Origin of the sequence: Clostridium simiarum, from assembly GCF_018919175.1 — a bacterium.
GTDB lineage: Bacteria > Bacillota > Clostridia > Clostridiales > Clostridiaceae > Clostridium_L > Clostridium_L simiarum.
In genome coordinates this window covers 1,095,760-1,211,102 of record NZ_JAHLQL010000001.1, presented here as the reverse complement: position 1 = coordinate 1,211,102, position 115,343 = coordinate 1,095,760, and the positions used below count along the sequence as shown (strand labels likewise).

Genomic DNA, 115,343 nt, shown 5'->3' with positions numbered 1-115,343 from the left:
CTCTGGTAAGTCTTTTCTACAAGTAGGTTCCCCACCTAAGAAATGGATGTAATCAATCTTCACACTAGAAGAAATCTTATCAATAATATTAAGTATTTCATTAGTTTCTAGTTCATTACTTTTATTACTTAACAATTTTCCATTAATACAATGTGAACAATACAAGTTGCACTTATATGTAATATCCCATTTAATATTTAACCCCATTATTTCATTACCTCACATTCTTAAATATAATTCCGTAAAAAATTTATTTTTTATTTACTTTGGTTTAATACTTCACAAAAATAAGTTTTGATAGCTATCGAGCTTAAAAAGAACTATATTTATTACAGTTCTATAATACTCTCTAAATCTACAGTTTTTAAAAATCTCATAGTATGCTTTTGTACATAGTTATAAAAATATATATAAAATTGAAGACTATGTAAATACCGATTTATCGTTAAGTTTCATGCATAAATGAGTAAATGTAAGTATTAAAAACTTAAATTTTAATACTTACATTTTTCGTAATAAGTTATTGTTCTAAGCTACAAGCATTGCTACCACCGCCACATGCATTGCTACCCATTGCAATTATTGATGATAACTTTACTTTTCTGAAAGAAAGTTTATTTTGTTTCATTGTTTTCACCCCCTCCTAAAAATCCAAAATAAGATACTATACAACTCATAAATGTATAGATTAGTATTTACTATCTGTCGAATTACAAGTCAAATTATACCATAGATATATTTTCAATTCAATACATTTAGTAGATAAAAATCAAAAAAATGTATAAAAAGTAAAATGTATTATTTACACAAGATTTAGTGATGTCAGTTTATAAAACATTAAGCAGAAACTATTTTGAAATAATTTGATGTTGCAAATTTAAATGATATAAGTTACAATTTTGTAATAAAAATAAGAAGATGCCTAAACATAGAAGGTTAGGTTCTTATGCCATATGTAATTATATAAAAAAATTACTAATTAAATGGATCAGCTGGACTAAAAATGAAACGTAGTACAGCATTCAACAGTATCTACATATTATCAACAACTTTTACTTCAGCAATTAATTTTAATGCTGAAGCTTTTTTATACAAAATTTTAATTTTTAGTTGCTTTTTTCATCATAAAACACAATTTATTATGTGAAAGTACTTTTTAGTAATTATTTTAAACCTATATTTACAATAAATAGTTTGTACCATTGAAAATGGGAAATAATGCAAGTCTTTCATCGAAAATAGCATACTCTAAGCGGCAACCTTTAATAAGTCCATTTACCGAAGGTTCTACTTGTTCTTCTATGATATCTAATGATTGCTCGATATCCAATGCATACCAATGATACATATAGTTCTGTGATTTCATTATAAAATATGTTGTCAGGTTCAAAGTCATAATGGATAAGTCCAAAGTTTTTTTGTAGTTGGTAGTTTTAAAAAATAAGCTTTAAGTATAGATAACTCACTTTTAACAGCAGTTTCATCTGGAAAAGTTGATAATACATCGTCTATCCAGCACTCTGTTTCTTCCCAGTCATTACGGTTATTATTTACTGGGCTAAATTCACTGCTTAGTTTATGCAATTTTCCTAAAGCTTTATCTAAACCGAAGATTAAATCCTTTGTCAAAGGCATTTCTGATATTTGTTTACCAGATACTTTTTTTAATGCAACAGCATAGGATATTCCCCAAGGTGTGTCTAGTACTTCAAGTTCATTGCCAGCTTTAGATAAAATGGTGTCTACGGCAGGATAACCATTGAGGTAAATTTACTATCAAACAAGTATTTTAATTTTAACATCCAACTTAACCTTTTTTCATATTTCTTTTATTAAATTTATTTATTCTGTTATTATAATAGGATTTTTTGTTATCCCTTAGAGTTTTAAGTTCTTTCAATTGGCTTTTGTAGCTATTAAATCTTTCAATACTTAATCTTCTATCCTCAATAGCTTCTTTAACTGCAAGCCAACTTCTTTATCATGTTTACAGTCTCTATATTTACATTGGTCTGACAAGGAATAGATATATTGAAAGCTTTCTGAAAGAATATCTTCATCAGTCCATAACTTCAGTTCTCTAATACCTGGAGTACCAATAACTGTGCAACCTGAGCTATGCTGTAAAAGCTGCCTACTTGTGCTAGTATGCGTACCTTTGCCATTAAAACTGCTTATAGCGTTCGTTTTGTTGTATTTTATCGCCAAAAAGGTAATTAATAATTGTAGATTTGCCTACACCATAAGAATCAAGAAATACTACGGTCTTATTTTAAAATTTAATAAGATACAATTTAGTAATTATTTAATTAAAAATAGAATTTTTAGCCTTGACTCTACCCTTACAGGAGAAAGTATTCTTTAAATGTAGTTAATATTTTCAAAAGAAAGAGGGGAAAATTTATGAGAAATATAATTTCTGTAGAAAATCTTAAAAAGAGTTACAAGTCTAAAATAGCAGTAGACAACCTTTGCTTTAGTGTTAAAAAGGGAGAATTCTTCGGATTATTAGGTCATAACGGAGCAGGTAAATCAACAACCATAGACTGTATTTTAGGGTTGAAAAATTTTGAAAGTGGAACAGTAAGAATCCTAGATATGGACCCAAAGAAATCAAGAAAAAGACTATTCGAAAAGGTAGGAGTTCAACTTCAATCATCAGTATATCAAAATAAAGTGAAGGTTTGGGAGCTTTGTGAAGAAATATCTGTTTTATATAAAGAAGCAGATGATTATAAAAGATTACTAAAGGAGTTTTCATTAGAGAAAATCGAGAATAATTATGTATCAACCTTGTCTGGCGGAGAAAAGCAAAAACTAGCAATATTACTAGCTTTACTTCCAAAGCCAGAAGTGGTTTTCTTAGATGAATTAACTACAGGTTTAGATGCAGAAGCAAGAAGAGGAGTTTGGAAGAAACTTAGTGAGTTAAAGAAAGAAAACATAACTATTTTGCTTACATCCCATTATATGGATGAAGTTGAAGAGTTATGTGATAAAATATGTATTATAAAGAATGGTAAAGAAGTAATTAGTGGAACTGTAGAAGAGGTTATTTCCTCCAGTCCATATACAAGATTAGAAGATGCTTATTTATGGTATATGGAAAAGGAGGAAGTATAAAATGAAAAGATTTTTAACATTATTAAAGATAGAAGGAAAATTAGCTTTAAGAGGAATTGATGGAGTATTTTTTGGCGTAATTATGCCAGTTGGAATTGCCTTATTACTAGGAATGATATGTGGTAATAAACCGGCTTTCGAAGGAGCAACGCACACTTATCTTCAAGAAAATGTACCTGCTATAATTACAGTAGGAATATGTGCAACTGCATTTATGGGTATACCCCTTGGTATTGCAGATTATAGAGATAAAAAAATATTAAAGCATTATTTTGTTACACCAGTTAGTCCTTCAATAATATTGTTTGTTCAAGTAGCTATAAATATGATAACAGCAATTGTGTCGAGCTTAGCAGTTTTTATTACAATGAAAATATTTTTTGGATATGAAATGACAGGTTCAATAGTTAATTTTATATTTGCTTATTTTTTAGTAATGGCATCAATGTATGGATTTGGAATGTTAATAGCAAGTGTGTGTAACAATGTAAAGGCTGCAAATTTAGTTTGTACAATAGTCTACTTTCCAATGTTATTTTTATCAGGAGCAACAATTCCTTTTTCAATATTACCGGATGGCTTACAAAAATTATCGAACATATTGCCTCTAACTCAAGGAATAAAATTGTTAAAGGGATATGCATTAGGAATAGAGACAAATTTAACAATACCACTGTTAGTAATGCTAATTTCAATAGTTACAACAGTAATATTTTCAATAAAATTATTTAAATGGGAGTAAAGGAGTCTTAATATTATGGAAAATCAATATAAATGTGATAAAAAGATGAAAACAGCCTTATATAAAATAGGATTATTTTCTCAAATGAATAAAGTTACTATTAAAACTCTTAGGCATTATGATGAAATAGGACTTTTAAAGCCAGCCTATATTGATGAATTTACAGGCTATAGATATTACGCATCAGAACAGTTACCAATGTTGCATGAAATTTTAGCTTTAAGGCAAATGGGATTTTCTTTAAATGAAATAGCAAAAGTACAAGAGGGGGTATCAGTAGAATCAGTATTAATTAAAAAGAAAACGGAGTTATTAAAAAAAATTTCAGAAGAAACAATGAAACTGTCGCAAGTAGAACATTATCTTCATAATAGAAATGAGTGCTCAAATTATAATGTTATATTAAAGGAATTACCTGAAGTAATAGTTGCTTCAATGAGGACAATAATACCAGACTATAATTCCTTGTTTGGTATTATTCCACCCATGGAAAGAGAGATGGAAAGATTAGGATGCGTTTGTGCAATCCCAGAATATTGCTTCAACATATATCATGATGGTGAATACAAGGAAAAAGATGTAGATGTAGAAGTTTGTGAAGTAGTAACAGAAATGAAAGAAAGCTCTGATATGATTAAGTTTAAGAAGATTGAAAAAATAGAAACTGCTGCATGTGTACTTCATAAAGGTAGCTATAGTGATTTTCCTAAAGCATATGCTGCATTACTTAAGTGGATTGAGGAAAATGGCTTTGAGTTAATTGATAATCCAAGGGAATCCTATATTGATGGCATATGGAACAAAGATTCAATAGATGATTGGCTAACAGAAATACAATTTCCAGTAAGAAGTATGGAATAAGTTTATAATTAGGTTATGTATTTATATTGATAGATGAGACTTTGAGCTACGGACAGTTAAAATCTATAGGATATATCACTAAGAGTTAAAGGAGAATAAAACCTTCAAAACTCAGTAGCCATACTACTATAGAATCTTAAAATTGTAACTTGGATATTATACTATAATTATTTAGAATAAATATAAGGATATTAAGTGAAAAAACCCCTCCACAATACAAAAATGAGTTGTGGAGGTTTTTATATATATTTAATTTTAATCATCATATAGTTTCATTACTTCAGAGGCTTTTGCTTTAATTTCATCAATAGCTTCAATAGGTTTAATTATTCTTATATTTTTACCATATGTAAAAGCAAATTCAATACCTTGCCAAATGCTATCAAAATTTATATCTAAATAAAGTTCGTTATCTTTTATAACTTTATTATTTATAGTTATAAAGTTTCTTTCTTGTATATGATTTAGGATAGAAGGATTAACTTTAAAGGTAAAAGTATATTTAGGAATTAAAGATTTAAAATTACTTGTAGATGACTTCCAATGAGCTTCTAAGTTGAAATCCTTTGGTCTTTTAAAATGTTCATCTGTAAAAAGGACACTTTCTATAGAACTTACCTTATAGGTTTTAATAATTTCAGAGTTTATGCCAATTAAATACCAAGTACCTCTTTTACAGACTAATCCTAAGGGATTCAACACTACTTCCTTTGTTTCATTTATTTTTCTATATATTATTTTTAGTACTTTAGAGTTCCAAATAGCATTTTGTAATACAGAAATAATATCTTTACTTACATTAGTAGGGTTTTTACCCCAAGTATGCATATCTATATAAATATAATTTTGAATATTTTTAATTTCTTTAATTTGATAAGGAGAGGAGTTGCCTAAGAGTTTAAGTACTGTAGAGTCTTTAAGTTTTTTAATTCCCAAGTCCTCTAAAATTTTATCGCCAGTTGGGAGAAATAAAGAGTAAATCTCATCATTATTTATTCCATTTAAAGAAGTTTTATAATCTCCTAAAAGTTCTATTCCACCATTTGTTCCTCTATCACTAAATACAGGTATTCCAAGCCCACTTAAGGATTCAACATCTCTATAAATAGTTCTAACAGAAACTTCTAATCTCTCAGATAACTCTTTAGCTGTTAACTTTTTATGCATTTGTAACAACATTAATATAGAAATTAATCGATCTGCTTTCATAATAAATATCTCCATTTCAATATGACATAAGGTGTCAACTATTATAAGCTATAATATATTTTGTATCAAGTAAAAAACTCTGAATATAAAAAATTCTACTGACAAATAATTAATATATTTAAAAGTATAAGAAAGTGAGGGAAAAGATATGGAGAGAAAAATAATACTAAATTTAGCAATAAGCATTGACGGATATATAGCATCAGAAGATGGTGGGTTTGATTGGATAGTTGGAGATGGCGATGATAAATTAGATACTGAAAATAAATGGGATTATGATGAGTTTTTAAAGGGTGTAGATGTTGTAGTTATGGGAAAAAACTGTTATGACCAAAACTTTTATAATGAGTTTAGTGATAAAAAAGTGTATGTAGCCACATCACAAGAATTGCAAGATCATGACAATATACAGTTTATAAATGGTGATATATGTAAAGTAATAGAAGAAGAAAGAAAAAAAGATGGTAAAGACATATTCTTATTTGGAGGAGGAGGTCTTGTTGACAACTTCATTAAAAATGACATCATTGATGAATATATAATTGGAATAATTCCTACAATATTAGGTAAAGGTAGACCTTTATTTTTAGGGAATAATCCTAAAATAGATTTACATTTAGATCAGTATATTATGGATAAGGGTGTTGTAATATTAAGATATTCAAAAAGGTAAGAGATGTAAACGAAGATGTTTGTAGTTTATAGAAAACCTCAGATATTAGGGAATAGTTTAAAATATTTGAAATTTTAAATATTTATTGTTATAATTTTTATTACAGGGTATAATACTAATTGAAAGATTATAATTAAGGAAAAGGAGGTCGCAAGTATATGATAAATATTGCAAATTTAACTATAAAATTAACAGTAACTAAAAATACAATATTAAATGGAATTAAAAATAGCGACCCGATGGGCTTTAATTGTAATACAATAATCTATAGTTAAGTTATTATTATGATTATAAGTGTCACGGGCAAAATAAAAGTTCCGTGACTTTTTATATTATATATCAGTTTTTAAAAGTGATATACATCTGTAATTTAAATACATAGAAAAAAGGTCATGGATTAACCATGATCTTTTTTCTTTTTGATAGAAAGGCGGTGAGAATTATGAAAAGGTATGAAGAAATAGGCGTTGCAACCATCTAACAAGCTCATTTGATGGTTAAAAATCCAACAACCTAGGTTTTTAGCCATTTTAAATTAGGTATCTTAAAATTTAGATACTTAAAAGGGTTATAAAATCATCAAATGAGCGATAGGAGAGGGTTAAAATGTTATTACAATTAAATAATATAGGAAAAAGCTTTAATGGAGAAACTTTAATTTCAAATATAAATTTAAAGATTGAAGAGGCAGAAAAAATAGGCTTAATAGGAGTTAATGGTGCAGGTAAGTCTACACTATTAAAAATTATCTATGGAGATATCTCACAAGATGAAGGAGAAATAATAAAATCTAAAGGAAAAACCTTTGCTTATTTAAAGCAAGATAGCGGTTTGAATTTAGAAAACTCTATTAAAGAGGAGATGCTTTCTGTATTTAAGGAACTTTTAAATGCAGAAAGAGAATTAAGACAATTAGAAAAGCTTATGTCCTCACAAGAAGTTATTGAGGATTATGAAAAATTAGAAAAAGTTATGAAGAAATATTCGTCTAAAACTGATTATTTTGTTATGCAAGGTGGATATGAAATAGAAGCGAAGATTAATACTATATTAAATGGAATTGGGTTTAAAAATTTTGATTTAAATATTAAAGTTTCAAAGCTAAGTGGGGGACAAAAAACAAAACTTTCCTTAGCAAAAATACTTTTAAATGAGCCTGATTTATTAATGTTAGATGAGCCCACAAACCATCTTGATTTAGAAGCTTTAAATTGGTTAGAAGGCTATTTAAAAAGTTATAAAGGTGCAGTTTTAATAGTTTCTCATGATAGATATTTTTTAGATTCTACAGTTTCAGTTATATACGAAATAGAAAGAGGCAAATCTAAAAGATATACTGGTAACTATTCAAAGTATGTTTCTCTTAAAGCGGAGGAAAAAGAACTCCATGTAAAAAATTATGAAAGGCAACAGGAGGAAATAGAAAGACTTCAAACTTTTGTTGATAAAAATATAGTAAGAGCGACTTCTGCTAAGGCTGCTAAAAGTAAGAGAAAAGCTATAGAGAGAATGGAAAAAATAGACAAACCCTTAGGAGAATTAAAAAAGGTTAATATAAACTTTCAAATTAAAAACAAATCCTATAAAGAAGTGCTACAACTTAAAGAAGGTGTTTTATCTGTAGGTGAAGGAGAAAATAGAAAAATACTCACTAAAGATTTAAGCTTTGATCTTACAAGAGGAGATAGAGTGGCGTTAATAGGGCCTAATGGAGTAGGTAAAACTTCACTATTAAAGGCCTTAATAGGAGATTTAAGGTTAGAATATGGTTCAATTAATTGGGGAAAAGATATCCATATAGGTTATTATGATCAGGAACATGAAAAGTTAAATTCTAATAATACTATATTAGAAGAAATTTGGGAGGACTTTCCTACTATAAAAGAAAGTAAAATACGAGGAGTATTAGGTAGATTTTTATTTTCTGGTGAAGACGTATTTAAGAAAATAGGAGATTTAAGTGGTGGAGAAAAATCAAGAGTAGCACTATCTAAACTTATGCTTGTAGAGGCAAATATGCTACTTTTAGATGAACCTACAAACCATTTAGACCTGCAGAGCAAAGAAGTATTAGAATCTGCTTTAAAGGACTATGAAGGTACAATTTTATTTATATCTCATGATAGATATTTTATAAATAAAATTGGAAACAAAGTGATGGAACTTACAAAAGAGGGAATGAAGTGTATTAAGGGGAACTATGATGATTATTTATTAAATAATAGAAAACCTACGTTATTTATTTAATAAGATGAGAGAGTATTAGTTTAAGGCGGTTCTACACCGTCTTAAATTAATTATTTTAATATGCTATTAAATTATGTATTATGTAATAGTTTGTGGAAGATGGCTGCAAATTAAAATTATATTTATTAGATGGCCTATTAATTTAGTGGGTTTTACCTATTTTATATTAATAAATTCTTCATAAAACCTTTCTTTATCCTCAAGTATCTTCTGTTTCTAGCTATGAAAGCCATATAAGTATAGTTAGTTTTACAATAGATCACAATTAATAAGGAATTATTGAAAGTTATATAAATAAAATGTAATATAAAAGTGGGATGAGGATATGAATTCTTACATTTTTAAATAAAAGGTGGGTAACATCAGATAAATTAGGTGCTGGAGGAGAAAATTATTTTAATACAGATAATAATGAATCAATGGTTAAAATAAGGAGAAGTTAGTATGAAATATAAAATATATATTGTAGAAGATGATTTATCAATAAGTACCTTGTTACAAGAATATATAGATAAGTATGGTTTTGAGGTAAAAGTAGTAGAAAACTTTGATGAAATAATCATAGAATTTAATGAGTATAATCCAGACTTGGTGTTGTTAGATGTTAATTTACCTAAATTTGACGGATTTTATTGGTGTAGAAAGATAAGACAACAATCAAAGATTCCTATAATATTTATATCTGCAAGAGATAGTGGAATGGATCAGGTTATGGCTTTAGAGAGTGGAGCAGATGACTATATAACGAAACCATTTTATTTTGATGTTGTTATTGCAAAGATAAAAAGTCATATAAGAAGAGCCTTTGGAGATTATGCACCTAAGGTAGAGGAAAGAATAGTTGAAGTTCAAAGTCTAAAGTTCTATCCAGAAAGGTTAGAAGTAGAATTTAATGGTGAAAAATTAATTATCACTAAAAGGGAAGGTATCTTATTGGAGTGCCTTATGAAAAAATACCCTAAAGTCGTCAGTAGGGATTTTCTTTTAGAAAAAATATGGGATGATTTAGAGTTTGTTGAGGAAAATACTTTAAGTGTAAATATTAGCAGAGTAAGAAAAAGGCTGCAAGTACTAGGCATAGATAAAGGAATAGAAACTATAAGGGGAGCAGGTTATAGATTAAACAAAACCTGGTAGTATGGAGTTTATGAAATTGTTTTTAAAGGATAATAAAGGTTATATTTTTATATATTTATTAAGTTTAGCTCTTACTATTACATATACTAATATCATGGGATTTATTGAATTTAGCGAAATTATTTATATATTGATGTTTAATACATTTATTCTAATGTGCTTTTTAGCTTTTAGGTATTATAAAAATAAAGAATTATACAGATTATTAGGAAATGGATTCACTTGTTTAAAGGATGCTTTCTTGCAACTTGGCACTTCGGATTTAAGTGAAAGTATTTCTGAAATATTAAAGGAGCAACATAATTTATATGAATCTGAAATACAAAAATGTAACAAAGTTCACAATGAACATCTAACTTTTATTAATCAGTGGGTACATCAAATGAAAACACCTCTTTCTGTAATACAGCTGCAACTTCAAGAGTATGAAGGAGAAGAAAAGGTTGTAAGTATAGAAGAAGAGGTTAATAAATTAAATAAAGGTTTAAATATGGCACTGCATTTTGCAAGAATAGATTCTTTTCAAAAAGATTTTTTGGTACAACGGGTTTTTCTAAGGAGTTTAGTTCTTCATACAGTAAATGAAGAAAAGAAGATTTTTATAAAAAATAGAATAATTCCTAGAGTAGAAATAGATGAGGCTATTGAAGTATATAGTGATGTAAAGTGGATGAAGTTTGTATTAGATCAACTTATTATTAATGCTTTAAAGTATTCAAAGGGCAAGGGAAAAGAATTAATTATGAAAGCTTATAAGGATGGAGAGGAAGTTACACTAAGCATTGTAGATGAGGGAATAGGAATACCGAATAAAGATATTAAAAGGGTATTTGATCCATTCTTTACTGGAGAAAATGGACGTAAGTTTGGAGAATCTACGGGGATGGGGTTGTATATAACCAAAGAGGTATGCAAGAAATTAGGCCATGACATAGATATAGAATCTACTGTTAATGAAGGCACAAAGGTTACAATAAGATTTAAAATAAAAGTATAATTAATAGCAAATGGATAGTTAAACTATTTATTTGCTATTTTTATTTAAACCTGGAAATCTTACACACATGTCATACTCCTGTAAGCTTTGTAGATAGCACCTTATACCTTACTATTATAAACTATATACAATAATTAGTTTGTAAGGAGTGATAAGGTATGGATATAATATTTTTATTAAAAGCCATTATAATAGCAATAGTAGAAGGAGTAACTGAATTTATTCCCGTATCTTCTACGGGACACATGATATTAGTTGGATGGGCAATTGGCTTTGAAGGCGAATTTGCAAAGATGTTTGAAGTTGTGATTCAACTTGGAGCAATAATGGCAGTTGTTATTTTGTATTGGAAGAAGATTAAAGAAAGTGTAATAGAATTTTTCAAATTTATATTTACTAAAGGAAGAGAGGGGAAGACAGGCTTTAGATTTGGGATAAATGTTATTATTGCATCTATTCCAATGGGAGTTGCAGGAGTGTTATTATACCATAAAATAAAATCAAAGTTTATACCAGAAGCTGTCATAGTAGGGTTTATAGTTGGTGGAGTATTACTTTTAATAATAGAAAAAATATTTAGATATAAGAATAATAAAGTAGAAAGCATAGATAGCATAACTTTTATACAATCATTTAAGATTGGTTTATTGCAACTTCTTGCTATGTGGCCAGGAATGTCAAGAAGTGCTTCTACAATAATGGGTGGATGGATTGCAGGACTATCCACACCAATAGCAGCAGAATTTTCATTTTTTTTAGCTATTCCAGCTATGATAGGGGCAACAGCTAAGGATTTATTTGAATTTGATTATTCTATAATGACATTAACATTATGGATTGCATTAATAGTAGGATTTATGGTGGCTTTTATAGTATCTTTAATAGTTATAAAAAAATTTATTGATTATCTAAAAAAGAAACCAATGAAGGTGTTTGCAGTATATAGAATAATGGCAGGGGTTTTACTCGGAGTATTAGTATTAACTAAGGTTATTACTTTAACAACATAGAAAGGATAGGAAAAATGAAGATTTTAGAGGTTAATAATTTAAGTAAGGTATATGGTAACAAGGTAATATTTAATGCTTTGGATAATGTAAGTTTTACTATAGAACAAGGGGAATTTGTAGGAATAATGGGGCCATCAGGAAGTGGTAAGACAACCTTATTAAATATGGTTTCAACAGTAGATAAACCAACATCAGGAGAAATAAAAATAAAGGATAAGAATCCTTTGAGTCTTAAGGGGGATGAGTTAGCTTTATTTAGAAGGAGAGAGTTGGGATTTGTATTTCAAGATTTCAATTTGTTAGATACTTTAACTGTTGGTGAAAATATAGTGCTTCCACTTACTTTAGATGGAACACCATTAAAAGAACAAGATTATGAACTTAATAGAATATCAAATATACTTGGAATAGAGGATCTAATTAATAAGAGAACTTTCGAAATATCAGGGGGACAATCTCAAAGAGTTGCAATTGCAAGAGCCTTGATACATAATCCAACTTTACTATTGGCTGATGAACCAACGGGTAACTTAGATTCAAAATCCGCTAAAACTGTAATGGAGTTATTTAAAAAGATAAATAAGGAGGAAAAGGTAACTACAATGATGGTAACCCACGATCCATTATCAGCAAGTTATTGTAATAGAATTCTATTTATAAAAGATGGAACTATATATAATGAAATTTATAAGGGACATAGCAGACAACAGTTTTATCAGGAGATTATAGATGTACTTGCACTACTAGGAGGGGGAAACTAATGAATTTTAGAGAGTTTGCAAGTAAAAACGTACATAGAAATATAAAAGCATATTTTGCATATTTTTTTAGTAGTAGCATATCAGCGGCGTTGTTATTCTCTTTTACTATGATTATATTCCATCCAGATTTTGTGAAAGTTGATTTACCTCAGTACCTAATAAAAGCACTTAATGTGACAACAATAATTGCATACTTATTTTTATTTTTCTTTGTATTCTATTCAGTAAGTGTTTTTTTAAAAAGTAGATATAAAGAATTTGGAATACTTTATATTATAGGAGCATCAAGAAAACAGATACAAAGGATGATAAGCATTGAAAATATAATAATTAGTTCAGTGTCTGCCATAGTAGGTATAATAGTAGGAATAGTTTTTTCTAAGATACTTTTAGCAGCTAGTGGAAAGCTATTAGGGTTTAATGCACTTGGATTTTATATGCCAGTTAAAGCTATGATTATTACCTTCGTTGCATTTGTGATGATAGGAATAGTAATTTCAATATTTTGTTCATTTATCATAAAAGAAGATATGGTTTTGAAATTACTTAAAGGAACTAAAAAACCAAAAGCTGAACCAAAAGCATCTAGTATTCTTGTGATTATATGTATAACATTATTAACGGTAGGGTATTATTTATCAATTACATCAAGTACAAAAACATTAACTAATAGAATAATACCTGTAACATTAATGGTTGTGGTAGCTACATATTTGTTATTTTCTCAATTAAGTGTGTTTACAATTAAGCTACTTAAAAAAAATAGAAATTTGTATATGAAAAAAACTACAGTACTATGGGTGTCAAATTTATTATATAAAATAAAAGATAATACAAGAATGTTTTTTTTAATTACAATAACCTCAACAATTGCCCTTACATCAATAGGATCAGTATATGCCTACTGGAGAGATAAAGAAGATCAGATAAATAGAGATTTTCCGCAAGCATTTTTCCTGTCTGATATTTATGATAATAAAAGTAAAGTTGATTCTAAAGCTGGTTTTATAGAAGACTCATTGATAAATCAAGGAATAGAGTATAATAAGATTAATGAGGAGCTAAAGTTTGTTATTCCAGATGGTGGTAAGGATAACGTAGTTATAATTAAAGAAGATATCTATAAAAAATTAATATCAATGCTATCCCTAAATGCTAATTTTTCAAAGGAAGATGAGAGTTTAATAAGTAATCATAAAGTTAAAAATATTGTTTTAGATAATGTAGAAATAGAAGTTGTTTTAAAGAGTGATAGAGGATTAATTCCAACATTTTATGGAGAGGTGTATGTGGTTAAAAATGATATATATGAAAAGATAACTGGGGTTAGAGGATATTTTGGTGCATTTAATGTAGAAAACTATCAAGATACATTGAACATATGTAATGACTACTATAACAACTTTGGATATGAGAAAGAAGATAAATACCATAATAACTTGTTAAAATCTCGTATACTAAGATCTACTAAGGTAGCTTATGGAGTAATTTTGTTTAGTGCCATATTTATAGGACTTATCTTCTTTGTAACAACAGGAAGTTTCTTATATAATAAGTGCTACATGGATGTTATAGAGGACAAAAAGAAATATAGACAGTTAAATAAAATAGGTTTAACTTATAAAGAAATAAAGAGGGTATTAAATATTGAGATAGGAGTATTGTTTTTGCTCCCTTATATAATTGCTGTTATACATTTTTTCTTTGCCATTAGTTCATTAAGATATGCTTTTAAACTTGAGATAAAGGTAGCAGCATTTAGGGTTATAGTTATTATGTTAATTGCACAAATAATATATTTCCTTATTATAAAAAAACGTTATCTGTTAGAAATTAAAAAAAGTTTGATATAATTTATTTGAAAGTAAGATTAAAAGCTTAAGTTCTTATGATTTATTGTAATACTACTTAATCATAAGAACATACTTTTGAAATAAAGTTTTAAAATTTCAAACAGGGGGTATTGATAATGAAAAGGCTATTAGTGGTTATTGACTATCAACACGACTTTGTAGATGGGACGCTAGGCTTTGAAAAGGCTAAAACATTAGAAGAACCTATTTATAATAAGGTTAATGAGTACTTAAAAAATGGTGATAGGGTTTTATTTACCTATGATACTCATTATGAAAATTACTTAGAAACTAGAGAGGGTAAAAATCTACCAGTTTTACATTGTAGAAAAGATACTAAAGGTCATGAGTTATATGGAAAAATAAAAGATTTTAAAATAGCAGAAAATACGTTACATTATAATAAAGAAGGTTTTGGAATATCTCCAGAGAATATGATTAAATTATCTGGTGAAATAGGAGAAGATATTAAGGAAATTGAACTGGTAGGAGTGGTTACAAACATGTGCGTAATAAGCAATGTAGTCCTTTTTCAATCACAATATAGAAATACAAGTATTATAGTTGATGGAAGTCTTTGTGCTAGTTTTGATGATAAACTACATGAAAAGGCATTAGATATAATTGAATCTCTACAAGTAAAAGTAATCAATAGGGATTTATAGATAATGATAGATATTGCATAAATTAAAGTAAAGGATTTTAATATGAGAATAAATAAACTTCTTAGTAATTTTGGTTTTTGTTCAAGAAGGGAAACCAATAGACTTATTGAGGAAAATAGAATAACAGTAAATGGAGAGTTTTGCAAACCAGGACAGTGGGTAGAAAAGGAGGATATTATCCTTATTGATAACAAACCTATACTAATGAAAGATAAAGTTTATATTGCATTAAATAAGCCAGAAGGAATTACATGTACTGCAGCGAAAGAAGTAAAGGATAATATAATTAGTTTTATGAATTATCCAGAATATATTTTTCCTGTTGGAAGATTAGATAAGGAATCCCAAGGGTTAATCTTAATGACAAACGATGGAGAGTTAGCCAATAAGATTTTAGAATCAGAAAATAAATATGAGAAAGAGTACCTAGTAACTGTTAATAAGCCCTTTGATGATTTTTTTATGAAGGGAATGAGTGAAGGAGTAGAAATTTGTGGAACTCGAACAAGGCCTTGTAAAATCAGTAGGGTTAGTGAAGATACTTTTCGAATTATTCTTACCCAGGGACTTAATAAACAGATTAGAAGAATGACTAAGGCTTTTGGATATACAGTTTTATATCTTCAGCGTATTCGAATTGTTAATATAGAAATTCAAGGCATAGATATTGGCAAATGGCGTAATCTTACAGAAAAAGAAGTAATGGAATTAAGAGATATAACTAAAGCATAAATACTTACTCTAATATAAAATTAAAATTTATTCTATAACTATGGCTGCATAGATTTTATAGGAAACTTATCTTCATAGCTTTAGATGAGTACTGGAGGGGTAAGGGACTAAACATCAAGCCATATGTTTAGTCCCTGGTTAACAGGTTTACCCAAGATAATAGATAGTGGGTCTCTACTTAACAAGCTACAATGAAACTGTAGCTTGGGTACTTGATTAAAAGGTTTACACAAAATCGTAGATTTAGAATATCAAGGGGGAGTTCAAATGGGATGTAAAGACCGTATTATAATAAAAACTAAAAAATCAAAATCTATCATGGAATATTTAAAGAAAAATGAAATAGTTAATTTAAATATAATAGGAATAATAGAAAATGAATCAGAGGCTGAAATATATGTAGATAATGAAGACGTACCTAATGGTGTACTTGTAAGACATGGGTATTTTAACTACTTGTATACAGAAGATGATAATTTTTTAGATAAAGTTCTAGAGGAGTTATTTAAAGACAATTTCTATGGATTTTCAGGACTATATAGGCCAATTGCTGAAAAGATAAAAAGAAGATATTTAGTTACATGGGAAAATAGATGTTCACTTTATTATCTTCCAAAAGAAAATTTGGATTTAAGTCTTATAAAAAATCCAGTTAGATCTATTGATATAGAGGATAGCGAAACGGTAGATGATTTCTATACCTATAGAGATTCAGAAAGTATTGAAAAAATAAAGAAAGATATATTATATAGACCTTCATCAGCAGTATATGTTAATGGTAGCATAGCTTCATGGGTTCTTACTCATAATGATAATTCTATAGGGATAATGTATACAAAGAAGGAATATAGGAAAAAAGGTTATGCAGTGGATGTTACCATAGATATTGCATCAAAAATCATAAAATCAGGAAAGATACCTTTTCTTCAAATAGTTGAAAGTAACAATATGTCCACAGGACTTGCAGCAAAGTGCGGTTTTGAAAGTCATGGATATGCAGACTGGTTTGGCGTAATTGTAGGAACACCACAGCCTATTATAGATATAAATAATAAGATTAAAAGTAATCACCTTGATACCATTGAGGGTTTTACTTATTTAAAAGATGAAAAACTTAACTGTATGTACCTTGCACCCCATGGTTTTAAGGAAAAATATGAAGAAATCCAAGGATTTACTCTAGAAAAAGTCATTGGTAGTGAAGGGATAGACCTATGGTGTGAAGTTTTAATAAGTTCTCTTAATATAGATGAAAATGAAAAAAGTTCTTTTAAAAATATAGTTTATAAGGCTGTTTCAAAGGTAGAAAACAGATACAATTTATACATTGGAATATTAAATGGAAGGCCAGTATCTGCTATAGCACTACTTAAATATGAAACTGATATTATAGGGTTATATTTTGCGGCAGTTATTCCAGAGATAAGAGGAAGGGGAGTTGGAAGAGCCACAATTATTGAAGCAATAAAGATAGGGATAAAAAATCATGATGTAGAATTTGTACTACTTCAAAGCCCAGAGCGATACGGTAAGATATTTGAGGATATTGGATTCATACACAGTCATTATATTTAGGGAAAGGCTAGAATTTAATAGAGGGTTAAAAATTTTGTATAAGATTAGGTGGGATGATAATGGGGAAGATTGCATTTGTAGGTGGGTTATTAATAGATGGTAATGGTGAGGAGCCTATAGAAAACTCACTAGTACTTATTGAAGATAAGAAAATTCAATATGCAGGATCTATGATGGAAGTTGGAGAGGATTATAAGAAAATAGATATTGTAGGTAAAACTATTATGCCTGGTTTGATTGATACTCATCTTCATTTTAGCGGAAATAGAACTGATGATGATAATGAATGGGTTCTTGAGCCTGTGATACAAAAGACCATTGTTGCCGTAGCCCAAGCACGTGAAGCTCTTGAGCATGGACTAACCTCCGTTGGGGAAATTTCACGGTCAGGTATACATATTCGTAACATGATCGAAGAAGGAATTATACCTGGACCTCGCGTAGTTGCAGCAGGATTAGGATTTTGTAGGACAGCAGGGCATGGAGATTCTCATAGATTACCATTAGAATATAATGATGCTTCTCATCCGTGGGCTCAGCGTGTAGATGGTCCTTGGGAACTTCGCAGGGCAGTTAGAAGAAGACTTAGAGAAAATCCAGATGCTATTAAAATTTGGTCCACAGGAGGAGGCATTTGGAGGCACGATGCTAAGGCTGATTTGCATTACACCATGGAGGAAATTCAAGCTGTGGTAGATGAATGTAATATGGTAAGATCACCAGTATGGTCTCATGCAGAAGGTTACGAGGGGGCACTTAACTCCTGCAAGGCAGGGGTGTCTGCAATTATTCATGGACAAGAATTAAATGAGGAATGTCTAAATATAATGAAGGAAAAAGATATAAGCTTTTGTCCAACCCTTCAGTTCTTTTATGAATGGTTTACTGTATATGAGCCACCATACAGAAAGGTTCACGATAATTATCCAGGAAAAACCACTGCAGAAAAGGAACTTAATCGTATAATAAGTAATCTGCAAAATGCTAATGAAAAAGGTATTAGAATAACCGTTGGATCAGATTCTTTTTGTAGTAGCTTAACTCCCTATGGTAAATATGCTATTACAGAGATGTATACCCTTAATAAGGCAGGATTAACGGAAATGGAAACAATTCTAGCTGCAACTAAAAATGGGGCTGAAATGCTTAAAATAGATAACATTACTGGTACTTTAGAGAAAGATAAGTTTGCAGATTTAATTGTTCTTAATGGAAATCCGTTAGAGGATATTCATAATGTGGACAGTGATAAAATGGAGATCATTATGAAAGAGGGAAGCTTTGTAAAAAAATAATGGTTAAATATTATATAGAGTAATTAGTTATATAACAGGTTGATTTACTAAGATTTTTAGAAGTAACTATAAAATTATGTCATAGTATAATTTAACTATAACACTACTAAAAGTCTTAATTATTAAAAAAGTCATAGTTTTAAATTATGGCTTTTTATTTTGGAAAAAATTTTAAAGAGGTTATAATAAACATAGTTCTTTGCTTTAGATTGAGAGCAGCTTACATAAACAGCTCCACCTGAAACCAAGAATTACTTGATAAATATAATGTTAATGTAAATCTTTACTTTAAACAAAAAGAAAGGTTTTAGTAGCATGGATAATAGTTTCAGCAATTATTTTTATCTACACATATAATAAAAGGGGATTAGATAAATAAAGATATGGCTTTTTATTAAATAATCCTTGATTTGAAAACTAATCTAATGAGATATGGATGTTAAATAATATTAATTTTAAAAGCTAAATAGATAAGATCTTACACAATAGTGTGAGGTCTTATCTATTTAGTGTCTTCAGATGAAGTTTTTTATAAGGAAATGCATCTCCTTATGAAGTTTATAAGAATTTATAGTAGGGTCATAGATAATTAATACAACACTGTAAATTAGGTTTTAGCACCGTGTGCCTAGCTTTAAATGGAATTTTACTTTACCCAAAAAACTCTGGGCTTTTCACATAATCTGAACGTACCGCTTTCTGTATTATGGTAAGGCTGATCTTCTCGCTAGCCATATCAAAAGTACAAGGAAATTGAGATCTGCAATCTTCACATTGTAAATATTGTTTTAAATTAACATGCTCCCTGTTATCAAATAGATATGGTAGAAATTCTTCATTACTTTTTATATCTTTTTCATTAAACTTATAAGTATATAAATATGTGGATTCATGCTTAAGCAAAAAGTTTTTACTATTACAAATTGGACATTTTAATGATTCATCTATATTCAACTTATATCTTCCTTTCTAATTCATACTTTATTTGTAGTGTTTCCTTTATTTTGTAATTATATTCGAAAAAATAGTATTAAGGTGGGTAGTGGCAAAAAAATAAGTAAATTATGTATCATGTGTATTTCATGCCATTATAGAGAAAGATGAAAAACCTTTATTTTAATAATATAAGTAGAAGTAAACAAATATGAATTATTAACTTGAAAAATCTTTTTAATTTATTTAGAGCAACTGCAAACAAAACGTATGTTTGTATATTTTATTTATTTGTGTCAAAAATACTAATGATAAAGTATAGAAAGGTTTGATATGATGCAGTATACTTATATTAATGAAAATTATTTTATTAAGGAAGCTACTTCTATGTGTGAAGGCTTTCTTTTAAAGCCTAAGAATGATTTTGTTTTTAAAAGGATTTTTGGTGATGCTAAAAAAAACTATTACAATCAATATTCTTGATTTTGATTGTTTAAATACTGATAAATACCATAGTATTTTTCATTTATGGGAAGATGAAGAAAGATTTAAGCTTACAGATGTTATGGAAATACACTTTATAGAGCTAAACAAGCTAAATAAGATTAATACTTCTGATAATCTTTCCCAATGGATGAATTTTATTAAAGGTGATTCAAAGGAGGTTGTGGAAAAAATGGCAAAGGTTAATCCGGATATTGAAAAAGCTTTTGATATTCTAAGGACAATGAGTCAAGATAAGGAAACAAGGGCTCTTTACCTTTCAAGAGAAATGGCTCTTCACGACGAGGCAACAAGATTGGCTGAAGCAATTGAGGAAGGCCTTGAAAGGGGAAAAACTGAAGGCAGAGCTAAAGGGATAATTGAAGGCAGAACTGAAATTTTAATAAAACAGTTACAAAAGAAGTTTAAGGATTTACCAAAGAACGTTGAAGAGGGTATTAAAAAGCTTCCGGAGAATAGACTTGATCTTTTGGCAATGGATATTTTTGAATTAATAACTATTGATGATATTTACAAATATTTATAAATACTTATTCAAGCCTTCATATAGTTAAGGGAGAATAGCTTTATTTTAAAGTTATTCTCCTTTAATTTTCATATTTACACGTAAGCAATCTTTTACCTTATTAATGCTAAGTCGTAGATGGAAATATATAATATGACATATATACGTCATATATGCTTTGATATTATAGATATAAGAAAATGAATATAAGGAGGGGGAATATGGATTATATTCCTGCAAAAACAATAATTTCGCAGTACAGTAAGGAAAATTCATGGTTTGGCATCAATTATAATATGAATATTTACAAGGGTTGCTCCCATGGATGTATTTACTGTGATTCTAGAAGTGAGTGTTATGGAATAGATAATTTTCATAGGGTAAGGGTAAAGGAAAATGCAATACAGCTTATTAGAGAAGAATTAAAGAGTAAAAGAAGGACTGGAGTTGTTGGAACAGGGGCAATGAGTGATCCTTATAATCCTTTTGAAAAGGAATTAATGTTAACTAGAAAGGCTTTGGAACAAATCAATGAACTTAACTTTGGAATAGCCATAGCAACTAAAAGTAACCTCATAACAAGAGATATAGATATATTAAAGAGAATTAAAGAGCATTCACCAGTAATTGTAAAAATCACAATTACTACTTTTAATGATGAACTATGCAAAAAAGTTGAGCCTAACGTTTGTGTATCTTCTGAAAGATTTGATGCTATAAAAAAGCTTTCTGACAATGGTATATTTGTAGGAGTATTACTTATGCCTATTTTACCTTTTATTAATGATGATGAGGAGAATATTATAAACATAATAAGAAAGGCACATGAATCTGGTGCAAAGTTTATATTAGCCTATGGTATGGGAGTAACTCTTAGACAAAATCAAAGGGATTATTTTTATAACCAATTAATGAACTTATTTCCAGATGAAAATCTAGTTGAAAAATATAGAACTTCCTTTGGAAATAAATATGCATGTTCTTCTATTAAGTCAAAAAGGCTTTGGAAAATATTTAAAGATGAATGTGAAAGACTTGGGATACTTTATAAAATGCAGGATATAGTGTCAGATTATAAGAGAGAGTATGATGATAAACAAATAAGTTGGTTTTAATATATAAAAATTATTAATTGGATTCATAAGATTTGCTAATAATCTTTTATAAATTTCATGGTATAATTAAGTTAATTTATATTAGTAATACAAATCATGATGAAAAGATAGAAACTCCTTTTATAATTTAAAAGAGGTATGAGACTAATAGCAAATCACTGATTTGGAATAGAAATTATTTAAGTAAAATGGTGGTATTTGATATGAATGATAATATAAGTATATTGGTTGTAGAGGATGATGCAGATATAAATAGTCTGCTATGCAAAATATTAAGTAGGCAGGGTTATAATGTAAAGGAAGCCTATTCAGGTTCTGAAGCTAAAATGTGTCTTGAAAAGTATGATTTTGAACTGGTTTTACTTGATTTAATGCTTCCGGGAGTAACAGGAGAGAGGCTTATTTCGGATATAAGAAAAATTAAAACCATGCCTATTATAGTTATTTCTGCGAAGCCTGGACAAAATATAAAAATAGAAGTATTAAGGCTTGGTGCAGATGACTTTGTATCTAAGCCTTTTGATACAAATGAAGTTTTAGCAAGAGTTGAAGCCCAGTTAAGACGTTATACAGTATTCTCTAAAGGTAATAAGCAACAAAGTGTTCTGGGGTACAAGGATTTGATTTTAAACCGTGAAACAATGGAAGTTACAGTTAATGGAGAGCTTATATCTCTTACATCAAGAGAATTTACGATACTAGAACTTTTGATGGCTCATCCAAACAAGGTTTTTACAAAGGCAAACTTATTTGAACATGTTTGGAATGAGGACTTTTTTGGTGATGATAATACAGTAAATGTTCACATAAGCAACCTTCGTTCAAAATTAGCTAAAATTAATCCTGATATAGAATACATACATACAGTGTGGGGTATTGGATATAAAATCAGCGATAAATAGGCTTTTAACCTTAAGGCAGTCTTGCCATAGTAAATGTATGATAAAACTTAAGACTTTCTTAAGGTTTTCTTTAAGGTATCTTGTTAATTATATTTTAATATATAGTTATACAAGAAAGGGGAGGTTGATTTAAGTGGCCGATATAATACTTAAAACTAAAAATATAACTAAAAAGTATCATAATCATCTAGCTGTAAATAATGTTAATATAAAGGTAAAGCAGGGAGATATTTATGGACTTGTTGGTAAAAATGGAGCGGGGAAAACAACGTTACTTAGAATGGTAAGTGGACTTACAATGCCTTCAAGTGGAGAGATTGATTTATTTAGTGAGACATCACAAAGTGGATTAAATAAATCCAGAAGGAGAACTGGATGTATAATTGAAACTCCAAGTTTTTTTCCTTATTTATCTGCAAGAAAGAACCTTGAACATTATAGAATACAAAGAGGTATTGCAGAAAAAGAATATGTAGACGAGATAATAAAAGTTGTAGGACTTCAGGAGGCTGGTAATAAAAAATTTAAAAACTTTTCTCTTGGTATGAAACAACGTTTAGGCCTAGCACTGGCTTTAATGGCAAGTCCAGATTTACTTATTTTAGATGAACCTATAAATGGGCTTGATCCTACAGGAATTGTTGAATTTAGGGAAATTTTGCTAAAACTTAATAGAGAAAGAAATACTACAATAATTATATCCAGTCATATATTAGGTGAACTTTCTCAAATGGCAACTAACTATGGATTTATTCATAATGGTAATCTTATAGAAGAAATATCCTCAAAGGATTTAGAAGAAAAATGTAAGCGCTGTTTATCTATTAAAGTAAAAAACATTGAAAAAGCTACTGTAGTAATTGAAAAAGAGCTTAAATGTAGTAAATATGAGGTGTTAAATGGAAATGAGATTAGATTATATGAACATATAGACACTCCTGAAATAGTAGCCAAGGCTCTTGTAAGTAATGAGGTTATGTTATCTTCCATGAATCAAGTTGGCGCAAATTTAGAGAATTATTTCATCGATTTGATTGGAGGTGTACATAATGCTTAATTATATAAAAGCTGAACTTTACAGAAATTTTAACAGAACATATTTTTGGGCATATACAGGTGGTATAGCTATCTTAACCTTAATAATGAATATACTTATTAAAATAAGTAGTGTGGGACAGTCTATGAATTTAGTAGTCTTGATTCAAGCATCTGCTCAGATGCTTATGGTACCAGTGTTTTTAGTAGTGTCTATAGTTGAAATGGTTACAGCAGAGGAACAAAAAAATCTTACTTTCAAAAATGTGCTATCCTTTGGGCTTTCAAGAAACAAATTCGTATTATCAAAAATAATTGCAGCAGTTATTCTTTCATTAATATCGGCAATTATTATATTAACAGTGTTTTTTGGAAGTGGTACAATTTTGCTTGGAGTTGGAGAAGGTTTTTCTGCAAGTCTTGTAAGTGATTTTATGGGAAGAATGTTAGTATCAACTATACTATGGATTGCATGTATATCAGTAGGTACTTTCTTAGCTCTTACTATTAAAAACAATACTATTTTTGGTTTAGTTTATGCAACAGTATTTCTTGTAGGAAAGAAGTTAATAGGTTTACTTTCATTACTTGTTTCTAATAAATTTGAATATGTTCAAAAGATACTTATTACAACCCAATTAGATAAATTAAAAATGGAATTAACAAGTTCTAATATGACTTTTGCCGCATTAGTAGGAGTTGCATACATAATAGTATTTACAGCTTTAACTATGATGTATATCAAAAATAAAGAGATTAAATAAACAAGGAAGGGTGACAATTAATGCAAGAGTTAATTATTATTTTTCTTATAATTATATCAGGTATATTTGCCACCCTTTATATTTTATTATGTAAAGAGATTCAGAGCATAACTGATCAATTGAGGAAAAGTAATACAGTTAAAACTAACTCAAAAATATTACTTTTATCATCAAATAAAAGAACAAAGGATCTGACTTTAGAAATAAATAAAGCTTTAGAGGCAAAGCAGAAAACAGAAGTTGAATATAAGAAGATAGACTTGGAACTTAAGCAAGCTATTTCAAATGTATCTCATGATTTACGAACCCCTCTTACATCAATAATGGGATATATTCAGCTTATGGAAGATGATAGCTTGTCTCAAGATGAAAAGAAGCAATATATTGATATAATAAAAAGGAGAACAAAATCACTCCAAAATTTGATATGCAGCTTTTATGATTTATCAAGACTTGAGGGAAAAGAGTATAGATTGGAACTTAAATCACTAAATTTATATAATATAATATGTGATATGATGGCTTCATTTTATAATGATTTTTTAAGTAAAGGGATAGAGCCTATTGTCAATATAGATGAAAAAGTTTCTTTAGTTATTGCTGATGAAAGTGCAGTTAGGCGCATAATTTCAAATTTGATACAAAACATGCTTAAATATGGTGAAAATTTTATAGCCATATTTTTAAAAGAGGAAGAGGATCATATAATCATGACCTTTACAAATGATGCATCTTATTTAAGTGAAGATGATGTAAAGCATTTATTCCAACGCTTTTTTACAAGAGATCGAACTAGAAGTGGAAAAAGTACTGGGCTTGGACTTGCTATAACTAAGCAACTAGTCGAGCAAATGGGTCATGAAATCTTTGCAGAACTATTAGAAGATAAACTTAGTATAATAATAAAATGGAAAATATAGATATAACCATAGAAGTATTAAAATATAACTTTTGGGTTATATCTTTTTTATATGAGTTAATATTAAGGTAATTTATATTTTTAAAATAATCTGAAATTTTTGTTGCATTTTATAAAGTTACGGTATATAATGGTTATGTAGTAAATAAGTACTATAAATTAGAAGAAGGAGGTCGTGAACATGTTAAGGAATAAAAGATTTCCACTAGGCAATATTGATCTTTCAGTACAATTTAATAGATTATACATGCACGATCTTGGAATACATTTTTAATTTTGTTTTTTTATTAATGTGTATAAGCCATAGGTTGTGTACCTATGGCTTTTTTATACGAATTTTTAAGGGTATATATGTAAAAAAAGATATATACTGTTAAAAACTTTATCCTTAGTCAATATCTGTAGATCAGAAGTACTCCATACTTTGTATGCAGATACTGAGTCTTTGGATAAGATTTAAAATTCTTAGCTTAGAAGAAAGTAGTTTTGTTAACTAAACTTCATCTTAAGTTAAGAACCAGTTTATGCGTATAGAGCCGTAGAATATCATATTCTTCGGTTTTTTATTTTATAAAAATATAAAAGGAGTGGTAAATGTGATTAAAAATTATGTTAAAGAAAAAATTAAAGGCTGGGATTCTACTTTTTACACCTGAGTTAAGGAAATTTCACTAGCACAATATAGGGGGGATTATTTTGAAGAAACTTTTAAAGTTAATTAAAGGAAATAGATTATTATATACTGCAGCAATACTTTCTATAGCAATGTCAACATTTTTAGCAATGTTAGAACCCATGATTATAAAAACAACAATAGATTCTATTATTGGGAACAGTCCTTTAAGTGCGCCACCATTTATTGAAAGACTGATAGAATTTGTAGGTGGAAAAGGGGTACTTGCAAGAAACTTATGGATATGCTCTTTGATCCTTGTAGCATTAACCAGCATAAGAGGTATTTTCTTGTTTTTAAGAGGAAAGCTTTCATCTAAGGCTGCTGAAAACATTGCAAGGAATATAAGAGTAAGGCTTTATGATCACATTCAGAACTTACCATACTCATATCATGTAAATTCAGAATCTGGTGATTTAATACAACGTTGTACATCAGATGTGGATACAGTTAGAAGGTTCTTTGCAGTGCAACTTGTAGATATAGGAAGAGCAATCTTTATAGTGACTTTTGCCGTTATAATGATGCTATCACTAAACAAAAAAATGACACTGATTGCTATGGTAGTAGTACCATTTATATTCGTATTCTCTTATGTGTTCTTTAAAAAGATTAAGCATAATTTTGAAAAGGCTGACACACAAGAGGGGGCTCTAACTTCCGTACTTCAAGAAAATTTAAATGGTGTTAGGGTAGTAAAAGCTTTTGGAAGACAGACTTTTGAAATTGAAAAATATGAAAAACAAAATGGTAAATATAGGGATTTAAATTTCAAGTTAATTAAACTACTTTCTAATTATTGGTCAATATCAGACTTGCTTTGTATGACTCAAATTGGTTTAGTTTTAATTGCAGGTATATATTATGCCAATAAAGGTGAGATAAGCCTTGGTACTTTAGTTGTATTTAACACTTACGAGGGAATGTTATTGTGGCCTGTAAGACAGCTTGGAAGAATTCTTTCAGACATGGGAAAGATGACTGTTTCTCTTGGAAGAATTACAAATATTCTTGAAATACCAGTAGAACAGGAACATGGTAAAGCTTTAAAGCCTGATATTAAAGGAGAAATAACTTTTGAAAATGTAAGCTTTGAATATGAAAAGGATAGTAATGTTCTTAATAATTTGAGCTTTAATGTGAAAAAAGGTGAAACTATAGCAATAGTTGGACCTACTGGATCAGGTAAATCTTCTCTAGTTCATCTTTTATTAAGACTTTATGACTATAACAGTGGTTCTATAAAGATAGATGGTATAGAACTTAAGGATATTGAAAGAAAATGGATAAGAAACAATATAGGAATAGTACTTCAAGAACCTTTCCTTTACTCAAGAACTATAAAAGAAAACATTATGATAGCTAAATTAGACTCTAATGATAGAGAAATTGAAAGTGCAGCTACTGCAGCAGCAGTACATGAAGTTATAACTTCCTTTGAAAAGGGTTATGACACCATAGTTGGAGAAAAGGGAGTTACTCTATCTGGAGGACAAAGGCAAAGGGTTGCAATAGCAAGAACACTTATAAAAAATATGCCTATATTAATATTTGACGACTCCTTAAGTGCAGTAGATGCAGAAACAGATAGGGTAATTAGAGAAGAGTTAAAAAAGAAAAGTACAGATAATACTACATTCATAATCTCTCATAGAATCTCAACAGTTATGGATGCAGATAAAATTATAGTTTTAAATCAAGGGGAAATTGAAAGTATAGGTACTCATAATCAGCTTATAGGCAAAGAGGGTATCTATAAGAGAATATGGGAAATACAAAATTCATTGGATACCTTTGACGAAGAAGAAAAGAAGGCTTGCAATGGGTAAAAGGGGGATTGTTTAATGGCTAGAATAGATGAAAATAAAGCAACAGAAAAAATAGATATAGGTATTTGGCGAAAACTTTTTAAATATCTTTCAGAATTTAAAAAAGGACTTATATTTTTAGCCTTTCTAATGGTTGGAGTAGCTGGGGTGGACGCTGTAATGCCACTACTTACTCGATATGCCATTGATAATTTTATTGTAGAGAAAAGTTCAGAAGGACTTAAAACATTTGCAATAATTTATTTTTCTGTAATTGCTTTTCAAGCGCTAAATGTAAAATTATTTATAATGCAAGCAGGTAAAATTGAAACCTATCTTGCTTATCATATAAGAAATCTTGGATTTAAAAGGCTTCAACAGCTATCCTTTTCTTATTACGATAATTCTTCAGTAGGATGGCTTATGGCAAGAATGACCTCAGATGTGACAAGGCTTAGTGAAATCATATCTTGGGGATTAATAGATATGGTATGGGCACTAGCTATGATGATTGCTTTTATAGGAATAATGCTTTATAACAACGTAAAGCTAACCCTTATAAGTATGAGTGTAGTACCTCCACTATTTATTATAGGAATGTATTTTCAAAAGAAAATTTTAAAGTCCTATAGAAGTGTAAGAAAATTAAATTCTCAATTAACAGCAGATTTTAGTGAAGAAATATCTGGAGCTAAAACTACAAAAACTCTTGTTAGAGAAGAAGAAAATCTAAAAGAGTTTAAAGAGGATGCAGCTAAAATGAGAAATTCCTCTGTAAAAGCAGCTATGTTCTCTGCCCTATTTCTTCCTATTGTTTTGTCCATGGGAAGTATAGGAACAGGTTTTGCATTATGGTTTGGAGGAAAAAGTGTTATTTCTGAAACTTTATCCTATGGTACTTTTATAATGTTTATCTCATATACTATACAGTTTTTCGATCCTGTAAGCCAGCTAGCAGGAACTCTTGCAGAACTGCAAAATGCGCAGGCATCAGCAGAAAGAATAATATCTCTTATAGAAACTGAGCCAGATATATGGGACAGGGAAGATGTAATAAAAAAATATGGAGACTTGTTTCATGGTAAAAAAGAAAACTGGGAAAAAATTCATGGAGATATTGAATTCAAAAATGTATGTTTTGCTTATAAAAATGGAGAAAAAGTTCTTGAAAACTTTAATTTAAAGGTAAAACAAGGTGAAACCATAGCCCTTGTTGGAGAAACAGGCTCTGGAAAAAGCACTATAGTAAACCTGCTTTGTAGATTCTATGAACCTACAAGTGGAGAAATATTAATTGATGGAAAAGACTATAGAGAAAGATCAATATTATGGCTTCAGTCCAATATAGGATATGTGCTTCAGAGTCCACATCTTTTTAGTGGAACTGTTAAAGACAATATCACCTATGGAAAACTTGAGGCGACAAATGAGGAAATTGAAAGAGCAGCAAAGCTTGTAAATGCTCATAGCTTTATAATGAAAATGGAAAAAGGATATGACTCAGAAGTTGGAGAAGGTGGAGGAAACCTTTCTACAGGAGAAAAACAACTTATTTCCTTTGCAAGAGCAATAGTTGCAAATCCAGCTCTCTTTGTTCTAGATGAAGCTACTTCCTCTATAGATACAGAAACAGAAAGAATGATACAAAATGCTATAGAAAAGGTTCTTTCAAATAGAACAAGTTTTGTAGTAGCTCACAGACTTTCCACTATAGTTTCAGCAGATAAAATTCTTGTTATAAGAAAAGGAAAAATTACTGAAGCTGGAACCCACAGAGAGCTTATAAAGAAAAAAGGTTATTACTATAATCTTTATACAAATCAACTTCTTGAGGAAAAAGAAATGGAAAGTAAGACTGTTGTTTCCTAAAAATAAGAAGGGTATTCACTTAAAAAAGGTGAATACCCTTTATTAAGTTAGCCTATAAAGTTTATATTTGGAAAAATGAGCTTACTCCTATGAACATATGTGAATAGGAGTTTCATTTTAGTATTTTAGGTGTAACTTTTTCTAAGTACATACGAATAAGTAGTGTATGCAATTTGATTTAAGTATTTTTTTAAAAAGTAACTAAAGTAAATATAAAGATATTATGTTTATAACTTAAAGAACTTTACGTAAGGCAAGGGGGGGAGATAGTGGAGGAAGACTTGATATTAATGAAAAACTTTAAAGCTGGAGATAAAGAAAGCTTTGAAAGACTTGTTATTAAGTATAGGGAAAATGCTATAAATTTTTGTCAAAGCTTTGTACATGATTATCATATATCAGAAGATATTGCACAGGATAGTTTTACTTATATTTATGTTTATAAAGAAAGATATAATGAAAAATACGCTTTTAAGACTTATCTGTTTACAATATTAAGAAACAAAAGTATTGATTATATAAGAAAAAATCATGATATAACTTTAAATAAAATTCCTGAAAGTATTTTTCCAAAGGAAACTGAGGACATTGTATTACAAAAAGAAGAGCAGGCACTGATTAAAGAAAAGATTAATGAATTAAATAACGATTATAAAACCATTATCTATTTAATAGATTTTCAAGAATTTAGCTATAAGGATGCAGCTAAAATTATGGGGAAGAACTTAATGCAGATTAAAATCTTAATATATAGGGCAAGACAGAGATTAAAAGTTTTGATTAAAGAGGAGGGGTAAGTATTGAAGGAGATGTCAAAAGAAGATAAGGAATTTTTAGAGGGTATTTGGTCAAAAGCAAGATACTTAGAATATTTAAAAGCTGAAGAAGAGCTGGTAAAGGAAAACTGTAGAAGACTTAGAAAGAGGAGGATAAAGTCTTTTATAACTTCAATACTAATTTCTATGTTACTTGGTTTTGTAATGGAAATTACAAAGTTCAATATTGGAGTCCTATGGCTTTTATCTATAATTATACTTTCAATGGCATGCTTTTATGAGAATAGAGAGGAGAGAATTGAAATATGAATATTACAATAGAAAATTTAAAAAAGCTTTATGGTAACAAAGAAGTGCTTAAGGGTATTAATTTAAATATTGAAGAAGGAATGTTTGGGCTTTTAGGTCCTAATGGAGCAGGGAAAACTACTTTAATGAGAATACTTACCACTTTAATACCTAAAAGTGAAGGACATATAAAGATAGATAATATAGATATAACTAATAAGAAGGAAGTAAGAGAGATAATAGGGTATTTGCCCCAAGATTTTTCTATTTATCAATCCATGTCTGTATATGAAGCTTTAGATTATTTAGCTCTTTTATCAGGTATTACAAATAAAGCCCTAAGAAAAGAAAGAATAGGATATTTACTTGAAAAAGTAAACCTTGAAAATCACCTTAATACCAAGGTTAAAGCTTTGTCTGGTGGAATGAAAAGAAGGCTAGGTATTGCACAAGCTATACTTCATAATCCTAAGATCATAATCGTAGATGAACCAACAGCAGGATTAGACCCTGAGGAAAGAATAAGATTTCGTAATCTTTTAAGAGACTTTTCGGAAAATAGAATTGTTATTTTATCTACTCACATAGTAGAAGATGTTGAGTTTACTTGTGAGAATTTAGCTATTTTAAATGAAGGAAGACTTCTATATACAGGTAAGGTTAAGAGTCTTTTAGAAAAGGCAGAAGGATATGTTTGGACAGCTAATATTAATAGGGATGAACTTGATAGGGTAAGAAATAAATATCAGATAATATCTACAGTTTCAGAAGGAGATTTAATAAAACTAAGATTTATATCAGAAGAAAAACCTTTTGATAAGGCGGAAAGTGTTAAACCATCTATTGAAGATGCTTATATGAAGCTTATGAAGGAGGTATAGTTTATGTTTTGGAATCTACTTAAAAAGGAATTTAAATATATATTTAAGGATATTACTTTATATATTTTTATAGTAGTTGTTGGACTTTTTTATTTTACGCAATTTTCATCGTCAAAGACTACAGAGGATTTTAAGCCTATACCTCCAAGTGAACTAAAAGAAAAGCTGAGTTCAGGAATATACAAGGGGTACGGATACAAGGATATAACAGATCCTAAAAAAGAAATTAGAGAAGTTTATATGAATTTATATAGAGATTATGAAGAAGGATATATACTTAAGGAAAGATTATTACTAAATACACAGGTAAATCTAGATGATAATCAAAAACAATATCTCAAGGAAGCCATGGAAAAAATAGCGCCAGAGGAATACTTAAATAATAATGATGAAGGATTAATAAAGGTATCTTATGAAGAGTATTTAAATATTGTGAGAGATTTAGATAAAAAGTTAGGTGGATCAACAAATTATAGCGATAAAAAGAGGCTTATAGGACTTAGTGAACCTAAAACCTATGAAGATGCTGTTAAGGATTATAAAGATCTTTTAGAAAAAGACAAGGTAACTAATGCTGCTGCAAGAGAATTTTCAGATTACATGGGAATTACAGCCGGATTTTTTCCAGTGTTTTTAGCTGCCTTTATACTTATGAAAGATAAAAGAAGCAAAATGCAAGAATTAATTTGTAGTAGAAGTGTTTCTTCATATACTTATATATTGTCTAAGTATGCTGCTTTATGTGTAGCTTTACTAATACCATATCTTCTCTTTGCAACTCATGCTACTGTAATTTTTTATAACATAGGGAAGTTTAATAATTATGATATTAGTATACTAGCATTTTATAAATTTACCCTTTGGTGGATAGCACCAACCATATTTTTTACAATTGCTTTAGGTATGTTAATTTCAGTTATTTTTAATAATGGAATAATAGCCATACCTGTGCAATTTATACTATGGATTAATTCTATAAAAACTTTAGGGGGAGATTACTCTTTAAGTAAATTTGTTATTAGGTTTAACACTTTTGGAGATTATTCAAATTATATTAAATGGAGTAGTAGCATAGCTAATAATAGGATATTTTATATGATAGTTTCTGTTGTATTAATTTTAATTACATCACTTATATGGTCAAAGAAAAGAGGTGCTGTAGGTGAACACATTAAATAGTATAGATAAAGTGGGATATAATAATAAAAGTAAACTTGATTTAATAACAGCATATTTAAGTATTTTAAAGTATAATTTTAAGTTGATTCTAAATTTGAATCTTTTAGCTGCAATAGGGTTTATTATATTAATATTAACAGTATCTAGTCTTAAATTACTAGATTACAAAACCTTAGCTAAAATTGGAGAGATGTATATATCAATAATAGGTATAATATTAATGCCCTATTTAGTAAATATGGAAAATAAGCATAATATTAAGGAAGTAATATATAGTAGAAAAACGAGCCATGCTAAAACAATTTTAAGGCGTATTATTATGGTAATGATTTTAATGTTTTTAATGATAGCCAGTGTAATGGTATTAGCTAAAATTCAAGGAAGTAGTTTTGAGTTTTGGGAAATTACCTTTGGAACATGGATATCTGCCACTTTTCTAGGTATGATTGGCATTACTATAGTAAATTTAATTGATAATATTTCTGCAGCATATTTGATTTCCTTTAGTTATTATTTCATGGAGTACGTAACTAAGGGTAAATATACTAAAGATTTATATCTTTTTAGCTTAACCAAGGGAAGCTTTGTAAGAGGAAAGTATCTATTATTATTTATTATATTGATTATGGTGATATTTAACTTGCTTATTGTTAAAAAGAAAAGCTGATTTCTCCTCATGAAATATAAGTCATTCTAAAGCTTTGGCCTAATTAAGTGAAACTTTGACTTTTAGTATTAATAAAATAAAAAGATGTTAGCGTTAATATTTCTTTAACATAAGCCAAGGATATTAAATATATCCTTGGCTTATGTTATAATTTTTATACTGCACTAAAATATTATTAATATTTTAGCCTCTCACGAAGCCACTGATGCCTGTATCGGTGGTAATTCACATATAGAAAAAATAAATAGTAAGGTGAGTGTAAGAAATGGATGATTTAAAAAAAGCAATTAATGAGATAATGCAAGAGGATATTATAAAAGTGGTTTTGAGTAATAAGATGAATAAAGATATTAAATATAATAAAATAACATTTGTATTAAAAGATAATAATAAAAAACAATATTATCAAATAGAAAAATATACTGATAAACAAGTTTTTCATGAAAATATTGATGTAGATATTTTAGAAGAAAAACTATTAGAATGTTTGGAGGAAAATTATAAACAGGTCTCTGCTTGGTCTGATATACATACATTTGATTTGAAGATATCTAAAAAAGGTAAAGTTTTTTTAGGGAAAAAGAAGAGCGATAATACACAACTTGTAAATACAAGTCATAATAAAGAAAAAAATTATATTCTAAAAGAGGGAATGATTATAGAACCTCTTATAGATTTAGGGATTTTTACAAAAGAGGGTAAGGTAATTAAGTCAAAATATGATAAGTATAAGCAAATAAATAGGTTTATAGAAATTATAGATGATGAGATTAAGAAAAATGATTTTAAGGAACTTACAATTTTAGATTTTGGATGTGGGAAATCTTATTTAACCTTTATACTATATTATTATTTTATGGAGATTAAAAAAATCAATATAAAAATGATAGGATTAGATCTTAAAGAAGATGTTATTAAAAAGTGTAATGACATAGCTAAATTATATAATTATGAAAATTTACACTTTGAAGTTGGGGATATAAATGGATTTAAATATAATAATAAAGTTGATATGGTAATTACACTACATGCCTGTGATACAGCAACGGATTATGCTTTATATAACGCAATAAAGTGGAATAGTAAAATGATTTTTTCTGTTCCTTGTTGTCAACATGAGTTTAATGAGCAAATGAAATCTGAATCATTATCTATATTGACAAGGTATGGAATAGTACAAGAAAGAGTTGCAGCACTTATGACAGATTCTGTTAGAGCTAATTTACTAGAATATTTAGGCTATAAAACTCAACTTTTAGAATTTATAGATATATCACACTCACCTAAAAATATATTAATTAGAGCATCGAAAGCTAATATATCTAATGATAAAAGGCAAAAAGCTTTAGATGAAGTTAAAGATTTAATTAAACAGTTTAATTTTAATCCAACGCTATTTAATCTGCTAAAACAAGATAATTTAATTGAATAGTATTAGCCTCTAAAAACTATCTTTTAAAATTTATTATATAGCGAAAAGTATATGTAAAGAATCAAAATAAAAGTAATTTAAATATTAATAAAGAAGCCAATGATATTAAAACTATCATTGGCTTTGTTACAAAGTAATCAAAAAACATTAGAAATAAAATAAACATATATTTATTTAAAATTAAATTTACTAATTATTGATGCACTTTCTCTTTATTATTAATTTCAAATAATGCGTCAAAAAATAAGTTAGCCTGATCTAACATTGTCATATGTCCAGCATTAGGTATTAAATAAAATTTTTTATAGGGGGTATCAATTCTATTAAAGTATTTTTCAGCAATAACATATGGTGTTTGCCAGTCATTCCCACCTAAAATATAATAAATTGGAACCTTGTATTTTGTAATATTGTCCACAAAAGGTTATAAAAATATAATTATGCATAATGAAAAAAGTTGATATGAAAATTTTAAGTTGAAAGAACATTAAACCATATTATTCTGACTAAGGATACAATAGTAATTTATAATGTAACAAATTTGAAAAAACATTTAGGAAAAAACATTTATAATTGTTTATTCTATTGTATTAATGTTAACTAACGCTTATTATTTTATTAAGAGTTAACTTGAAGAAAAGTATAGGGGATATCACGGTTTACTCCCTTTTTAAAATTGGAGGGGTATTATGTATACAGATAAAATATCAATAAAAGAGACTGATGAGAATGAACTACTAAATGTAATGAATCTATGGAATAATGGAGAGGTAATGTTTTATGTTGGATTTCCAAATGGTTTAAATGTTACTATGGAAAAATTAAAAGGGTGGTTAAATGGAGTTAATCAAAATGAAATGTGCCGTCATTTTAGTATTTACGCTGAAAATGTTGGCTATTGTGGCGAGACATTTTACTCAATTGATTTGGAACACGATTTAGCAACACTTGATATAAAATTGCTTCCTGCCGCACAGGGAAAAGGCATTGCAGAGTATGCACTAAGGTATACAATCAGTCAAGTATTTGAAAATAACTTAGCAACGAAGGGTTATGTTGACCCTAATCCTCAAAATAAAAAGGCATGGAAACTTTATGAGAAACTCGGATTCGTGAGTAAAGAAAGACCTAAATACCTTGAAGAGGGTGAGACATACTTAGAGATAACAAAGAATATATGGATTAAATAAATACATTAGTATAATCTACAGCAACTTAACTTATGCTTACCCTTCTTAATATTCATTAAGAAGAGTAAGCATATATTTTAAAGTTATTTTCAGGCTATGGTTTAGAAAATAGTCTACGGTTGGAGGGCCTTGTATGGAAAAGTATTTTAGGATGATGAGAAATTGATAAGTATACCTGAGAAGTGTGGATTCCAGTAAAAAGAAAGTAAATTTGGGGGCAATTAATGAATATTGAAATATGTAATTCAGAAGAAGATAAACATGGTAATAGCAAAGAAAATATTTTTTTGGCTTTCGGTGATAACGGAAACTATTTAGGAAGTGCCTTTACATATCCAACAATAAATTATCATCAAGTATATGAAACACCTTATCTCATTTTTATAAGTATAAATATTGGTGACAATATGGATAAGCCATTGAGTGATGAAGTTAGGAAAAAGCTATTTGATAAAGTACTTTTAAGAGCTAAAGAGCTTCGGAGGCAAAGACCAGACTTAAAAGCTAGAATATACTCTGGATTTGAATATAATAAGAATACTCTTGATTTTTATACTAAAAATGGTTTTAAGGAAGATTACAGTATTATAATGGAGGCTGTCATTCCAAAAAGTTTTGAATATATATTGCCTGAAAAAGTAAAAGTAGTAGATTGGAAAATTAACTCGGAACAGGATTTTATGAAATACAAAGCAATGTATGATGAAATTTTTGTAACACCATTAGATATGGAGGTATTTAAAGAACAAGAAAATCAAAAGCATTTTAAAAATCTAGCTTTTTTAATAGATGGCGATCTGCAGGGAGGATGCACCTTTTTTGAAAAAGATGGTTTTGCTTATGTGGAAACAATATTTGTTTTACCAGAAAAACGAGGAAAAGGATTATCAAAAATTATAATAAATTATATGTTTGATTATTTCATATCAAATGGATTGAATAAAACAAAGCTTGAGGTATGGCAATTAAACAAACGGGCAGTAGAACTTTATAAATCATTTAATTATATTGAAGTGAAAAAAAACTTAATGTTTCCAGGGATAACCCTTTAATCAAAATTACAAGAAGCTATTTATTACTAAATAATAAATTATAAGAATAGCTATATAGGGCATTGATAAAATAGCTTTATATAGCTATTCTTATAAAAAATAAAATAGAAATTTGAGTTTAAAATTCTGATGAGTATATTGTATATGGAGAAGCCCCCGTTACTTATGATACGCTGAACCGGTGCGGCTGAGCAAGGTTGTGTAATTTAAATGGTGAAAATCTATTCTGAAAAGATTAAGTTAACTACAAAAAAATGTTATAATTGACAGTAGATGGGGTAATGTTAATATATAGTTTAAATGTAAGACAAATAGTAATTTGTTAAGGGGAGTATGGTAACTATAGTGGCAGAACTAGAGCATGCTAAGACAATAACTAATATAAAAAAGAGAGGATAAAGACTATGGAATATGAAATTATACATTTACCAAAAGAGAAATGGAAGGGAACTATAATTCCAATAAAGTATAAAACAGATAAATATTATGATGTTTGTGTAAATAAAATAGATAAAGGGTTTACTATTGAGATAGAAAAGAAAGATTTTACAGAGCCAGTAACTCATACACCAGAAGAGTATGAGTTTCCAGATAAGTTATATGAAGATCACTGGGAGAATGCTTATGCTTGGGGAGTGTTAGTTAATGATGAATTAGTTGCTGCAATTGAAACTGATCAAGAATTATGGTCTAATCGCCTAAGAATTACAGAACTTTGGGTAGCAGAAAAATATCAAAAGCAAGGAATAGGTCATGCATTAATTGAAATGGCAAAGGAACAAGCAAGAAGAGAACGTCGTCGAGCTATTATACTAGAAACACAATCTTGTAACGTTAATGCAGTAGATTTTTATCAGCATGAAGGCTTTAGCTTGATTGGTATGGATACTTGCTGTTACAAGAACAATGATTTACAAAGAAAAGAAGTAAGGTTAGAATTTGGATGGTTTCCAGAAGAAAAGAGAAGATTAAATCATAAAGAAATAGACGTTAGAATGGAAACAAAGGATGATTGGTACAATGTAGAGTTAATGACACAGCATGCATTTTGGAATAAACATCATCTTGGATGTGACGAACATTACCTTGTGCATAAATTACGTCAAGATAAAGACTATCTTCCAGAGCTAAGCAGAATAGCAGTAAAGGATGGAGAGGTAATAGGATGTATAATGTATTCAAAGGCACGAGTTGTTGATGGTGCAGATACACATGAAATTATAACCTTTGGACCTCTTTGCGTAGAGCCTAAATGGCAAGGATGTGGAGTTGGTGAGCTGTTATTAAGGGAAACAATGAACTTAGCTAAAAATAAAGGGTATAAAGGTATTGTAATTTTTGGAGAACCAGATTATTATCCTCGAATAGGATTTAAAACATGCGACAATTTTAATATTACAACTGCTGATGGTAAAAACTTTGACGCATTTATGGGAATTGAATTAGCAGAAGATAGTATGAAAGGCATAAAAGGAAAATTCTATGAATCGAAAGTTTTTGAAAATCTCCCAAAGGAAGAAGTGGAAGAATATAATAAAAAATTTCCACAACTACAAAAATTAAGATTTCCAGGACAGTGGGATTAATTAGGAAATAAACAATGGACAGTTGACAATGAACAATTATATTAATTTTCATCCATGGTTGTGACACAGGCGGAATGGTAAATTAATTAGATATTAAACTATGATGAGTAAAAATAATGTAGACTCCACGTGCATTTCATGTGGTGGAATTATAAAAAAGGAAAATTATTTAGGAGGTAGTATTTATTACTGTGAGAATTGTCAGTTAATTTAACTGAAATGATGATAATTTGTTTGCTATAATATTAGTAATTAATTTAATTGAGGTTCTTATATCTACAACTACTAAGGGGGTAATCATTGCAGAACATATTTGATAAAGGATTAAGAGTCTACATTATACCTGCTGCGGAGAACCGTACCATAAGTAAGTCTCCAAATTTTATATTTGGTTAGGCGAACTTACTCCTTTGAGCAAATGTGAGAAGGAGTTTCCTATAATCAAATGCGAATTTTACCAAGTTTGGATAAATATAAAAGTAAAAGTATTGAAAAAAATTAAAAATTTATATATAATGAAATTATACTAAAATATAAACATGAAAAATATAAATGTAAAGGTGTTGTAAATATGCGCAAAGAGGTAATTTTTAATTAAATTAACTGAATAAGGATTATTTTAAAAAGTATATGAAAAAATCTTGAATGACTCAAGGTTTATTTGTGTAATCTAAAAATAATCAGTATTATAATGAGCATGTTACATCTTTATTTGCAGAATAGGAAAACTGTGTTCTAAACACGGTATTTTTATGCCTATTTTTGCTACATTTATAGATATGGTATAAGATTTTAATTTGAATAGCTTAATCATAAGTTATATAATTAAAGTTTTATATTTTATGTTTATATTTAGGTTATATGATTATGAGGCTGTAAGTGAATTATGTTCATTTACAGCTTTTTTGTGTTTAGGGAGATTATTTTGATGATTTATATATTTAAATATGAAGATTATGAAGAACAAACAAATTTTTTAAGAAATACTAGGATGGTGATGATTAATGGTTAATAAACTTTCAGCATATAAAATTTATTTATTATTTTCAGCTATTACAGCAATGTGTTTTTTATTAGTAGCTACAGTTATGATAGTGTATCACATTGAAAAGGTTCATTTAAATCCACTTCAGCTTATACTTGTTGGAACTACTTTAGAAGTAGCATGCTTTATATTTGAAATTCCTACAAGCATAGTTGCAGATATGTACAGTCGCAAACGATCTACTGTTATTGGAATAGTACTAGGCACTGTAATAGCTAATTTCTCTGTAAGACTGCCTATAGTTAGTGGAGTTTTATTTATAATTCTTGCATTATTTTTAGGGGTATATATTGTTTCTATGATAATGGATAAAGAAGTGGCTGATAGAGTTGGAGGTGGTGATTATGAAGAAAATAATTAATATAGGAATCGTAGCACACGTGGATGCAGGAAAAACAACTATAACAGAAAACTTATTATATCATAGTGGAGCTATAAAATCAGTTGGAAGAGTTGATTTAGGCAATACACAGACGGATTCTATGGAGCTTGAGCGTAAGAGAGGAATTACTATTAAATCCTCAACCATATCTTTTAATTGGAATAATGTTAAGGTGAATATTGTTGATACTCCAGGACATGTAGATTTTATTTCGGAAGTTGAACGTTCATTAAGTGTCTTAGATGGAGCAATACTAGTTATATCAGGAGTAGAGGGGATTCAGTCACAAACAAGAATATTATTTAACATATTAAAGGAGTTAAACATTCCAACAATGATTTTTGTAAATAAGCTAGATAGAATTGGGGCAAATTTCAATAAAGTATTTGAAGATATAAAGAAGAACATGTCCAATAAAGTAGTTAGATTACAAGAAGTATATGATGCAGGAAGCAAAGCTGTCTATATAAAAAATCTATTTGATATATGCATGATAAATGATGGTGCTATTAATGTTTTATCAGACTTAGATGAAGCATTTTTAGAAAAATATGTTGGTGGAATAGAACCTGATAAAGAAGAAATACAAGAAAAGCTTTCATTATATGCAAGAGAAGGAAGTCTATATCCAGTATTTTGCGGTGCTGCAGCAATTGGACTTGGAGTTGAAGATTTATTAGATGGAATTTGTAGTTATTTCCCATTTGCAGGTGATTATTGTGAAAGTGATTTATCTGGGGTGGTGTTTAAAATCGAAAGAACAAGTAAAAATGAAAAGAAGGTTTATGTAAGATTATTTGGAGGAAAAATATCTGTAAGAGATAAAATTCAAATACCTAATAAGGATATGGCAGAAAAAGTAAGGAAAATTAATAGGTTAGAAAATGGGAGAATTATTGAAGCACAGAGTATAGAAGCAGGGGATATAGGTATTTTATATGGACTTACAAGTTTCCAAGTGGGAGATGTTATTGGAATTCCAAATAATAAAATTAAAAATATATCTATAGCTAAACCAGCGTTAAAAACAACAATTTCTGCAATTGATAAAGAAAAAAATCCAGAGCTATTTAAAGCATTAACATTACTTTCAGAGGAAGATCCACTGCTAGAATTAGAGATGAATGGCATGGATAAAGAAATTTATGTCAACTTATTCGGTGAAGTTCAAATGGAAATACTAAGTTCTATGTTAGATGATTTATATGGAATGAAAGTAGAGTTTTCGAATATTCAGACTATCTATAAGGAAACACCTAAAGGTCTTGGAACGTCAATAATGCATATGCAGGAAGACTTAAATCCATTTTGGGCAACAGTGGGTTTAAAAATAGAACCAGCAGGGAGAGGCCAGGGTCTTAGGTATATTTCTAATGTTTCAGTAGGGTCATTGCCAAAATCTTTTCAAAATGCAATTGAAGAAGCAGTTATTAAGACAAGCAAACAAGGATTATTTGGATGGGAGGTTACAGATGTAAAAGTCACTCTTATCCTTGGCGAATTTTCTAGTCCAGTCAGCACTCCAGCAGATTTTAGAAATGTGACACCTATGGTATTCATGGAAGCATTATATGAAGCACAAACTGTTTTATTAGAGCCATTACATGAGTTTGAGTTAATAATTCCTCAAAATGTTTTAAGTAAAGCGATTTGGGATTTAGAAACTATGAGGGCAACCTTTGATAATCCTATTGCTATAGAGGATGAATTCTCAATAAAGGGATTAATTCCAGTAGAAAATTCAAAAGAATATAAAATGAAAATAACTTCATATACAGAAGGTAGGGGAATATTTGTGACAAAATTTTATGGGTATAAGGAAGTTCCAGCTGAATTTGCAAAAGCACGTCAAAAAACAACTTATGATCCATTGAATAAAAAAGAGTATTTGCTTCATAAATTAAACGCAATTAGAAATTAAATTTAAGTAGATAAGTTATATTTTTATACAGAAAAGATGAAATAAAATAATTAGAATAATTTAAAGAGATTGCTACACAAGTATACTTAGTGTAGCAATCTCTTATTTTTCTTCAATTTAATTTCATTTTAACCCCTAATGTTTAATAGGTATAAGGGTAGATGTACGGATAAACAACATTAGATTTAATATAAGAATATATAAATTAACTGGCTCTATATTTTTATTTGCTTCATATCCATACTCATAAATTATCACAAATAGTTTTTAGATCCTCAATATAATGCAAAAGTGTTATAGAGTATTCCTTGAGTTTTTCAGGATTTTTTTCATATCCTTGTAGCAATGTATATTGTCTTTTATAATATTCCATCAATTTTTGAAAATTAGATGAATAGCTGCTTATCTCTTGAATCCTCTCATTAATAACTACGTATTGAATGTGTTGCATAATTTCAAGAAACTGGTCAGCGGAATATCCTACTGTTTTCTTAAAATCACGCAATACCCATTGGCGTTCAAAAATATTTCTTTTCATCCAACCAGAATATTGTTCTTTATAAACTTTTACTACATTCAGAACAATTGGAATAATGTTTTGATAATCATTGCTTTTAGTGTTTTCTTTACTATCTAATTTTAGCAATAAACCAGAATCAGACAAAACCTGTATAGCACCAATTTCTTGACCGTCATATCTATCAGCCATTAAAACTGATATAGCAAATCCGGTGCCAGCCTCTTCAACTCCAAGTATGTGATTTCCATTCATTTCATAAAATTCTTGTGTTGTTATTCCCATATGAGATGACACTATCTCTATTCCCTTCATTGCCGTTTCTGTTTTAACGAGTCCCGGACCGATAGTATATACTTTTATGTTTGTACTTTCCAATTCTCCATATAGAGTATTAGACAATTCTACCTGTGCTGTTTTAAATACTTCATATGCTCCCATAAAAGGGGCAGCACCAGATGATGAAACAAAAACAATTGTTCCAGAATTTTTTTGTTTCATGAGTGGTAAAACTAATTGTGTTAATAGTAATGGGGCTTTGAAATTAACTGCATAACTCTTGTTCCATACATCAATAGAAACTTCTTCTACTGTTCCCATAGCAGTTATGGTGGCATTATTAAATAGAACATCTATGCCACCATATTTATCTTTCACATGAGAAACCAGAGCATATATCTGATTTTCATCGGATAAATCAATTTCATAAAATTCTACAGAGTTTTTACCAAATATACTATCTAAAGTGCTTTGTGCGTATAATATTTTTCCTTTATCTATTTCAGCCACAATAACCTTTGCACCCATATAAACCAATGTTTTTGTAGTTTCAAAACCTATCCCACCTCCTGCACCAGTTAAAAGTATAACTTTATCTTCCAATCTATTTTTAAAGGATATATTTTTTTCTATAAGCATTATAATCTCCTTTTATTATCTTTATACATAGACTACATATAATCAATGTAGTTTATAATTTAATTGTTAGATTCTTTTAAGTTATACGTATTTCTCTGTTATTATGGCTTATTTTATATTCGCTTCATAATGCTCTTCATTAAGCCTCACTACTTCAAGTTCTTTTTTATTCTCATTCAATTTCAATGCTAAACTTTGAATTCCAAAGAATTCTGTGAAAGTATGACTCCCAATGATAAGATTTATCCCTTTAAACTTAGCATATTGAATGGTATACAAATTACATTCACCTGTAATGTATACATCACACTTATTTTCAACTGCTTCCTTAAGGCAAGTTGTTGACCCTCCATTACCACAGACTAAGCCCACTCGCTTCACCTTTTTGTCATTAAACCGCCAAAATTTAACTGGTTCTTCAAGTAGATTTTCAATATTTTTTACTAATTCATTAAATTCAATTTCTTCATCATATTCTGCGATTCTACCAAAATATAACCCTTCCCATTGGTGGGTTCTTTTAACATTTTCTAAATTCAATTTTTTTAATAAACTATCATTTGTTCCAAAGTTACAGTCATCAAGTGGCAAGTGATTATAGTAGTGACTTATACCATACTCTGCTAGTTTTTCTATGCATGCCTCTTTTAATCCATATATTTCATTCCATGCATCGTGGTGTGTCACCATCATATCAACTCCATGAATTCTTGCTTCCTCTATAGTTTCAAGGGTTAGGTTAACACAGTATCCTAATTTTTTAACTTTTTTACCTGCATGGTATGTAATCCCAGATTCACTAGAATAGATTTCCTTACTTGCTACATTAAAAAGTTCATTAATTCTTTCAACAATATGTGAAACATCCATATACTTACCTCCTGAAATTCATCATGTTTTGCCTTCAATTCTCATTATTATCTTGGTTATAATCAATTTATTTGTATTACATCATAATACAAAGGAATGTTGTCCTTATTATATCATGAAAAAATTAACAAGTCATATTTTTACAATTAAATGTACAAAGACAATCATCAGGCAGTACTATTTTGCTTAGTCTCTAGTTCTATTATATCCTCAATATTAATCCTACCATTTTATAACCATAGTAATAGATTAAGTAAGCCAAGTGATTGTCACTTGGCTTGAAGTTCTAAAAATATCATTTTAGTGGATAATTTATTAAAAGTATCATTGGCTTATGTTATAATTTTTGAGTAAGGATATAGTAAAAAATCTATTTGGTTAATATAAAATAGGAGAAGGGAACCTACAAAGTAAATTTTATAATGTCATAGTTTAGAATTTCAATTATTAATATAGAGAAAAATTAAATTAGTAATATGGAAAGGTGATGAAGATGAAAGTATTGGTGAGTGCCTGCATTACAGGATGTAACTGTAAATATAATGGTGGGAACAATTTAAATCCCAAAGTTGTAGAATTTCTAAAGGATAAAGAAATAATTGAAATTTGTCCTGAAATGTTAGTAGGAATGAGTATTCCAAGGGCTTCTGCTGAAATAGTAGATGGATGTGTTACTGAATGTAATGGTAGAAATGTTCATAGAGAATATGAAAAAGGTGTTGAATTAGCATTGGGGAAGATAAAAGATGAAAATATTGATTTAGCAATTCTACAGTCAAGAAGTCCTACTTGTGGAGTTAATAAAATATATGATGGAAGTTTTAATGGAAAATTAATTAAAGGCAATGGACTATTTGCTAAAGCATTAATTGAGAAGGGTTATAAAGTAATTGATTCAGAAGATGTTTGATAAATTCTAGTTTGCAGTTTAATGAAATGAAAATTTTAAAATAAAAAACTATAGATGTTTATTTTTTATAAAATATAAATGTAAATTTAATATTGACTCTCACATGGTGTTAGGCATTATTCTAAAGATGTCATTCGAATGGCAGTAATTTATAGGAGTTGATTTTATGTTCAAGATTGGAGACTTTTCTAAGTTGACCAGAGTATCTGTCCGTATGCTCAGGTATTATGATGAAGTTGGACTTTTTAAGCCTGCTAAAATCGATGATTTCACAGGATATAGATATTATTCGGCAAAACAGATTTCAGATATTAACTTAATAGTATCATTGAGAGATATGGGTTTTAATGTAGCTGATATAGCAGTACTTATGAAGGAAAAGTCTGAGAAAAAGCTAGAAGGTATTTTAAAAGTCAAAAGTAAAGAAATTAAGAATAGTATAAGAGCTGAGGAAATAAGACTTGAAAAAATCAACTCTGCCATTAAGGATATGAAAAAGGAGAGGGTTAATATGAGTTACAATGTTACATTAAAATCAATACCTAGTTATAAGGTTATTTCTTTGAGGGATACTATACCAGCTTATAATGCAGAAGGTATGCTTTGGGAAAGGTTAAGTGAATACCTAGAGAGGAAAAGTATTCCTTCCAATGACATGGCTTATGCTACCTATCACGATGAGGGATATAAGGCAGGTGGAGTTGATGTAGAGGTAGTAATGGGCGTTGACAAACTTATGAAGAATGAAAATGAGTTTGTATTCAAGGAAACTAAAGTAGTAGAGCAGGCGGCTAGCATATTAGTTCCAGGAGATTATTCTAATTTAGCACCAGCATATAATTTTTTAGGAAATTGGATTGAGGAAAATGGATATAGTATAGCTGGAAATCCACGTCAAGTTGCTATAAAAGGACCTTGGAATGAAAGGAATACAGAAGATTATTTGAGCGAAATACAGATACCAGTAAAAAAATAAAAATAGAACATGGGAAAACCTCATTTGTAAGTAAGGTTCAGAGTGTCGACAAAGTCGACACTCTGAAATCAGAGGTAGATATTTACTTCTGATTTTTTACTTACTTAAAAAAATTTTTTTCTACTCTATATTCAAATCTTTAAACATAGCATATGGAGAAGGGTTGTAGCCATGACTAAAGAAAAATGGTGTGTTTTTAGTATCGCTACTTAAATCAATAAGATTATTTTTAAGGAAATCATAAATATTAAAGTTTATTGATTTTCCAGAGAAACGACCCACTATCTTACCATTTTTAACGTGATAGCCAGTACCTATATTGCCTGTTAGTTCACCATTTATTAAATTTCCCATGAAGAATCCTATAACATCATCTATTATAATTCCATCTTTCATATCTCTAATCATATCTTTAAAAAGCACTGTTCCTGGTTTTATGTGAAGATTAGTTACATATGGATTAGGCTCAGCAGTAAAGTCAGGGTTAGGAAAGAAGCTTCCTAATTTATATCCATTACCAGTGGGCTCAACATTCAACTTTTTTGCTGTTTTTAATGAATGAAGGAAACCTTTAAGGTTACCATGAGAGATAATTTCATTCCTTTGGCTTGGAGTACCTTCATCATCAAAGGGAGTTGTATTAAAGGCACCTATTTTAGTACCTTCATCAACTATTGTAAACTTCTCATCAAAGATTTGAGTTCCAACCTTATTAGTTAAAGGAGATATTCCATCAGTAACACTTTTACCGCTCACTGCAAGCATAAGAGGAATTAATGTGCAATTTAAAAATTTTGGAGTAAATATTACAGGGCGAATACCTGACTCAGGACTCACAATGTTTTGAGATAGCTTAAGTTCATCCAATATAGAAGCAATGGAGCTATCTATATCATAATTTGAATTCAATAAAAACTCTGTGTTATAGCAGTTTAAAAAGTTATTATCCTTTATGAAGTTACATCCAGCAGTGAACCCAAGGGTATCTTTTCTATACTCCTTTGATAAACCCTTTGTATTGGCGATTTTAACAATGTTACTATTTATTTCAAACTCAGCAAAAGCTTTAACATTTGGGAATTCTTTTGTTATTTCAGAAATTATTTTTCTTCCATCTTCAATAAGCTTCTCATCACTTAATTTTAAAATATCATTTTCAGGAATAGAAATCTCAGTTTCACTATTTTTATTTATAAAGTCGAATTCAGCTGGAGATGAAAATGGATTTATTTCTAAACAGTTTTGGAGAAGATCATCAAATTTATTAATGTCATTAGAAGTTGAAAAAGACAGTTTATCATCCTTTATCATTCTAAGTGCAACACCAGTAGATTGTTTTTCTGATGAACCTTTTAGAAGGTTATTTTCAAAGCCTATTGATTTTGAATAAGATTCCTTATAGAAAATTTCACCATCAGTAGCACCCTTAGAAACTATTTTATTTAGTAACTCTTTCATTATTTAGCACCTCCAATAACCACATTTTTAATTCTTATTCTAGGACCACCCATACTAACTGGTAATGGGAATTGAGCACCTTTGCCACAGCCGCCACCACCATCTCTAGAAGTATCCTCATTTCCTATCATATCAATGTTTTTAAGAGTTTCAAAAACATTTCCAGCAAGATTTATATCACGAACCAACTCACATACTTTACCATCTCTTATCATATATCCATAACTAGCTGAGAAGGTAAAGTTATCACCATTAGTTTGTCCACCGTTACTTTCAAAGGCAAGTATACCCTTTGAAATTCCTTGAAGCATCTCTTCAAATGTAGAAGTTCCACTTTGAACAACTGTGTTTCTCATTCTTGGAATTGGAGGATGCATGTAATTTATAGCACGACCATTTCCGGTTATCCTTTCATTCATTTTACCAGCAGTTTCTCTTGAATGAAGTCTTCCAACTAGTTTACCTTCTTTAATTAAGTAAGTTTTCTCTGTTTTAACACCCTCATCATCATATTTTAAATAACCTCTTTTCCCTTCATCAAAACCACAATCATAGATATTAAGGATAGGAAGTCCGAACTCTTTACCAAGAACCATTATATCGGCAAGCTCCTTATCTTCATAAACATTATCACCTTCACTTAAATGTCCAAAAGCTTCATGTACAAATACTCCCGTTAAGTCAGAATCTGTAATAACTGTATAAGTTCCAGCTTTAACCTTAGGTGCAGTAAGTAAATCAACTGCTATTTGACTTTTTTCTCTTATTTCTTTTTGTAAATTAAGAATAGAGTTAAAATCATTTGAAGAACCAAAACCAATATGAGTAGATTGTGAATTATCATCCTCTTTTGCAGTGATAGAAACTCTACCACCTAAGTCCATTTTTTCTTGACATATATATGACCCTTCTGAGCTAATAAAAGTTAGTTTTGAAAAAGTCTCGCTATAACGGGCTGATACAGCTGTTATTTTCTTATGATAGTTAAGAGCTATATCACTATATTCTTTTAATAGATTAATTTTTTCTTCAAGAGGAACTTTTCTTGGATCATTTATTAAACTCAATAGAACTGAATCCTCTACTACTGGAGCAGGGGCAAGGATACTTTCATCATTGCCAGTTAATTTAGCTTGTTTAATTGCAGACTCTGCAAAGGCATTAAGGTTGTCTATATCATTAAAGGAAATAACACCCCAAGCGCCTTTATAAAGAGCCCTAATATTTCCACCTGTTGCATTAGACTTTTTTAGCGAACTTAGTTTTCCATTTGTAAATTCTATAGTTGTTGTAGTTGAGTCTTCAAGCCTTATGTCCATGTAGTCGCATTGAGATTTGTATCTTTCAATGCATACCAATAATTTATTTCTCATAATAACACCCCTTCATCATTAAATTTACATCATAATATATATAATTCATAAAATTTTATATATTATGAATATTTTACTACAGATCAATTATACAAATCAATAAAAGGATTTAAGTTTGATTTAAATCTCTAATAGATAATGGACACAATATAAGTGAAGTGTAATAACTTTGCTTTTATTTTTGTGAAATATTTTGTATATATGTGCTAAAATAAAATCATTAATAAAGGTGATGGAGGACTTAAAATGGATTGTATATTTTGTAATTATAATAAATCAGAAATCATAGCAGAAAACAAATTAGCTTATGCTATATTAGATAAGCATCCAGTAAACGAAGGTCATGCATTGATCGTCCCTAAAAGGCATTTTCAAAGCTTTTTTGAAGCTTCAGAGGAAGAGGTAAAGGCTATTTATAGCTTATTACATGAAGTAAAGGAAATGTTTGATGTACAATACGAGCCACAAGGTTATAATGTAGGAGCAAATGTAGGCTATCACGCAGGACAAACTATAATGCATCTTGATATACATTTGATACCTAGATATAGAAATGATGTAGATGATCCTAGAGGTGGCATTAGAAATATTAAATCACCGCTAGTTAGGTATGATGGGTAAGAGCTAAGGACACTATGGAAATTGAAAGAAAAATAAAGATTTGGAAGAATACATTGATATTTTCCAGCTAGAAAATCCTTATGAATATTATATGCATGGCTATGATATACCTTTTGACAATAACTATATCAATCTACGGCTGAATAGTTACGAGTTTTCATATATTGACACAAAATAGTAAATAAGGAATAATAAAAGTATATATTTGGGGAAATTTCATTTAAAATTGATTAAATATTGACTTTGTTTTTAGCTTATAGGGGGATATAGGAATTTATGAGAAATATTTTAATAGTTGAGGATGATAAAAGCCAAAGAGAAGTTTTAAAAAAGATGTTGCAAGAGGTAGATGAAGGTTTAAATATATATGAGGCTAGCAATAAAATTGAAGCTATTAATATCTACAGTAATGTATCCATAGATATTTTTTGTATAGATGTTCACTTGGGCGATTCCTCTGGCATAGATTTAGCTTTAGACATTAGAAAAATAAAGAGGTATGAGTTTAGCTGGATGGTGTTTATCACAACAAATGTTCAATATATGCTTAAGGCTTTTAAAGAAATTCATTGTTATGATTATATTTTAAAGCCTTATGAAAAGGAAGATATAGTTAATCTTACGAAAAAGCTTATATCCAGTGCATATATGGGTAATGCAGTGGCAAATGAAAGAAAATCTACGGTATTTGAGATTAGAAAGGGCATTAACGTAAAAATATATGTAGATGAAATCATCTTTATTGAAACAAATATTAGGATATGCACTATACACACTAAGAAAAGAAAGTATGAGATAAAAGGATTATCTTTAAAAAGTGCAGTAGAATTAATTAATCATAAAGGTATTATACAATGCCATAAGTCCTTTGCAGTAAATATCGATGAAGTAAGGAAAGTTGAAGGTATTTCAAGTAAAGTATATGAGATTTATTTTGAGGATTATCAGGAAAAAGCATTTTTGGGGTATAAATTTAAAAACATATTCATGGAAAGATTTATTTAAACTTTAGAAAAGACAGAATATCAATTTAAAAATTGAATTGATATTAAAGGGGGCATAGACAATTGAATATGATAAAGGAATTTATTGTTACATTTATTGAATTAAGCGCTTTTATGGTTTTATGGCAAAAGTTTGCATTGAAGAAAGAAATACCTTTATTTAAAAAACTATTTATAATAGCAGTTAATTCATTTGTTATGGCTGTAACTAGTGGCATGGGATTATATTGGAATATGGGGTTAAGTTATTTGGTTCTCATATTTTCAATTAGCTACTTAAGTAATAATAAATTAATTTCAAACTTACTAGAAATTTTCTCTATTGTTATTGTTACAATCATACTACAATTAATAATTATGTTTGTTATGAATTTTTTAAATTTAAATAAGAACTTTGATTTGTTTACATATAATGTTATCCTTAACTCTATAATACTAATAATAACATTATATATATATTATATTGATCAACATAAAATTAATATTAAAATGATAGATTCTAAAATAGGATATTGTTTTATACTTAATTTTGCTTCTTATTTAGTAATTTTAAAGGTACTTTGGGATTATGACAAAAATATTATTTTAAATAACATAATAAAGATATTATTCATTCAAGCTATATTACTTATTTTAAATATAATTTTATACTACTACATAATAAAGATAAATGAAGAAAAAAAGGCTATGCTAATTCAAAGCACATACACACCTATTATCAAAAAGATTATAGAAGAAATAAGGGGAAAACAACATGAATTCAAAAATCATTTAAATACTATAAGTGGAATAGTGCAGGTAGCAAAGGATAATGAGCTACGAGTAAATTTAAAAGAGTATATAAGGTCAATAGATTATTGCAATAACACTGAAGATATTATATATATTAATAATCCTATTTTAGGAGCAATAATATATAGCAAGGTCTGTGAAGCTAAAAATAATAATATTAAATTTTCGTACCACATAAATAATGATTTAAATAAATTTAGCATTAAGGAATATGAGCTTTCAGAGATACTAAACAACCTTTTAACTAATGCCTTCGAAGCAGCTCAAGGTGATAAGGAGGTTATATTAAATATATTAAGTGAAGATGATAAAAATATTATAGAAGTTAAAAATAAAGGAGAAATAAAAGAAGAGGAGATTTCAAAATTATTTAAGAGAGGATTTTCAACTAAAGATAATAAGAGTAGAGGGTACGGTTTATATAACGTAAAAAGAATAGTTGAACTAAATAGAGGAACTGTTCAACTATTTCTTGAGGAGGAAAGTATTGTTTTTAAGGTGTTACTTTAATAAGCTTTTAGGTGGTTCGGGTTCACCTGCTAAAAAAAAGGAAGCTGAGCTGGATATAATTTGTGATATAGCTACTAATGATAAGCCTAACATATGAACCAACGCATTTTTTTTCTTTTTCATTAGAATACCCCTTTCTTTTTTGGAATTAATTGTGACACTTCTAATAAAATTGTTGAAAAACCACAATTCAAATAACTTATGTCCTTTATATATAATAATAAAATACATAGCCATGATATAGTAAAGAAGATGGATAAAAACTTTAGAATCTGTCTTCTTTTTTTACTTTTAATAGGTCTCTTTTTATTTGGATAAGGTGATCTAAATAAAATTACAAGAATACTTAACAACGCAATTACATAGTAAAATACCATATTTAGTTTAGGTAAAAAACCAGAAAGTAAAGAAGTTGGCAAGAAAAACAGTATTGAAAAAAATAAGCAGCTTATTGTTGTGCTACAATGATAACCACCTGCAAATATTCTAATAGAAAATAAAATCATCATTGAAAATAAAAAATAATCCAATTTTCCAATAATAAAAAATATAGCAATCAATATAACGGTTTTAAACAATTCATTAAAAATAGCTTGCAATGAATAGGTTATCTTTTCTAAGTCTGAGATAGATTTAATATCACTATTATTCTCTATATAATAAGTTATTTTACATGCCAATTTATTTATCATTAATAGTTCATCCTTTATAATATTACAAGTAAAATAGCACAAAACACCAATATATACTAGACAAAAAGCATGAAAAGGAAAAAAACAAGCATAAACGGAAATATACACAAAAAACTTCCGTTTATGTAGAAAAATAGACGTTTTATGTTTAATGCATTGAATAGTTTGAAAATTTAAACAGAATGAAGATATAGATTGATTTTAAAGCAATAAAAAAAGAGGGTATACAAAAGGAGAGAAGATAGTGGGGTATAAAAAATATCTAGTTAAACAACATGATATGACAGACTGTGCAGCAGCATGTCTTGTTACGATTTGTATGTATTATAAAAAAGAAGTTACAATCACAAAATTAAGGGATATACTTGGCACTGACATTAAGGGGACAACCTTAAAGGGACTAGAGGATGGAGCTAAGAGATTAGGATTTGATACAAGAGCAATTAGGGTAGACAAAGAAGGATTTAAAAGTAAATATACTTTCCCAGCTATTGCTCATGTAGTTACCGATGAAGGGCTAAGCCATTTTGTAGTTATACATAAGGTTAAAAAAGATAAGGTTACAATTTTAGATCCAGCAAAGGGAGTAGAAAAAAAGGAAGTTGATGAATTTTTTAAAAGCTTTGACGGGATTATTCTTTTAATGATTCCTAATAATGAATTTTCGCCTGGGAAGAATAAAAGTGGCAGTATTTTATCTAAATTTGTAAGTTTGCTTTTACCGCAAAAGGCGCTATTTATTTATAGTATTATAGCATCTATAATACTTACATTTTTAGGAATAGCATCTTCTTTCTTTAATAAAATACTTATGGATGAAATACTTCCCTATGGATTAAAAAATCAGCTTAAGATATTTGTTATAGGATTTTTGGCTTTAGGGGTCACTCAGATTATTTTATCAGCAGTAAGGCAGCATATGCTGTTATATTTGTCTCAAAAAATAGATATACCTTTACTTTTAGGATATTTCAAGCATGTATATAAATTACCGATGCAGTTTTTCACTACAAGAAAAGTAGGAGACATACTTACAAGATTTAGTGATTCCTTTACAATTAAAAATATTCTTACCTCTGTCTCCTTATCCCTCATAATAGATGTTATATTAGCAACTGTTTCAGCAGTAATTTTATATATAATGAATACCACATTATTTGTTGTAATATTGGCACTTACGATTATAAGTGCAGTATTAATATATATATTTAAAGAGCCTTATAAAAAAATTAACTTAAAGCAAATGGAAGCGGGAGCAAGGCTTAACAGTAATATCATAGAAAGTTTAAAAGGTATAGAGACCCTGAAGGTATTAGCAGCAGAAGATAAAACCATAGAAAAGCTTGAAACGGAATATATAAAGAACCTAAAAATTGCCTTTAAAGAAGGCGTTCTGTCAAATATTCAAGGGTCCATATCTTCAGGGGTATCCACTATAGGAGATCTAATTCTTATGTATATAGGAGCAACTTTGGTTATAGATGGCAAGACAACTTTAGGAAGTCTTATGGCATTTACTTCATTATCTCAGTATTTTATGGGACCTATAGGGAGGCTTATTGGACTTCAACTGAGCATACAGGAAGCAAGTATATCTTTAAAAAGAATTTCTGAGATATATGAAGTTGAAAGAGAACAGTTAGAAGAAGATAAGGTAAAAATAGAAAGTATTGATGGAGGTATAGAGCTTGAAAATATAACCTTTAGGTATGGAAGCAGGTCACCAGTACTTAAAGATGTAACCATAAAAATACCTAAGGGTAAGAAGGTTGCTTTAGTTGGTGAGTCTGGTAGTGGAAAGACAACTATATCCAAACTGTTATTAAAGTACTATTCCCCGGAGGAAGGAAAAATAAAAATTTCCGGCTATGATATTGGAGAGTTAGATATTTATGATTTGAGAAAAGCCATAGCCTATGTACCTCAAAATGTAGAACTTTTCTCTGGATCTATTAAAGAAAACCTACTTTTAGGTAAAAGTGGGGCTAATTATGAGGAAATAAAAAGTACTTGTGAGAATGCTAGTTGTAACTCTTTTATAGAGAAGTTACCTGCAAAGTACGATACTTTCCTAGATGAAGCTGGTGGGGGCTTGTCTGGTGGAGAGAGGCAAAGGCTGGCTCTTGCAAGGGCATTACTCAAGAAATCAAAATTCTTAATCTTAGATGAAGCTACTAGCAATCTGGATTTTATCAGTGAAGCAAAGATTTATGATACCTTGTTTGTTAAAGGTAAAGATTTAACTATGCTTATAATAGCTCATAGATTATCTACCATTAGAAACTGCGATATTATATACGTTATGGATCAGGGAAGGGTAGTAGAGGAAGGAGATCATGATACCTTATTAAAGAAAAAGGGATATTATTATAAGTTATATGTAAGTCAAGTTGGCGAAATAGAGCCTAAAAATATTGAGGAGATAAGCGGGAATATAGAAGACATAAACAGTGAGCAGTATAAAGTTGAAGTAGAGGAAGGAGAAGAATATGAATACAATTGAAAAAATAATTGTTAAGGACAATAAGATTCTAAAATTAAATAATGTACTTATTAGAGAATTAGCAGAAAGTGAATTTATGAACATAAATAAAATAGCTTATATGATGGATAGTTATGCAAAATCTAAAGGAAATGCTATAGTTGGGCCGATGATAAATTACTCTGCAGCTAAGGTAGATGAAAGTGGAAAAGTTAAAATTATACTAAAATTAATGGTTCAGCTTAAAAATCCAATACATAATGTTGAAGTGCCCTATGAATTTGAAAATCAAATTAGAATTACAAATTGTCTATTCGCAAGATTTAATGAAAAAGAAGAAAACCTTCAATTTGCGTACTCAAAGCTCCAATTGCATGCCTTTGAAAAGGATGTAAAGCTTAAGGGAGATAGTTATACAGTGTTTGTTGAAAATAAGGATGGAAAGATTGTAGCAGATGTATTTATGGAGGTAAAGAAGGGAGATTTAGATATTGAGAGTTTATAGTTTAAATGAAATAACAGATAGTAAACTCCTTTATGATAAAAGACCTCCGAGGTTTATGAGATATATAATTTTGATTGTGCTGGCACTTATTACAGGCTTTCTTGTGTGGAGCACAAAATCAGTAAAGACTTTTATGGTTAAAGGTCAAGGTCTTGTAACTACAGAAAAGAAGAGCAATGTAATGGCAAAGGTATCAGGAGAAATCAAGGAGTCCTATGTTCAGGAAGGAAAAGAGGTAAAGGAAGGAGATTTACTTTTAGTATTTAACTCTCCAGAGTCTAAGTATCAACTTCAGCAAGCAGAAGGACAAATTGAAATTTTTGATAAGAGAATTGAGCTTTTAAAAAGAGCTGAAAATGAAGCTATCAAAGGCATAAATACCTTTGACAAGAGCAATGAAGATGAAAAAGAATTTTACAACAAGCTGGTAAATAGCTATACAAAAATGAAAGAATTTAAAGTAGATGAAGAGGCATTAAAAAAGCAGAATTATTCAGAGGAACAAATAAATCAGTATAAAGATCAAATGAAGATTAAAAAGGATCAAATATATTACGAAACAATAATATCCTTTAGCAATGAGAGAAAACAGCTTGAAATGGAAAAAAGTAAATTAGAGACTCAAAGAGAGACGGTCTCTCAATCTACAGACGAGTACAAGCTTTATGCTCCTACCAGTGGAAAAATTCATCTAAATACTCCGCTAAAAAAAGGTATGGTATTACAAGGAGGAACTTTACTAGGAACTATATCTACTGCTAATGAAAATATGATAGTAGAAACACTTATTCTAAGCACTGATAGACCAAGAATACATGAAGATGATGAGGTTTCAGTTGCAGTGGGAGGTTTAAATCAAGCAGAATATGGAACCTTAAAAGGAAAAGTATTAGCAATAGATGAAGATGCAACAATAGATAACCAAAAAGGAAATGTATTTTTTAAGGTTAAAGTAAAACCAGAAAAGGATTATTTAGAAGATAAAAAGGGAGAAAAGGTAAATCTAACTCTAGGGATGGTAACAGAAATAAGAGTTAAATATGAAAAGATAACCTATATGAAATACTTCATAGAACAAATAGGAATTAAGTTTGATTAAAAAAGTTATTGGAAGTAGATATGGTTATATTAAGTGGCTGCAGATACTAAAAAACTATAAATACTTTTGATATATACATTAAAAAATAAGATGGTAAAAATGGGAGGAATTTAAAAATGGGTACAATGACTTTAACAATGCCAAGTAATTATGTTGAGATTGAAAGAGATGAGATGGAGTATGTAGATGGAGGGTCATGTGAGTTAGCTATGGACAGAGCTTACCTTAATAAACCTGTTTGCACACTTAAGGCATGGGAGTTAAAGAGGTCTGGAGCTGTTAAAGGAATGACAGCAAGCCAAATAGAACAAGAAATATATGCACATGCAGTATGTTATTATCTCGCATCTGAAGTCAGATGGATTCCTGGAACTAGTTGGATAATTAATCATGGTAATCCAATAAACCTTGATGATGGTGGCGATTCGCAGACTCGTCAGGCTATTTATGCTACAATATGGGCAACATTTTAATTCAGTAGATATTATTAAATTGTTAGAGAGTATTTTTTAGTAAAATTATATGGTTGCTATACCTTTTAGTTATTATTAGGTGGAGCAACCATTAGCATTATTTGTAATATGTTAAAATTCGCCTTGTACTTGTATCTGTACAGGATAATATTTCTATTTACTATTTTTTAAGTGATTTCTTTCAAATGCTTTCCTAGTTGGATTTCCTGATTTTGCATTAAAATCTATTGGGAGATATTTCTTATCGATTATGTTTTCATAGTCAATGTCGGAAAAATAATTACAAAATTTAATTTCAACATAGATTAATTTCTTATTTTCTTTATCAGTTAAAGCATAAATATAACCATAATCATCAGCATAAACTGAACATAATGGATAATTAAATCCACTTGCGCTATATATAAGATAGTCTTCAGATGACTTTATCTTTGATAGCCGCTCTATTTCTTTCGTATAGTCTTCATCATTACATGAATATACAAGATATGATACATAATTTTTATCAAATGGATTATAGTAATAATAACAGAAATTTTCCACCTTGGATGAATTCGGAATACTATATGGAAATATATAATTATTGTGTTTTCCATCTTGTCCAAAATATTTACTGTAATCCGAAATATTTGTAGTTTTATCCTTTTCCGTCCATGTTCCACAACCATTACAAATGAAAATGGCTATAATTATTTGAAAAATTAATAGTATCTTTTTCATTTATTCCACTTCCTTTTTAATTTTATAATTAGATTTATCCATCAGGCATTCTTTACCAAAATCACTTTAAGTAAATAGCTCTTATATAATTTGTTTAAAAGGTAACACAAAACATCAATATATGCTAGTCAAAAAGCATGAAAGGGAAAAAATAAGCATAAACGGAAGTAAATTAAAGTGCATCTTCTTTTTATGCTCAAAAATAGTCCTTTCATGCTTTTGGTATTGAATAGGCTCAGAATTTAAATAGAATAAAAGTATAAAAATAATTATGCAGGATGGGGTAAGTTGAAGGCACAGGAATTTATAAGTACCTTCTTTACAATGGTACAAGAAAATATTATGAGAGTTATTGTTAATCAGATATAATAAGTATATAAAGAAGTAAAAAAACAAAGTATTAACTATATTTTAAGGAGGTGATCAAGAATGAAAAGAAAAATACAAATGTTAGTTAGCTTAAATATAACAGGGTATTTATATATGATATTTTTGGTATTTCAAATTGATAATGGTAAATTTAACTACTACACAAATGTATATAAATTTATATTAGGCAATATCCCATATATATTCATTGTTTTAACATCATTTATTCTAGCAAACGATAGATTTACTGAATTGAAAAAAGTTATGTTAGCGTCTTATATAGACTGGATTTTTAGAATAGTTGCTTTTCAATCAGCAATATACTATAGCGATAAATATAAAAATATCCAGTTATCAGTAATTATACTTTCACTATTTTTTATAATAAATGTGTTGACAGAATTATTTATTATGAAAAAGCTAGATAGGGACAAGGATAAAGTCAGCTTTTCAGAAAAAGAAGAAATATCATATGAAGACAAATGTAACCTGAAACATATGGTAAAGGCAGTCAATTTAGGGATGATACAATATATATTATTTTGCGCATTAGGATTGTTAGTTCCGATAAATGCTAATATGGAAGGGGCTACTCTTTGGTTTATTCCTGTACTTCTATCTATTTTTATATTTTTAAACTTTGTTAATAAGATGAAGGAAATTTACAAAGGGTATTGCATATACAAGGAAGAAACAAAAAAAATATATGTGAGAGATATGACAACAGCAGCTATAGCATATGGTATATGTTTAATTGCTAGCTTTATTAAAATTAGTCAAAGTACTTATAACTACGTGTTTTTACTTGGAGTATTGATTATGATACAACCTTTTAATAATTTACGAAAAGTTTCATTAAAAATATCTAAAGTTAAGAAAAATTTAGATATAGAAACAATACATTATTTCATGACTAGAGATGAAGAATAGGTAAATTTGTAGTGCGGCTACTGCAATAATAAAAGTAATTTTCATAACATTTTCGTTGGTAGGTATACTTTATACAATTATGACTCTTTTACAAGTTACCAATAGAGAGATTCAAGCAATAATATTAGGACTTACAAGACAGGTATTTTCTATTGTTTCCAATTGTTTTTCAAAATAGACATGGGTATTACACCTGTATTTTCTATTTTTTTAGCCATGCCGCTAGCAGATATTATTTCTACAGCAGTGGCGCTAATACTATTTAAAAGTAAAAGGTAACCTGTACCTAAAATTAAAACATTTTGTTTATATGTGGTAAAATAAAATTATTAAATAAAGTTTTAAGAAGGTAAGTAATATGAAGGTATATAACAAATTAGTAAGAAATAAAATTCCACAGGTAATAGAAGCAGAGGGTAAAAAGTATGACATAAAAACAGCATCAAAAGAGGAGCATTTAGAATTATTAGAGAAAAAGCTTCATGAAGAAGTAGCGGAATTTATAGAAGATAAAGATACAAAAGGCAAGAACCTAGAAGAGCTTGCAGATGTAATGGAAGTGCTGTTTGGTTTGGCTAAAAACTTGGGATATAGCGAAGAAGAATTGATGAAAAAAAGAGATGAGAAGAAAAAAGAAAGAGGAGGCTTTGATGAGGGGATTGTGCTAGAACGGGTGTATTAAATAGAAATTACATATAGATAGATTTTGATAGAAATTGATTTAAAGGAGTAAATATGGATGTAGAATTATTTGAGCAAACAAGTTTATTAAACAATAAAGAAATTTGTTATGATTTACCGAATGGCGGGGAAATAGATTCAAGAGTTTTTTCAAGAGATATTGATGATGAAAACGTTGTAGCAAGTTATAAGATGTATTAGTTACTTGGAATACTAGATGAAGTAAGTTCAGGGAAAATGTAATAAAATATGAGGCATTTTTTTATATATGTAGTAATAAGAGAAATAAAGATTTGGAAGAATACATTGATATTTTGCAGCTAGGAAATCCTTATGGATATTATATAAATTCAAATAAAAATGATTTTAGCTCAAACTTAAAACAAAATATAGCACCACTTTTCAAATAGCAGTAAATCAAGGGTTTAATGTGGTGAATAAATTGTAAATGAAATGAAGAAAAGTTTTTTAAGAAAAGAGAATGGTGCCAAAATAGATTTAAAAGATATTATTGAAAAAACTATTGATAAATTATTAGTATTTCATATGGTGAAGATTGGAGAAAAGATATGTTAGAACCTAAAAGAGATTGGAAGGCATTTGAGTCTATAGAAGAAGAGTTAGAAAAATTAAGAGAGTGGAAGCTTATATCCTCAAAGTCTACTGAAGTAAAACAATTTTATTATAAAGGTGTATATACGAACAAGCCTGTAGAATGTAAGGTGGCAGGATTTGTTGATAATAATGAGATTGTATTATATGTTAATGGAGGATTACATAGTATTCATCCTGATTATTTTTTAGATATGCAAAAAAAAGGTTTTTCTAAAGATATTTCAGCTGAAGAAAAGGATTTAAAGGAGATACCAAAAAAAGAAAGAGTAAATAAAAAAGAAAAATTAATAATAGTGGATATAGAAACCCCATTTAGTTTTTCACCTAAAGATGGAATAAGAGAAGTAGCAGCTATAGTTGTAGAAGACTATGAGATTGTAGACGAATTACATTTAGCTATTATTAATAATGAAGATGAGTATAAAAAAGGATATGGTTCGGGATTAGATAACATAGAAGAAAATGAAAAGCTAAGAGAAGAATTTAGAAATCTAATTTTAAAATATAAGTATCCAATAGTAGCGCATAATGCTAGTTTTGAAAGAAGCTTTTTAAGTTATTGGGATTGGGTAGATCAAGATCAAACATTCTATTGCAGTATGAATACAATAAAAACAATAGAAAAATTAGATAGCTATAAATTAAAAGATTTATTAAACCATTATAATATAAAAGATGATCAAAAGCATACTGCAATGCAAGATGTACTTGATCTATTAGAATTATTAAAAAAATTAAAACCTAAAAAATGGAGTAAATTAGGAAGTAGTAGCAATAATGGTACAATAAAAAGAAATTATGTAATGGATAAGAAAAAACGGGAAGAAGATAAAGCAAGATTAGAACTGGCTAAAGAAAATATTATTGAAAATATATTAGAAAATAAAAGTATAGTGTTTACAGGAGACACTTTAAAAAGTAGAGTAAAGATTTCTGAGCTTGCCATACAATATGGTGGTATTGTAAAAAGTAGCGTAAGTAAAAAAACAGATATATTAGTGGTAGGTGAAAATCCAGGTAGTAAGTTAACAAAGGCACAAGAGTTAGGAATACAAATATTGTCTGAAGATGAGTTTTTAAAGTTAATAAATAAAGATTAAGTTAAATTGGAAAATTGATGTAATATATATTTTTCATGAAATAATATTATGTGAGAGAAAGGCTAATAGAATGGTGGTTAGGTACGCCTTGCCACCACCAATGAAACCCTCGACTAATCTGATTAGTCCAGGGTTTTACCGTTTTTTAAGGAAGTTTAGAATTATAAAAGGTGAACCGTACATAGTAAATGAAATTTATAGCCACAAATATTGCTATAAACTACATAGGTTATCTTTAAAGTTTAAAACATAGTATTATAAAAAAATGAAAGATTTACAATATATGTTATGATAGAGGAAAAAATTAACTTTCAAGCCATAGAGAAATAGGAATTTGTAAGATTGATAAATCATTAAACATAATCTATTTTATTTAATTTACAATCCATAACAACGAGAAGTATTTTCATTTAACGCTTATAAAACAATAAGTTACTCTCATTTTAATAGAAAATGACTTTTGAAAATGGGCTTCTTAAGCGATTGACAGGAGAATTTATAAATGCTACGATTTTAAAAGTTAGACTAGCCTTACATTTATATATAACGCAGGTGCTAGCGTTATTGGATTAATATAAGATGTTTATAAGGGAGAGATATAAAATGAAAAAATTATTGGCATTATTTTGTGCAATATTTATCACTACTTTAATTTTAGTTGGTTGTTCTTCAGCTAAGGATACTACTAAAAAAGAAGAAGCTGTTCGCACTGTAAGTACTGTAAGAGGAGATGTTAAGGTTCCGGCTAATCCCAAAAGAGTTATTGCTACATATGGAATGGGTGATGTTTTGGCTTTAGGAGTTAAACCAGTAGCTACCTATGATGCAAAAGGTAGGGCGTATGAAAAAGAGGTAGAGGGTTTACCAGTATGGGAAAAGTTTGAGCCAGAAGAGATAATGAAATATGAGCCAGACCTTATTCTTGTTATAAGTGAAGAAAAGATTAATGAATTCTCTAAGATTGCTCCTACGGTTTATATTCCTTTTACTACTCTTAATATGGAGGAGAGAATAACCTTTTTAGGAGAGGTTTTAAATAAAAAAGAAGAGGCAGCAACGGTATTGTCTAATTTTAAGGAAAAGGTAAATAATGCAAAGAAACAATTGGATTCTAAAAATATTATGGATAAGAAATTCAGCATTTTTGAAAGCAATCAAAGTGGAGGAGTTTGGGTGTATGGTGATAAATGGGGACGTGGAGGTGACCTAATTTACAGTCAATTAGGATTCAAAGCACCAGAGGTTATACAAAATGAAATTATTGGTAAAGACCAGCATCGAGAGGTTTCTCTTGAAACAATTAAGGATTATGCTGGAGATTATATAATATTTAGTGGAGAGATTGGGAAACTAGCCAGTAATCCAGTTTGGCAGTCAATTCCCGCAGTTAAAGAAGGACATGTTATACCAATTGATTTTGACTTATTTTATGATATAGATATTTATTCATCTAATGTACAGTTAGATTATATTATGAATAAATTACTAGAAGGTTAGTAAGAAAGAGTGGGCTGTCCCACTGAGGAGAATACATACACTATATTGTTTTGCAAATTTAGAATTAGCATAATATAGTGTAGTATTTATTCTTAGTGGACAGCTTCAATTTTTTTATTTATAAGTTAAAAGATTTTCTAAAATTACTAGGAGTAATTCCATGGACATCTTTAAAGGCAGCAGCAAATTTGGCTGGGTTTTTATAGCCACATAGTTCAGATATATTACGAATACTTAGATGATCAGCAGATAAGAGCTGCATTGCTCTTTTCATGGTTTCTCTACGAATATATTTATAAAGAGGAATTCCATAATGGTTTTTAAAGGATTCACGAAGTTTACTTTCGCTCATTCCAGCTATTCTGCATAGTTCAATTGTATCTGGAAGATTTAAAATATTTTCATCAATTTTGGTTTTAACTTTATAAATCTTTTGCTCATTTTCCCAAGTAACATAGTGACGGCGGCTACTTCTTCCTTTAGGTATATCAGGGAAATTTCTAGCCATTGCAGATAAAAGATGTAAAGTCATACCCTCAAAAGCAAGTAAAGGCATGTCTGCATTTCTTACAGCCCATCTAATTTGCTCTAAAATAAGCATTATATCAGGGGTGTTGTAGTGTTGTGTTTTCCAAAGCTTCGCATCCTCAACACTGATTTTAGGTGCATTAGTACGTTCTTTAAGAAAAGGTTTTATAAAATCATCAAAAATTAAAACACTAGTAAAACAATAGTGTACGTCTTTTGAGAAAGTAAAAGTAAATTGTTTTTGAGGGTTAATAATTAGATGAGTGATTGGAGAAAGAACTTGTCTTTTTTTTCCTTGTTGTGAATAGACTATTTCTCCACAGTCAACACAAAAAATTATCATAAAAGGTTTACTTGAATTTATTGTATGTACTAGCTGTTCACTTGGAGTAAGCCAAGCACTTGAAACAAATAAACCTTTAGATGGGTTTACTTCTGAAATCCATCCATTTGACCAATGAGGGGGAAAATCATAAATCTGCCCATTACCATAATGCCTTTTAACAAGATTATATTTATCCGCTAAAGCATTCCAAGAAGAATCTATATATTCATCCATAAAACTCTACACCTGCCTTTTCTTTGATTTAAAGTAAGAATATTATAGCATCATTTGAGAATGAATTTCAATAAAAACATAATCTATTTTATTTAATTTACAATCCATAACAACGATAAGCATTTTCATTTAACTATTATAAAACAATAAGTTACTCTCTTTTTAATAGAAAATGACTTCTGAAAATGGGCTTCTTAAGCGATTGACAGAAGAATTTATAAATGCTACGATTTTAAAAGTTAGACTAGTCTTACATTTGTATATAACGTAGATGTTAGCGTTATTGGATTAATATAAGTTATTTATAAGGGAGAGGTATAAAATGAAAAAATTATTGTCATTATTTTGTGCAATGCTTATGACTACTATGATTTTTGCTGGCTGCTCTTCGTCTAAAAATGCAGAAAAAGAAGAAGCAACTATGCGTACCATATCTACTGCAAAAGGGGATATTGAAGTTCCTGTTAATCCTAAGCGTGTTATCGCTAATTGGTATGTTGGAGATGTTATTGCTTTAGGGTTAAATTTAGTTGGATATAATGCTTGGGCTCAAGAAAGTATGCCTTTTTATGATACTCTTAAAGTTTCTACAAAAATTGAAAAGTGGGAGCCGGAAGATGTGATGAATTTAGAACCAGATCTTATAATTACATATGACGAGGCAGACTTTGATAAATTCAGCAAAATAGCTCCAGTTCTTGTTATCCAAGAAGGAGATATGGATTCTGTTCAGCGTATAAAAACCATAGGAGAAGCTACAGGACGTAAGAGTGAAGCCGAGAAGGCGGTTTCTAACTTTGAAGAAAAACTTGCAGAGGCCAAGAAAACTCTTAAAGGTGATACATTTTCAGGTAAAACTTTCAGCATCTTGGAAGATTGGGGAGCTACTGGTGAGTGGAGTGGCATATATTATGAAACAGGCTCTAGAGGTGGTACTTTAGTATATGAATATCTTGGACTTAAATATCCAGACAAGCTTAAACAGCTTATAGAAAAATCAGGAGAAGGACGTGGACATATAAGTTATGAAGTAGCCAATGAGTATTTTGGAGATTATATACTATGGTGTAGACAGGAAGGTAAGGAATCCGATTATGCAAAAACAGATATTTGGAAGAGTATCCCTGCAGTTAAAGAGGGAAGGGTTATAGAAATTCCAGCAAAGTATCAAGGACTTTTCTTTTACTCTGATATCTTAAGTCTTACTGAACAACTTGACTATATGGTTAATGCAATAAATTCATTAGCTAAATAATTCTAATTAAGAAAGGAAAATAAATATGCAAGATACCTATAATAAAAAGCGACAATTAGGGGCTTTGAATTTTACAATCTACATGATTGCAGGGGTGGTTTTGCTGGTGATTATGTCAGCGGCATCAATTTCTTTTGGTGCTGCTGATATGGATTTGTCTACGGCTTGGGGAGCCATTTTTAATTTTGACTCTTCTTTAACTGAACACCAGATTATTCAAACTCTAAGGCTTCCTCGTATAGCAGCTAATATAATTGTTGGTTCAAGCCTTTCCATATGTGGTGCTATAATGCAGGGAACCACAAGAAATCCTCTTGCTGATTCTGGACTTATGGGTATAAGTAGTGGTGCTTCTTTTGCAATAGCTTTTTGTATGGCATTTTTACCTGGTGGAAGTTATGGACAGATGATGCTTTTTGCATTTATTGGTGCAGCTGTTACTACAGGTATGACTTATTTTATTGCGTCTATTGGCAGAGGAGGCATGAAACCACAGAGACTTGTTTTAGCAGGTATTTCTATATCAATGTTATTTGGTGCTTTTAGCCAATATCTTTCTATTAAATATAGACTTGGGCATGCTTTAGCTTATTGGACTGCTGGAGGAACAGCAGGTGCTAAATGGAGTGAACTTGCTATAGTTTTCCCATTCTTTATTATTGGTATAATTACAGCTCTTATTATATCACCTTCAATTACTCTTTTAAATCTTGGAGATGATGCAGCTATAGGTCTTGGGCTTAATACTAAGGGAGTTAAAGGCATATCTACTATAGTTGTTTTAATACTTACAGGACTTTCTGTAATTGTTGTAGGTCCTGTTGGGTTTGTAGGATTAATAGTACCACACATAGTTCGCTATCTTATAGGGGTAGATTATAGATACATTATTCCAGCTGCAGGATTATATGGAGCACTATTAACTGTATCAGCAGATCTAGTTGGAAGGCTTATTAATAAGCCTTATGAAACTCCCATTGGAATTATTTTTGCTGTAATAGGGGTTCCGTATTTTCTTTATCTTACAAGAGTACAAAGGAGGGAATTCGAATGAAGAAAAAGGGCTATTCAGTTTCACGTGGCTTAACTATTATTTTGGTACTTACCATTGTACTGTTAGTTGTGGCAGTAATAAGCGTGAACTCAGGTAAAATGAATCTCTCTCCTTCAGAAGTTTTTAATGTCCTTATTGGAAAAGGTACAGCTAAACAAAATCTTATAGTATATGATTTTCGTCTTCCTCGTATTGTATTAACTATTCTTATAGGTATTGGTATGGGAACAGCTGGATGTGTAATGCAGAGTTTACTTCGCAATGATATGGCTAGTCCTGGAACTTTGGGAATAAGTTCTGGTTCTGGGTTGTTTGTATTATTGTTTATAGTTGTTTTTAAGGTAGATAGTTTATCTTCAGCTATTGCTCTCCCCCTTCTAGCTTTTATAGGTGGAATGACAGCAGCAGTGCTTATATTTTTACTTTCCTATAAAAGAGGAAAAAATATATCACCTACAGGATTAATTTTGACAGGAGTGGCGGTTGGAAGCGGATATAGTGCTGTTACTATGATGCTTACTTTAAAGCTAGATGAAAAACAGATGGATTTTGTTCAAAGATGGAATGCAGGAAGTCTTTGGGGAGACAATTGGACATATATTTCTATTCTTGCACCTTGGATATTGATTCTATTTTTATATGTACTTTATAAATCACGTACTTTGAATACTTTAAATCTTGGTAATGAAACTGCAACAGGATTAGGAGTAGCAGTAAAGAGAGAATTCATAGGTCTAGCTATAGCAGCTGTTGCTCTATCGTCAGGCAGTGTGGCCTTAGGTGGAAACTTCTTTTTTGTTGGAATGATTTCTCCACATATGGCAAGGAAGTTTGTAGGCTCAAATCATAAATTATTGATTCCTACCGCATCTTTAGTAGGCTCAATAATTATTCTATTATCAGACACTATTACTAGAACTATAAGTCTTGGAACCGATATTCCTACAGGAATTATTATTACTGTATTAACTACACCTTACTTCTTATACTTATTAATAAAGTCAAATTAAGGAGGTTTGTATGAAAAGTATTGAAACTAAAAATTTAGATATAGCTTATGATGATACTCTCATTGTAAAGGAATTAAATATGCAGATACCAAAGGGAAAGATAACTTCTATTATAGGAGCAAATGGCTGCGGAAAATCAACTATTTTGAAAGCGATTGGACGTATATTAAAGCCTAAGAAGGGTGTAGTACATCTAAGTGGACAAGATATAAGTAGATTACCTACAAAAGAAATAGCTAAAAAGATGGCAATACTTCCTCAAACTCCTACTGCACCAAATGGACTTACTGTAGGTGAGTTAGTTGCATATGGACGTTTCCCTCATCAAAAAGGTTTTGGAAATCTCACAGAGGAAGATAAAAGAATTGTTAAATGGGCTTTAGATGCAACTAAGTTAAGTGAGTTTGAGAGAAGAGAAATTGATGCTTTATCAGGAGGGCAAAGACAAAGAGTTTGGATTGCTATGGCTCTAGCGCAGCAAACTGATTTAATTTTATTAGATGAACCTACTACTTACCTTGATCTTGCTCATCAATTAGAGGTTTTAAAACTTTTATACGAGCTTAACCGTAATCAACAGTGTACTATTGTTATGGTACTTCATGATTTAAATCTTGCTGCAAGATTTTCTGACTATATTATTGCTATTGAAAAAGGCGCTATCATAAAACATGGAGCTCCTGAGGAAGTTATGACTCCAGAGGTGCTTAGAAAAACCTTTAATATCAATGCTGATGTTGTTATTGAACCTAAGAGTAATCGTCCAGTATGTATTACCTATGATATTGTAGATAAAAATGAGGATTTAGAGTTGAAGGAAAAGGAGGCAGTGGGCATATGAAAACTACCTTACGTATTTTTATGGGAGCTAAAAAATATTGGACTTATTTAATATTAGCATTAATAGCTGTTATTATTTCTACCATAGCAGGATTTTATAATCCTTGGGCTCTAAGAGAACTTACAAGTATAGCAACAGAAGGAAGCGGTGATTTTGGGGCTCAATCTTTACGAATAGGATTGATGCTCTTAGTTGCAACTGTACTTCAATCAGCTGGAAGTTCTATTTCAGGATATTTAAACCATCATGCAGCTTTGCATTATGTTGCAGATATGAGAACAGAGCTTTACTCTAAGCTTCAACATATGGGGCTTAAGTATTTTAATAAAAGCCGTACAGGAGATTTAACTAGCAGAGTTATTAATGACGTTATGGAGGTAGAGATTCTTTTAGCTCACGTAATTCCTGATTTTGTTGTTAATATATTGACTTTCGTAGGTGTTGGGATATTATTATTTTCTATTAATGTAAAGTTGGCTTTTTTAAGCCTTATTACTATTCCTTTTCTTATTGGAATCACTCTTTGGCAGAGTAAATATCTTTCACCTATATGGAAGCAGAATTCTATGGTTAGGGGAGAACTTTCTGGTACTGTTCAAGATAATTTTTCTGGAATTAAAGAAATACAGATATTTAATCAGCAGGAAAGAGAAGAAAAAAGAATTAAGAACCTTTCTATGAAACATAGTAAAGCATACTTAAAGGCAAGCTTCTTTTTTGAAACCACTTTTCCCCTTCTTGCATTTTTCACGGCGCTAGGTTCTGTTATAGTTATAATATTTGGTGGATTTATGGTTTCAAGAGGAGAAGTTAACATTGGAGACATTGTGGGATTTTCTATGTATCTTGGTATGTTTTATGGACCTATAAAAAGTTTTTCAAGACTTATGGAAATGTCAGGTAATGCACTTGCAGGGTGCAGGCGTGTCTTTGAGGTTATGGATGAAGTTCCAGATGTTAAAGAGAAAGTTAATGCAAAGAAAATGTCTAAGGTTAAAGGAGAAGTTGAGTTTAAGGAAGTTTCTTTCTCCTACAATGATGAAATAAATGTTTTGCAAAATGTAAATTTAAAAGTAAATCCAGGAGAAACTGTGGCTTTTGTTGGGGCAACTGGAGTTGGGAAAACAACAATAGCTAGTCTTTTAAATCGTTTTTATGATCCTCAAAATGGAAGCATTTTAATTGATGGAATAGATATTAAAGATGTAACTTTAAAGAGTCTTAGAGATAATATAAGCATGGTTTTACAGGACACCTTCTTATTTAACGGAACAATTTATGAAAACATTGTTTATGGTTGGAAAGAAGCTACTAGAGAGCAGGTTCTTGATGCATCAAAGGCAGCTAATGCTCATGGTTTTATTGAAAATTTAGAAGATGGTTATGATACCATAATAGGCGAGCGTGGAGTACGTCTTTCAGGAGGACAGAAACAGAGAGTTTCCATAGCTAGAGCAATCCTTAGAAATTCACCTATTCTTATTTTAGATGAAGCCACATCAGCTCTTGATACAAAAACAGAGAAAGAAATCCAAGCTGCATTAGATGAAATTTCAAAAGACCGAACAACTATAGTAATTGCCCATAGATTATCAACTATCCGTAATGCAGATAAAATTGTAGTTCTAGAAGGAACAGGCATTAAAGAAACGGGAACCCATGATGAGTTAATTCGTTATGGAGGAACTTATGCTATGCTCTATAGAAGTCAGGTATCTTAAATGTAAAAAAATTAACGACTTAAAATGGCAAAAGCAATTTTGAGTCGTTGATTTTTTTATTTATTATCATGTTCTGAAAGAAATTTTTGCATAGCATAAACAGAATCTGAGCTAATAACGTGTTCTATAGCGCAAGCATCTTCATCTGCAATGGAACTATCGATGTTTAGAATTTTTATAAAGAAATCTTTAATAATGTGATGCTTTTTAGATGTAGATCTAGCTATTTCTAAGCCTAAAGGAGTTAAAAATATTTCCTTGTATCTTTCATTGGTTACAAGTCCCTTTTCAGCTAAAGTTACCATAGCCCTATTAGTGCTGGCTTTAGTTACTCCAAGCTTTTCTGCTATACGAGTCATTTTAACTCCTTTACCTTCTTCTGATAATTCATAGATGGCTTCTAAATAATTTTCCATTACAAAAGTAAGTTTTTCCATATAAATCTCCTGTGATTTTTAAAGTTGATTTTATTAACTCTACATTAATAAAAAGTCTTTTTATAATAATAACATATTTTAAATGGAGTTCCAAGAATAGAGATGTTAATATATTGATACAAAAATACATTAAAATTATTTCCCAATTTAATCCAACCCTTCTTTTACTGAAAAATTTAAGTTCGGATTACTTGTTTTCAACCTTAGTAATCGACGTTATGGAGCACCAAAGATACAACAAGCTCTAGCTGCAGAAGGTGTAAAAATAAGTGTAAATAGAAATATGGATTAATATATATGCGCCTAAAATTTTCACTCATTCATTTAGTAGTAAAGGTTGCCTTTATGATAATGCCTCTATTGAGTCTTTTCATGCCTCACTAAAAAAGGAGGAGGTAAACCTAGTAATATATTATGACTTTAATGCTGCCAGCTTAGCAATCTTTGAGTACATAGAATATTGGTATAATAGAAAAAGAATCCATAGTAGCATTGGCTATATAATTCCTCAAAAATGCGAAGAGTTGGCCAGGCTATCTGCATAAAAAGTTCGATTATCTATGTCTACTATATTGATATAAATCCAAAAGACCCGTTTACGGGTAATCCTGACTTTTGGTAAGTTATTTATATTAATTTTATGCTTAGATTTTTTTGAAATATTAACTAAACTAAAAAGATGGACAACCGATTTTGAGAGCACCTTTAAAAATATGATTAAAAATAGTTTTGATGTCAATAATTATAGAGAGTAAATTATGAAAGGTGCGATATTGTGAAGGATAAAAAATTACCCTTAGGTATTAGGATGGCTGAAACCATTTCTAATACAAACCATAGAAATAATATTAAGGAGTCTGAAGATAATGACTTAATGGAATTTAAACAATCATTATTAAAAATAAATAAAATTTTAGATAATAATAATTTTATACAAACGCTTGAAAATAATAAAGAGATACGTACTAGTTTAAAAGAAATAATAATAAAATCTGTTAACATATTAGCTTAAGAAGTAATGAAGTAATAAGGTAATATTATATATAATTGCCTCATATAGTTGAATTAAGGTGTGAGGTGATGATACTTGGGGACAGATCTATTTAAATATATATTCGATGAATCTAAAAAAGATGGTTGTAAAGGTGTAATTTCAGTAATTATCAAAATAGCAGTTTTTTTTATATGTTTAAGTCCAGTATTTGTATATTTTTTATTATATCAAACAATAGTAGTTAGGGAGTATAATATATTTATATCTTCAACTTTAATTTTAGGTTGTGGGAGTTTATTATTCTTTTTAATATTTTCTTCCGCTAAAACTTTTTCATTTATCTTACTTTTAAAGAAAATTAAAAGTAAAAGCAATTTAAGTATCGAAGAGAAAGAACATTATTATTTTAAAAAGAGTTTCATCATCACAACAATATTTCAAGGGATATTATCACTACTTATAATAATTAGTTATTATTATAACAATCCTTCTAATTTAGTTATTAAGCAATTTAATGAATTAATTTTTGTAATTATAGCAATTATTACATTTATTATAGTATCTTTTATTTTATGGATTATATTTTTGTTAAAATATATTAAAAGCCTTGAAAAAGAAAATGATATGTTAAAAATCGGGAGAGATATGAAAAATGATAAATGACATATTAACACCCTTAGAAAATTATAAACTAATATAATATTAAATGAAAAGATTATAATTTTAATGCGGTATTCTAAAATTAATTTGAATTTGAATTTTTAAAAAGAATGATAGATATAAAAGTTTATGAAATAACGTCTAAAAAGTAATGAAAAGCTAAACAAAACTATTGTTTATGGAAATAAACATGTACTTATATAGAATAGAGTAAAAGAAATAGCAAGTACCTTTATGCAAGAATGGCTTAAATATAGGGACAAGCTCAAAGAAAGAAAATCAGAGTTAAAATTTAAGTAAGTTCAATTAAAGTAAATCAAATAGTAATTTGTGAGGTAATGATATGTCATTAAATGAATATAAAAATGAAGTTAGAGAATTTTTAATTAGAATGGATTCTTTAAATGGGGATAATCATCAAAAAATAACTTGGTTAAATGAGGAATTTGAGTTATTAAAAAAGGCTGTAAATGCTTCGGAAAAAGATAAGATTGAACATCAACTATATGACATGCTATATTTAATGTTTGAAATGGCCGCTGATAATAATTTTGATTTAGATAAGGAATGGCAAAAAGGAAGAAAAAGAAAGCAAGAAAAATACTTAAAATTAAAAAAATAAATCTCTATTTAAGGTTGAGTAATATAAATAGTAATTTAAGTGATACTCTAAATCTTCGATTTAGTCAGTAGAACTTACACCTACGAACAGAGTGAGTATAGTGTTTCCTTCGAATGAGTAAGTTCATTTATCCAAATATAAAATTGGGGGACTCACTTAAATTTCAATTTGAAAGGAGGATTTCAAATGAACATTGCTCTTTGGATTGCTATAGGTGCCGCTATTTTAGGGGCTTTTGTTACTATTAGTAACAAAAATAAAAAGGAGAAAAATAACAAGGAATGAATTCTAAATTTGCCTGATTGAGCAAAACTAACATGATGTGCAGTTTACTTAATGAATATTTTTCTAAATTTGTGATATTATCTGTATTGGAGATGTAGATAATATCTATAGTTATTAACTTACCATTATACATATAACACCATCCCCTCTAAAGCTCTCATTTATTTTAGGGCTTTTTTCATAAACTCTTTGAATTTTCTACTTTCGCAAAGCTTTCACTAGATATTCACTTAAATTATATTATAGTTATCTTATTAGGAATATAGCTAATTATGGGGTAATTAACATGCTACTAAATATAGAACAGAAAAAAAGTAATTTACGCAAAGCTTTAGGGCACAGTCTTGCAAAAGGAGCAGCTGATTCTGGAAGACTATTGTTGCTGTAAATAGAATTCCATCTTAGTAGGCTATATTTGAACTTATTGAGCTTTACAATAAATGTTTAAGAAAACAGGGACTTATAGATTTCTGTGATAAGTCTATGAGTGCATTAATTCAGGCTAATAAGTAGCTTATTATAAAATATACTCTTATTAATAATAGATAAAAGCTAAGACTTTACAATGAAAAGACCTATTCAAGCATAATGTTTGTAGAGAATAACGCTCAGAACATTTATCCTAAAGCAAGGGTTATTAAGGTAATAAGAATTGCCAGTATAGGTTTTGATATGACTAGTATTATCAGCGCTAAACATAGTAAAGTTAAAAGTAAAAAATTTGCCAATATTTATTTTACAGTAATATTCTGCTATAATATTGAAGTGCTAGTAGTATTAGGAGGTATTTTATGTATTTTGTTAGAGTATGTTATAAGTCTTATAAGGGAAGTGTACGTGCAAATATTCTTTCACTCCTAGGGGGTGTCTTTAAAGGATTTTTATACATTTGTTTAGCAACAGCTATCATGTCATTAGGAGCTATTCCAACAGCTATAAATCCTAATTATAGTGAACATATTAAAATTTTTATTCCAGCGGTTATAATAATAGGGTTAATTTTCTTCATAATTGGTGGATTAATGCAAAAAAGGGCTGAAAAAGTAGGTAAAATAGACTTTAAAAATAAAATAAAAAATGATTTTGAGTTTACTAAAATAATGGCAAAAGAAGATCCACATCGTAAAGAGTGGTATATGAGTCAAAATCCAGAATATGCAAACTACGTATTATCGAGAAAAGAAAAATTAGAACAAACATTAGAAAATTTGGGACAAGATAAAGCTACAAACATATGGCGTAATGTAATAGGCATATGTTTACTTATAGTATTTTTTGTTGGTGGCTTTTATCTTTTGAGTAGGTTATAGATAAAATCTAAAGAATTGTATCTATAAATATAATATTCAAAATGTGAATCCAAGAAGTTTTATTTTGATAATCAACTTAGAAATAAAAATATTATGTTTTGATACTAATCTAATCGTATAAATATATATATATTGCTAAGGAATTTTATATAATTGTAAGCGAGGAGAAATTTTATGAAATTTGAATGGATTAATGAATATTGTCTCTCAAAAAAAGGAGTAGAAAAAGACTTTAAGATAGAATGGCAAGCAACGAGATACCTTATTGGAGGAAAAATCTTCGCTATGCAAGGTGGGGATAAAGATAAAAAAAAGATTATTACCCTAAAATGTGAACCTTCATTTGGACAATTTTTAAGAGAGCAAAATCAATATATTGTAGCAGGATATTATATGAACAAAGAACATTGGAACTCAGTATATTTAGATGGTGATGTGTCTGATGACATTTTAAAACAGATGATAGACATGTCATATGAACTAGTATTAAATTCTTTAAGCAAAAAAATGCAAAGAGAAATTTTGGGAAAAGATAAAATTGATTGAGTCAACAGGGTGAAGTTTATTTTAATATAGCCCTTGACAAAATTCTATTCATTTACTATATTAAAAAAAAGGCAATGAAAAGAGCAGTAGTTATTTTGGAAACTTACAGAAAGTTCCTATTTGTGAGATGGAGCAGTGGAAAATTTAACGAAACAAGTCTTGGAGCTGCATACGGATCTTATTTTATTAATAAGTGATGCTATGACGTTTGTTCACGTTACAGAACTAGGGTATAATTTTGTACTTGATAAGGTTAGTATGGTGACATATTAATAAAATAGGGTGGCAACGCGGTATAATTCGCCCCTACAAATTATTGTAGGAGGTGTTTTTTTTACGTTTTTTTATGTGAAAAAGGAATTATATTTTAAGGAGTGTACGTTATGAAAGAGATAAAAATAGAAAGACCTATATTTCCTAAAAAAACTGTTATAACTGCAGGTATGCCCTATGGTAATAAAGAGCTACATTTTGGTCATATAGGCGGTGTGTTTGTCCATGCTGATACTTTTGCAAGATTTTTAAGAGATAGAATTGGAAATGAAAATGTTATATTTGTATCAGGAACAGATTGCTACGGATCGCCTATTTCAGCAAGCTATTTAAAACTTGTAGAAGAGGATCAATATGAAGGCTCTATACAAGATTATGTTCGTAAAAATCATGAAAAGCAAAAAGAAGTATTAAGTAAATATGAAATGAGTCTAAATTTATATGCAGCTTCTGCATTAGATAGAGCTGGTGAAGTGCACAAAGAAGTATCAAAAGAAATATTCAATAAGCTATATGAAGATGGCTATTTAGTAAAGCTATCTTCACCACAGTTTTATGACTCTGATTTTAAAGTACTATTAAACGGTCGACAAGTAGTTGGTAAATGTCCTATTGAAGGATGTAATTCAGATAAAGCTTATGCAGATGAATGTGCTTTGGGGCATCAATATATGCCAAATGAATTGATTGAGCCAAAGAGTGCTTTATCGGGAAAAACACCTGAATTAAGAGATGTGACAAATTGGTATTTTAAACTAGAAGAGTATAATAACACTCTAATTGAAAAAGTAAATTATTTAAGAGACAACTCTAATTGGCGTAAAAATTTATTGAATACCATTGAAGAATTTTTAAAGCCACCAGTTATTTATGTAAAACGTAAGCAATTAGAAGGTATTATAAATCTAGAAGAAAAACTACCAAAACACACAGTTATTGATGAACAAAAAAACCTTCTGTTACTTTCGTATTTGAAAATCTACAAGATAGGGATAGTGCAAGAGAAATATTTGATGATCTCGGAATTCGTTTTAGAACTGGTAAAACATTAGTGCCTTTTAGATTATCAGGAAATGTTCAATGGGGTATGGAAATACCTGAAAAGGAAGAACTTAAAAACTTAACTTTTTGGGTTTGGCCTGAATCTTTATGGGCACCTATTTCTTTCACTAAAACTTATCTTGAATCTATAGGTAAAAATCCTGATGAATGGACAGAGTGGTGGCATTCTAAAGATGCAAAGGTATATCAATTTATTGGGGAAGACAATATCTATTTTTACGGAATTGCTGAAATGGCGTTGTTTATGGCTTTATCAGGTATTAATAGTGAAGATAAATTGGACTTTGAGAATATTAATCTTCCTCACTTAATTGCAAATAATCATCTGCTATTTATGGATAGAAAGGCAAGCAGTAGCAGTACTATAAAGCCACCTATGGCAGGGGAATTACTAGAACATTATACTGCGGAGCAATTACGTATGCATTTCTTAAGCTTAGGACTTTCAAAGAAAAGCGTTAGTTTTGTACCACAAGCATTTATGAATGAAGAAGATAAACAAGGTCCAGATACAGTTTTAAAAGATGGTAATTTATTGACCAACGTATTTAATAGGCTTCTTCGCTCCTGTTTTTACACTGCACAGAAGTATTTTGATAGTACAATACCAGTAGGTGAAATTAGTAGTAATATCATAGAAGAATCAAAGGAAGCCATCCTCACCTATGAAAGGCATATGTATAATCACGAATTTCACAGCGTAATTTATGTTTTAGATAGCTATATTCGTAATATGAATAAGTATTGGGTAAATAATATGAAACTTGCAGATACCAAGGGTGATAGTGCTCTTCGTAAACAAGTGCTAATAGATGCATTTCATGTTGCAAGAACTGCTATTACTTTAATTCATCCTATTGCACCAAATAGCTGTGAAATGGTAAGAGAATATCTAAATGCAGATGAGAAACTTTGGAGTTGGGATTATATCTTTGAACCAATATACACATTTATAGGAGATACACCTACACATAAATTAAAGTACTTAGAGCCACGTGTGGATTTCTTTGAAAAACACCAATCACAAATTCCTTTTTAGTACAGCTTAGGACGAGTTTCCATTAATTTTCCGGCAAATTACAACATCTGTCATAATATAATCAAGCTTTTTTAACTAAAATGGAGTAGAATTAATAGAACAGTAAATTTTGAGAGGAAGAAATGAAAGGTTTAAAAGTGTATTTATATTATGAGATCAGATAGACTTTTATCAATTTTAATAATAATTTCTCAAAAGGGTTTAGTAACAGGAAGAGAACTAGCTGAACATTTTGAGGTGTCCTTAAGAACAATATATCGTGATATAGAAAAAATAAGTGAAGCAGGAGTCCCTATAGCAGCTACTGGTGGAAAAGGCGGGGGCTATTATATTATGGAAAACTATAATCTAAATAACCTATTCTTTAATAAAAAAGAAATTGAGCCTTTGATTGCTGTAATGGATAATTTAAAGTTTTTATTTGGCAGCAACCCACAATTTAATGATATAGTACTTAAGTTTGAAACCTTGCGCAATAGTGAAAAGAAAGAATATGATAAGCTTAGTATTGATATGTCTCATTTCAGTATGGAGCAGGAACTTAGAGAGTACTTATTCTTGATTAATAAAGCAATTGAAGATAATAAGATATTGGAATTTGAATATATAAATAGAAAGATGGAATGTTCAGAGAGAATAGTGGAACCAATTCAGATAGAATTTGCTGGAGGACAGTGGTATATTATTGCCTTTTGCAGGATAAGAAAAGACTATAGAAGATTTAAACTTGTTAGAGTAAGAAACATGAGGATAGGTGAAAGTTTTATAAAAAGTGAAATTTCAAAAGAGGAAATAGAAAAAATATTTAGTGAAGGTTATGAAAAAAATAGTATTCTAGTCACATTAAAATTTTCTAGTAAAATAGGAGAGCAACTAAGTGAGTATTTTTCAAAGGATAAAATTAAACTTTCAGAAAAGGGAACATATATAGTTGAAGATTTCTTTCCTAGGGATGAAGGATTGAAGAAATTTATTTTAGGCTTTGGTAATGACTGTGAAGTAATAGCTCCGGAGAAATTAAGAAATGAAATGAAGAAATATATAAATAAAATATATAATAGATACAATGACTGACATATAGGTGTCAGTCATTGTGCTATATAATGAAAAAATAGAGCTTTAAATAAAATATAAAGGAGAATCTAGTGTACTCGCTTGTACACTAGATATAAAAGAAAGAAGGTTATAAAATGAATGTATGTATTTTTTATTATGATGGTTTTTGTGAATTTGAAATTGTATTAGCAGCTGCAGAGTTTTCTTCACAAAATGTGATTACGGTAGCTTTAGAAAATAAAATATATATAAGTGAAGAAAAACAAAAATTTGTACCGGATAAAACAATTGAGGAACTTAATCCTGATGAAGTTGATTTGTTTATAATACCTGGAGGTAAACCAGGTTACCTTTATGAAAATTCTATTCTTAAGAATTTTATTAAAGATATGAATAAAAATAAGAAAATTATTGCAGGAATCTGTGGAGGAACAAAGCTATTAGCAGCTTATGGCATACTAGATAATAAAAGGTGTACAGGAGACAGCAGTGGGTTAAAAATTGATGCTGACTACATAGATTTATTCAGAAATTCAATAGTATTGGAAGAGGATGTTGTAGTAGACGGAAATATAATAACTTCAACAGGACAAGCGTTTATAGAGTTTGCAATTAAGTTAGGGACGGTTATGAACATTTATAAAGATAAGGACGAAATTGAAAAAAATTATAAGTGGTATAAAAATATTAAAGAGTAGCTATTATAAAATTCAATGTGCTGATGTAGTCATAGTTCAACATAAGACTATTATGTAAAATAACCTTATGTTGAACAATTTACTGTACTTAAGTAAGAGCACAAATCATAGGTTTACAGTGGGAATGATTCTATACTTGCGTGCACATAACAATAATTTTATATGGTGTGGTTTGGGCTGGTATACTCTTTGTTGTAGCACCATATATAACAATTAAATTTCGGTTTTCAAGGTTTCCAGTAAAACTTTGATTATTTTCTAATACTATTTTAGTAGAGGAAGCTATGTTTAATTTTAACATACCATCGCTACTTACCAGCTGCCTGTTAAAATAATCTACTTTCACATTTTGATTTTGTGTATTTCTTGTCATAACAATGGCTTGTAATTGTGGTGGGAAAATTAAAGGAACGGGTGCACTTGCATCAAAAAAACCAGTTACTGTATCTCCTACTTTCACCGTTACATGATCTACAAAGTAAGTACATGGTCTCACCACGAAATTTACCATACTTCCATCTCTACCAGTTACAGACATTAATTTATTACATCCTACTTTTTCTACATTTTCTGTCCAAAAATCATCAATTGCTATAATAGTACCAGAATAAGCTTGAAAAATTGCCATTTTAGTCCTCCACATATATTTTTATATTATAGTATATGCTTAAAGCCATTAAGTTGACCTTACCATAAATATATTGGACATTCCTTAAAAATGTGATATTACTGAATTGGAGTTGTAATATGGGAAGTGAAGGAGTTATTATTAATGCAACCTTTGTAATTATTGCATACTTCTTATTTCAAGGTACATTTTATTATCTTACTAAGAGAAAGTACATTAATGATGTAATAAAAAGTCTGAAAGTATAAAATTAAAATTTTTTGAGCACTTGAATAAAAAAGGACCATTAGCCTTAAAAATTACTTAGGCAGTGGTGCTTTTTTATTTTAAGATGAATTCATATAATGAAAATATGTTAAGAGTTAAACAAGTACTAAGGAGTGTTGATAAATGAAAATTGGAGTAATAATGGGAGGGGTATCCTCAGAAAGAGACATATCTTTAAGATCAGGAGAAGAAGTATTAAAAAATTTAAATATAGAAAAGTATAAGGAAGTAATACCAATAGTAATAAATTCTAAAAGTGAAGTTGTAGAAAAGGTTAAAGGAATTGATTTTGCTTTTATAGCCTTGCATGGCAAGTTTGGCGAGGATGGAACAATTCAAGGATTACTTGAAGCTTTGGGGATTCCTTATAGTGGATGTGGAGTGTTAGCTAGTGCTGTTTGCATGAATAAAGCATTAACTAAAAGGATTATTCAAAGTGTTGGAGTAAATACGGCTCCTTGGATTACAGTTAAATCTGTTGATGAAATTAATTATGATAAAATAAGGGAGTTTGATTATCCTGTATTTATAAAACCTAATAATGGAGGATCTAGTGTGGCAACTTTCTTTGTAAAGAATGAAGGTGATGTAGAGCCAGCAGTAAGAGAGGGATTAAAATATGATAATGAAGTTATTATAGAAAAATATATTAAAGGAGAGGAGATTTTCTCTTTTGTTTTAAATGGAGAGGTGTTTCCAACTGTAGCTATAAGACTTAAAAATAGTGAGTTCTTTGATTATTCATCTAAATATGATGTGGATGGAGCAGAGGAGAGGGCTGTAATTTTAGAAGAAGATTTGCAAAGGGAAGTAAATAGAATCTCAAAGGAAATTTGGAATGTTTTGGGGTGTAGGAGCTATTGTAGAATTGATATCATAGTAAGTAATGGGATACCGTATGTATTAGAGGTAAATACATTGCCAGGAATGACTAGTTCAAGTCTTATTCCTAAAAGCTCAAAAGCAAGAGGCATAGAATTCAGTGAGTTATTAGATAAAATAATTGAGTATTCCCTCCATTAAAGACTATAATATTTATTCTCTAATCAAGGGCAGAAGAACTTATTCAAGAGGCATTCACTCTTGATAAGTTCTTTTAAAGTCAATAATATGTACTGTTTGCAATATTATTGTTATTGTTGTATTAATAGTAATTTGTAAAAGTCAGGGAAATACATATAAAAAACTAATTGGTTATCAAAAGGGTTAAGGAAATCTAAAATATACATTGTTCTAAAACATAACCTAATTTAAAAATTCTATTTTTAAATCTATAAGATTCTACTACTGCTTATTATTTTTAAAAATTTTGATTTTATTAATAAAAACAAAAAGAAAAACAATGATGATTATACCAATAAGCCATTTAAAAAAACTTGGAATATTAGTGTCTTTTAATAAGTAACGCCATATTTGAGAAAAAATAAATCCTATAACAAAAAACAATAAATTATCTAATTTCTTTTTCAATTATTTTCACCTCTACAATATTATAAAAACCGCAAAGAGATTTGAAGACATTTCTTTCATAACATTCCTTTTGGTTAGAGCAAGACCTTGCTTTCTATATTAATTATACTTCATAATAAGTAAGGTTTGTCCATGTTTTAAGCAACTTTATAAAAATTGTATTATAATATGGATTGTTGTATAATATAGGAATTGCATTTCATTCATGAAAGGATAGGTAAAGATAAAATGTATATTATAATTGTGGGAGCAGGGAAGGTTGGATATACTTTAGCCAAACATTTATCCAAAGAGGGAAATGATGTTACGGTTATTGATAAGAATCCAGAGGCACTTAAAAGAGCCATGGATAACCTAGACGTAATGTGTATTAAAGGCAACGGTACAAGAGTAAATGTTCTTCAGGAAGCTGAGGTAAGAATTGCAGATGTAATGATTGCAGTTACTAATAGTGATGAGAGGAATGCCCTTTGTTGTTTAGCTGCGAAAAAACTTGGAGCAAAGCATACCATTGCAAGGATTAGAGATCCTGAGTATGCTGAGGAGCTTTCAATGCTAAAGGAAGAGCTAGAGCTTGATATGATCATTAATCCAGAAAGGGAAGCAGCAACGGAAATTGCACAGTTAATAAAATTTCCATCTGTATCTAGTATAGAAAACTTTGCCAATGGTAAAGCGGATTTAGTTAGCTTTAGACTTGGAGAAGGGGATCTTATAGTTGGAAAGTCTATATCTGATATTAATTTGAAAAAATGCTCTGTATTATTTTGTGCAGTTGAAAGAGATGATAGGGTATTAATACCTACTGGAGATTTTGTGCTCCAAAGTAATGACAAAGTGTATGTAATAGGGGATCATCCTAATATAATATTATTTTTACAGTATTTAGGTAAATATCAAAAGAGAATTAAAAGTGTAATGATAATAGGTGGAGGAAGGATAAGCTATTATCTTTCAAAGCTGATTAATAAATTTGGAGCTAGAATAAAGATAATAGAGAAAAATTATAATAAGTGTCAGGAGTTAAATGAACTATTACCAGAGGCAATTATTATAAATGGAGATGGAACAGAGGAGGAGCTTTTAGAATCAGAGAACTTAAATGAAACTGACGCATTTATAGCTTTAACTGATAGAGATGAAGAAAATATTGTTTCATCGCTTTTTGCTTTAAATGCCAATGTACATAATGTTATCACTAAGATAACTAGGGTAAATTACAATAACATAGTAAAAAAGGTTGGAGTTGAAAGTGTTATAAGTCCTAAAATGCTTACAGCTAATAAAATAATAAAATATGTAAGAGGACTTAAGAATAAAGAAGGAAACTTTATTGAAAACTTATATAAAATAGTGGGAGAAAAGGCTGAGGCCCTAGAGTTTTCGGCTAATGCAACTACTAGATGTGTAAATATACCTTTAAAGGATATAAAAATTAAAAAAGGGGTATTAATTGCAGCTATAGTTAGAAATCATAATATAATAATTCCTGGAGGAAATGATACTATTAAGGCTAATGATAATGTAATTATAGTAACAGATAGAGATAATGTAATGGGCATAAATGATATACTTCTTGAGGGAGGCCTTTAGTATGAATTACCTAATAGTATTTAAGGTACTAGGGAATGTTATAAAATACGAAGCTTTAGTTATGATATTACCTCTTATTGCATCTTTATTTTATGGTGGAGAGGATGCTTATAGTTTTATTATAACTATTATAATAATGCTGATTGTGGGAATATCAATGTCACTCATAAAGCCTAAGAAAAACACCTTCTATGCTAAGGAAGGTTTTTTATCTGTGGCTATTTGTTGGGTAGTTATATCCTTATTTGGAGCCCTTCCATTCTATATAAGTGGAGCGATACCTTCTTTTGTAGATTGCATATTTGAGACAGTATCGGGGTTTACCACAACAGGAGCTACTATTTTACAAGAGGTACAGTCCCTTCCTAAGGGAATATTATTTTGGAGAAGTTTTACTCATTGGATAGGTGGTATGGGAGTTTTAATATTTACATTAGCTTTAATGCCTTCTGTAGGTGGACATACTATACATTTATTAAAGGCAGAAAGCCCAGGACCAACTCCAGGAAAGGTTGTTCCTAGAATAAAACAAACAGCTAAGATAATGTATTTAATATATTTTGTAATGACCATAATTCAAATAGTATTACTTTTATTTGCAGGTATGAATCTATATGATGCTCTTGTTCATGCCTTTGGTACAGCTGGTACTGGAGGGTTTTCTAATATGAATAGTAGCGTAGGGGCATATAATAATGTTTATGTAGAAGTTATAATAACTGTGTTTATGTTACTTTTTGGGGTTAACTTTACTGTGTATTTCCAGCTTATCACAGGAAATGTAAAACAAGCCTTTAAAAATGAAGAAGTAAGATACTATTTTTTAATGGTGCTCTTAGCCATGGTAATAATTGCATTTAACATTAGAGGATTAAATGGGAATTCTTTAGGGGAATCTTTTAGGCAGTCTTCTTTCCAAGTTGCCTCTATTGTAACAACAACAGGTTATGCTACAACTAATTTTGATCTTTGGCCAACCCTTAGTAAATCAATTTTAGCATTACTAATGCTTACAGGATGCTGTGCAGGTTCCACAGGTGGAGGGATTAAAACTGTTCGTATAGTGCTTTTATTTAAAGCTATAAAAAGGGAGATAACTAAGATAATTCATCCGAGAATGGTTAATTCAGTAAAGCTTGATGGTAAAGTAGTAGATGATGAAACTATATCTCAGGTAGGATTATTTATATTTGCATATGTTGTCCTTATTGTAATAGCAGTGATTATAGTGTCTATAGATGGAATGGATCTAGAAACTACAATCACTTCAGTGTTTGCAACTATAGGTAATATAGGACCTGGATTTAAGGTGGTAGGGCCTATGGGGAATTTCAGTAGTTTTTCACCATTAAGTAAAATAGTATTTTCATTTTGTATGTTAGCAGGAAGACTTGAGATATATCCAATGTTAATTATGTTAAGACCTTCAAGATGGAAAAACTCATAAAAATTAATACTTATTATGAATTTAGATGAATTTTTAAATTGACAAAATATTCTTAAAGTAATATAATAAAAAGTGTAAAAATTTTCATTATGAGATTAGCATTTTTTATGAAAGGAGATGTTTTTAGTGAATACAAATATAAAGGTGATTGTAGTCTAAAAATAAATATGGGCAAAAACGTGGCCTTAGGGGTAGTATACCCTTTGTTTGTGTTATGTTTTTGCAGTAATTAATAACCTTTCATAATATACTGCCTATTAAGGATAAGTAACAGATTAAAATATCTGTTTTTGTGACCCGTAGATAGCAGCCAAATTTAAAAGGCTATTGTCTACGGGATTTTTATGCCCATTTTTAGTAATGAAAAATATATATTGAAGGGAGAGATGTTGTATGAATAGATTAAGAGATAGATTTAAAAATTATTATGACAATATGGAGGAATTAGATGAATAATAAAAAAATTGAAAGCTATGGATATACAGAATTTTATCAAAGTCAAATAGAAACGCTTAGTTTAAACTATAAAGATTTAATGCCGGCAAGGATTATAGAAGTTCATAAGGAACAATATAAGATTGTAACAGAGTTTGGGGAAAAAACTGCTAAATTGAAGGGTTCTTTATTTTATAATGGTGAGATTAATAATGTATACCCTGCTGTAGGGGATTTTGTTTTAGTAAAAGGAAATCCTTATGGGGAAGATATAATCTATAAGGTTCTAGAGAGAAAAAGTAAATTTTCACGAATGGATTCGTTTTATGAAACAGAGCAGGTGGTGGCAACTAACTTTGATTACGTTTTTATTATGACATCCCTTAATCATGATTTTAATATTAAGAGGATAGAAAGATATTTAACGGCGGCTTCTCAAAGTGGAGCCATAGCTGTAATTATCTTAACAAAGGTAGATTTATGTAGTAACCCTAATGAATATGTAGAAAAAATTGAGGAATTAGATTTAGAGATTCCAGTATTTGCAGTAAGTTCACGTACGGGAGAAGGTCTTGATGAACTTAAAAATTATATTAAGCCTTTTGAAACTATTGTATTTCTTGGTTCCTCTGGTGTAGGTAAGTCATCGCTTGTAAATGCTATTGCAGGTGATGAGATTATGAAGGTTAATGATATAAGAGAAGATGACAGTAAGGGGCGTCATACCACAACTCATAGACAACTTATTATGCTTCAAAATGGAACAATGATAATTGATACTCCTGGAATGAGGGAGCTTGGTATGTGGGATGTATCAGAAGGTCTTAATACAACTTTTGCTGACATTGAAGAATTTATAAGTAGGTGTAAGTTTGGAGACTGTACTCATAAAGGGGAGCCAGGATGTGCTATAAAAAAGGCTCTGGAAGATGGAAAGCTTTCAAAGGAAAGGTGGGAAAACTATATAAAGCTTGAAAAGGAAGCGAAATTTGCAAAATTAAAGGAAGGCATAAAAAATAAAACCCAATATAAGAAAGGTACAAAAAAGAAATATAAAAAAGAACAGTTAGATTTGGTTGAAGATAGTTGGTCACATTGAGAGGTTTCAAAGGACACCAAATTAAATAAAAGTATAATTGCAAGGGAAATGAGGAAAAGAGGAAATTTAAAAGCAAGGAGCACTATAGAAAATAATAGGAATAGGAAATAGAATATAGTAGAAGCATAAAGTACCATAAGATAGTAAACACTAAATCTATTAGTAGAATTACTTTAAAAAGTAATTAATACACAAAGGAAAGGATAGATTTTAGTGGAAAATTCAATGTTTTGTTATCAATGTGAACAAACAGCAGGTGGAAAGGGTTGTACAAAGAGTGGAGTTTGCGGAAAAACACCAGAAATTGCTGGGTTACAAGATTTACTGGTGTATCAGTTAAAAGGAATTTCATGTTATGCAAAACCCTTGATTGAACAGGGAAAAATGATAGATAAAAAAATAGTCGAGTTTGTAGAAAATAGCTTATTTACAACATTAACCAATGTGAATTTTGATGCAGAATTCCATGTAAATTTGCTTAAAGAATCTCAAAAGATAAAGGAGGGGTTAAGAGGTGAAGCGCCAGTAGGAGTATATTCAGAGGTGGCAGCATATAATTTAAGTGATACAAAAGAATCCATGTTAAAAGATGCTGTGAAAGCGGGAATAATGTATAATCAAAGTCTTGATGCGGATATTCGGTCATTAAGGTCAACGGTATTATACGGATTAAAAGGAATAAGTGCTTATGGTCACCAAGCCAGATTTTTAGGCTATAATAGTGATCAATTAGATAATTTTTATTTTATAGGCTTAGAAGCTACAACCAATGATAACTTAACTCTTGAAGATATGATACGCATGACCATGAGAACGGGAGATATGAGTGTGGAGGTAATGAAAGTTTTGGATCAAGCAAATACTACTACCTACAAAAATCCTTCACCACATACAGTTAATGTTAATATTAAAAAAGGTCCATTTATAATAGTATCAGGACATGACTTAAGAGATTTAGAGATGCTTTTACAACAAACAGAAGGTAAGGGAATAAATATTTATACTCATGGAGAAATGCTGCCAGCACATGGTTATCCAGGGCTAAAAAAATATGAACATCTAGTAGGTAATTTTGGAGGGGCTTGGCAGGATCAGCAGAAACAATTTGATGGCATACCTGGATGTATTTTAATGACTACAAATTGTTTGATGAGACCAAGAGAAACCTATAAGGACAGAATTTTTACTACCAGTGTTGTTGGATGGGATGGAGTGAAATATATACCAAAATCGGAGGATGGAACTAAAGATTTTAGTGAAATAATAAATAAAGCATTGGAGTTAGGTGGATTTAAAGAAGATGAAGAGGTTCATGAGATATTGGTAGGATTTGGACATCATTCAACCTTATCTAATGCAGAAACTATTGTAAATGCAGTGAAGGAAGGAAAAATAAGGCATTTCTTCTTAATAGGAGGATGTGATGGAGCAAGACCTGGAAGAAACTATTATACTGATTTTGCTACAATGGTTCCTGAAGATTGTGTAATACTTACTTTAGCCTGTGGCAAATATAGATTTAATAAATTAGACTTTGGGACAGTGGCAGGATTACCAAGACTTTTAGATGTAGGACAGTGTAATGATGCTTATTCAGCAGTTAGAATAGCTACTGCACTTGCAGATGCTTTTGAAACAGGTGTAAATTCATTGCCACTAACTATAGTACTTTCCTGGTATGAACAAAAGGCTGTAGCGGATTTATTAGCCTTATTGTCTCTTGGAATAAAGGGTATGTATCTTGGACCAACTCTGCCTGCCTTTATATCTCCAAATGTATTACAATACCTAGTGGATACCTTTGATATAAGACCTATAAGTACACCAGAGGATGATTTAAAAACCGCCTTAAAACAAACAAATTAGATTATGTTAAAAGATAAACAGTATTTATTCAGTAAGCTTTTCGTTTATATTTCTTCAGCAATTAATAACCTTCAATGGTAGTACTATTATTGAATTTAAGTAACAATAGAAATATATATATTTTATATGCGCAGATAGTAGTTAGATTTAAAAGGCTACTATCTGCCTTATTTTTATAATTATTAGTTTAGGGAATAAAAATAAAAGGGTTGTTACATAAGGATTTCATGCTTATGATAAAGAAGAGTAATGAGGAATTAAAGATTTTAAAGTAGTTATATCTTATGTTACTTTAAGAAGAGGAGTTAAGATCAATAATGTAGGTATGGAGGGGAGTATGAAAAATAGGGATATCGATTGTGTAGGAGATATTTGTCCAGTTCCGCTTATAAAGGCAAAGATTAATTATAAAAAGATAAGCAAAGGAGAAAGTATTACTATAGTTACTGATCATAGTTGTTCTGGACAAAGTATAAAGGAAGCTTTTAAGCCTACGGATGCTTCTATAAAAATAGAAGAAGAAGAGGGGATTTGGTACATTACCATTACTAAAGGATAAGCTAATTATAAGGAGAAACCTTTTGTGTTTTCAACAAAAGGTTTCTCTTCCATATTTTTTAATGTAGCTTATAAAGTCCTTTATATGAGGCTTTGATGCCACTTTTTTTTGATAAATCATACTTATTTTACAAGGGGTACATTGTTCTATTATAGTTGCTTTTTGCATTACCTTTGAATGGATTTCGTTTTTTACAGAAGTATAAGGAACTATAGAAACACCATGATTAGCTATGACAGAAGCTTTTATAGACTCAATGGACTCCAGTTCCATTTCGATATTTATATGCTTTATGTTTTTTATAGATATTAGAGCATTAATTAATTCCCTAGATGTTGTACCCTCTGATGGAAGTATTAGTGGAAGACTACATATTTCTTCAAGACTCAAAGAATTCTTTTGGATAGTTCTTTCATTAGAATATATAAATACTAAGTCATTATTACATATTCTAAAGCACTCAAGTCCTTTTATATCCACATCACCGTCGATAAAACCTATATCATAACTTAAATCTAGCACATCATTTATGACTTTTTTACTATCTTCGATTTTAAGGTCAAATTTTATATCATTTTTATTCTTTTTATAAAGATAAAGAGTGCAAGGGATTAAGTATTGACCCACTGTACTGCAAGAACTTATTTTTATATTTGATAAATTTGAACTTTTACAATTTACTAATTCCTTTAACATATTCTCATATATATTTATTAGGGTTTCTGCATAACTTTCTACTATTTCTCCCTCTTCAGTTAGCTCAATGCCCTTATTACTTCTTATCATAAGCTGAGAATCTAGCATTTTTTCTAAGGTTTGTAATTGTTGGCTTAAAGCTGATTGAGTCATATGTAAACTTGAGGCTGCTTTAGATATATTGCTATGATTAATTACTTCTAAAAAAGAAATTAAATAATTTATATTCATGAAATCCACACCTCTCATTGTTATTTTTTAAACTAATTATATAATTATTATACTATATTTTCTAAATATAGATATATTAATATAATAAAAGTTTATACTATATCAGAAAAACTAATGATTTTTCCTAATATATGTGTGCTAGAATGAAGTTGTAAAGGTTATGAAATAGAAAAGTTAGTTAATTAACAAACAAATAGGGGGTGAAATAATGACAGAAATGAAGACTTCAATGAGAAGTTCTGTACCAAGAAAACCAAAAAAGAAAAAAGTAAATCAAATACCCTTTGGAGTTGCTTTGTTTTTAGGAATCATAGGAGTAGGTTTTTTCTTAGGAAATAATAACCCAAGAGCAGCATTAATGTGGGGGTTTGGTGTATCTGCAGGTTTTACTCTTCAAAGATCTAGATTTTGTTTTACTGCATCTTTAAGAGATCCTGTACTTACAGGAGGAACATCTCTAACTAAAGCAGTTATAATTGCTATAGCTGTTGCCAGTGTTGGATTTATATCAATTCAATATGGTGCTTCTGTTAAGGGAGGCCCAATACCAGGTAATATATCACCAGTAGGAGTTCATATAGCTATTGGAGCCATAATGTTTGGTATAGGCGCAGTAATCGCTGGAGGTTGTGCCTCTGGAACTCTAATGAGGGTTGGAGAAGGTTTTTTAATGCAGATGCTTGCCTTTGTATTTTTTATTATAGGTTCCTTATGGGGAGCAAAAGACTTTGGATGGTGGGCAAAAAAGTTTATGCCAGAAAAGGGTGTTTTCCTACCAGATGTGTTAGGGTGGGCACCAGCAATTGCAATTCAATTTGCTGTGTTATTAGCACTATATATTTTGGCAGATTGGTTTGGTAACAGAAAGTCAAAGGAAATTTAATTTAAATTTAATTAAATAATTATTTTAGGGAGGAATTAATAATGGCAGAAAAGAGATTAGATTGTTTAGGAGAGGCTTGTCCAGTACCATTAATAAAAACTCAAAAACAAATGGGTACTATGTCCGTAGGAGATTTACTAGTAATAGATATAGATCATAGTTGTGCAATGAAAAATATACCAGAATGGGCAAGAAAAGAAGGCCATAATGTGGAAATTGAAGAAGTAGATGATGGTCAATGGGAGATATTTATAGAGAAGACTAAGTAATCCCTAGAAATTAAAAAAGGGGGGAGATCCATTGGAAATTAAGAATAATCCATATTATAAAAAACTTTTAAAAGAACCATGGACCTATGTAACGGGAGCTGTGATTTTAGGATTATTAAATATAGGGATGTTCGCGTCTACAGGAAAAGCTTGGGGAGTAACTACGCCTTTATCTTATTGGGGAGCTTGGATTTACAAGTTCTTCGGAGGAAATCCTGAAAATTGGTATTACTTCCAACAAAAATCTCATGCAGCAGCATTAAGCGGTGGATTTATAAATGATATGCATTCTATATCTAATGTAGGTATTATAATAGGAGCATTTCTAGCTACTTTATTAGCATCACAGTTTAAAATTAAAAAGATCAAGTCTTTAAAGCAGGTTATTGCTGCGGTGCTTGGAGGACTACTTATGGGTTACGGCGCTAGAATATCCTTTGGTTGTAATATAGGCGCGCTTTTTAGTGGAATAGCTTCTATGTCACTACATGGTTGGATGTATTGGATATTTATATTTATTGGAGCTTGGATAGGTAGCAAGCTTTTAGTTAAATATTTTATGTAACATTTTAATTTATAATATATTTGTATTTTTATATGAGGTGGCTGGTAAAAAGGCCACCTTATACATTAAAATTTTAAAAATTAACCTAATAATTTTAGCTTTATTTATATAATATTTTTAAAATCACTTAATAAATAGTACTTTTCATAGTAGGAGGTAGGGTATGGAAAAGAAACATGAATATTATGATGTAATTATTATAGGTGGAGGAGCCGCAGGATTAACTTCAGCTATATATTGCGGAAGAGCTCAGCTTAAAACCTTGTTAATTGAAAAATCTCTTGTAGGTGGACTTGCTACTTATACTAGTGAGATAGCTAATTACCCTGGGTTTCCAGAAGACATTTCTGGTACAGAATTGATGAATTTATTTCACAAGCAAGCAAAGAAATTTGGAGTTGACTTTAAACTTACTGACGTTAAAAATGTTAACTTAGAGGGAAAGGATAAATTAGTAGAAACCTTTAGGATAGTATATCACGCTAAAACTGTAATTTTATCTACTGGTGGTAAACCAAGACTTACAAAAGGGTTAAATGAAGAAAATTTCCTATATGATAAGGGCATTTCCTTCTGTGCTACCTGCGATGCAGCATATTATACAGGAAAAACTGTTATGATTATAGGTAGTGGAGATGCAGCTATTGAAGAGGGAATGTTTTTAACTAAGTTTGCAGATAAGGTAATAGTTTCAGTTATTCATGATGAGGGAATCATGGATGCTAACAAGATAGCACAAGCACAAGCCCTTAAAAATCCTAAGATGGAATTTATATGGAACTCTATGGTACATTCCTTTGAGGGAGAAGAGAGATTAAACAAGGTAGTACTTAAAAATGTTAAGACTGGTGAATTGATTGAAACCAAGGTAGATGGATGCTTTTTATTTATTGGGTATGTACCTAATACAGAAATATTTAAAGGACAAATTGATATAAACCATCAAGGTTTTATTAAGACAAATGAAAATATGGAAACAAATATAGAAGGAGTCTTTGCTGTAGGCGATGTAAGAGATAAGTTTTTAAAGCAGGTAGCCACAGCAGTAGGGGATGGAGCTATTGCAGGAGTAGGTGCAGAAAAGTATATTGCAGAATCTGAAATATTTGAAGAAGAGATAATGCAAAAGGAAAAATTAGGACTAATATACCTATGGTCCCCTATTGATGAAAAAAGCAGAGAATTATTAAAAATCATCGAAGAAGTAGAAGGAGAGATGGATAACATTCTTAAAGTAAATAAGATAGATGTATACAAAAATTCAAGCTTGGCTTCTAGGTTAGGAACTGTAGAAGCGCCTTCTGTAATTTTTACAAAAGATGGTGAAGTAGTTTTAAAAGAGAAGAATATAACTAAAGAAAATATTATAGATGCGCTAAATAAAATTGGAGCTTAGAGATCTAGAGGTTAGTATATTTGCTTAGTTTTATCTTTCTTTAGACCTTTAGGCATTGATATTACTAATGTTTTTCATAAGAAAATTAAGAAGTAATAATTAATAATTATAAGAGAATCAAATCTATTTATGATATAAGATATAATTTGTTAAAGCTTAAGAAAGAGATATCCTTAATTTGGGATATCTCTTTCTTAAGCTTTTATATAGCTATTCTTAGTTTTAGTTAGAAATCCTTTAATAGAAATGTTTTTCTAATTGAAATTAGGAAAAACTTAAAAGAGTAGCACCGCAAAACAAATGCAAAAAAGTTTTAGTATATGCAACATGTATAGGAATTTTGTGCTATGATGTTAGTTAACAAATAAAATTAAGCTATAAAACTATCGTAATAGCAATCTGAATCTATAATATCTTTTGTACAGTAAAATTTAGTAAGGCAATTTACAAAATCCTCTTTAGACATACCAGATTTTTCAGCTAAATTATTCACCTCATTTAGTATTTCTTCAGAAATTTTAATCATATTATTACCCATAAAACATACCCCCAAAACTTTTAAATATGATATATAATATCCTAGAGTTTAAAGATATATTGTATATCACATTTACTTATTATATATAAATAGTATACTATATTGATATCCAAAATGCTATACTTTTTAAGCTTTATATGGAAAAAATAATAAAATTATTATAATTAAAACATTACATATAAAATATTTAGAATATATTATATACACATAAGATTTTTTGAGAATTTAACTTGTAGTTAAGTCTTTAAGCTTTATTTCAGTTATTTTTTATATTAAATTATGTGATTTTGTAACTTACCAAAGAAATTGATAATAATAAATAAAAAACCATTGATTATTCTCTTAATATTTGTAAAATCAATCCCCCTATCTCATTGAAATACTTTCATAAGACAGGGGGATTTAATTTACATAAATAGAGTTCTTGCATTTAGAGGGATATTTTACATAAATCCTCAATAAAGAAATTTTTAATTATTCATAACCTTTATCTATATATAAGGTACCATCACTTTCTAGTTCTGCATAAAAAACATCTTCAATGTTTTTTACATTAAATGATTTTAATTGGTCTTCTAGCCACTGATAGCTTAAATTTCTTTCTTTTAAATTATGTTCAACTATTTTACCATCAACAATTATATCAGTTGGCATAAGTTGATTTTGAGAAGTAGGAATTTGCATATCTGATTTAGTAACACCTAAATGGTCTTCTTTTTTTAGGACACTTAAGCTGCCGTTTGTTTCTAAGATAGCATAGTCAACTTCTGTAATGGAGAATATATTTTGTGCTCTTAGCATCATGGATAAATCGCCCATATCTAATTTAGTGGATGTAATTGCCTCTTTTAAAAGTTTACCTTTTCTTATTACCATAGTGGGCTGCCCATTGATAACATTTCTAACCTTCAAAAATTTTAAATTAATATATTCAGATAAGACTGCTAAAGCACACCACCATATTAAACCTATAAATTCATCTATAAAAGGTTCATTACTCATGCTAATAATATTAGCAGAAACAGAGCCTATAGTTATTCCCGTAATATAATTAAAAAATGTCATTTGACTCATTTGTTGCTTACCTAAAAACCTAGTTAAAATTAGCAATGATAGAAAGGCTAAAGTGGTTCTAAGAAGTAGTTGTAGAATATTCGTATCACCTAAATGCATAATTTCATCTCACCTCCATAATCTAGTATTTGCATTTATATGCAAATAGATACATTTTAAGCATAGACTAATTTATAGAAGCTTTAATAGTAAAAAGTAAGGTGAGAAGGTTAGGATTTTCCGTAGTTTTTATAGGTAATAACTTGGATATGTGTTCTTTATTTGTAACATTTAATTATTTATGAAAGAGTACATTGACATACATAGTAATATTCGTTACACTATACTTGTGAGGTGAATAATATGAAAGAGAGTAGTATTAGTAGCGACTTAATTAGAGGTAATATTGATACAATAATACTTCGAATTCTGTGTCAGGGCGATAATTATGGGTATGAGATAATAAAATCAATTTCAAAAAACAGTAATGGTAAGTACGAGTTAAAAGAACCTTCATTATATACAAGCTTAAAAAGGTTAGAATCTCAAAAATTAATAGAATCTTATTGGGGTAACGAAAGTCAAGGTGGTAGGCGTAAATATTATAAGGTTACATCCAGAGGTATTGAAACTTATAAAAGTAATCTTGCGGCTTGGAAGATTGCTAGAGAATTAATTGACCAACTTATTGAAGAATAGGAGGAGTATTTATGAATAGCTTAAAAGAATATGTTGATAATTTATTTGTAGGTTACGAAGATAGTAAAGAGACTATGGAATTAAAAGATGAAATTTTAAGTAATCTTGAAGCTAAAGTTAATGATCTTACATCAAAGGGTATGAACTACAATGAAGCTTTAAAAGTTTCCAAAGAAAGTATTAAAAGCGTGGATTATTTAATTGATGGCAATAAAAAAATATATTTTAATAGATACAAAATTGAATTTATACAAGTAGCATTACTATATTCTATAATAGCATGGATAATAACTATACCTCTCAGGATTATATTCATGGGAACTATGATTAATTCTTTTCTACTTGTTGTTTCGGTTATATTATGTATAATTTTCTTAGTTTTAAATTCTAAAAAGAGAAGTAGTTATATGGATAAAGTAACTATATACAATATTAAATCTATATTGAGATACAAAAAGCTTGGCTGGATATTTTGGTGGATGTTTATTTTAGTTTCTACACTTAGTAAAGTAGCAATAGAATTTGGAAGCAATATTTGGTTTTCAAGATCTATTACTATATCAGGACCCTATCAATTTGCAGTCTTAGTATTACGCTATGCATTGCCATTTATCTCAATAATAATACCATTGCTTTTAAATAAATCCTCAAAGCTTATTCTAAAATATGAGGCAGGTGATTTAAGTGAAAGCTAGAAATAAAATTATTATATTTTTAATTGTTTTTGGAATTAGTTTATTTGGAATAGTTGAAGGAGTTATTAAACCTAAAATGGATAAAAGTAATAAGCAATATTTAGAAAATCAACAAGATCCATTATTCCATGACATAGAAAGTGTATTGAAATATAAAAATAAATATATGGGTGATGCATCTAATATATCTAACCTATTTTATACATTACCCTTAAGTGATAGTGAAACGAAATTCGAACTTTTCCCGGATGAATTAAGAGCAGAGGTAAATTATAGGACAACTGTTTTGGACATTGGGGAAGAGAAGGTTAAGAAGTCGTTAATTTATAACTCTACAGTTGCATTTGCTTTAATAGATAATCTTGAGGCAATGAGCTTTAGTTTTACTGGAGAATCTTATAAAGTTTTACGTAAAGACGTTGAAAAATGGTACGAGGCTGAGTTGTCGTCTTTAACTGAAAAGGATACTTGGAATAAGTTGGTTCAAAATAAACTTAGCGATAATGAATATGTAAGGGAATTTGAAAGAACTATATTGAAGAAAGAATAGTATCAATTGATTATAAGGTTTAATTGGAGAGACTTATAAGGTACACTCTCTCCATAATGGCCTTAGAAGATTATTAGTTCCCTTTAAAAAGTGTTAATAATGATATGGGTATAGTAAAGGCTATGAGAAAATAAAACTCATAGCTTTTGGGGATTATAAGATACTTTATTTATAGTAGTAAGGCGGTGATTAGGATGAATTTAAAACAATTGGTGGATATAGTTTTGGCTAAAAGTTCAAAGTGGATGAAGAATGAAGGTCATAAGCTTTATAAAAATGGTCTAGTATCAAGGGTGAAAAGTAAAAAAATAGATAATGTATACAATATATATGGAAAGGTTAAAGAGGAAAATAAAGCTGAAGAACATAGTACTCATATAAGGGTAAACATGTCTAAAGGTAAGTTGGAACAAACTATATGTAGCTGTGAAGAATTCAGTGAAAATTCTATTTATAACAAGGCTTTTATGTGTAGGCATCTTGTGGCTACAACTTATAGGTTTTATGATCTAGCTACTAAAAAGATTGAGGCTAAAAGCCCCAAGGAAGAGAAATATTATGATGTGGGAGATATAATATTAAAACAGTTAAACAATTATAGACATTCAAAAGAAAAGGTTAAAATGGAAATAAAGCTAATACATATACCTAATTCTTCATCAAATTATTATGAGGTTGAGATTAAAATAGGTAAAGATAATATGTATGTAATAAATAGTTTAGAAGATTTTGTAGAAGCAAGAATTAAAGGTACATCACTTTTTATTAGTAATGAATTTATATACGATCCTAAGGTTAATTATTTTTCAGAGGAAGATGAAAAAATAGCAAAATTTGTTGAAGAGTATATATTAATAAAAAAGGAATTTTTAGGGGGGAATTTAAATTCATCTTTTCAATTAGTTAATGGAAGGAAATTTAGGATATTAAATAATAGCCTAAGAAGATTTTTAGAAATTCTTCATAATAAAAAAATTAGTTTTAAATATGATTATATAGAATATAGCACTAGAATATTATGCGAAGATTTACCTGTTTTTTTTACACTTAAAGAAGAAGGAAATAAATTTGTTTTAACTACTAAAGATAAGTTTCCAATTCCACTTGATGAGAAGGGTGAGGTTTATTTATATAATAGAGAACTATACTTACCATCTAAAATTCAAAGTGAATTATATAGGCCTTTTTATAATGAATTAAAAGATGATGGGAAAATAACTTTTAGTAAAAATGCTGAGGTTTTTCAAGAATTAATAGCAATACTAAATATGATTTCTCAGGAAATAAATTTTGATGTATCAGTGAGAGATTTTGCAACAAATCTTCTACTACCAAAATTTTATTTCTATAAAGAATTAGAAAAGATTTTTTGTGAAGCTAAGTTAACTTATGGAGATGAAGAAATAGATATTATTAAAGATTCAAAGAAAAAACAGGCTCTTATTAGGGACTTTAAAAAAGAAGAAAAAATAGAAATGGAACTAGAAAAGCTTAAATTTATAAAAAGAGAGGATAGGTTCGTATTTACTGGAGAGGATGAAGATATTTATAATCTTTTAACAAAAGGATTTAAAAGTCTTAAAAGCATTGGGGAAGTAATCCTTCTAGAATCTTTCAATGACATTAAGTTATATGATTCATCCTCCATAGAATCTTCCATTACAGAAGGTGAAAAAGGCACTTTTAATTTTAATTATAATATTGGAAGAGTTCCTAAAGAAGAGTTTAATCATATATTTATGACTTTCAAGAGTGGCAAGAGTTTTTACAAGACAAAAGATAATAGCTTTATTGACTTAGAGGATGATGGGATTGGTAATTTTCTAAATCTTTTAGATGGACTCAATTATAATAGTGACGTAAATGGTGAAGCTATGAAGATTGATAAAAACAAAGGGTTTTATATTGAAAGTCTTATAGAGAATAAGGGATTATCTTTTATTAGAGGAAAAGAGCTTTTAAAGGAGATTTCTGGTAGAATTAGGGACATAGATAAGATAGACTATGAATTGCCAAAGGGGCTTAAGGCCACTCTTAGAGATTATCAAGTAACAGGATATAAATGGTTTAAATCCTTAAGTTACATGAATTTTGGTGGTATATTAGCAGATGAAATGGGACTTGGAAAAACTGTACAGACTATAAGCTTTTTATTGTCTGAAAAGGGAGCTAATAGTCTTATAGTTACACCGACCTCTTTAATTTACAACTGGAAGGATGAATTTGAAAACTTTGCTCCAGAACTAAGGATTGGAATCATTCATGGTAACAAGAAAGATAGGATGAAGGTTTTTGAAGATAAAGAAAAATATGATGTTATTTTAACTACCTACGGAACCTTAAAAAATGATTTTCAACTATATAAAAAAATAAGCTTTGATTATTGCATAATAGATGAGGGTCAAAACATTAAGAATCCTTTAGCGCAAAGTACAGGTATAGTTAAACAGATAGATGCAAGGGGAAAGTTTGCTTTAACAGGGACTCCTATTGAAAACAACTTAATGGAACTTTGGTCCATATTTGATTTTATTATGCCTGGATACTTATATAATAAAGAAAAATTTGAAGATAGGTTTATAAATGAAGGGTATGAGAATATAGAGGAGCTAAAGACTTTAATCCGTCCATTTATTTTAAGAAGAGAAAAAGAGGATGTACTTAAAGAGTTACCAGAAAAGATAGAAAAGAAATTTTTGGTGGAAATGACTTCTAGACAAAATCAAATATATAAGGCATACATGAAAGAGATTAGAGAGAAACTTAAAAATAATAAAGAAGATAAGATTACAGTTTTCTCTTATCTCACTAAGTTAAGACAGCTATGTCTAGATCCAGCTCTTATAATTGATAATTATTCAGGTGGAAGTGGAAAGCTTAAGATAGCAATGACTCTGGTAGAGGAAGGAATAAAGGAAGGAAAAAAGATTTTATTGTTTTCTCAATTTACTTCTATGTTAAAAAACATTTCATATCTTTTAGAGGAGGCTCATATAGACTATCTATATTTAGATGGAAAAGTGAAGGCTAGTGATAGAATTAAACTGGTTAAGGATTTTAATGAAAGTTCTAATATAAACGTATTTTTAATATCTCTAAAGGCAGGAGGAACAGGTTTAAATTTAACCTCAGCTAATTTAGTTATACACTTTGATCCTTGGTGGAATCCAGCTGTAGAGGATCAAGCAACAGATAGAGCTCATAGAATTGGGCAAAAAAATTTGGTGCAGGTAATAAAGCTAGTATCTCAAGGAACTATTGAAGAAAAAATTATTAAATTACAAGAGGATAAGAAGGAGCTCATAAATAATATTATGAATGGAGATCTAAGAAATGGGCAGTTATTAAACTCATTAACACAAGAAGAAATAATGGACTTATTTAATTAAGAATAATGTATAAGTAAAACTAGGTTTTTTAACAAAATTATTAATTTATAAGGTATCTATTATATTTTCAACCAAATTTATTACATATTATGCCGTATTACATTATAATTACAGTATAATATTTATATAAAGCAAAAAATAAATTTAATCATATTGTAAAATTTATAGAGAAATATAATATTAAAGAACCTAGGAGGAGTGTTATGAAAATACTTTGTGGAACAACTAATCCTGCAAAGCTAGAATTCATGAGAGACATGCTTTGTGGCTTAGATATAGAGATTATAGGGTTAAATGATATGAAGTTAACAATAGATCCAATTGACGAAAATGGTAATAATCCTATGGATAATGCTAAAATTAAGGCTTTAGCATATTATAAGGCAGCTAAAATACCTGTATTTTCTTGTGATTCAGGTCTATACATAGATGGTTTAGAAAATGAAAATCAGCCAGGAGTTTATGTTAGAAGAGTTAAAGGAAAAGTATTAAATGATGAAGAGATGATAGAATATTACACTGGTGTAGCTTCCAAATTAGGAGGAAAGGCTAAGGGTAAGTATAAAAATGCAATATGCCTTGTGATTGATGAAAAAAATATTTTTGAATATGATGGTGATGATATAGCATCAGGAAGTTTTCTAATAGCATCTAAGGCTCATAATAAGAGGAATATTGGATTTCCACTAGATTCTATTTCTTTAGATATAGAAACCGGCAAGTATTGTATGGATATGGAATGTCACGAAAAACAAAAGGATGAAAATAGAATGAAGAAGGCATATAGAGCGTTTTTTAGTAGCGCTATTTTAAAATAAAGGAAATTAATCAACCAGAAGATAAAAATAATAAATTATCATATTAACCACTCTACTACTTTTTTAGAACCCTATATCTAAGCTAAGAAAGGGTAGAGTATTGCCTATAATAAAACTCCACGTAAACTTAAGGATTACTTTATAACACCACATAGTAAACATATGTTGCTTACTATTAACAAGATACTTATATAAGGAGTTGTATACATGAATTATGTAGAAGAATTAAGAAAAATAGTTGGTCACAGACCACTTATTTTGGTAGGTTCAGTAGTTTTAATTATAGATGAAAAGAAAAGAATACTATTACAAAAGAGAAAAACAACACATTATGGTGCATGGGGTTTACCAGGGGGATTAATGGAACTTGGAGAATCAACAGAGGAGACAGCCAAGAGAGAAATTTTTGAGGAAACCGGATTAACAGTTGGAAAGTTAAATCTTATAGATGTATTTTCCGGGGCAGATAACTTTTTAAAGCTTTCTAATGGGGATGAGTTTTATTCTGTTACTATAGCATATTACACAGAAAATATAAGTGGAGATATTAAGATGGACGAGATGGAATCTTTGGAACTTAAATTTATTAGCTTGGATGAACTTCCTAAAAATATGGTAAAGAGCCATAGAAAAATTATAGATAGTTTTTTAAGTAAAAGGAGGGTTTAATAATATGAAGATTTATATTAGTGCAGATATTGAGGGCATAACAGGTGTTACAAGTTGGAGTGAAACGGAAAAGGGTCACGGTGACTTTGAAGATTTTGCAAAACAAATGACAAGAGAGGTAAAAGCAGCTTGTGAGGGGGCTTTTGAAACAGGTGCTACAGAAGTTTATGTGAAAGATGCACATGATAGTGCAACAAATATTGATATTAATGAACTACCGGAATATGTCATGCTACAGCGTGGGTGGGCAGGAGATCCTATGTGTATGGTAAGTGGATTGGATAGTAGTTTCGATGCTGCTTTATTTATTGGCTACCACTCAAGAGCGGGAAGTGGAGATAGCCCCTTAGCTCATACACTTGATACGAGTATAGATTATATAAAAATTAACGGAATGTATGCAAGTGAATTTTTAATTAATGCTTATTCTGCTGCCCTGCATGGCGTACCAGTAGTTTTTGTAAGTGGAGATAAAGGGCTTACAAAAGAAGTGCAAGAAGTTAATTCCAAGATTGCTACACTTTCTGTAAAAGAAGGAATAGGAAAAAGCACTGTAAGCATGCATCCTAAAAAATCTATTAATGAGATAAAATCTATAGTAAAAGCTACATTAAAATCAGATTACACTTTGTGTCAAATTACCTTGCCAGAAACCTTTCATGTAGAAGTGGCCTATAAAGAACATGAAATGGCTTATAGAAATTCATTTTACCCAGGAGTCAATCTTATTACTCCTAAATCTATTTCTTATAGTACTGATAATTATTATGAAGTGCTGAGGATGTTTCATTTTCTTACATAAGTAAGGGTGAGATGTACTATATGTATATCTTCACATAGTAAAATAGTTTAGTTTATGATTCCATATATAAATTCCTTTAATAAAGTATTAGGGATAGCTTTGAATCCGTATAAAGCTATCCCTAAAATCCATTTTAATAAACTGTATTTTCAAAATCAAGTTGCTGTTAACTAATCCTTTAGAATATGAGAGAATTTAAGAAATAAGCAGGATTTGGTGGAATTTTAAAAGCCACCTGAAACGTAGAAATCTCTATAAATCCATCTTTCTATCCATAAGATAAGAATTAAAAATAAATAACCCTATAACTAAAACTACATAAAAAATTGCAGAAGCAATATTTATATACAAATAAGGTGTAAGAACATTATTTGATGTAGTAATATTAACATAGCCTGAGTTTAAATCTACCATATTTATAATTTTACCTGTGGGCAACTCTAGTCCCTGTGGAAATGACTTTATTAGTAATAGATTTAAAAATCCAACTGCTGAATTTAATAAGATAAATATTACAAAGCTTATGCCACCTAACCTTCTATTTCTAAGAGCTACCTTACTTAAGGTTATAGCTAGAAATATAGAAAGAATTAAATATACTATTCCCATAAAAATGGAAATCAAAAGCACACTATCAAATAAATTTATTGATAAACTTACAGATGCATCAAAACCTTTTATAAATATAATCGCTACAAAAGATAAACAACCTATCCCTATTATTACTAGCCATATAAAGCTTAATAGAAACTTACCCCATAGAATACTCCTTCCCTTTAAAGGAAGGGTAAAGGTTAAATATCCTCTATCCTCTGAAAAATCTTGTTTATATAAATGAATAACATATATAAAAGTTGTCAAGATTGCTCCAATGCAAGTTAGTATAGCCAATGATGAAATTCCAACATTACTCCAAACACCTATCCTACTGTATAAAATAGGACACCATAAGATCATAAGTATTAATAAGCCTAAAGGGAGTTTATAGCTTCCTTTTAATTCGTATTTTAGATATTTAAACATATTATACACCCCAATCAAATTTCTATATTATATTTACAAGATGGATTATTCACCAAAGACCTCTCTATAAAGTTCATCTATAGACTTACCTCTTTTTTCTCTAAGTTCTTCAGCATTTCCTGAAAGAATTATTTTTCCTTCAGATATAAAGGATACTTGGTCAAAAATTCTTTCAATATCACGTACAAGGTGAGTGGTAATAATCATAGAACTATTTTTATTATAATTATTGATTATAGCATCTAAAATCTTTTCTCTTGCTACGGGATCAACTCCAGCTATAGGCTCATCTAGTACATAAAGCTTTGCTTTTCTTGAAAGAACAAGAGTAAGATTAAGTTTTTCGCTCATTCCCTTTGATAGAGATGTAACCTTGGCATTTTTATCAAGTTTCATAAAATCTAGAAGCTCATAGGCCTTTACTTCATCAAAGTCTTTATAAAAGTCTTTTAAAAGCTGTATTGAGTCACTTACCTTCATCCATTTATATAGATAGTTTTTGTCTGGAAGATAAGAAATTATAGATTTTGTAGCTACCCCTGGTCTATGTCCATTTATTAAAATATCACCGCTAGACTGTCTTAAGATCCCTGTTAAGATTTTAATAAAAGTTGTTTTACCACTACCATTTGGACCTAATAAACCTAAAACTTGTCCTTGGGGTATCTCTAGGCTTAAACCATCTAGAGCCTTTTTAGTAAAATAAGATTTACTTAAGTTTTTAACTTCAACGATATTCTCCATATTATTCTTCCCCCTTATTAGTTTCTTCTGAAACTATATTTATTATATCCTTACCCTTAAAGCCCAAGTCTTTCATTTCTCTTAAAAATCTATCAATAACTTCTTTGGCCATATCTTTTTTTAGGGTAAATATAGCATCCTTATTTTCTGTAACAAAGGTTCCAGTACCTCTTTGAGTGTATGTTAATCCTTCTCTTTCAAGTTCTTGGTAACTTCTTTGAATAGTATTAGGATTAACTTTTAATTCTGAAGATAAATCTCTTACAGATGGCAATTTATCACCTCCACAGATTTCACCTAAAATTATTTTTTTCTTGATGTAATTAATAATCTGAGTATAGATTGGAAGTTTATCATCAAATATAAAGTCCAAAATCACACCTCCATTTTATAAGTTTTATAAGTTAAAGTATATTGAAAATCCTACTTCTATAAAACACATGAATGTACTAGTGTTATATTTACATAGTACACTCATACATTAATACTGTCAATGAAAAATTCAAAATTTATGGAAATAATTTTTGTAGAAGTACTTTTTACAATAGTTAGCTAAAAAAATAATTAGAATCAATTCTGTATTTTTAAGAAAATAGATAAAAGTCCATAGAAACTTAATAATTAAGTAGAGACGTAAGAGCAGTATTTATAAAATGCATGAAAGTTATTTTTAAACTTAGGAAAAATATTGTAGAAATTAATGAAAGATTAATGAATACACTTTTAAAGCTAGTGGCTGTGCCGATAATAGAGAATATAAAAGATAAGAACTTAGAAACAGAAAAAATAGTGGAAATAATAAGAGGAATACCTTATTAAAAAATAATAAGGATAATTTTAATATGGTAGAGGTTAAGTGACAAATTTTAAAAAGAAGTTTTATAAGTGTATTATTATGTAGTTCTGTAATCTTTAAAATAAAGAGAACTTTCTAATAATAGATTAAGCTATTAACTTTACATGACATAATACGATAATATACTTACAATAAATTCAGGTTAAAGTTATTTAGAAAGGAGAGATTTAAATGTTTAAGTCTAAAAGTGTCAGAAGAACAACATTGTTCATAATGCTTCCACCAATAATAATTTCTATGATAGTACTAACATTATTGGGCTATCAAGTTTCAAGAAATATAATAAACAATCAGATAGAAGACAAAATGAAGGCACAAATGAATGGAACTATAGAAAATATTGAAAAGTCATTAAGTAAAAATAAAAAGATAGCTGAAACTTTATCAAAAACTATTGAATTTTCAGCAGATGTTTTGCAAAAAAATAATTATGAGGAGTTTGTAAAAAGTTTTGTTTCTTTAAATGAAGAGACTTATGGTGTAGGTATATGGTTTGAGCCTTACAAATATAAACAAGATACGAAGTTTTTTGGTCCCTATGCCTTTAGAGATAATGGTAAGGTTATTTATACAGATGACTATAGTAATGAAGAAGCTAACTATGTAAAAAATGATTGGTACAAAATTGCTATAAGTACGGATAAGAGTGCAGTATGGTCAGAGCCTTATATTGATGAGGTAACCAAAATATCCATGGTAACAACTACATCACCTTTTTATGATGGAACGGGGAAACTATTAGGAGTTACCACTGCTGACATAGATTTGACGAGCCTTCAAAACATGATAAAAAATATAAAGGTTGGAGAAACTGGAAGGGCCTTTTTAGTAGATAAAGATGGAACATATTTAGCAGATATAGATAGTAATAAACTTATGAAGGTAAAAATTACTGAGGATAATGGTTCAGGCCTTATAGACATAAGTGTTGATTTATTACAAAATAAGAAGGGAAATAAAATCTATAATGATGTTAATGGAAAAAATAAGATATTATATTCTGAGGTTCCAGAAACAGGTTGGATAGTAGCAATTACAATTCCAGAAAAAGAGTTATATGAACCAATAAAGTCACTTATGCTAAAGATGGTGGTTACATGTTTAATTGCACTAATTTTAGTTATAACTATGATAATTCTTTATGCTAAATATATAACCGGTTCCATAAGTAAGGTCAATGATCTTGTAGTTACCATATCAGAAGGAGATTTAACTAAGAGTCTGGCAGTAAAATCTAAAGATGAGTTAGGGCAAATGGGGCATAGACTAAATAGTATGATAGAAAGGCTTAAAAGAATAATCTCAAGTATATCAGAAGGATTAGAACAAGTGGTAGCTACTTCTGAAGAACTTACAGCAAGTGCGGATCAAACTGGAGAAGCGGCAGAAAATATAGCTAATTCTATAGAGCAAGTGGCTTCAGGAAGCGATAGGCAGGCAAATATATCACTAGAAGCTACTAGGGCTGCAGAAGAAGTATATGGTAGTATAGAAAAGGTTTCTGATAGTTTGGATTTAGCAGTTGAAAGTTCAAAAGAGGCATTCAATAAAGCAAACCAAGGAAATGAAGTTGTAAGTCATGCAATTAGCAAAATGAGAATTATAAATGAAAAGGTTGATTTTTCTGCTAAACTTATAAATGAATTAAGTGAAGACTCTATAAAGATAGCTAGCATAGTAGATATGATTAAATCTATAGCAGAAAAAACCAACTTGTTAGCACTTAATGCTGCCATAGAAGCTGCAAGAGCAGGAGAACAAGGAAAAGGATTTGCGGTAGTTGCAGAAGAAGTAAGAAAATTGGCAGAGCAATCATCAAGTGCCACTGAAAATATTAGTGGTCTTTTAGGGGGAATAGAAAATAAAATACAAGAAGCTGTAAAGTCTATGAATGATGGAAATGAATCTAGCAAAGAAGGAATAGAATCTATTGAAAATACAGGAGTAGCCTTTGAACATATACTAAAGGATGTAGATAGGGTTAATGGACAGATAAATGATATAGCAAGTGTGATGATAAACATAAAAGATAATACTCAAACTATGGTGAAATCTATAGATAATATTTCTGATATAAGTACAGAGTCAGCTAGTGACACGCAAACTGTAGCTGCTTCAGCTGAAGAACAGGCAGCTCTTATGAGAGAAGTTTCAAATGCAGCAAAGGATTTATCAACTATGGCTTTTGAACTTCAAAATGAAATAAATATGTTTAAAATGTAATAAAACAAAGCTATATATATAAATATAAGAAAAAGCACTTCAACATGAAGTGCTTTTTCTTATTAAATAACAGTTATAAATATTTGAACCTATATGGATTTGAAAAGTGTATCTGTAATTTTAATTTAAGGGTATTAAAGATACTCAAATTTTAATAAATTGTAAAATATGCTAAAAATCAGTTGATATTAATCCTGTAATAAAATAGAATTAGCTCATGGTTCATTTTTTGAACGCAAGTGGGGTGGCAAAAAATAAATAACCAAACCATTTTAAAAGCTATGGGAATAAATATTAAAAGTAAAGGGTGAGGGGTATGAAAAAGGTATATGTTGCAATGAGTGCTGATTTAATTCATCATGGGCATTTAAATGTAATTGAAACAGCAAGAAATTTAGGGGAAGTTATAGTTGGCTTACATACAGATGAAGTAATATCTGAGTATTGGAGAAACCCATTTTTAGATTATGAAGAAAGAAAAAAGATAATAGAAAATATTAAAGGAGTATCAAAGGTTATTCCTCAAGATACATTAGATCAAGTTCCGAACCTATTAAGAGAAAGACCTGATTATGTGGTACATGGTGATGATTGGAAGGAAGGATTACAGAAAAACCTAAGGGATAGGGTAATAAATACATTAGCTGAATGGCAAGGAGAACTTATAGAGATTAAGTATACAGAAGGAGTCTCTATATCTAAGCTAGATAATGCTATAAGTCAATTAGGGACAACTCCTCAAGTAAGAATGAAGAAGTTAAGAAAACTTCTATCTACCAAAGGTTATGCTAGAATCATGGAAGCTCATAATGGATTAACTGGACTTATAGTAGAAAAAACTAAAATAGAACAAAATGGTAAGATAAAAGAGTTTGATGGAATGTGGATAAGCTCCTTATGTGATTCTACTGCAAAAGGAAAACCTGATATTGAGCTTGTAGATCTCACTTCTAGATTAAATACAATTAATGATATCTTAGAAGTAACTACTAAGCCTATAATCTTAGATGGTGACACTGGGGGAAAAATTGAACATTTTATATATACAGTGAAAACTTTAGAAAGGTTGGGAGTATCCGCTATAATCATTGAAGATAAGGTTGGATTAAAGAAAAACTCCCTTTTTGGAACAGATGTTGCTCAAAGTCAGGATTCTATTGCTCATTTTTGTGAAAAAATACAAGCAGGAAAAAAAGCAAGAGTTACAAATGATTTTATGATAATAGCTAGAATTGAAAGCTTGATACTAAATGCTGGTATGGAAGATGCCATAGATAGAGCAAAAGCCTATATAGAAGCAGGAGCTGATGGAATAATGATTCATAGTAAACATAAAGATGGAAGTGAAATATTAGAATTCTGTTCACTATATAAAGGTTTAGATAAAAAAGTTCCTTTAGTAGTTGTACCTACATCTTATGCTCACATATCTGAAAGAGAATTGAAGGACGCTGGAGCTAGTATAATAATATATGCAAACCATCTTATAAGAAGTGCCTATCCAGCTATGATGAAAACTGCTAAAAGTATATTAGAGCATGAGAGAGCTTTAGAAACTAATGAATATTGTATGCCAATAAAAGAAATTTTAACTTTAATTCCTGGAGGAAAGTAAAAATGATAGATACTGAGAAGTTTTGTATGAGGTTAAAAGAGAAGGAAATAGACTTTTTTGCAGGGGTACCAGATTCTTTACTAAAGGATTTTTGTTCATACATTAAAGATAATATAGACTGTAAAAAGAATATAATTGCGGCTAATGAAGGTAATGCTATAGCTATATCATCAGGCTATCATTTATCTACAGGAAAAATCCCTTTAGTTTATATGCAAAATTCTGGACAAGGAAATACCATAAACCCACTGGCATCATTAAATGATCCTTTAGTATATAGTATACCTGTCTTATTAATGATAGGATGGAGAGGTGAACCAGGGAAAAAAGATGAGCCTCAGCATAAAAAGCAAGGTATAGTGACTTTAAAACTTTTAGAGGCTTTAGATATTGAGTATAGTGTATTAACAGAAAATGATGATTTCAATGTGGCAGAGAAAAAATTAGAAAAAGCCTTAGAACATATGAGGAAATATAAGAAACCTTATGCTTTAGTTGTAAGTAAAAACACCTTTTCACCATATAAATTAAAAAGTGAAGTAAGAACCAATTTTGAAATGAATAGAGAAGAGGCAATTAAGGAAATAATACAGGCTTTAGATGATGAAGATATAGTTGTATCTACTACAGGAATGGCTTCTAGGGAATTATTTGAGATAAGAGAGTTTATGAATAAAGGTCATGAAAAGGACTTTTTAACTGTAGGATCTATGGGGCATGCATCTCAAATAGCCTTAGGAATTGCACTATCAAAACCTAATAGGAATGTATATTGCTTAGATGGAGATGGAGCACTTTTGATGCATTTAGGTGGACTTGCTATCATAGGGTCACAGGAAGTTGGAAACTTTAAACATATAGTTATTAATAATGGAGCACATGATTCTGTTGGAGGACAACCAACAGTAGGATTTAATATAGATATTATATCTATTGCTAAAGCTTGTGGTTATAGGGGAGCTTACACTGCTTCAAGTTATGATGAATTAAAATTGGGACTTAAACAGCTTATGAATTCTAAAGGACCAGCATTACTGGAAGTTAAGGTTAACAAGGGAGCTAGAAAAGATTTAGGAAGACCTACCACATCTCCTATAGAAAATAAAGAAGCATTTATGAATTTTTTGTCTAAATGAATAATTGGAGGTTAACATACTATGGAGATAAAAAGAAATGTATTATTAAATCCGGGACCGGCAACCACGACAGATACTGTAAAGCTTGCTCAAGTAGTTCCGGATATATGTCCAAGGGAAGAGGAATTTGGGGCAGTTATGGAATTTATATCAAAGGGATTAACTGAATTTGTGGGAAGTTTACAGGAATATACCACAGTGTTATTTGGTGGTTCAGGAACTGCTGCTGTAGAAGCCATGATAAGCTCAGTAGTAGGAGAAGGAACTTTAGTTATTATAAACAATGGGGCATATGGAAAGAGAATGTGTGAAATAGCAGAAGCTTATGATATTAGCTTTATTGAATTTAAAAGTTCTAATGTTGAAGCTATTAATCTGTCAAAGCTTGAAGAGATTATTAAAAACCAAGGAGGAAAGGTTACTCATTTAGCTGTAGTTCATCACGAAACCACTACGGGCTTATTAAATGATATTAAAAGCTTAGGAGAGCTTTGCAGACAGCAAGGTATAGAAATGCTAGTTGATGCTATGAGTTCATATGCAGGAATTCCCATAGATATGAAAGATATGAATATAAGTTATTTGGCATCTAGTTCAAATAAATGTATTCAGGGCATGGCTGGAATAAGTTTTGTAGTTGCAAATATAAGGAGTCTTATAAACATAAAAAATAATAAGCCTAGAAATTTATATTTAAATTTATATAAGCAATATGAATATTTTATTAAAAATTACCAAATGAGATTTACTCCTCCAGTACAAGTGCTTTATGCTCTAAAGCAAGCTATAGTGGAAACACAAAAAGAAACTATTGAAGAAAGACATAAAAGGTATGTAAAAAGTTGTGATACTTTATTAGAAGGATTAGATAGGCTAAACCTTACTTACTTGGTTAAACCAGAATGTCATTCAAAACTTATAACAAGTATAATAGAACCAGAAAATCCTAAGTATAATTTTGATGATATGCATGATTATTTATATGATAGGGGATTTACTATATATCCTGGAAAGATATCTTCTGCCAACACTTTTAGAATAGCTAATATCGGGCAAATTGATTATAAAGATATGGAAAATTTTATAAAGGCCTTGGAAGAATACTTAAATAGAAAAACATGCTAGATATTGATATAGCTTTATTGATGTTTGATGAAATAGTTTTATAAAATTGATATAATATAATTAAATGTTATAGAAATAGTTGTCTAATTTTAGCATTAGAATTAAAAGGAGTTGTATAAAGCTATGATTAAAATATCAAATATCAATAATATTCATGAGGATTTCGCAGCAGATTTTTTAGGGAAAGCTAGTACTCTGTATTTAGGTAAAGCAGCAGGTAGTGAAAAGTTTTATATAAATATTGATAGAATAGTACCTGGCTATAAAAGCACAAAATATCATAGTCACACAAAACAGGAAGAATTCTTTTTAATCCTTAATGGAGAAGGAACCTTAAGAATAGATGATAAGGAGTATTTAATAAAAAAGGGAGACTTTGTTTCTAAACCTGCAGGAAAGAACATAGCACATCAATTTATAAATACTGGAAACGAAGTGTTGGAAATACTTGATATTGGAAGTAAAGAACAAGGTGACATTGCATACTATCCAGATGAAGAGGTTTTTTATTTAAGTGATCAGGAATTAGTTTTTAATAAAAATCACAACTTAGATCAGTGGGATTCTGAACCAAATAAATAGTTAAATTTAAAGAATTCATAGTAAAGAGCATCTAACTTTAAGATTAGATGCTCTTTATTGTGTCAAAAGCAAAAAAACTATTTACTGCGATCTTTACTATTAGGATGAGAACTTATTTTTACTCCATTTTTTATTCCTACATCATCAAAGCCTTTGGGGAACATTTTTCTAAGTTCTGCATTAGTTTTATTATCTCTTTTTATATGCCCTTTGTTATTATCCAAACTTATCACTCCTATCATTGATTATTCACAGAAATAATAGTGAGTACTTTTTTATGTTTCTTATAAAATTAGTTTTTCATAATAAATTTTTATTATTCTAACTTATAATAAGTTTTTTATTCCAAAAGAGTTATAGTACTTTAAATTAAATATTAAAATTCTCTAATAAGTTAAGTCCTAGAGTTTTTAAAATAGAATTTAAGTGATAATTTATATCAAATGATATAAATTACTATTTACTTTTTAGAAAATAATATTTATTATATAATATAGATTTAATAATATTTAAATTAACAATTGTTTTATTAAATTATGAAATTGCAATTCATAATGTTTTTAGAAAGGACAATAATTATGGAAAATAGAAAAGACTATAGAGTATTGCTTTATTATAAATTTGTACACATAGAAGATGTAGAAGAGTTTTCAAAGGAACATCTTAACCTATGTAAGGATCTAGGACTTAAAGGACGTATATTAGTAGCTCATGAGGGTATAAATGGAACAGTTTCAGGAGATATAGAGTCTACTAATGAATATATTAAAGTTATGCATGAAGATGAAAGATTTAAAGATATGGTGTTTAAAATAGATGAAGTTTACGAAAATGCTTTTAAAAAGATTTTTGTAAGACTTAGAAAAAGTATAATAACTTTAAATGAAGAAAATGAAGTAGATCCCAATGAAAAAACAGGTAAATATTTAAAACCTGAAGAATTTTATGAGGCTCTTCAAGATGAGAATGTTATAGTAGTAGATGGAAGAAATGATTATGAATATGAAATAGGACATTTTAAAAATGCTATAAGACCAGATGTAAAGGCATTTAAGGAATTTCCAAAGTGGATAGATGAAAATTTAAGTTCCTATAAAGATAAAAAAATAATCACTTATTGTACTGGTGGAATAAGGTGTGAAAAGCTAACAGGAGTATTATTGAATAAGGGATTTAAAGATGTGGCTCAACTTGAAGGAGGTATAGTAACTTACAGTAAAGACCCTAAAGTTAAAGGTAGATTATTTCATGGAAAATGCTATGTGTTTGATGAAAGGATTTCTGTAAAAATAAATAATACAGACGAAGATATAGTAATATCAAAGTGTAGGCACTGTGGAAAGCCTTGTGACAGATATATAAATTGCGCTAATGATGCTTGTCATGATCAACATATATGTTGTGAACAGTGTGAAGAAGAACATAATGGATTTTGTTCTAATGAGTGCAAGGATTATGTAATTGTGCATCCGGAAAAAAACAGTCACTTAAGAAAAGCAAAATTAAATAAGTTATAGATAGATTAAGCTATATATTGTATACTTATATATGTTTTTAAAATATATGTTAAGGAGGACAAGGGTTATGACAAGAGCTTTAGGTACAACAGCAAGGGGAATTAGAGCTCCAATTATAAAAGAGGGAGATTATCTTCCAAATATAGTAGTAGATTCTCTTTTAAGTGCAGTGGAAAGTGAAGGTTTTACTTTAAATGATAAGGATGTTGTAGCAGTAACAGAGTCATTGGTGGCAAGGGCACAAGGAAACTATGTAACACTTGAGGATATTGCTGAAGATATTAATAGAAAGTTTGAAGGGGATATAGCCCTTATGTTTCCTATATTAAGCAGAAATAGATTTTCAGTAATATTAAAAGCCTTAGCTCTAACTGGAAAGAAAATTCATTTATTTTTAAGCTATCCTTCAGATGAAGTTGGAAATCATTTAATGGATATAGATAAAATGGACGAATTAGATGTAAATCCTTATAAAGATCTACTAACAGAGGAAAAATACAGAGAACTCTTTGGTGAAAATGTAGAGCATACATTTACAGGTATTGATTATGTAAAGATGTATAAAGAAATATCAGAAAATATAAGCATATATCTTGCAAATGATCCAAGAGAAGCTCTGAAGTATACTAAGGAAATTCTAGTTGCAAATATCCATGAAAGACATAGAACAAAGAGAATACTTAAAAATGCGGGAGCAAAAACTGTTTACGGATTAGATGATATTTTAACAGAATCTATAAATGGTAGTGGATATAATTCTGATTATGGTCTTTTAGGATCTAATAAAGCAACAGATGATAAGGTAAAGCTATTTCCAAGAGATTCTAGAGAGTTTGTAATGAAGGTACAAGAAATAATTAAGGAAAAAACAGGCAAGAATCTTGAAGTAATGGTTTATGGTGATGGTGCTTTTAAAGATCCTATAGGAAAGATATGGGAGCTTGCAGATCCAGTAGTATCTCCAGGCTTTACAGATGGACTTTTAGGTACCCCTAATGAAATTAAGCTAAAATATATAGCAGATAATGATCTTAAAGACATGACTTCATCAGAAATGGTTGAGAAAATGAAAGAAAAGATTAATGAAAAAGGTAACAAAGCTGTAGCTGGAAATGAAGCTCTTGGAACTACACCAAGACAAATAACAGATCTTTTAGGTAGCTTATGTGACTTAATAAGTGGTAGCGGTGATAAAGGTACTCCTATAGTTTTAGTACAAGGATATTTTGATAATTACGCTACAGAATAATCAAAGAAGAGCATTTAACTTTTAAGTTAGATGCTTTTTTAATATAATAATTAAATAACACTATAAAAGGTTAACCATAGAGAACTTTATTGTTCAATAAAAAAGTTAAATAATATTTGACAGAATAGATATATTATGATAGCATATTTAATAATTTAGAAATAAATTCTATGAAGAGAAAAAGTAAGTTGTGAAATCTGTTCCAAAGAGAGTTGGTAAGCGCTGAAAGCCAATGTACAGATCATATCCGAAAATCGTCTCAGAGAAGCAAGACTGAAACTTATATAAGTAAGCCTTGCCGGGAGTCTTCCGTTAAAAGGAACGCGTATGAAAGTGTACGTAGATAAGTGCTATAAATAAACAAATTGCTTATAGCTTTATTTGATTATTTATAGAATTAGGGTGGTAACGCGAGTAAGCTCGTCCCTTTTGGGGACGGGTTTTTTGTTGCGTAAAATTATAATGTATCTCACTAATATGAAATTTTAAATATAAATAGCGCTATATTATATATAAATTAATTAAACTACTTAGACTTGGAGGCAAAACTATGGATAAATTATCAAGAAAAAATATGATATTTGTTAGCTTAATGCTTTTTTCAATGTTTTTTGGTGCAGGAAATCTAATTTTTCCGCCATTTTTAGGACAATCATCTGGTATATTAACTTGGATTTCTATGGCTGGGTTTATTACTTCAGCTATAGGACTACCCATATTAGCAGTAGCCGCTGTTTCTAAAACTGGAGGATTATACAACTTAGCTAAAAAGGTGCATCCCTTTTTTGGCTTTACATTCACAATAATAATATATTTAGCCATTGGACCCTTTTTAGGTATTCCTCGTGCTGGAAGCTTAGCCTTTGAAATGGGGATATATCCTTTTTTATCTGATGGATTAAAGTCAAATGGTTATGTTCTTTTATTATATACTTTAATCTATTTTTCAATAGCATTTTGGCTTAGTCTAACTCCATCAAAATTAGTAGATAGATTTGGAAAAATATTAACACCTATATTGTTAATGCTTATCTCTATTGTATTTATTAGCAGTTTATTTACCCCTGTAGGGAAGTTTAGTATGCCTACAGAGGAATATGCTAAAAATCCTTTCTTTAAGGGTTTTTTAGAAGGGTATATGACAATGGATGCCATAGCTGCATTGAACTTTGGTATTGTAATTGCAGTAACTCTTAAAAGAATGGGAGTTAGAAAGGAAGAGGAAATTGTTTCACACTCTATTAAAGCAGGATTAATAGCTGGATTTTTCCTATTAGTAGTATATGCT

Annotated in this window: 108 protein-coding genes, 3 pseudogenes and 2 other annotated features (2 of these 113 only partly in view); of the genes and pseudogenes, 88 read left to right on the top strand and 23 right to left on the bottom strand. The window is 29.6% G+C overall.

What is annotated here, in order from left to right; genetic code table 11:
- The 3 genes from KQI89_RS05790 to rsgA (KQI89_RS18145) form a co-directional block, all read right to left on the bottom strand.
- Positions 1-207, bottom strand: the 5' portion of a protein-coding gene (locus KQI89_RS05790) for a radical SAM protein (RefSeq protein ID WP_216456280.1). The gene continues 885 nt to the left of window position 1, outside the view; only the first 207 of its 1,092 coding nucleotides appear in the window; its start codon is at positions 205-207; the stop codon falls past the left edge of the window.
- A gap of 1,185 nt (positions 208-1,392) precedes the next feature.
- Entirely contained in the window at positions 1,393-1,629 is a 237-nt protein-coding gene (locus tag KQI89_RS05785; RefSeq protein WP_216456279.1) for a hypothetical protein, read from the bottom strand.
- A gap of 303 nt (positions 1,630-1,932) precedes the next feature.
- Positions 1,933-2,208 (bottom strand): GTPase RsgA, encoded by a 276-nt coding sequence (gene rsgA, locus KQI89_RS18145; protein ID WP_216456278.1) that lies wholly within the window; start codon positions 2,206-2,208, stop codon positions 1,933-1,935.
- A gap of 195 nt (positions 2,209-2,403) precedes the next feature.
- On the opposite strand from rsgA (KQI89_RS18145), the gene KQI89_RS05775 reads away from it, so the two are divergent.
- From KQI89_RS05775 to KQI89_RS05765, 3 genes are read left to right on the top strand one after another with little or no spacing between them, the layout of a single operon-like run.
- On the top strand, positions 2,404-3,123 hold the full coding sequence (locus KQI89_RS05775; RefSeq protein WP_216456277.1) for an ABC transporter ATP-binding protein: 720 nt from the start codon (positions 2,404-2,406) through the stop codon (positions 3,121-3,123).
- Position 3,124: 1 nt separating this feature from the next.
- Positions 3,125-3,865 carry an ABC transporter permease gene (locus KQI89_RS05770; RefSeq protein ID WP_216456276.1) on the top strand — a complete coding sequence of 247 codons (741 nt, stop codon included), beginning with the start codon at positions 3,125-3,127 and terminating at the stop codon, positions 3,863-3,865.
- 15 nt (positions 3,866-3,880) lie between these two features.
- On the top strand, positions 3,881-4,726 hold the full coding sequence (locus tag KQI89_RS05765; protein ID WP_216456275.1) for a MerR family transcriptional regulator: 846 nt from the start codon (positions 3,881-3,883) through the stop codon (positions 4,724-4,726).
- Positions 4,727-4,981: 255 nt separating this feature from the next.
- Here KQI89_RS05765 and KQI89_RS05760 read toward each other — a convergent pair whose 3' ends face one another.
- Positions 4,982-5,935, bottom strand: coding sequence for a helix-turn-helix transcriptional regulator (locus tag KQI89_RS05760; RefSeq protein WP_216456274.1), 954 nt, complete (start codon positions 5,933-5,935; stop codon positions 4,982-4,984).
- A 148-nt stretch (positions 5,936-6,083) separates the two neighbouring features.
- On the opposite strand from KQI89_RS05760, the gene KQI89_RS05755 reads away from it, so the two are divergent.
- The 11 genes from KQI89_RS05755 to KQI89_RS05705 all read left to right on the top strand — a co-directional run bounded on the left by KQI89_RS05755 (position 6,084) and on the right by KQI89_RS05705 (position 18,880).
- Positions 6,084-6,608, top strand: coding sequence for a dihydrofolate reductase family protein (locus KQI89_RS05755; protein WP_216456273.1), 525 nt, complete (start codon positions 6,084-6,086; stop codon positions 6,606-6,608).
- A 606-nt stretch (positions 6,609-7,214) separates the two neighbouring features.
- Positions 7,215-8,855 (top strand): ribosomal protection-like ABC-F family protein, encoded by a 1,641-nt coding sequence (gene abc-f, locus KQI89_RS05750; protein WP_216456272.1) that lies wholly within the window; start codon positions 7,215-7,217, stop codon positions 8,853-8,855.
- A gap of 444 nt (positions 8,856-9,299) precedes the next feature.
- Positions 9,300-9,992, top strand: coding sequence for a response regulator transcription factor (locus KQI89_RS05745; protein WP_216456271.1), 693 nt, complete (start codon positions 9,300-9,302; stop codon positions 9,990-9,992).
- 10 nt (positions 9,993-10,002) lie between these two features.
- The gene (locus KQI89_RS05740) at positions 10,003-10,989 is read left to right on the top strand and encodes a sensor histidine kinase (protein ID WP_216456270.1); all 987 of its coding nucleotides are present in this window, start codon (positions 10,003-10,005) and stop codon (positions 10,987-10,989) included.
- Between the two features lie 158 nt (positions 10,990-11,147).
- Entirely contained in the window at positions 11,148-11,999 is an 852-nt protein-coding gene (locus tag KQI89_RS05735; protein WP_216456269.1) for an undecaprenyl-diphosphate phosphatase, read from the top strand.
- Positions 12,000-12,013: 14 nt separating this feature from the next.
- Positions 12,014-12,760 carry an ABC transporter ATP-binding protein gene (locus KQI89_RS05730; protein ID WP_216456268.1) on the top strand — a complete coding sequence of 249 codons (747 nt, stop codon included), beginning with the start codon at positions 12,014-12,016 and terminating at the stop codon, positions 12,758-12,760.
- Positions 12,760-14,613 (top strand): FtsX-like permease family protein, encoded by a 1,854-nt coding sequence (locus KQI89_RS05725; protein WP_216456267.1) that lies wholly within the window; start codon positions 12,760-12,762, stop codon positions 14,611-14,613. The genes KQI89_RS05730 and KQI89_RS05725 overlap by 1 nt, the downstream gene beginning before the upstream one ends.
- A gap of 116 nt (positions 14,614-14,729) precedes the next feature.
- The gene (locus KQI89_RS05720) at positions 14,730-15,278 is read left to right on the top strand and encodes a cysteine hydrolase family protein (protein WP_216456266.1); all 549 of its coding nucleotides are present in this window, start codon (positions 14,730-14,732) and stop codon (positions 15,276-15,278) included.
- 42 nt (positions 15,279-15,320) lie between these two features.
- Entirely contained in the window at positions 15,321-16,010 is a 690-nt protein-coding gene (locus tag KQI89_RS05715; protein WP_216456265.1) for a pseudouridine synthase, read from the top strand.
- 267 nt (positions 16,011-16,277) lie between these two features.
- Complete coding sequence (locus tag KQI89_RS05710; RefSeq protein WP_216456264.1) at positions 16,278-17,585, top strand: GNAT family N-acetyltransferase; 1,308 nt, start codon at positions 16,278-16,280, stop codon at positions 17,583-17,585.
- A gap of 59 nt (positions 17,586-17,644) precedes the next feature.
- Positions 17,645-18,880, top strand: coding sequence for a metal-dependent hydrolase family protein (locus tag KQI89_RS05705; RefSeq protein ID WP_216456263.1), 1,236 nt, complete (start codon positions 17,645-17,647; stop codon positions 18,878-18,880).
- 651 nt (positions 18,881-19,531) lie between these two features.
- Here the strand turns inward: KQI89_RS05705 and KQI89_RS05700 are convergent.
- Positions 19,532-19,834: a hypothetical protein gene (locus KQI89_RS05700; RefSeq protein ID WP_216456262.1), complete on the bottom strand. Its 303-nt coding sequence runs from the start codon at positions 19,832-19,834 to the stop codon at positions 19,532-19,534.
- A 427-nt stretch (positions 19,835-20,261) separates the two neighbouring features.
- Here KQI89_RS05700 and KQI89_RS05695 point away from each other — a divergent pair, with 427 nt between their 5' ends.
- The 19 genes and pseudogenes from KQI89_RS05695 to tetB(P) all read left to right on the top strand — a co-directional run bounded on the left by KQI89_RS05695 (position 20,262) and on the right by tetB(P) (position 42,306).
- Positions 20,262-20,843 (top strand): Rpn family recombination-promoting nuclease/putative transposase, encoded by a 582-nt coding sequence (locus KQI89_RS05695; RefSeq protein ID WP_216456261.1) that lies wholly within the window; start codon positions 20,262-20,264, stop codon positions 20,841-20,843.
- Positions 20,844-21,043: 200 nt separating this feature from the next.
- Positions 21,044-21,937: an SPL family radical SAM protein gene (locus tag KQI89_RS05690; protein ID WP_216456260.1), complete on the top strand. Its 894-nt coding sequence runs from the start codon at positions 21,044-21,046 to the stop codon at positions 21,935-21,937.
- 203 nt (positions 21,938-22,140) lie between these two features.
- Positions 22,141-22,839: a response regulator transcription factor gene (locus KQI89_RS05685; RefSeq protein ID WP_216456259.1), complete on the top strand. Its 699-nt coding sequence runs from the start codon at positions 22,141-22,143 to the stop codon at positions 22,837-22,839.
- Positions 22,840-22,972: 133 nt separating this feature from the next.
- Positions 22,973-23,896, top strand: coding sequence for an ATP-binding cassette domain-containing protein (locus tag KQI89_RS05680; RefSeq protein ID WP_216456258.1), 924 nt, complete (start codon positions 22,973-22,975; stop codon positions 23,894-23,896).
- Positions 23,889-24,638: an ABC transporter permease gene (locus tag KQI89_RS05675; RefSeq protein WP_032122144.1), complete on the top strand. Its 750-nt coding sequence runs from the start codon at positions 23,889-23,891 to the stop codon at positions 24,636-24,638. Before KQI89_RS05680 ends, KQI89_RS05675 begins: the two co-directional genes overlap by 8 nt.
- Before the next feature lie 20 nt (positions 24,639-24,658).
- Positions 24,659-25,558 (top strand): sensor histidine kinase, encoded by a 900-nt coding sequence (locus KQI89_RS05670; RefSeq protein ID WP_216456257.1) that lies wholly within the window; start codon positions 24,659-24,661, stop codon positions 25,556-25,558.
- A 695-nt stretch (positions 25,559-26,253) separates the two neighbouring features.
- The gene (locus KQI89_RS05665) at positions 26,254-28,059 is read left to right on the top strand and encodes an ABC transporter ATP-binding protein (protein WP_216456256.1); all 1,806 of its coding nucleotides are present in this window, start codon (positions 26,254-26,256) and stop codon (positions 28,057-28,059) included.
- Between the two features lie 15 nt (positions 28,060-28,074).
- Positions 28,075-29,907 carry an ABC transporter ATP-binding protein gene (locus KQI89_RS05660; protein WP_216456255.1) on the top strand — a complete coding sequence of 611 codons (1,833 nt, stop codon included), beginning with the start codon at positions 28,075-28,077 and terminating at the stop codon, positions 29,905-29,907.
- Positions 29,908-30,176: 269 nt separating this feature from the next.
- Entirely contained in the window at positions 30,177-30,704 is a 528-nt protein-coding gene (locus tag KQI89_RS05655; protein WP_216456254.1) for an RNA polymerase sigma factor, read from the top strand.
- A 3-nt stretch (positions 30,705-30,707) separates the two neighbouring features.
- Complete coding sequence (locus KQI89_RS05650) at positions 30,708-30,992, top strand: hypothetical protein (protein ID WP_216456253.1); 285 nt, start codon at positions 30,708-30,710, stop codon at positions 30,990-30,992.
- Entirely contained in the window at positions 30,989-31,852 is an 864-nt protein-coding gene (locus KQI89_RS05645; protein WP_216456252.1) for an ABC transporter ATP-binding protein, read from the top strand. Before KQI89_RS05650 ends, KQI89_RS05645 begins: the two co-directional genes overlap by 4 nt.
- 3 nt (positions 31,853-31,855) lie before the next feature.
- On the top strand, positions 31,856-33,031 hold the full coding sequence (locus KQI89_RS05640) for an ABC transporter permease (RefSeq protein WP_216456251.1): 1,176 nt from the start codon (positions 31,856-31,858) through the stop codon (positions 33,029-33,031).
- Positions 33,015-33,698, top strand: coding sequence for a hypothetical protein (locus KQI89_RS05635; protein WP_216456250.1), 684 nt, complete (start codon positions 33,015-33,017; stop codon positions 33,696-33,698). Before KQI89_RS05640 ends, KQI89_RS05635 begins: the two co-directional genes overlap by 17 nt.
- 265 nt (positions 33,699-33,963) lie before the next feature.
- Entirely contained in the window at positions 33,964-35,130 is a 1,167-nt protein-coding gene (locus KQI89_RS05630) for a class I SAM-dependent methyltransferase (protein WP_216456249.1), read from the top strand.
- Between the two features lie 689 nt (positions 35,131-35,819).
- Positions 35,820-36,320, top strand: coding sequence for a GNAT family N-acetyltransferase (locus KQI89_RS05625; protein WP_216456248.1), 501 nt, complete (start codon positions 35,820-35,822; stop codon positions 36,318-36,320).
- A 224-nt stretch (positions 36,321-36,544) separates the two neighbouring features.
- Positions 36,545-37,372, top strand: coding sequence for a GNAT family N-acetyltransferase (locus KQI89_RS05620; protein ID WP_216456247.1), 828 nt, complete (start codon positions 36,545-36,547; stop codon positions 37,370-37,372).
- A gap of 404 nt (positions 37,373-37,776) precedes the next feature.
- On the top strand, positions 37,777-38,958 hold the full coding sequence (locus KQI89_RS17595; RefSeq protein WP_246582956.1) for a GNAT family N-acetyltransferase: 1,182 nt from the start codon (positions 37,777-37,779) through the stop codon (positions 38,956-38,958).
- A gap of 1,004 nt (positions 38,959-39,962) precedes the next feature.
- A pseudogene (locus KQI89_RS05605) lies at positions 39,963-40,295 on the top strand (MFS transporter); the annotation flags it as partial.
- Between the two features lie 52 nt (positions 40,296-40,347).
- Positions 40,348-42,306 (top strand): tetracycline resistance ribosomal protection protein TetB(P), encoded by a 1,959-nt coding sequence (tetB(P), locus tag KQI89_RS05600; protein ID WP_216456246.1) that lies wholly within the window; start codon positions 40,348-40,350, stop codon positions 42,304-42,306.
- A 244-nt stretch (positions 42,307-42,550) separates the two neighbouring features.
- Here the strand turns inward: tetB(P) and KQI89_RS05595 are convergent, their stop codons facing one another.
- Both KQI89_RS05595 and KQI89_RS05590 read right to left on the bottom strand, forming a co-directional pair.
- The gene (locus tag KQI89_RS05595) at positions 42,551-43,741 is read right to left on the bottom strand and encodes an SDR family NAD(P)-dependent oxidoreductase (protein ID WP_216456245.1); all 1,191 of its coding nucleotides are present in this window, start codon (positions 43,739-43,741) and stop codon (positions 42,551-42,553) included.
- Positions 43,742-43,849: 108 nt separating this feature from the next.
- Positions 43,850-44,611 (bottom strand): Nif3-like dinuclear metal center hexameric protein, encoded by a 762-nt coding sequence (locus KQI89_RS05590; protein ID WP_216456244.1) that lies wholly within the window; start codon positions 44,609-44,611, stop codon positions 43,850-43,852.
- 493 nt (positions 44,612-45,104) lie between these two features.
- Here KQI89_RS05590 and KQI89_RS05585 point away from each other — a divergent pair, with 493 nt between their 5' ends.
- Together KQI89_RS05585 and KQI89_RS05580 are read left to right on the top strand one after the other, a co-directional pair.
- Positions 45,105-45,521, top strand: coding sequence for a 2-thiouracil desulfurase family protein (locus KQI89_RS05585; RefSeq protein WP_216456243.1), 417 nt, complete (start codon positions 45,105-45,107; stop codon positions 45,519-45,521).
- Positions 45,522-45,687: 166 nt separating this feature from the next.
- The gene (locus KQI89_RS05580) at positions 45,688-46,497 is read left to right on the top strand and encodes a MerR family transcriptional regulator (protein WP_216456242.1); all 810 of its coding nucleotides are present in this window, start codon (positions 45,688-45,690) and stop codon (positions 46,495-46,497) included.
- A gap of 120 nt (positions 46,498-46,617) precedes the next feature.
- Here the strand turns inward: KQI89_RS05580 and KQI89_RS05575 are convergent, their stop codons facing one another.
- Together KQI89_RS05575 and KQI89_RS05570 are read right to left on the bottom strand one after the other, a co-directional pair.
- On the bottom strand, positions 46,618-47,955 hold the full coding sequence (locus KQI89_RS05575) for a TldD/PmbA family protein (RefSeq protein ID WP_216456241.1): 1,338 nt from the start codon (positions 47,953-47,955) through the stop codon (positions 46,618-46,620).
- Complete coding sequence (locus KQI89_RS05570) at positions 47,955-49,328, bottom strand: TldD/PmbA family protein (RefSeq protein ID WP_216456240.1); 1,374 nt, start codon at positions 49,326-49,328, stop codon at positions 47,955-47,957. The genes KQI89_RS05575 and KQI89_RS05570 overlap by 1 nt, the downstream gene beginning before the upstream one ends.
- Positions 49,329-49,574: 246 nt before the next feature.
- On the opposite strand from KQI89_RS05570, the gene KQI89_RS05565 reads away from it, so the two are divergent.
- The 3 genes from KQI89_RS05565 to KQI89_RS05555 all read left to right on the top strand — a co-directional run bounded on the left by KQI89_RS05565 (position 49,575) and on the right by KQI89_RS05555 (position 52,255).
- Positions 49,575-49,949 (top strand): HIT family protein, encoded by a 375-nt coding sequence (locus KQI89_RS05565; RefSeq protein WP_216456239.1) that lies wholly within the window; start codon positions 49,575-49,577, stop codon positions 49,947-49,949.
- Between the two features lie 276 nt (positions 49,950-50,225).
- Entirely contained in the window at positions 50,226-50,954 is a 729-nt protein-coding gene (locus KQI89_RS05560) for a LytR/AlgR family response regulator transcription factor (RefSeq protein ID WP_216456238.1), read from the top strand.
- Positions 50,955-51,022: 68 nt separating this feature from the next.
- A complete protein-coding gene (locus tag KQI89_RS05555) occupies positions 51,023-52,255 on the top strand; it encodes a sensor histidine kinase (RefSeq protein WP_246583007.1) in 1,233 nt (410 codons plus the stop codon).
- Here the strand turns inward: KQI89_RS05555 and KQI89_RS05550 are convergent.
- Positions 52,247-52,378 (bottom strand): AgrD family cyclic lactone autoinducer peptide, encoded by a 132-nt coding sequence (locus KQI89_RS05550; RefSeq protein WP_216456236.1) that lies wholly within the window; start codon positions 52,376-52,378, stop codon positions 52,247-52,249. The two genes, KQI89_RS05555 and KQI89_RS05550, sit on opposite strands and share 9 nt — an antisense overlap.
- A complete protein-coding gene (locus KQI89_RS05545) occupies positions 52,378-52,947 on the bottom strand; it encodes an accessory gene regulator ArgB-like protein (protein ID WP_216456235.1) in 570 nt (189 codons plus the stop codon). Before KQI89_RS05545 ends, KQI89_RS05550 begins: the two co-directional genes overlap by 1 nt.
- A 244-nt stretch (positions 52,948-53,191) precedes the next feature.
- Here KQI89_RS05545 and KQI89_RS05540 point away from each other — a divergent pair, with 244 nt between their 5' ends.
- The 4 genes from KQI89_RS05540 (at position 53,192) to KQI89_RS05525 (ending at position 57,506) form a co-directional block, all read left to right on the top strand.
- On the top strand, positions 53,192-55,450 hold the full coding sequence (locus KQI89_RS05540) for a peptidase domain-containing ABC transporter (RefSeq protein WP_216456234.1): 2,259 nt from the start codon (positions 53,192-53,194) through the stop codon (positions 55,448-55,450).
- A complete protein-coding gene (locus KQI89_RS05535) occupies positions 55,437-55,934 on the top strand; it encodes a hypothetical protein (RefSeq protein ID WP_216456233.1) in 498 nt (165 codons plus the stop codon). Before KQI89_RS05540 ends, KQI89_RS05535 begins: the two co-directional genes overlap by 14 nt.
- Entirely contained in the window at positions 55,921-57,033 is a 1,113-nt protein-coding gene (locus KQI89_RS05530; RefSeq protein ID WP_216456232.1) for an HlyD family secretion protein, read from the top strand. Before KQI89_RS05535 ends, KQI89_RS05530 begins: the two co-directional genes overlap by 14 nt.
- Positions 57,034-57,149: 116 nt before the next feature.
- Positions 57,150-57,506, top strand: a complete 357-nt coding sequence (locus tag KQI89_RS05525) for a hypothetical protein (RefSeq protein WP_216456231.1) — start codon at positions 57,150-57,152, stop codon at positions 57,504-57,506.
- 153 nt (positions 57,507-57,659) lie between these two features.
- Here KQI89_RS05525 and KQI89_RS05520 read toward each other — a convergent pair whose 3' ends face one another.
- Positions 57,660-58,226, bottom strand: a complete 567-nt coding sequence (locus KQI89_RS05520) for a hypothetical protein (RefSeq protein ID WP_216456230.1) — start codon at positions 58,224-58,226, stop codon at positions 57,660-57,662.
- 429 nt (positions 58,227-58,655) lie between these two features.
- Here KQI89_RS05520 and KQI89_RS05515 point away from each other — a divergent pair, with 429 nt between their 5' ends.
- The 5 genes from KQI89_RS05515 (at position 58,656) to KQI89_RS05495 (ending at position 63,418) form a co-directional block, all read left to right on the top strand.
- Positions 58,656-59,525 (top strand): hypothetical protein, encoded by an 870-nt coding sequence (locus KQI89_RS05515; RefSeq protein ID WP_216456229.1) that lies wholly within the window; start codon positions 58,656-58,658, stop codon positions 59,523-59,525.
- A gap of 358 nt (positions 59,526-59,883) precedes the next feature.
- A complete protein-coding gene (locus KQI89_RS05510) occupies positions 59,884-60,207 on the top strand; it encodes a nucleoside triphosphate pyrophosphohydrolase (protein WP_216456228.1) in 324 nt (107 codons plus the stop codon).
- A gap of 53 nt (positions 60,208-60,260) precedes the next feature.
- Positions 60,261-60,407, top strand: a complete 147-nt coding sequence (locus tag KQI89_RS05505; RefSeq protein WP_216456227.1) for a hypothetical protein — start codon at positions 60,261-60,263, stop codon at positions 60,405-60,407.
- Positions 60,408-60,775: 368 nt separating this feature from the next.
- Positions 60,776-61,921, top strand: a complete 1,146-nt coding sequence (locus KQI89_RS05500; RefSeq protein WP_216456226.1) for a BRCT domain-containing protein — start codon at positions 60,776-60,778, stop codon at positions 61,919-61,921.
- Between the two features lie 603 nt (positions 61,922-62,524).
- Complete coding sequence (locus KQI89_RS05495) at positions 62,525-63,418, top strand: ABC transporter substrate-binding protein (protein WP_216456225.1); 894 nt, start codon at positions 62,525-62,527, stop codon at positions 63,416-63,418.
- Positions 63,419-63,536: 118 nt separating this feature from the next.
- Here the strand turns inward: KQI89_RS05495 and KQI89_RS05490 are convergent, their stop codons facing one another.
- Positions 63,537-64,505 carry a helix-turn-helix domain-containing protein gene (locus KQI89_RS05490; protein WP_216456224.1) on the bottom strand — a complete coding sequence of 323 codons (969 nt, stop codon included), beginning with the start codon at positions 64,503-64,505 and terminating at the stop codon, positions 63,537-63,539.
- A 322-nt stretch (positions 64,506-64,827) separates the two neighbouring features.
- Between KQI89_RS05490 and KQI89_RS05485 the strand changes: the two genes are divergently transcribed.
- The 5 genes from KQI89_RS05485 to KQI89_RS05465 are packed head-to-tail and all read left to right on the top strand — an operon-like array spanning position 64,828 to position 70,386.
- A complete protein-coding gene (locus KQI89_RS05485; protein WP_216456223.1) occupies positions 64,828-65,760 on the top strand; it encodes an ABC transporter substrate-binding protein in 933 nt (310 codons plus the stop codon).
- A 25-nt stretch (positions 65,761-65,785) separates the two neighbouring features.
- Positions 65,786-66,814 (top strand): FecCD family ABC transporter permease, encoded by a 1,029-nt coding sequence (locus KQI89_RS05480; protein WP_216456222.1) that lies wholly within the window; start codon positions 65,786-65,788, stop codon positions 66,812-66,814.
- Positions 66,811-67,824, top strand: coding sequence for a FecCD family ABC transporter permease (locus KQI89_RS05475; protein WP_216456221.1), 1,014 nt, complete (start codon positions 66,811-66,813; stop codon positions 67,822-67,824). The genes KQI89_RS05480 and KQI89_RS05475 overlap by 4 nt, the downstream gene beginning before the upstream one ends.
- A gap of 10 nt (positions 67,825-67,834) precedes the next feature.
- Positions 67,835-68,665: an ABC transporter ATP-binding protein gene (locus KQI89_RS05470; protein WP_216456220.1), complete on the top strand. Its 831-nt coding sequence runs from the start codon at positions 67,835-67,837 to the stop codon at positions 68,663-68,665.
- Positions 68,662-70,386: an ABC transporter ATP-binding protein gene (locus KQI89_RS05465; RefSeq protein WP_216456219.1), complete on the top strand. Its 1,725-nt coding sequence runs from the start codon at positions 68,662-68,664 to the stop codon at positions 70,384-70,386. The genes KQI89_RS05470 and KQI89_RS05465 overlap by 4 nt, the downstream gene beginning before the upstream one ends.
- A gap of 56 nt (positions 70,387-70,442) precedes the next feature.
- Here the strand turns inward: KQI89_RS05465 and KQI89_RS05460 are convergent, their stop codons facing one another.
- On the bottom strand, positions 70,443-70,823 hold the full coding sequence (locus KQI89_RS05460) for a metal-dependent transcriptional regulator (RefSeq protein WP_032122118.1): 381 nt from the start codon (positions 70,821-70,823) through the stop codon (positions 70,443-70,445).
- A 320-nt stretch (positions 70,824-71,143) separates the two neighbouring features.
- Between KQI89_RS05460 and KQI89_RS05455 the strand changes: the two are divergent.
- From KQI89_RS05455 to KQI89_RS05415, 9 genes and pseudogenes are all read left to right on the top strand, one after another.
- Positions 71,144-71,368 (top strand): annotated as a pseudogene (locus KQI89_RS05455) (integrase core domain-containing protein); the annotation flags it as partial.
- A 230-nt stretch (positions 71,369-71,598) separates the two neighbouring features.
- On the top strand, positions 71,599-71,835 hold the full coding sequence (locus KQI89_RS05450; RefSeq protein WP_216456218.1) for a hypothetical protein: 237 nt from the start codon (positions 71,599-71,601) through the stop codon (positions 71,833-71,835).
- A gap of 75 nt (positions 71,836-71,910) precedes the next feature.
- Positions 71,911-72,480, top strand: coding sequence for a hypothetical protein (locus KQI89_RS05445; RefSeq protein WP_216456217.1), 570 nt, complete (start codon positions 71,911-71,913; stop codon positions 72,478-72,480).
- Positions 72,481-72,820: 340 nt separating this feature from the next.
- Positions 72,821-73,099, top strand: coding sequence for a hypothetical protein (locus tag KQI89_RS05440; protein ID WP_216456216.1), 279 nt, complete (start codon positions 72,821-72,823; stop codon positions 73,097-73,099).
- A 1,076-nt stretch (positions 73,100-74,175) separates the two neighbouring features.
- Positions 74,176-74,694 (top strand): hypothetical protein, encoded by a 519-nt coding sequence (locus KQI89_RS05435; protein WP_216456215.1) that lies wholly within the window; start codon positions 74,176-74,178, stop codon positions 74,692-74,694.
- Positions 74,695-74,868: 174 nt separating this feature from the next.
- A complete protein-coding gene (locus KQI89_RS05430) occupies positions 74,869-75,240 on the top strand; it encodes an MmcQ/YjbR family DNA-binding protein (RefSeq protein ID WP_216456214.1) in 372 nt (123 codons plus the stop codon).
- Between the two features lie 65 nt (positions 75,241-75,305).
- Positions 75,306-75,551 (top strand) — a binding site (T-box leader).
- 72 nt (positions 75,552-75,623) lie between these two features.
- Positions 75,624-77,614, top strand: a pseudogene (locus KQI89_RS05425) (methionine--tRNA ligase).
- Positions 77,615-77,764: 150 nt separating this feature from the next.
- The gene (locus KQI89_RS05420) at positions 77,765-78,688 is read left to right on the top strand and encodes a helix-turn-helix transcriptional regulator (RefSeq protein ID WP_216456213.1); all 924 of its coding nucleotides are present in this window, start codon (positions 77,765-77,767) and stop codon (positions 78,686-78,688) included.
- Between the two features lie 116 nt (positions 78,689-78,804).
- Positions 78,805-79,368 carry a DJ-1/PfpI family protein gene (locus KQI89_RS05415; protein ID WP_216456212.1) on the top strand — a complete coding sequence of 188 codons (564 nt, stop codon included), beginning with the start codon at positions 78,805-78,807 and terminating at the stop codon, positions 79,366-79,368.
- A gap of 130 nt (positions 79,369-79,498) precedes the next feature.
- Here the strand turns inward: KQI89_RS05415 and KQI89_RS05410 are convergent, their stop codons facing one another.
- Positions 79,499-79,996, bottom strand: coding sequence for a hypothetical protein (locus tag KQI89_RS05410; RefSeq protein WP_216456211.1), 498 nt, complete (start codon positions 79,994-79,996; stop codon positions 79,499-79,501).
- A gap of 119 nt (positions 79,997-80,115) precedes the next feature.
- Between KQI89_RS05410 and KQI89_RS17900 the strand changes: the two genes are divergently transcribed.
- Both KQI89_RS17900 and KQI89_RS05405 read left to right on the top strand, forming a co-directional pair.
- The gene (locus KQI89_RS17900; RefSeq protein WP_279231054.1) at positions 80,116-80,244 is read left to right on the top strand and encodes a hypothetical protein; all 129 of its coding nucleotides are present in this window, start codon (positions 80,116-80,118) and stop codon (positions 80,242-80,244) included.
- Positions 80,245-80,386: 142 nt separating this feature from the next.
- The gene (locus tag KQI89_RS05405) at positions 80,387-81,286 is read left to right on the top strand and encodes a D-alanine--D-alanine ligase (protein ID WP_216456210.1); all 900 of its coding nucleotides are present in this window, start codon (positions 80,387-80,389) and stop codon (positions 81,284-81,286) included.
- Positions 81,287-81,547: 261 nt separating this feature from the next.
- Here the strand turns inward: KQI89_RS05405 and KQI89_RS05400 are convergent, their stop codons facing one another.
- Positions 81,548-81,733 (bottom strand): hypothetical protein, encoded by a 186-nt coding sequence (locus KQI89_RS05400; RefSeq protein ID WP_216456209.1) that lies wholly within the window; start codon positions 81,731-81,733, stop codon positions 81,548-81,550.
- A gap of 228 nt (positions 81,734-81,961) precedes the next feature.
- On the opposite strand from KQI89_RS05400, the gene trkA reads away from it, so the two are divergent.
- The 5 genes from trkA to KQI89_RS05375 all read left to right on the top strand — a co-directional run bounded on the left by trkA (position 81,962) and on the right by KQI89_RS05375 (position 88,732).
- Positions 81,962-83,326 carry a Trk system potassium transporter TrkA gene (trkA, locus tag KQI89_RS05395; RefSeq protein WP_216456208.1) on the top strand — a complete coding sequence of 455 codons (1,365 nt, stop codon included), beginning with the start codon at positions 81,962-81,964 and terminating at the stop codon, positions 83,324-83,326.
- A gap of 1 nt (position 83,327) precedes the next feature.
- Positions 83,328-84,773, top strand: coding sequence for a TrkH family potassium uptake protein (locus tag KQI89_RS05390; RefSeq protein WP_216456207.1), 1,446 nt, complete (start codon positions 83,328-83,330; stop codon positions 84,771-84,773).
- Between the two features lie 448 nt (positions 84,774-85,221).
- Positions 85,222-86,307 carry a ribosome small subunit-dependent GTPase A gene (gene rsgA / locus KQI89_RS05385; RefSeq protein ID WP_216456206.1) on the top strand — a complete coding sequence of 362 codons (1,086 nt, stop codon included), beginning with the start codon at positions 85,222-85,224 and terminating at the stop codon, positions 86,305-86,307.
- Positions 86,308-86,520: 213 nt separating this feature from the next.
- Positions 86,521-88,173, top strand: a complete 1,653-nt coding sequence (gene hcp / locus KQI89_RS05380) for a hydroxylamine reductase (RefSeq protein ID WP_343216326.1) — start codon at positions 86,521-86,523, stop codon at positions 88,171-88,173.
- 337 nt (positions 88,174-88,510) lie between these two features.
- Complete coding sequence (locus KQI89_RS05375; protein ID WP_216456205.1) at positions 88,511-88,732, top strand: sulfurtransferase TusA family protein; 222 nt, start codon at positions 88,511-88,513, stop codon at positions 88,730-88,732.
- A 30-nt stretch (positions 88,733-88,762) separates the two neighbouring features.
- On the opposite strand, the gene KQI89_RS05370 is transcribed toward KQI89_RS05375, so the two are convergent.
- On the bottom strand, positions 88,763-89,659 hold the full coding sequence (locus KQI89_RS05370; RefSeq protein ID WP_216456204.1) for a LysR family transcriptional regulator: 897 nt from the start codon (positions 89,657-89,659) through the stop codon (positions 88,763-88,765).
- Between the two features lie 208 nt (positions 89,660-89,867).
- Here KQI89_RS05370 and KQI89_RS05365 point away from each other — a divergent pair, with 208 nt between their 5' ends.
- The 4 genes from KQI89_RS05365 to KQI89_RS05350 all read left to right on the top strand — a co-directional run bounded on the left by KQI89_RS05365 (position 89,868) and on the right by KQI89_RS05350 (position 92,772).
- Entirely contained in the window at positions 89,868-90,542 is a 675-nt protein-coding gene (locus tag KQI89_RS05365; RefSeq protein ID WP_216456203.1) for a YeeE/YedE thiosulfate transporter family protein, read from the top strand.
- Positions 90,543-90,583: 41 nt separating this feature from the next.
- Entirely contained in the window at positions 90,584-90,811 is a 228-nt protein-coding gene (locus tag KQI89_RS05360; RefSeq protein ID WP_032122100.1) for a sulfurtransferase TusA family protein, read from the top strand.
- A gap of 31 nt (positions 90,812-90,842) precedes the next feature.
- A complete protein-coding gene (locus tag KQI89_RS05355) occupies positions 90,843-91,376 on the top strand; it encodes a YeeE/YedE thiosulfate transporter family protein (RefSeq protein WP_216456202.1) in 534 nt (177 codons plus the stop codon).
- Positions 91,377-91,539: 163 nt separating this feature from the next.
- The gene (locus KQI89_RS05350; RefSeq protein ID WP_216456201.1) at positions 91,540-92,772 is read left to right on the top strand and encodes an FAD-dependent oxidoreductase; all 1,233 of its coding nucleotides are present in this window, start codon (positions 91,540-91,542) and stop codon (positions 92,770-92,772) included.
- 370 nt (positions 92,773-93,142) lie between these two features.
- Here the strand turns inward: KQI89_RS05350 and KQI89_RS05345 are convergent, their stop codons facing one another.
- Both KQI89_RS05345 and KQI89_RS05340 read right to left on the bottom strand, forming a co-directional pair.
- Positions 93,143-93,310: a ribbon-helix-helix domain-containing protein gene (locus KQI89_RS05345; RefSeq protein WP_187117387.1), complete on the bottom strand. Its 168-nt coding sequence runs from the start codon at positions 93,308-93,310 to the stop codon at positions 93,143-93,145.
- Between the two features lie 474 nt (positions 93,311-93,784).
- Positions 93,785-94,483 carry a YetF domain-containing protein gene (locus tag KQI89_RS05340; RefSeq protein WP_216456200.1) on the bottom strand — a complete coding sequence of 233 codons (699 nt, stop codon included), beginning with the start codon at positions 94,481-94,483 and terminating at the stop codon, positions 93,785-93,787.
- A gap of 243 nt (positions 94,484-94,726) precedes the next feature.
- Between KQI89_RS05340 and KQI89_RS05335 the strand changes: the two genes are divergently transcribed.
- The 7 genes from KQI89_RS05335 (at position 94,727) to KQI89_RS05305 (ending at position 101,985) form a co-directional block, all read left to right on the top strand.
- Positions 94,727-95,062 (top strand): PadR family transcriptional regulator, encoded by a 336-nt coding sequence (locus KQI89_RS05335; RefSeq protein WP_216456199.1) that lies wholly within the window; start codon positions 94,727-94,729, stop codon positions 95,060-95,062.
- A gap of 11 nt (positions 95,063-95,073) precedes the next feature.
- Positions 95,074-95,757, top strand: coding sequence for a hypothetical protein (locus KQI89_RS05330; RefSeq protein WP_216456198.1), 684 nt, complete (start codon positions 95,074-95,076; stop codon positions 95,755-95,757).
- Entirely contained in the window at positions 95,747-96,307 is a 561-nt protein-coding gene (locus KQI89_RS05325; RefSeq protein WP_216456197.1) for a DUF4825 domain-containing protein, read from the top strand. The genes KQI89_RS05330 and KQI89_RS05325 overlap by 11 nt, the downstream gene beginning before the upstream one ends.
- Before the next feature lie 194 nt (positions 96,308-96,501).
- On the top strand, positions 96,502-99,696 hold the full coding sequence (locus KQI89_RS05320) for a DEAD/DEAH box helicase (RefSeq protein ID WP_216456196.1): 3,195 nt from the start codon (positions 96,502-96,504) through the stop codon (positions 99,694-99,696).
- A 203-nt stretch (positions 99,697-99,899) separates the two neighbouring features.
- Positions 99,900-100,514: a non-canonical purine NTP pyrophosphatase gene (locus tag KQI89_RS05315; RefSeq protein ID WP_216456195.1), complete on the top strand. Its 615-nt coding sequence runs from the start codon at positions 99,900-99,902 to the stop codon at positions 100,512-100,514.
- Between the two features lie 207 nt (positions 100,515-100,721).
- Positions 100,722-101,183 (top strand): NUDIX hydrolase, encoded by a 462-nt coding sequence (locus KQI89_RS05310; RefSeq protein ID WP_216456194.1) that lies wholly within the window; start codon positions 100,722-100,724, stop codon positions 101,181-101,183.
- 4 nt (positions 101,184-101,187) lie between these two features.
- Positions 101,188-101,985, top strand: a complete 798-nt coding sequence (locus KQI89_RS05305) for a M55 family metallopeptidase (protein ID WP_216456193.1) — start codon at positions 101,188-101,190, stop codon at positions 101,983-101,985.
- Positions 101,986-102,237: 252 nt separating this feature from the next.
- Here KQI89_RS05305 and KQI89_RS05300 read toward each other — a convergent pair whose 3' ends face one another.
- Genes KQI89_RS05300 through KQI89_RS05290 form a run of 3 tightly spaced genes read right to left on the bottom strand, consistent with a single transcriptional unit; the run spans position 102,238 to position 104,125 of the window.
- Entirely contained in the window at positions 102,238-103,008 is a 771-nt protein-coding gene (locus tag KQI89_RS05300; RefSeq protein ID WP_216456192.1) for a hypothetical protein, read from the bottom strand.
- 45 nt (positions 103,009-103,053) lie between these two features.
- Positions 103,054-103,752: an ABC transporter ATP-binding protein gene (locus KQI89_RS05295; RefSeq protein ID WP_216456191.1), complete on the bottom strand. Its 699-nt coding sequence runs from the start codon at positions 103,750-103,752 to the stop codon at positions 103,054-103,056.
- A gap of 1 nt (position 103,753) precedes the next feature.
- Positions 103,754-104,125, bottom strand: coding sequence for a GntR family transcriptional regulator (locus tag KQI89_RS05290; protein ID WP_216456190.1), 372 nt, complete (start codon positions 104,123-104,125; stop codon positions 103,754-103,756).
- A 284-nt stretch (positions 104,126-104,409) separates the two neighbouring features.
- Here KQI89_RS05290 and KQI89_RS05285 point away from each other — a divergent pair, with 284 nt between their 5' ends.
- From KQI89_RS05285 to KQI89_RS05260, 6 genes are all read left to right on the top strand, one after another.
- Positions 104,410-104,571: a hypothetical protein gene (locus tag KQI89_RS05285; protein WP_216456189.1), complete on the top strand. Its 162-nt coding sequence runs from the start codon at positions 104,410-104,412 to the stop codon at positions 104,569-104,571.
- Between the two features lie 208 nt (positions 104,572-104,779).
- A complete protein-coding gene (locus tag KQI89_RS05280) occupies positions 104,780-106,831 on the top strand; it encodes a methyl-accepting chemotaxis protein (RefSeq protein ID WP_216456188.1) in 2,052 nt (683 codons plus the stop codon).
- Between the two features lie 316 nt (positions 106,832-107,147).
- Positions 107,148-108,446, top strand: coding sequence for a phosphoenolpyruvate mutase (gene aepX, locus KQI89_RS05275; RefSeq protein ID WP_216456187.1), 1,299 nt, complete (start codon positions 107,148-107,150; stop codon positions 108,444-108,446).
- Between the two features lie 2 nt (positions 108,447-108,448).
- Complete coding sequence (aepY, locus tag KQI89_RS05270; protein ID WP_216456186.1) at positions 108,449-109,582, top strand: phosphonopyruvate decarboxylase; 1,134 nt, start codon at positions 108,449-108,451, stop codon at positions 109,580-109,582.
- A gap of 21 nt (positions 109,583-109,603) precedes the next feature.
- Positions 109,604-110,707 carry a 2-aminoethylphosphonate aminotransferase gene (locus KQI89_RS05265; protein ID WP_216456185.1) on the top strand — a complete coding sequence of 368 codons (1,104 nt, stop codon included), beginning with the start codon at positions 109,604-109,606 and terminating at the stop codon, positions 110,705-110,707.
- Positions 110,708-110,830: 123 nt separating this feature from the next.
- Positions 110,831-111,289, top strand: coding sequence for a cupin domain-containing protein (locus KQI89_RS05260; protein WP_216456184.1), 459 nt, complete (start codon positions 110,831-110,833; stop codon positions 111,287-111,289).
- 77 nt (positions 111,290-111,366) lie between these two features.
- On the opposite strand, the gene KQI89_RS05255 is transcribed toward KQI89_RS05260, so the two are convergent.
- Positions 111,367-111,513 (bottom strand): hypothetical protein, encoded by a 147-nt coding sequence (locus tag KQI89_RS05255; RefSeq protein ID WP_187117385.1) that lies wholly within the window; start codon positions 111,511-111,513, stop codon positions 111,367-111,369.
- 354 nt (positions 111,514-111,867) lie between these two features.
- On the opposite strand from KQI89_RS05255, the gene trhO reads away from it, so the two are divergent.
- The 3 genes from trhO to brnQ form a co-directional block, all read left to right on the top strand.
- The gene (trhO, locus tag KQI89_RS05250) at positions 111,868-112,806 is read left to right on the top strand and encodes an oxygen-dependent tRNA uridine(34) hydroxylase TrhO (protein WP_216456183.1); all 939 of its coding nucleotides are present in this window, start codon (positions 111,868-111,870) and stop codon (positions 112,804-112,806) included.
- A gap of 67 nt (positions 112,807-112,873) precedes the next feature.
- A complete protein-coding gene (locus tag KQI89_RS05245; RefSeq protein WP_216456182.1) occupies positions 112,874-114,055 on the top strand; it encodes a coenzyme F420-0:L-glutamate ligase in 1,182 nt (393 codons plus the stop codon).
- 161 nt (positions 114,056-114,216) lie between these two features.
- Positions 114,217-114,486: a binding site (T-box leader), on the top strand.
- 119 nt (positions 114,487-114,605) lie between these two features.
- A protein-coding gene (brnQ, locus tag KQI89_RS05240; RefSeq protein WP_216456181.1) for a branched-chain amino acid transport system II carrier protein crosses the window boundary here: on the top strand, positions 114,606-115,343 show its 5' portion. It continues 600 nt past the right edge of the window; the window shows 738 of its 1,338 coding nt (coding positions 1-738); the start codon lies at positions 114,606-114,608; its stop codon lies beyond the right edge, outside the window.

Excerpts from the sequence above, each read along its gene's own strand:
- KQI89_RS05760 (WP_216456274.1), bottom strand. The coding sequence starts at position 5,935 with ATGAAAGCAGATCGATTAATTTCTATATTAATGTTGTTACAAATGCAT.
- KQI89_RS05500 (WP_216456226.1), top strand. The coding sequence starts at position 60,776 with ATGTTAGAACCTAAAAGAGATTGGAAGGCATTTGAGTCTATAGAAGAA.
- KQI89_RS05350 (WP_216456201.1), top strand. The coding sequence starts at position 91,540 with ATGGAAAAGAAACATGAATATTATGATGTAATTATTATAGGTGGAGGA.
- KQI89_RS05745 (WP_216456271.1), top strand. The coding sequence starts at position 9,300 with ATGAAATATAAAATATATATTGTAGAAGATGATTTATCAATAAGTACC.
- KQI89_RS05525 (WP_216456231.1), top strand. The coding sequence starts at position 57,150 with ATGGGTACAATGACTTTAACAATGCCAAGTAATTATGTTGAGATTGAA.
- KQI89_RS05515 (WP_216456229.1), top strand. The coding sequence starts at position 58,656 with ATGAAAAGAAAAATACAAATGTTAGTTAGCTTAAATATAACAGGGTAT.
- KQI89_RS05300 (WP_216456192.1), bottom strand. The coding sequence starts at position 103,008 with ATGTTTAAATATCTAAAATACGAATTAAAAGGAAGCTATAAACTCCCT.
- KQI89_RS05630 (WP_216456249.1), top strand. The coding sequence starts at position 33,964 with ATGGATGATTTAAAAAAAGCAATTAATGAGATAATGCAAGAGGATATT.
- KQI89_RS05495 (WP_216456225.1), top strand. The coding sequence starts at position 62,525 with ATGAAAAAATTATTGGCATTATTTTGTGCAATATTTATCACTACTTTA.
- KQI89_RS05410 (WP_216456211.1), bottom strand. The coding sequence starts at position 79,996 with ATGGCAATTTTTCAAGCTTATTCTGGTACTATTATAGCAATTGATGAT.
- KQI89_RS05405 (WP_216456210.1), top strand. The coding sequence starts at position 80,387 with ATGAAAATTGGAGTAATAATGGGAGGGGTATCCTCAGAAAGAGACATA.
- KQI89_RS05340 (WP_216456200.1), bottom strand. The coding sequence starts at position 94,483 with ATGCATTTAGGTGATACGAATATTCTACAACTACTTCTTAGAACCACT.
- KQI89_RS05280 (WP_216456188.1), top strand. The coding sequence starts at position 104,780 with ATGTTTAAGTCTAAAAGTGTCAGAAGAACAACATTGTTCATAATGCTT.
- KQI89_RS05480 (WP_216456222.1), top strand. The coding sequence starts at position 65,786 with ATGCAAGATACCTATAATAAAAAGCGACAATTAGGGGCTTTGAATTTT.
- KQI89_RS05295 (WP_216456191.1), bottom strand. The coding sequence starts at position 103,752 with ATGGAGAATATCGTTGAAGTTAAAAACTTAAGTAAATCTTATTTTACT.
- KQI89_RS05740 (WP_216456270.1), top strand. The coding sequence starts at position 10,003 with ATGAAATTGTTTTTAAAGGATAATAAAGGTTATATTTTTATATATTTA.
- KQI89_RS05595 (WP_216456245.1), bottom strand. The coding sequence starts at position 43,741 with ATGCTTATAGAAAAAAATATATCCTTTAAAAATAGATTGGAAGATAAA.
- KQI89_RS05545 (WP_216456235.1), bottom strand. The coding sequence starts at position 52,947 with ATGATAAATAAATTGGCATGTAAAATAACTTATTATATAGAGAATAAT.
- KQI89_RS05625 (WP_216456248.1), top strand. The coding sequence starts at position 35,820 with ATGTATACAGATAAAATATCAATAAAAGAGACTGATGAGAATGAACTA.
- KQI89_RS05320 (WP_216456196.1), top strand. The coding sequence starts at position 96,502 with ATGAATTTAAAACAATTGGTGGATATAGTTTTGGCTAAAAGTTCAAAG.
- KQI89_RS05370 (WP_216456204.1), bottom strand. The coding sequence starts at position 89,659 with ATGAATATAAATTATTTAATTTCTTTTTTAGAAGTAATTAATCATAGC.
- KQI89_RS05505 (WP_216456227.1), top strand. The coding sequence starts at position 60,261 with ATGGATGTAGAATTATTTGAGCAAACAAGTTTATTAAACAATAAAGAA.
- KQI89_RS05265 (WP_216456185.1), top strand. The coding sequence starts at position 109,604 with ATGGAGATAAAAAGAAATGTATTATTAAATCCGGGACCGGCAACCACG.
- KQI89_RS05695 (WP_216456261.1), top strand. The coding sequence starts at position 20,262 with ATGCTAAAAAAAACTATTACAATCAATATTCTTGATTTTGATTGTTTA.
- KQI89_RS05735 (WP_216456269.1), top strand. The coding sequence starts at position 11,148 with ATGGATATAATATTTTTATTAAAAGCCATTATAATAGCAATAGTAGAA.
- KQI89_RS05430 (WP_216456214.1), top strand. The coding sequence starts at position 74,869 with ATGAAATTTGAATGGATTAATGAATATTGTCTCTCAAAAAAAGGAGTA.
- KQI89_RS05535 (WP_216456233.1), top strand. The coding sequence starts at position 55,437 with ATGAATACAATTGAAAAAATAATTGTTAAGGACAATAAGATTCTAAAA.
- KQI89_RS05440 (WP_216456216.1), top strand. The coding sequence starts at position 72,821 with ATGTCATTAAATGAATATAAAAATGAAGTTAGAGAATTTTTAATTAGA.
- KQI89_RS05685 (WP_216456259.1), top strand. The coding sequence starts at position 22,141 with ATGAATGATAATATAAGTATATTGGTTGTAGAGGATGATGCAGATATA.
- KQI89_RS05690 (WP_216456260.1), top strand. The coding sequence starts at position 21,044 with ATGGATTATATTCCTGCAAAAACAATAATTTCGCAGTACAGTAAGGAA.
- KQI89_RS05565 (WP_216456239.1), top strand. The coding sequence starts at position 49,575 with ATGGATTGTATATTTTGTAATTATAATAAATCAGAAATCATAGCAGAA.
- KQI89_RS05330 (WP_216456198.1), top strand. The coding sequence starts at position 95,074 with ATGAATAGCTTAAAAGAATATGTTGATAATTTATTTGTAGGTTACGAA.
- KQI89_RS05705 (WP_216456263.1), top strand. The coding sequence starts at position 17,645 with ATGGGGAAGATTGCATTTGTAGGTGGGTTATTAATAGATGGTAATGGT.
- KQI89_RS05435 (WP_216456215.1), top strand. The coding sequence starts at position 74,176 with ATGTATTTTGTTAGAGTATGTTATAAGTCTTATAAGGGAAGTGTACGT.
- KQI89_RS05775 (WP_216456277.1), top strand. The coding sequence starts at position 2,404 with ATGAGAAATATAATTTCTGTAGAAAATCTTAAAAAGAGTTACAAGTCT.
- KQI89_RS05720 (WP_216456266.1), top strand. The coding sequence starts at position 14,730 with ATGAAAAGGCTATTAGTGGTTATTGACTATCAACACGACTTTGTAGAT.
- KQI89_RS05585 (WP_216456243.1), top strand. The coding sequence starts at position 45,105 with ATGAAAGTATTGGTGAGTGCCTGCATTACAGGATGTAACTGTAAATAT.
- KQI89_RS05475 (WP_216456221.1), top strand. The coding sequence starts at position 66,811 with ATGAAGAAAAAGGGCTATTCAGTTTCACGTGGCTTAACTATTATTTTG.
- KQI89_RS05645 (WP_216456252.1), top strand. The coding sequence starts at position 30,989 with ATGAATATTACAATAGAAAATTTAAAAAAGCTTTATGGTAACAAAGAA.
- KQI89_RS05415 (WP_216456212.1), top strand. The coding sequence starts at position 78,805 with ATGAATGTATGTATTTTTTATTATGATGGTTTTTGTGAATTTGAAATT.
- KQI89_RS05465 (WP_216456219.1), top strand. The coding sequence starts at position 68,662 with ATGAAAACTACCTTACGTATTTTTATGGGAGCTAAAAAATATTGGACT.
- KQI89_RS05260 (WP_216456184.1), top strand. The coding sequence starts at position 110,831 with ATGATTAAAATATCAAATATCAATAATATTCATGAGGATTTCGCAGCA.
- KQI89_RS05375 (WP_216456205.1), top strand. The coding sequence starts at position 88,511 with ATGAAAAATAGGGATATCGATTGTGTAGGAGATATTTGTCCAGTTCCG.
- KQI89_RS05550 (WP_216456236.1), bottom strand. The coding sequence starts at position 52,378 with ATGAAAAAGAAAAAAAATGCGTTGGTTCATATGTTAGGCTTATCATTA.
- KQI89_RS17900 (WP_279231054.1), top strand. The coding sequence starts at position 80,116 with ATGGGAAGTGAAGGAGTTATTATTAATGCAACCTTTGTAATTATTGCA.
- KQI89_RS05555 (WP_246583007.1), top strand. The coding sequence starts at position 51,023 with ATGATAAAGGAATTTATTGTTACATTTATTGAATTAAGCGCTTTTATG.
- KQI89_RS05485 (WP_216456223.1), top strand. The coding sequence starts at position 64,828 with ATGAAAAAATTATTGTCATTATTTTGTGCAATGCTTATGACTACTATG.
- KQI89_RS05640 (WP_216456251.1), top strand. The coding sequence starts at position 31,856 with ATGTTTTGGAATCTACTTAAAAAGGAATTTAAATATATATTTAAGGAT.
- KQI89_RS05715 (WP_216456265.1), top strand. The coding sequence starts at position 15,321 with ATGAGAATAAATAAACTTCTTAGTAATTTTGGTTTTTGTTCAAGAAGG.
- KQI89_RS05620 (WP_216456247.1), top strand. The coding sequence starts at position 36,545 with ATGAATATTGAAATATGTAATTCAGAAGAAGATAAACATGGTAATAGC.
- KQI89_RS05420 (WP_216456213.1), top strand. The coding sequence starts at position 77,765 with ATGAGATCAGATAGACTTTTATCAATTTTAATAATAATTTCTCAAAAG.
- KQI89_RS05305 (WP_216456193.1), top strand. The coding sequence starts at position 101,188 with ATGAAGATTTATATTAGTGCAGATATTGAGGGCATAACAGGTGTTACA.
- abc-f (WP_216456272.1), top strand. The coding sequence starts at position 7,215 with ATGTTATTACAATTAAATAATATAGGAAAAAGCTTTAATGGAGAAACT.
- KQI89_RS05725 (WP_216456267.1), top strand. The coding sequence starts at position 12,760 with ATGAATTTTAGAGAGTTTGCAAGTAAAAACGTACATAGAAATATAAAA.
- KQI89_RS05390 (WP_216456207.1), top strand. The coding sequence starts at position 83,328 with ATGAATTACCTAATAGTATTTAAGGTACTAGGGAATGTTATAAAATAC.
- KQI89_RS05580 (WP_216456242.1), top strand. The coding sequence starts at position 45,688 with ATGTTCAAGATTGGAGACTTTTCTAAGTTGACCAGAGTATCTGTCCGT.
- KQI89_RS05460 (WP_032122118.1), bottom strand. The coding sequence starts at position 70,823 with ATGGAAAAACTTACTTTTGTAATGGAAAATTATTTAGAAGCCATCTAT.
- aepX (WP_216456187.1), top strand. The coding sequence starts at position 107,148 with ATGAAAAAGGTATATGTTGCAATGAGTGCTGATTTAATTCATCATGGG.
- KQI89_RS05660 (WP_216456255.1), top strand. The coding sequence starts at position 28,075 with ATGGCTAGAATAGATGAAAATAAAGCAACAGAAAAAATAGATATAGGT.
- KQI89_RS17595 (WP_246582956.1), top strand. The coding sequence starts at position 37,777 with ATGGAATATGAAATTATACATTTACCAAAAGAGAAATGGAAGGGAACT.
- KQI89_RS05315 (WP_216456195.1), top strand. The coding sequence starts at position 99,900 with ATGAAAATACTTTGTGGAACAACTAATCCTGCAAAGCTAGAATTCATG.
- trhO (WP_216456183.1), top strand. The coding sequence starts at position 111,868 with ATGGAAAATAGAAAAGACTATAGAGTATTGCTTTATTATAAATTTGTA.
- KQI89_RS05335 (WP_216456199.1), top strand. The coding sequence starts at position 94,727 with ATGAAAGAGAGTAGTATTAGTAGCGACTTAATTAGAGGTAATATTGAT.
- KQI89_RS05470 (WP_216456220.1), top strand. The coding sequence starts at position 67,835 with ATGAAAAGTATTGAAACTAAAAATTTAGATATAGCTTATGATGATACT.
- KQI89_RS05360 (WP_032122100.1), top strand. The coding sequence starts at position 90,584 with ATGGCAGAAAAGAGATTAGATTGTTTAGGAGAGGCTTGTCCAGTACCA.
- rsgA (WP_216456206.1), top strand. The coding sequence starts at position 85,222 with ATGAATAATAAAAAAATTGAAAGCTATGGATATACAGAATTTTATCAA.
- KQI89_RS05570 (WP_216456240.1), bottom strand. The coding sequence starts at position 49,328 with ATGAGAAATAAATTATTGGTATGCATTGAAAGATACAAATCTCAATGC.
- KQI89_RS05510 (WP_216456228.1), top strand. The coding sequence starts at position 59,884 with ATGAAGGTATATAACAAATTAGTAAGAAATAAAATTCCACAGGTAATA.
- aepY (WP_216456186.1), top strand. The coding sequence starts at position 108,449 with ATGATAGATACTGAGAAGTTTTGTATGAGGTTAAAAGAGAAGGAAATA.
- KQI89_RS05560 (WP_216456238.1), top strand. The coding sequence starts at position 50,226 with ATGAGAAATATTTTAATAGTTGAGGATGATAAAAGCCAAAGAGAAGTT.
- KQI89_RS05285 (WP_216456189.1), top strand. The coding sequence starts at position 104,410 with ATGAAAGTTATTTTTAAACTTAGGAAAAATATTGTAGAAATTAATGAA.
- KQI89_RS05310 (WP_216456194.1), top strand. The coding sequence starts at position 100,722 with ATGAATTATGTAGAAGAATTAAGAAAAATAGTTGGTCACAGACCACTT.
- KQI89_RS05670 (WP_216456257.1), top strand. The coding sequence starts at position 24,659 with ATGCAAGAGTTAATTATTATTTTTCTTATAATTATATCAGGTATATTT.
- KQI89_RS05365 (WP_216456203.1), top strand. The coding sequence starts at position 89,868 with ATGACAGAAATGAAGACTTCAATGAGAAGTTCTGTACCAAGAAAACCA.
- KQI89_RS05245 (WP_216456182.1), top strand. The coding sequence starts at position 112,874 with ATGACAAGAGCTTTAGGTACAACAGCAAGGGGAATTAGAGCTCCAATT.
- KQI89_RS05590 (WP_216456244.1), bottom strand. The coding sequence starts at position 44,611 with ATGGATGTTTCACATATTGTTGAAAGAATTAATGAACTTTTTAATGTA.
- KQI89_RS05770 (WP_216456276.1), top strand. The coding sequence starts at position 3,125 with ATGAAAAGATTTTTAACATTATTAAAGATAGAAGGAAAATTAGCTTTA.
- KQI89_RS05575 (WP_216456241.1), bottom strand. The coding sequence starts at position 47,955 with ATGAAAGAGTTACTAAATAAAATAGTTTCTAAGGGTGCTACTGATGGT.
- KQI89_RS05755 (WP_216456273.1), top strand. The coding sequence starts at position 6,084 with ATGGAGAGAAAAATAATACTAAATTTAGCAATAAGCATTGACGGATAT.
- trkA (WP_216456208.1), top strand. The coding sequence starts at position 81,962 with ATGTATATTATAATTGTGGGAGCAGGGAAGGTTGGATATACTTTAGCC.
- KQI89_RS05730 (WP_216456268.1), top strand. The coding sequence starts at position 12,014 with ATGAAGATTTTAGAGGTTAATAATTTAAGTAAGGTATATGGTAACAAG.
- KQI89_RS05345 (WP_187117387.1), bottom strand. The coding sequence starts at position 93,310 with ATGGGTAATAATATGATTAAAATTTCTGAAGAAATACTAAATGAGGTG.
- KQI89_RS05675 (WP_032122144.1), top strand. The coding sequence starts at position 23,889 with ATGCTTAATTATATAAAAGCTGAACTTTACAGAAATTTTAACAGAACA.
- KQI89_RS05710 (WP_216456264.1), top strand. The coding sequence starts at position 16,278 with ATGGGATGTAAAGACCGTATTATAATAAAAACTAAAAAATCAAAATCT.
- KQI89_RS05765 (WP_216456275.1), top strand. The coding sequence starts at position 3,881 with ATGGAAAATCAATATAAATGTGATAAAAAGATGAAAACAGCCTTATAT.
- KQI89_RS05520 (WP_216456230.1), bottom strand. The coding sequence starts at position 58,226 with ATGAAAAAGATACTATTAATTTTTCAAATAATTATAGCCATTTTCATT.
- KQI89_RS05490 (WP_216456224.1), bottom strand. The coding sequence starts at position 64,505 with ATGGATGAATATATAGATTCTTCTTGGAATGCTTTAGCGGATAAATAT.